115 protein-coding genes, 1 tRNA gene, 8 pseudogenes and 1 CRISPR repeat array (2 of these 125 cut by a window edge) are annotated in these 114862 nt (G+C 44.3%); of the genes and pseudogenes, 69 read left to right on the top strand and 55 right to left on the bottom strand.

The annotated features are described in order from the left end of the window. From P8X24_RS04935 to P8X24_RS04880, 12 genes are all read left to right on the top strand, one after another. A protein-coding gene (locus P8X24_RS04935; RefSeq protein ID WP_372914351.1) for an AAA family ATPase crosses the window boundary here: on the top strand, nt 1-355 show its 3' end. Its footprint begins 725 nt before the window's first position; only the last 355 of its 1080 coding nucleotides appear in the window; the start codon falls outside the window, past its left edge; it ends in the stop codon at nt 353-355. A gap of 105 nt (nt 356-460) precedes the next feature. Next, nucleotides 461-3136 carry a valine--tRNA ligase gene (locus tag P8X24_RS04930; RefSeq protein WP_372914350.1) on the top strand — a complete coding sequence of 892 codons (2676 nt, stop codon included), beginning with the start codon at nt 461-463 and terminating at the stop codon, nt 3134-3136. Between the two features lie 78 nt (nt 3137-3214). Then, complete coding sequence (locus tag P8X24_RS04925) at nt 3215-4093, top strand: glycosyltransferase family 2 protein (protein ID WP_372914349.1); 879 nt, start codon at nt 3215-3217, stop codon at nt 4091-4093. Between the two features lies 1 nt (nt 4094). Continuing rightward, entirely contained in the window at nt 4095-5351 is a 1257-nt protein-coding gene (locus tag P8X24_RS04920; protein ID WP_372914348.1) for a nucleotide sugar dehydrogenase, read from the top strand. After that, on the top strand, nt 5332-6369 hold the full coding sequence (locus P8X24_RS04915) for a DUF354 domain-containing protein (protein WP_372914347.1): 1038 nt from the start codon (nt 5332-5334) through the stop codon (nt 6367-6369). Before P8X24_RS04920 ends, P8X24_RS04915 begins: the two co-directional genes overlap by 20 nt. A gap of 49 nt (nt 6370-6418) precedes the next feature. Beyond that, nucleotides 6419-7594, top strand: a complete 1176-nt coding sequence (locus tag P8X24_RS04910) for a hypothetical protein (RefSeq protein WP_372914346.1) — start codon at nt 6419-6421, stop codon at nt 7592-7594. Further along, on the top strand, nt 7566-8651 hold the full coding sequence (locus tag P8X24_RS04905) for a glycosyltransferase family 4 protein (protein ID WP_372914345.1): 1086 nt from the start codon (nt 7566-7568) through the stop codon (nt 8649-8651). The genes P8X24_RS04910 and P8X24_RS04905 overlap by 29 nt, the downstream gene beginning before the upstream one ends. A gap of 5 nt (nt 8652-8656) precedes the next feature. Then, the gene (locus P8X24_RS04900) at nt 8657-9943 is read left to right on the top strand and encodes a glycosyltransferase (RefSeq protein ID WP_372914344.1); all 1287 of its coding nucleotides are present in this window, start codon (nt 8657-8659) and stop codon (nt 9941-9943) included. Continuing rightward, nucleotides 9940-11604 (top strand): hypothetical protein, encoded by a 1665-nt coding sequence (locus tag P8X24_RS04895; RefSeq protein ID WP_372914343.1) that lies wholly within the window; start codon nt 9940-9942, stop codon nt 11602-11604. The genes P8X24_RS04900 and P8X24_RS04895 overlap by 4 nt, the downstream gene beginning before the upstream one ends. Nucleotides 11605-11792: 188 nt before the next feature. Continuing rightward, complete coding sequence (locus tag P8X24_RS04890) at nt 11793-13463, top strand: hypothetical protein (RefSeq protein WP_372914342.1); 1671 nt, start codon at nt 11793-11795, stop codon at nt 13461-13463. Next, on the top strand, nt 13464-15146 hold the full coding sequence (locus P8X24_RS04885) for a cytidylyltransferase domain-containing protein (protein WP_372914341.1): 1683 nt from the start codon (nt 13464-13466) through the stop codon (nt 15144-15146). It begins immediately after the preceding gene. Then, nucleotides 15124-16194: an N-acetylneuraminate synthase family protein gene (locus P8X24_RS04880; protein WP_372914340.1), complete on the top strand. Its 1071-nt coding sequence runs from the start codon at nt 15124-15126 to the stop codon at nt 16192-16194. Before P8X24_RS04885 ends, P8X24_RS04880 begins: the two co-directional genes overlap by 23 nt. A 13-nt stretch (nt 16195-16207) precedes the next feature. On the opposite strand, the gene P8X24_RS04875 is transcribed toward P8X24_RS04880, so the two are convergent. The 3 genes from P8X24_RS04875 to P8X24_RS04865 form a co-directional block, all read right to left on the bottom strand. Then, nucleotides 16208-17668, bottom strand: coding sequence for an oligosaccharide flippase family protein (locus P8X24_RS04875; RefSeq protein WP_372914339.1), 1461 nt, complete (start codon nt 17666-17668; stop codon nt 16208-16210). A gap of 111 nt (nt 17669-17779) precedes the next feature. Continuing rightward, entirely contained in the window at nt 17780-18538 is a 759-nt protein-coding gene (locus tag P8X24_RS04870) for a hypothetical protein (protein ID WP_372914338.1), read from the bottom strand. After that, a complete protein-coding gene (locus P8X24_RS04865; RefSeq protein WP_372914337.1) occupies nt 18526-19104 on the bottom strand; it encodes a hypothetical protein in 579 nt (192 codons plus the stop codon). The genes P8X24_RS04870 and P8X24_RS04865 overlap by 13 nt, the downstream gene beginning before the upstream one ends. A gap of 154 nt (nt 19105-19258) precedes the next feature. Here P8X24_RS04865 and P8X24_RS04860 point away from each other — a divergent pair, with 154 nt between their 5' ends. The 4 genes and pseudogenes from P8X24_RS04860 to P8X24_RS04845 all read left to right on the top strand — a co-directional run bounded on the left by P8X24_RS04860 (nt 19259) and on the right by P8X24_RS04845 (nt 20236). Further along, complete coding sequence (locus P8X24_RS04860; RefSeq protein WP_372914336.1) at nt 19259-19381, top strand: hypothetical protein; 123 nt, start codon at nt 19259-19261, stop codon at nt 19379-19381. Between the two features lie 33 nt (nt 19382-19414). Then, nucleotides 19415-19591 carry a hypothetical protein gene (locus P8X24_RS04855; protein WP_372914334.1) on the top strand — a complete coding sequence of 59 codons (177 nt, stop codon included), beginning with the start codon at nt 19415-19417 and terminating at the stop codon, nt 19589-19591. Nucleotides 19592-19655: 64 nt separating this feature from the next. Then, a pseudogene (locus P8X24_RS04850) lies at nt 19656-19832 on the top strand (DUF2281 domain-containing protein); the annotation flags it as partial. Between the two features lie 194 nt (nt 19833-20026). Continuing rightward, nucleotides 20027-20236: a PIN domain-containing protein gene (locus P8X24_RS04845; protein ID WP_372914333.1), complete on the top strand. Its 210-nt coding sequence runs from the start codon at nt 20027-20029 to the stop codon at nt 20234-20236. 216 nt (nt 20237-20452) lie between these two features. Here the strand turns inward: P8X24_RS04845 and P8X24_RS04840 are convergent, their stop codons facing one another. Next, nucleotides 20453-20611, bottom strand: coding sequence for a hypothetical protein (locus tag P8X24_RS04840; protein ID WP_372914332.1), 159 nt, complete (start codon nt 20609-20611; stop codon nt 20453-20455). A gap of 148 nt (nt 20612-20759) precedes the next feature. Between P8X24_RS04840 and P8X24_RS04835 the strand changes: the two genes are divergently transcribed. The 7 genes and pseudogenes from P8X24_RS04835 (at nt 20760) to rfbD (ending at nt 24381) form a co-directional block, all read left to right on the top strand. Further along, nucleotides 20760-21161, top strand: a complete 402-nt coding sequence (locus P8X24_RS04835) for a hypothetical protein (RefSeq protein ID WP_372914331.1) — start codon at nt 20760-20762, stop codon at nt 21159-21161. A 219-nt stretch (nt 21162-21380) separates the two neighbouring features. Further along, nucleotides 21381-21845 carry a GDP-mannose 4,6-dehydratase gene (locus P8X24_RS04830; protein ID WP_372914330.1) on the top strand — a complete coding sequence of 155 codons (465 nt, stop codon included), beginning with the start codon at nt 21381-21383 and terminating at the stop codon, nt 21843-21845. Continuing rightward, on the top strand, nt 21823-22017 hold the full coding sequence (locus tag P8X24_RS04825) for a hypothetical protein (RefSeq protein WP_372914328.1): 195 nt from the start codon (nt 21823-21825) through the stop codon (nt 22015-22017). Before P8X24_RS04830 ends, P8X24_RS04825 begins: the two co-directional genes overlap by 23 nt. A gap of 248 nt (nt 22018-22265) precedes the next feature. Further along, entirely contained in the window at nt 22266-22823 is a 558-nt protein-coding gene (gene rfbC, locus P8X24_RS04820) for a dTDP-4-dehydrorhamnose 3,5-epimerase (RefSeq protein ID WP_372914326.1), read from the top strand. A 58-nt stretch (nt 22824-22881) separates the two neighbouring features. Next, complete coding sequence (locus P8X24_RS04815; RefSeq protein WP_372817432.1) at nt 22882-23070, top strand: hypothetical protein; 189 nt, start codon at nt 22882-22884, stop codon at nt 23068-23070. Next, entirely contained in the window at nt 23058-23528 is a 471-nt protein-coding gene (locus P8X24_RS04810; protein ID WP_372914325.1) for a type II toxin-antitoxin system VapC family toxin, read from the top strand. Before P8X24_RS04815 ends, P8X24_RS04810 begins: the two co-directional genes overlap by 13 nt. Then, a pseudogene (gene rfbD, locus P8X24_RS04805) lies at nt 23525-24381 on the top strand (dTDP-4-dehydrorhamnose reductase). Before P8X24_RS04810 ends, rfbD begins: the two are co-directional and overlap by 4 nt. A gap of 313 nt (nt 24382-24694) precedes the next feature. Here the strand turns inward: rfbD and P8X24_RS04800 are convergent. Genes P8X24_RS04800 through P8X24_RS04790 form a run of 3 tightly spaced genes read right to left on the bottom strand, consistent with a single transcriptional unit; the run spans nt 24695 to nt 27442 of the window. Continuing rightward, nucleotides 24695-25582 carry a glycosyltransferase gene (locus P8X24_RS04800; protein ID WP_372914324.1) on the bottom strand — a complete coding sequence of 296 codons (888 nt, stop codon included), beginning with the start codon at nt 25580-25582 and terminating at the stop codon, nt 24695-24697. Further along, nucleotides 25545-26258 (bottom strand): IspD/TarI family cytidylyltransferase, encoded by a 714-nt coding sequence (locus P8X24_RS04795; protein WP_372914323.1) that lies wholly within the window; start codon nt 26256-26258, stop codon nt 25545-25547. The genes P8X24_RS04800 and P8X24_RS04795 overlap by 38 nt, the downstream gene beginning before the upstream one ends. Further along, on the bottom strand, nt 26255-27442 hold the full coding sequence (locus P8X24_RS04790; protein ID WP_372914322.1) for a CDP-glycerol glycerophosphotransferase family protein: 1188 nt from the start codon (nt 27440-27442) through the stop codon (nt 26255-26257). Before P8X24_RS04790 ends, P8X24_RS04795 begins: the two co-directional genes overlap by 4 nt. Nucleotides 27443-27508: 66 nt before the next feature. Between P8X24_RS04790 and P8X24_RS04785 the strand changes: the two genes are divergently transcribed. Continuing rightward, nucleotides 27509-28420 (top strand): glycosyltransferase family 2 protein, encoded by a 912-nt coding sequence (locus P8X24_RS04785; RefSeq protein ID WP_372914321.1) that lies wholly within the window; start codon nt 27509-27511, stop codon nt 28418-28420. Between the two features lie 267 nt (nt 28421-28687). On the opposite strand, the pseudogene P8X24_RS04780 reads toward P8X24_RS04785, so the two are convergent. From P8X24_RS04780 to P8X24_RS04750, 7 genes and pseudogenes are all read right to left on the bottom strand, one after another. Then, nucleotides 28688-28959: pseudogene (locus P8X24_RS04780) on the bottom strand (alkaline phosphatase family protein); the annotation flags it as partial. Nucleotides 28960-29019: 60 nt separating this feature from the next. Beyond that, a pseudogene (locus P8X24_RS04775) lies at nt 29020-29418 on the bottom strand (TSUP family transporter); the annotation flags it as partial. 28 nt (nt 29419-29446) lie between these two features. Further along, complete coding sequence (locus tag P8X24_RS04770; protein WP_372914320.1) at nt 29447-29860, bottom strand: type II toxin-antitoxin system VapC family toxin; 414 nt, start codon at nt 29858-29860, stop codon at nt 29447-29449. Further along, nucleotides 29847-30092: a type II toxin-antitoxin system VapB family antitoxin gene (vapB, locus tag P8X24_RS04765; RefSeq protein WP_227805298.1), complete on the bottom strand. Its 246-nt coding sequence runs from the start codon at nt 30090-30092 to the stop codon at nt 29847-29849. The genes P8X24_RS04770 and vapB overlap by 14 nt, the downstream gene beginning before the upstream one ends. A 682-nt stretch (nt 30093-30774) precedes the next feature. Next, nucleotides 30775-31773 carry a DUF1616 domain-containing protein gene (locus P8X24_RS04760; RefSeq protein ID WP_372914319.1) on the bottom strand — a complete coding sequence of 333 codons (999 nt, stop codon included), beginning with the start codon at nt 31771-31773 and terminating at the stop codon, nt 30775-30777. A 31-nt stretch (nt 31774-31804) separates the two neighbouring features. After that, the gene (gene purM, locus P8X24_RS04755) at nt 31805-32806 is read right to left on the bottom strand and encodes a phosphoribosylformylglycinamidine cyclo-ligase (RefSeq protein ID WP_372914318.1); all 1002 of its coding nucleotides are present in this window, start codon (nt 32804-32806) and stop codon (nt 31805-31807) included. A 144-nt stretch (nt 32807-32950) separates the two neighbouring features. Beyond that, complete coding sequence (locus tag P8X24_RS04750) at nt 32951-33937, bottom strand: AAA family ATPase (protein WP_372914317.1); 987 nt, start codon at nt 33935-33937, stop codon at nt 32951-32953. Between the two features lie 462 nt (nt 33938-34399). Here P8X24_RS04750 and P8X24_RS04745 point away from each other — a divergent pair, with 462 nt between their 5' ends. From P8X24_RS04745 to P8X24_RS04700, 10 genes are all read left to right on the top strand, one after another. Next, nucleotides 34400-34630 carry an AbrB/MazE/SpoVT family DNA-binding domain-containing protein gene (locus P8X24_RS04745; protein WP_372914315.1) on the top strand — a complete coding sequence of 77 codons (231 nt, stop codon included), beginning with the start codon at nt 34400-34402 and terminating at the stop codon, nt 34628-34630. Between the two features lie 208 nt (nt 34631-34838). Next, complete coding sequence (locus tag P8X24_RS04740) at nt 34839-35051, top strand: ribbon-helix-helix domain-containing protein (RefSeq protein ID WP_372914587.1); 213 nt, start codon at nt 34839-34841, stop codon at nt 35049-35051. 398 nt (nt 35052-35449) lie between these two features. After that, complete coding sequence (locus tag P8X24_RS04735; protein ID WP_227805383.1) at nt 35450-35674, top strand: hypothetical protein; 225 nt, start codon at nt 35450-35452, stop codon at nt 35672-35674. 458 nt (nt 35675-36132) lie between these two features. After that, nucleotides 36133-36267 (top strand): hypothetical protein, encoded by a 135-nt coding sequence (locus tag P8X24_RS04730; RefSeq protein ID WP_372914314.1) that lies wholly within the window; start codon nt 36133-36135, stop codon nt 36265-36267. A 188-nt stretch (nt 36268-36455) separates the two neighbouring features. Further along, complete coding sequence (locus P8X24_RS04725; RefSeq protein ID WP_372914313.1) at nt 36456-36629, top strand: hypothetical protein; 174 nt, start codon at nt 36456-36458, stop codon at nt 36627-36629. A gap of 263 nt (nt 36630-36892) precedes the next feature. Continuing rightward, nucleotides 36893-38167: an ATP-binding protein gene (locus tag P8X24_RS04720; protein WP_372914586.1), complete on the top strand. Its 1275-nt coding sequence runs from the start codon at nt 36893-36895 to the stop codon at nt 38165-38167. A 277-nt stretch (nt 38168-38444) separates the two neighbouring features. Further along, nucleotides 38445-38633, top strand: a complete 189-nt coding sequence (locus P8X24_RS04715; protein ID WP_372914312.1) for a hypothetical protein — start codon at nt 38445-38447, stop codon at nt 38631-38633. 55 nt (nt 38634-38688) lie between these two features. Further along, a complete protein-coding gene (locus tag P8X24_RS04710) occupies nt 38689-38838 on the top strand; it encodes a hypothetical protein (RefSeq protein WP_372839295.1) in 150 nt (49 codons plus the stop codon). Between the two features lie 128 nt (nt 38839-38966). Beyond that, on the top strand, nt 38967-39575 hold the full coding sequence (locus P8X24_RS04705) for an IS607 family transposase (RefSeq protein WP_372914310.1): 609 nt from the start codon (nt 38967-38969) through the stop codon (nt 39573-39575). Continuing rightward, on the top strand, nt 39556-40734 hold the full coding sequence (locus P8X24_RS04700) for an RNA-guided endonuclease InsQ/TnpB family protein (RefSeq protein WP_372914309.1): 1179 nt from the start codon (nt 39556-39558) through the stop codon (nt 40732-40734). Before P8X24_RS04705 ends, P8X24_RS04700 begins: the two co-directional genes overlap by 20 nt. Here P8X24_RS04700 and P8X24_RS04695 read toward each other — a convergent pair. The 7 genes and pseudogenes from P8X24_RS04695 to P8X24_RS04665 all read right to left on the bottom strand — a co-directional run bounded on the left by P8X24_RS04695 (nt 40718) and on the right by P8X24_RS04665 (nt 45349). After that, nucleotides 40718-42136 (bottom strand): ATP-binding protein, encoded by a 1419-nt coding sequence (locus P8X24_RS04695; protein WP_372914308.1) that lies wholly within the window; start codon nt 42134-42136, stop codon nt 40718-40720. The genes P8X24_RS04700 and P8X24_RS04695 overlap by 17 nt on opposite strands. Before the next feature lie 423 nt (nt 42137-42559). Further along, complete coding sequence (locus P8X24_RS04690; protein ID WP_372842873.1) at nt 42560-42736, bottom strand: PIN domain-containing protein; 177 nt, start codon at nt 42734-42736, stop codon at nt 42560-42562. 104 nt (nt 42737-42840) lie between these two features. Next, complete coding sequence (locus P8X24_RS04685; RefSeq protein ID WP_372914307.1) at nt 42841-43005, bottom strand: PIN domain-containing protein; 165 nt, start codon at nt 43003-43005, stop codon at nt 42841-42843. Further along, nucleotides 43002-43184, bottom strand: coding sequence for an antitoxin family protein (locus P8X24_RS04680; protein ID WP_372817476.1), 183 nt, complete (start codon nt 43182-43184; stop codon nt 43002-43004). The genes P8X24_RS04685 and P8X24_RS04680 overlap by 4 nt, the downstream gene beginning before the upstream one ends. 1592 nt (nt 43185-44776) lie before the next feature. Further along, nucleotides 44777-44935, bottom strand: a complete 159-nt coding sequence (locus P8X24_RS04675) for a hypothetical protein (protein WP_372823982.1) — start codon at nt 44933-44935, stop codon at nt 44777-44779. Continuing rightward, nucleotides 44920-45119: pseudogene (locus P8X24_RS04670) on the bottom strand (DUF234 domain-containing protein). Before P8X24_RS04670 ends, P8X24_RS04675 begins: the two are co-directional and overlap by 16 nt. Before the next feature lie 74 nt (nt 45120-45193). Next, nucleotides 45194-45349 (bottom strand): helix-turn-helix domain-containing protein, encoded by a 156-nt coding sequence (locus P8X24_RS04665; protein ID WP_372914306.1) that lies wholly within the window; start codon nt 45347-45349, stop codon nt 45194-45196. Nucleotides 45350-45646: 297 nt separating this feature from the next. Between P8X24_RS04665 and hydB the strand changes: the two genes are divergently transcribed. From hydB to P8X24_RS04635, 6 genes are all read left to right on the top strand, one after another. Then, nucleotides 45647-46750 (top strand): NADPH-dependent hydrogenase/sulfhydrogenase 1 subunit beta, encoded by a 1104-nt coding sequence (hydB, locus tag P8X24_RS04660; protein ID WP_372914305.1) that lies wholly within the window; start codon nt 45647-45649, stop codon nt 46748-46750. After that, on the top strand, nt 46747-47625 hold the full coding sequence (gene hydG, locus P8X24_RS04655) for an NADPH-dependent hydrogenase/sulfhydrogenase 1 subunit gamma (protein WP_372842851.1): 879 nt from the start codon (nt 46747-46749) through the stop codon (nt 47623-47625). Before hydB ends, hydG begins: the two co-directional genes overlap by 4 nt. Before the next feature lie 10 nt (nt 47626-47635). Next, nucleotides 47636-48427 (top strand): NADPH-dependent hydrogenase/sulfhydrogenase 1 subunit delta, encoded by a 792-nt coding sequence (hydD, locus tag P8X24_RS04650; RefSeq protein ID WP_372914304.1) that lies wholly within the window; start codon nt 47636-47638, stop codon nt 48425-48427. A 2-nt stretch (nt 48428-48429) separates the two neighbouring features. Further along, nucleotides 48430-49716: an NADPH-dependent hydrogenase/sulfhydrogenase 1 subunit alpha gene (gene hydA, locus P8X24_RS04645; protein ID WP_372914585.1), complete on the top strand. Its 1287-nt coding sequence runs from the start codon at nt 48430-48432 to the stop codon at nt 49714-49716. Nucleotides 49717-49750: 34 nt separating this feature from the next. Then, nucleotides 49751-50038: a family 4A encapsulin nanocompartment shell protein gene (locus tag P8X24_RS04640; protein WP_372914303.1), complete on the top strand. Its 288-nt coding sequence runs from the start codon at nt 49751-49753 to the stop codon at nt 50036-50038. Between the two features lie 111 nt (nt 50039-50149). Further along, entirely contained in the window at nt 50150-51136 is a 987-nt protein-coding gene (locus P8X24_RS04635; protein WP_372914302.1) for a hypothetical protein, read from the top strand. Between the two features lie 4 nt (nt 51137-51140). Here the strand turns inward: P8X24_RS04635 and P8X24_RS04630 are convergent. Beyond that, nucleotides 51141-51228: transfer RNA gene (locus tag P8X24_RS04630), tRNA-Leu, on the bottom strand. Between the two features lie 94 nt (nt 51229-51322). On the opposite strand from P8X24_RS04630, the gene P8X24_RS04625 reads away from it, so the two are divergent. The 3 genes from P8X24_RS04625 to cas2 all read left to right on the top strand — a co-directional run bounded on the left by P8X24_RS04625 (nt 51323) and on the right by cas2 (nt 59229). Continuing rightward, the gene (locus P8X24_RS04625; protein WP_372914301.1) at nt 51323-52228 is read left to right on the top strand and encodes a hypothetical protein; all 906 of its coding nucleotides are present in this window, start codon (nt 51323-51325) and stop codon (nt 52226-52228) included. 96 nt (nt 52229-52324) lie between these two features. After that, a complete protein-coding gene (locus P8X24_RS04620; RefSeq protein ID WP_372914300.1) occupies nt 52325-53677 on the top strand; it encodes an RsmB/NOP family class I SAM-dependent RNA methyltransferase in 1353 nt (450 codons plus the stop codon). Between the two features lie 2 nt (nt 53678-53679). Beyond that, nucleotides 53680-58455: direct repeats of the CRISPR family, unit length 30 nt; unit sequence CTTTCAATTCTCTTTTAGTCTTATTGGAAC. A gap of 516 nt (nt 58456-58971) precedes the next feature. Beyond that, nucleotides 58972-59229, top strand: a complete 258-nt coding sequence (gene cas2 / locus P8X24_RS04615) for a CRISPR-associated endonuclease Cas2 (RefSeq protein WP_372914299.1) — start codon at nt 58972-58974, stop codon at nt 59227-59229. Between the two features lie 244 nt (nt 59230-59473). Here the strand turns inward: cas2 and csa3 are convergent, their stop codons facing one another. The 17 genes from csa3 to P8X24_RS04530 all read right to left on the bottom strand — a co-directional run bounded on the left by csa3 (nt 59474) and on the right by P8X24_RS04530 (nt 76478). Then, nucleotides 59474-60136, bottom strand: a complete 663-nt coding sequence (gene csa3 / locus P8X24_RS04610; protein WP_372914298.1) for a CRISPR-associated CARF protein Csa3 — start codon at nt 60134-60136, stop codon at nt 59474-59476. After that, nucleotides 60126-60788 carry a CRISPR-associated endonuclease Cas3'' gene (locus tag P8X24_RS04605; RefSeq protein WP_372824284.1) on the bottom strand — a complete coding sequence of 221 codons (663 nt, stop codon included), beginning with the start codon at nt 60786-60788 and terminating at the stop codon, nt 60126-60128. The genes csa3 and P8X24_RS04605 overlap by 11 nt, the downstream gene beginning before the upstream one ends. After that, on the bottom strand, nt 60785-62383 hold the full coding sequence (gene cas3 / locus P8X24_RS04600; RefSeq protein ID WP_372914297.1) for a CRISPR-associated helicase Cas3': 1599 nt from the start codon (nt 62381-62383) through the stop codon (nt 60785-60787). The genes P8X24_RS04605 and cas3 (P8X24_RS04600) overlap by 4 nt, the downstream gene beginning before the upstream one ends. Continuing rightward, a complete protein-coding gene (gene cas8a2, locus P8X24_RS04595) occupies nt 62380-63579 on the bottom strand; it encodes a type I-A CRISPR-associated protein Cas8a2/Csx9 (RefSeq protein ID WP_372914296.1) in 1200 nt (399 codons plus the stop codon). The genes cas3 (P8X24_RS04600) and cas8a2 overlap by 4 nt, the downstream gene beginning before the upstream one ends. Next, nucleotides 63569-64303 (bottom strand): type I-A CRISPR-associated protein Cas5a, encoded by a 735-nt coding sequence (gene cas5a, locus P8X24_RS04590; protein WP_372914295.1) that lies wholly within the window; start codon nt 64301-64303, stop codon nt 63569-63571. The genes cas8a2 and cas5a overlap by 11 nt, the downstream gene beginning before the upstream one ends. Before the next feature lie 11 nt (nt 64304-64314). Beyond that, nucleotides 64315-65262: a type I-A CRISPR-associated protein Cas7/Csa2 gene (cas7a, locus tag P8X24_RS04585; RefSeq protein ID WP_372914294.1), complete on the bottom strand. Its 948-nt coding sequence runs from the start codon at nt 65260-65262 to the stop codon at nt 64315-64317. Continuing rightward, nucleotides 65262-65612 (bottom strand): type I-A CRISPR-associated protein Csa5, encoded by a 351-nt coding sequence (gene csa5, locus P8X24_RS04580; protein ID WP_372914293.1) that lies wholly within the window; start codon nt 65610-65612, stop codon nt 65262-65264. Before csa5 ends, cas7a begins: the two co-directional genes overlap by 1 nt. Nucleotides 65613-65799: 187 nt before the next feature. Beyond that, nucleotides 65800-66768, bottom strand: a complete 969-nt coding sequence (gene cas1b, locus P8X24_RS04575) for a type I-B CRISPR-associated endonuclease Cas1b (RefSeq protein ID WP_372914292.1) — start codon at nt 66766-66768, stop codon at nt 65800-65802. A gap of 4 nt (nt 66769-66772) precedes the next feature. After that, nucleotides 66773-67573: an MBL fold metallo-hydrolase gene (locus tag P8X24_RS04570; protein WP_372914291.1), complete on the bottom strand. Its 801-nt coding sequence runs from the start codon at nt 67571-67573 to the stop codon at nt 66773-66775. 9 nt (nt 67574-67582) lie between these two features. Beyond that, on the bottom strand, nt 67583-68092 hold the full coding sequence (cas4, locus tag P8X24_RS04565; RefSeq protein WP_372914290.1) for a CRISPR-associated protein Cas4: 510 nt from the start codon (nt 68090-68092) through the stop codon (nt 67583-67585). Nucleotides 68093-68105: 13 nt separating this feature from the next. Then, nucleotides 68106-70280 carry a CRISPR-associated helicase Cas3' gene (gene cas3, locus P8X24_RS04560; protein WP_372914289.1) on the bottom strand — a complete coding sequence of 725 codons (2175 nt, stop codon included), beginning with the start codon at nt 70278-70280 and terminating at the stop codon, nt 68106-68108. Beyond that, entirely contained in the window at nt 70277-70906 is a 630-nt protein-coding gene (gene cas5b / locus P8X24_RS04555) for a type I-B CRISPR-associated protein Cas5b (protein WP_372914288.1), read from the bottom strand. Before cas5b ends, cas3 (P8X24_RS04560) begins: the two co-directional genes overlap by 4 nt. A gap of 4 nt (nt 70907-70910) precedes the next feature. Next, nucleotides 70911-72035: a type I-B CRISPR-associated protein Cas7/Cst2/DevR gene (cas7i, locus tag P8X24_RS04550; protein WP_372914287.1), complete on the bottom strand. Its 1125-nt coding sequence runs from the start codon at nt 72033-72035 to the stop codon at nt 70911-70913. Further along, nucleotides 72032-73711: a type I-B CRISPR-associated protein Cas8b1/Cst1 gene (gene cas8a1, locus P8X24_RS04545; protein ID WP_372914286.1), complete on the bottom strand. Its 1680-nt coding sequence runs from the start codon at nt 73709-73711 to the stop codon at nt 72032-72034. The genes cas7i and cas8a1 overlap by 4 nt, the downstream gene beginning before the upstream one ends. Before the next feature lie 10 nt (nt 73712-73721). Continuing rightward, nucleotides 73722-74534, bottom strand: coding sequence for a CRISPR-associated endoribonuclease Cas6 (gene cas6 / locus P8X24_RS04540; protein ID WP_372914285.1), 813 nt, complete (start codon nt 74532-74534; stop codon nt 73722-73724). Nucleotides 74535-74630: 96 nt separating this feature from the next. Continuing rightward, a complete protein-coding gene (locus P8X24_RS04535) occupies nt 74631-76238 on the bottom strand; it encodes a carbamoyltransferase family protein (protein ID WP_372914284.1) in 1608 nt (535 codons plus the stop codon). 33 nt (nt 76239-76271) lie between these two features. Further along, nucleotides 76272-76478, bottom strand: a complete 207-nt coding sequence (locus tag P8X24_RS04530; protein ID WP_372914283.1) for a hypothetical protein — start codon at nt 76476-76478, stop codon at nt 76272-76274. 93 nt (nt 76479-76571) lie between these two features. On the opposite strand from P8X24_RS04530, the gene P8X24_RS04525 reads away from it, so the two are divergent. The 4 genes and pseudogenes from P8X24_RS04525 to P8X24_RS04510 all read left to right on the top strand — a co-directional run. Further along, on the top strand, nt 76572-77114 hold the full coding sequence (locus P8X24_RS04525; RefSeq protein ID WP_372914282.1) for an adenylate kinase family protein: 543 nt from the start codon (nt 76572-76574) through the stop codon (nt 77112-77114). A 52-nt stretch (nt 77115-77166) separates the two neighbouring features. Then, nucleotides 77167-78036 carry a zinc metalloprotease HtpX gene (gene htpX, locus P8X24_RS04520; protein ID WP_372914281.1) on the top strand — a complete coding sequence of 290 codons (870 nt, stop codon included), beginning with the start codon at nt 77167-77169 and terminating at the stop codon, nt 78034-78036. 626 nt (nt 78037-78662) lie between these two features. Continuing rightward, nucleotides 78663-78901, top strand: a pseudogene (locus tag P8X24_RS04515) (CrcB family protein); the annotation flags it as partial. A 21-nt stretch (nt 78902-78922) separates the two neighbouring features. Continuing rightward, nucleotides 78923-79024: pseudogene (locus P8X24_RS04510) on the top strand (DUF190 domain-containing protein); the annotation flags it as partial. An 11-nt stretch (nt 79025-79035) separates the two neighbouring features. On the opposite strand, the gene infB reads toward P8X24_RS04510, so the two are convergent. The 4 genes from infB to P8X24_RS04490 form a co-directional block, all read right to left on the bottom strand. Then, complete coding sequence (gene infB, locus P8X24_RS04505; RefSeq protein WP_372914280.1) at nt 79036-82461, bottom strand: intein-containing translation initiation factor aIF-2; 3426 nt, start codon at nt 82459-82461, stop codon at nt 79036-79038. A gap of 67 nt (nt 82462-82528) precedes the next feature. Continuing rightward, nucleotides 82529-83476 (bottom strand): radical SAM protein, encoded by a 948-nt coding sequence (locus tag P8X24_RS04500; RefSeq protein WP_372914279.1) that lies wholly within the window; start codon nt 83474-83476, stop codon nt 82529-82531. A 385-nt stretch (nt 83477-83861) separates the two neighbouring features. Then, the gene (locus P8X24_RS04495; protein ID WP_372914278.1) at nt 83862-85181 is read right to left on the bottom strand and encodes an acetate--CoA ligase family protein; all 1320 of its coding nucleotides are present in this window, start codon (nt 85179-85181) and stop codon (nt 83862-83864) included. 41 nt (nt 85182-85222) lie between these two features. Then, nucleotides 85223-85564, bottom strand: a complete 342-nt coding sequence (locus P8X24_RS04490; protein ID WP_153012543.1) for a hypothetical protein — start codon at nt 85562-85564, stop codon at nt 85223-85225. A gap of 77 nt (nt 85565-85641) precedes the next feature. Between P8X24_RS04490 and coaD the strand changes: the two genes are divergently transcribed. The 4 genes from coaD to P8X24_RS04470 are packed head-to-tail and all read left to right on the top strand — an operon-like array spanning nt 85642 to nt 88597. Then, nucleotides 85642-86115 (top strand): phosphopantetheine adenylyltransferase, encoded by a 474-nt coding sequence (gene coaD, locus P8X24_RS04485; RefSeq protein WP_372914277.1) that lies wholly within the window; start codon nt 85642-85644, stop codon nt 86113-86115. 31 nt (nt 86116-86146) lie between these two features. Further along, entirely contained in the window at nt 86147-87163 is a 1017-nt protein-coding gene (locus P8X24_RS04480; protein ID WP_372914276.1) for a M48 family metallopeptidase, read from the top strand. Between the two features lie 10 nt (nt 87164-87173). Next, nucleotides 87174-88415 carry a phytoene desaturase family protein gene (locus P8X24_RS04475; RefSeq protein ID WP_372914275.1) on the top strand — a complete coding sequence of 414 codons (1242 nt, stop codon included), beginning with the start codon at nt 87174-87176 and terminating at the stop codon, nt 88413-88415. An 8-nt stretch (nt 88416-88423) separates the two neighbouring features. Continuing rightward, nucleotides 88424-88597, top strand: a complete 174-nt coding sequence (locus P8X24_RS04470) for a hypothetical protein (RefSeq protein WP_372914274.1) — start codon at nt 88424-88426, stop codon at nt 88595-88597. On the opposite strand, the gene P8X24_RS04465 is transcribed toward P8X24_RS04470, so the two are convergent. Next, on the bottom strand, nt 88565-89095 hold the full coding sequence (locus P8X24_RS04465; protein WP_372914273.1) for a hypothetical protein: 531 nt from the start codon (nt 89093-89095) through the stop codon (nt 88565-88567). The genes P8X24_RS04470 and P8X24_RS04465 overlap by 33 nt on opposite strands. Nucleotides 89096-89391: 296 nt before the next feature. On the opposite strand from P8X24_RS04465, the gene pstS reads away from it, so the two are divergent. The 9 genes and pseudogenes from pstS to P8X24_RS04420 all read left to right on the top strand — a co-directional run bounded on the left by pstS (nt 89392) and on the right by P8X24_RS04420 (nt 96464). Further along, entirely contained in the window at nt 89392-90561 is a 1170-nt protein-coding gene (pstS, locus tag P8X24_RS04460; RefSeq protein WP_372914272.1) for a phosphate ABC transporter substrate-binding protein PstS, read from the top strand. Between the two features lie 117 nt (nt 90562-90678). Next, nucleotides 90679-91364 (top strand): annotated as a pseudogene (locus tag P8X24_RS04455) (alkaline phosphatase). Nucleotides 91365-91466: 102 nt separating this feature from the next. Continuing rightward, nucleotides 91467-91991, top strand: coding sequence for a hypothetical protein (locus P8X24_RS04450; RefSeq protein ID WP_372914271.1), 525 nt, complete (start codon nt 91467-91469; stop codon nt 91989-91991). A gap of 47 nt (nt 91992-92038) precedes the next feature. After that, nucleotides 92039-92824 carry a sugar phosphate isomerase/epimerase family protein gene (locus P8X24_RS04445; protein ID WP_372914270.1) on the top strand — a complete coding sequence of 262 codons (786 nt, stop codon included), beginning with the start codon at nt 92039-92041 and terminating at the stop codon, nt 92822-92824. Further along, entirely contained in the window at nt 92808-93734 is a 927-nt protein-coding gene (pstC, locus tag P8X24_RS04440; RefSeq protein ID WP_372914269.1) for a phosphate ABC transporter permease subunit PstC, read from the top strand. The genes P8X24_RS04445 and pstC overlap by 17 nt, the downstream gene beginning before the upstream one ends. Continuing rightward, nucleotides 93721-94548: a phosphate ABC transporter permease PstA gene (gene pstA / locus P8X24_RS04435; protein WP_372914268.1), complete on the top strand. Its 828-nt coding sequence runs from the start codon at nt 93721-93723 to the stop codon at nt 94546-94548. The genes pstC and pstA overlap by 14 nt, the downstream gene beginning before the upstream one ends. Further along, nucleotides 94545-95300, top strand: a complete 756-nt coding sequence (locus P8X24_RS04430) for a phosphate ABC transporter ATP-binding protein (RefSeq protein ID WP_372817041.1) — start codon at nt 94545-94547, stop codon at nt 95298-95300. The genes pstA and P8X24_RS04430 overlap by 4 nt, the downstream gene beginning before the upstream one ends. Further along, nucleotides 95297-95866 carry a hypothetical protein gene (locus tag P8X24_RS04425; RefSeq protein WP_372914267.1) on the top strand — a complete coding sequence of 190 codons (570 nt, stop codon included), beginning with the start codon at nt 95297-95299 and terminating at the stop codon, nt 95864-95866. The genes P8X24_RS04430 and P8X24_RS04425 overlap by 4 nt, the downstream gene beginning before the upstream one ends. 10 nt (nt 95867-95876) lie before the next feature. Continuing rightward, on the top strand, nt 95877-96464 hold the full coding sequence (locus P8X24_RS04420; RefSeq protein ID WP_372817037.1) for a phosphate signaling complex PhoU family protein: 588 nt from the start codon (nt 95877-95879) through the stop codon (nt 96462-96464). On the opposite strand, the gene P8X24_RS04415 is transcribed toward P8X24_RS04420, so the two are convergent. Continuing rightward, nucleotides 96461-96868 (bottom strand): PPC domain-containing DNA-binding protein, encoded by a 408-nt coding sequence (locus P8X24_RS04415; RefSeq protein ID WP_372914266.1) that lies wholly within the window; start codon nt 96866-96868, stop codon nt 96461-96463. The genes P8X24_RS04420 and P8X24_RS04415 overlap by 4 nt on opposite strands. Before the next feature lie 56 nt (nt 96869-96924). Between P8X24_RS04415 and P8X24_RS04410 the strand changes: the two genes are divergently transcribed. Together P8X24_RS04410 and P8X24_RS04405 are read left to right on the top strand one after the other, a co-directional pair. After that, nucleotides 96925-97263 carry a DUF134 domain-containing protein gene (locus tag P8X24_RS04410; protein ID WP_372914584.1) on the top strand — a complete coding sequence of 113 codons (339 nt, stop codon included), beginning with the start codon at nt 96925-96927 and terminating at the stop codon, nt 97261-97263. Further along, nucleotides 97260-98117, top strand: coding sequence for a helix-turn-helix transcriptional regulator (locus tag P8X24_RS04405; RefSeq protein WP_372914265.1), 858 nt, complete (start codon nt 97260-97262; stop codon nt 98115-98117). The genes P8X24_RS04410 and P8X24_RS04405 overlap by 4 nt, the downstream gene beginning before the upstream one ends. A 152-nt stretch (nt 98118-98269) precedes the next feature. On the opposite strand, the gene P8X24_RS04400 is transcribed toward P8X24_RS04405, so the two are convergent. The 4 genes from P8X24_RS04400 to P8X24_RS04385 form a co-directional block, all read right to left on the bottom strand. Next, nucleotides 98270-98740 carry a hypothetical protein gene (locus P8X24_RS04400; protein ID WP_372914264.1) on the bottom strand — a complete coding sequence of 157 codons (471 nt, stop codon included), beginning with the start codon at nt 98738-98740 and terminating at the stop codon, nt 98270-98272. A 394-nt stretch (nt 98741-99134) separates the two neighbouring features. Beyond that, nucleotides 99135-99629, bottom strand: coding sequence for a DUF2250 domain-containing protein (locus P8X24_RS04395; protein WP_372914263.1), 495 nt, complete (start codon nt 99627-99629; stop codon nt 99135-99137). After that, the gene (locus P8X24_RS04390; protein WP_372914262.1) at nt 99598-100020 is read right to left on the bottom strand and encodes a methyltransferase family protein; all 423 of its coding nucleotides are present in this window, start codon (nt 100018-100020) and stop codon (nt 99598-99600) included. The genes P8X24_RS04395 and P8X24_RS04390 overlap by 32 nt, the downstream gene beginning before the upstream one ends. After that, the gene (locus P8X24_RS04385) at nt 100017-101315 is read right to left on the bottom strand and encodes a serine hydrolase (protein WP_372914261.1); all 1299 of its coding nucleotides are present in this window, start codon (nt 101313-101315) and stop codon (nt 100017-100019) included. Before P8X24_RS04385 ends, P8X24_RS04390 begins: the two co-directional genes overlap by 4 nt. Nucleotides 101316-101429: 114 nt before the next feature. Here P8X24_RS04385 and P8X24_RS04380 point away from each other — a divergent pair, with 114 nt between their 5' ends. Continuing rightward, the gene (locus P8X24_RS04380) at nt 101430-102458 is read left to right on the top strand and encodes a radical SAM protein (protein WP_372914260.1); all 1029 of its coding nucleotides are present in this window, start codon (nt 101430-101432) and stop codon (nt 102456-102458) included. Here the strand turns inward: P8X24_RS04380 and P8X24_RS04375 are convergent. The 3 genes from P8X24_RS04375 to purB form a co-directional block, all read right to left on the bottom strand. After that, nucleotides 102445-102777, bottom strand: a complete 333-nt coding sequence (locus tag P8X24_RS04375; protein ID WP_372914259.1) for a hypothetical protein — start codon at nt 102775-102777, stop codon at nt 102445-102447. The genes P8X24_RS04380 and P8X24_RS04375 overlap by 14 nt on opposite strands. Nucleotides 102778-102894: 117 nt before the next feature. Beyond that, nucleotides 102895-104250 carry an RsmB/NOP family class I SAM-dependent RNA methyltransferase gene (locus P8X24_RS04370; RefSeq protein ID WP_372914258.1) on the bottom strand — a complete coding sequence of 452 codons (1356 nt, stop codon included), beginning with the start codon at nt 104248-104250 and terminating at the stop codon, nt 102895-102897. Nucleotides 104251-104539: 289 nt separating this feature from the next. Then, on the bottom strand, nt 104540-105892 hold the full coding sequence (purB, locus tag P8X24_RS04365) for an adenylosuccinate lyase (protein ID WP_372914257.1): 1353 nt from the start codon (nt 105890-105892) through the stop codon (nt 104540-104542). 252 nt (nt 105893-106144) lie between these two features. Here purB and P8X24_RS04360 point away from each other — a divergent pair, with 252 nt between their 5' ends. Then, nucleotides 106145-106882: a sulfite exporter TauE/SafE family protein gene (locus P8X24_RS04360; RefSeq protein ID WP_372914256.1), complete on the top strand. Its 738-nt coding sequence runs from the start codon at nt 106145-106147 to the stop codon at nt 106880-106882. Between the two features lie 657 nt (nt 106883-107539). Here the strand turns inward: P8X24_RS04360 and P8X24_RS04355 are convergent. From P8X24_RS04355 to P8X24_RS04345, 3 genes are all read right to left on the bottom strand, one after another. Beyond that, nucleotides 107540-107728 (bottom strand): hypothetical protein, encoded by a 189-nt coding sequence (locus P8X24_RS04355; protein ID WP_372914255.1) that lies wholly within the window; start codon nt 107726-107728, stop codon nt 107540-107542. A 223-nt stretch (nt 107729-107951) separates the two neighbouring features. Further along, nucleotides 107952-108332, bottom strand: coding sequence for a RidA family protein (locus P8X24_RS04350; RefSeq protein ID WP_068321341.1), 381 nt, complete (start codon nt 108330-108332; stop codon nt 107952-107954). 51 nt (nt 108333-108383) lie between these two features. Continuing rightward, on the bottom strand, nt 108384-110153 hold the full coding sequence (locus P8X24_RS04345; protein ID WP_372914254.1) for a ribosome biogenesis/translation initiation ATPase RLI: 1770 nt from the start codon (nt 110151-110153) through the stop codon (nt 108384-108386). A 195-nt stretch (nt 110154-110348) separates the two neighbouring features. On the opposite strand from P8X24_RS04345, the gene mmdA reads away from it, so the two are divergent. The 5 genes from mmdA to P8X24_RS04320 all read left to right on the top strand — a co-directional run. Beyond that, nucleotides 110349-111917, top strand: a complete 1569-nt coding sequence (gene mmdA, locus P8X24_RS04340) for a methylmalonyl-CoA decarboxylase subunit alpha (protein ID WP_372914253.1) — start codon at nt 110349-110351, stop codon at nt 111915-111917. A gap of 10 nt (nt 111918-111927) precedes the next feature. Next, nucleotides 111928-112290, top strand: a complete 363-nt coding sequence (locus P8X24_RS04335) for an OadG family protein (protein WP_068321350.1) — start codon at nt 111928-111930, stop codon at nt 112288-112290. Between the two features lie 2 nt (nt 112291-112292). After that, on the top strand, nt 112293-112751 hold the full coding sequence (locus tag P8X24_RS04330) for an acetyl-CoA carboxylase biotin carboxyl carrier protein subunit (RefSeq protein ID WP_372914252.1): 459 nt from the start codon (nt 112293-112295) through the stop codon (nt 112749-112751). A 5-nt stretch (nt 112752-112756) separates the two neighbouring features. Next, complete coding sequence (locus P8X24_RS04325) at nt 112757-113959, top strand: sodium ion-translocating decarboxylase subunit beta (protein WP_372914251.1); 1203 nt, start codon at nt 112757-112759, stop codon at nt 113957-113959. A 63-nt stretch (nt 113960-114022) separates the two neighbouring features. Continuing rightward, nucleotides 114023-114862 carry the 5' portion of an NAD(P)-dependent malic enzyme gene (locus P8X24_RS04320; protein ID WP_372914250.1) on the top strand. It continues 465 nt past the right edge of the window, so 840 of the gene's 1305 nt are visible here — the first part of the coding sequence; its start codon is at nt 114023-114025; its stop codon lies beyond the right edge, outside the window.

The raw sequence follows: 114862 nt of genomic DNA, 5'->3' as shown, positions 1-114862 counted from the left end.
AGTCGGATGGCTCGTCCTCTTCGGAATGTCAGCTTTGAAGAACCCGGAGAGGGCCCTTGAGGCCACGCTAAAGAAGGCCACACTCTTGGCCAAGAGTGAATTTGAGGAGTTCCTGAGGAGGCATGAATTTGCAAGGAAAAGGTACATCGCGGTTATGAGGGCCGTAGCTTTAGGGAATAAAAGGTGGAGCGAGATAAAGGAGTTCCTTGAGAGGAGGGAGAAGAAGTCCATATCTGACAGCGTGGTGCACAGGCTATTGACGAACCTAGTCAAGTCATCATTCCTCGAGAAGGTTAGGGGAGAGTACAGGATCGCTGATCCAATCCTTGAAATGGTCTTTAAGCAAGGTTTTTAAGGGGCCCCTCATTTAAAGGGTTTGGTGGTGTATATCGTCCACCGCTACCTTTAGCCCAAACCAATCAACTCTTCTTCCTGGGTTAGTTCTTAGTAGGTGGTGCCTATGCTACCGAAGAAGTACGACCCTAACGAGATAGAGCCTAAGTGGCAGAAGTACTGGCTCGAGGAGAAGGTATACAAGTACAGGTTAGACGAGAACAGGCCGAGCTATGCAATAGACACACCCCCACCCTTCACGAGCGGAACCCTGCATTTGGGACATGTACTGAGTCACACCTGGATAGATATAATCGCGAGGTACAAGAGGATGAGGGGCTACAACGTTCTCTTTCCCCAAGGCTTCGACAACCACGGGCTTCCAACCGAGTTAAAGGTTGAGAAGGAGTTCGGGATAACAAAGGATCAGCCCGAGGAGTTCCTGAAGAAGTGCGTTGAGTGGACCTGGCAGGCAATTGAAGCTATGAGGAACCAGTTCATAAGGATAGGCTACTCAGCTGACTGGGATCTTGAGTACCACACCATGGACGACGAGTACAAGGCCACAGTACAATACACTTTGCTCAAGTTCTACGAGAAGGGACTACTTTACAGGGAGGAGCACCCCGTTTACTGGTGCCCCAAGTGCAGGACCTCCCTTGCTAAGGCCGAGGTAGGCTATGTTGAGGAGGAGGGCTACCTATACTACATAAAGCTTCCCTTGGCTGACGGTTCCGGCTACATCCCGATAGCGACCACGAGGCCAGAGCTAATGCCTGCATGTGTTGCAGTATTCGTCCATCCGGACGATGAGAGGTACAAGCACTTAGTGGGGAAGAAGGTTAGGCTACCGATCTTCGAGAGGGAGGTTCCAATTCTAGCGGATGAGGACGTGGATCCGAACTTCGGGACTGGAGCGGTGTACAATTGTACCTATGGTGATGAGCAGGATATAGTCTGGCAAAAGAGGTACAACCTTCCCGTGATAATCGCGATCAACGAGGATGGGACGATGAACGAGAAGGCCGGGCCCTACGCTGGGCTTAAGGTCGAGGAGGCGAGGAAGAAAATAGCAGAAGACCTCGAGAAGATGGGTCTTCTCTACAAGAAGGAGAAGATAAGGCACAGAGTCCTTAGGCACACGGAAAGGAGCTCATGCATGGCCCCGATTGAGCTGTTGCCCAAGAAGCAGTGGTTCATAAAGGTGAAGGACTTTACCGATGAGATCGTGAAGGTAGCGAAGGAGATCAACTGGTACCCCGAGGACATGTTCCTCCGATTAAAGGACTGGGCCGAGAGCATGGACTGGGACTGGGTGATAAGCAGGCAGAGGGTATTCGGGACTCCGTTCCCGTTCTGGGTGTGCAAGAACGGTCATATAGTTCCGGCTAGGGAGGAAGATCTTCCCGTAGACCCCAGGTTCGACAAGCCCCCGGTGGAGAGGTGCCCTGTCTGTGGAGCAGAATTAGAGCCAGTGACAGATGTACTCGACTGCTGGGTTGACTCCAGCATAACCCCGCTGATAATCACCAAGTGGTACGATGCGATTAAGGGGGATGAGGAGGCGAAGAAGTGGTTCAAGCACAACTTCCCAGCAGCGTTAAGGCCCCAGGGAACCGACATAATTAGGACGTGGGCCTTCTACACGATATACAGGACGTACAAGCTTACCGGGGAGAAGCCATGGAAAGATATAGTGATCAACGGAATGGTTGCCGGGCCGGACGGGAGGAAGATGAGCAAGAGCTACGGGAATGTAGTAGCTCCAGACGAGGTTATTCCAAAGTACGGTGCAGATGCTCTAAGGCTGTGGACTGCTTTAGCCCCTCCAGGGGAGGATCATCCGTTCAAGTGGGAGACGGTCGATTACAACTTCAGGTTTTTGCAGAAGGTCTGGAACATCTACCGCTTTGCCGAGAGGCATATCAAGGGCTTCGAGTACGAGAAGTACAAGGATTTGGAGCTTGAACCCCTCGACAGGTGGATACTCTCGAGGCTGCACAGGCTGATAAAGTTCGCCACGGAGGAGCTGGAGAGGTACAGGTTCAACCTGATAACCAGGGAGCTCATGACATTCATATGGCACGAGGTTGCTGACGATTACATAGAGATGGTAAAGTACAGGCTGTACGGGGAGGACGAGGAGAGCAAGGTGAAGGCTAAAGTGGCATTGTACGAGCTGCTGTGGAACCTATTGTTGCTGCTAGCCCCCTTCGTCCCGCATATAACAGAAGAGCTCTACCACCACTTATTCAAGGACAAGGTCAAGGTCAAGAGCGTCCACTTACTGGAGTGGCCAGAGTACAGCGAGGAGAGGATAGACGAGGAGGCTGAGAGGGTTGGAGAGCTGGCTAGGAAGATCGTTAGCGAGATGAGGAAGTACAAGAACTCCCACGGGTTGCCATTGAACGCAAAGCTCGAGCACGTGGCAATCTACGCGACCGAGAGCTACGAGCTCGTTAAGCTGATAGAGAGGGACATAAAGGGAACGATGAACATCGAGAGGCTTGAGGTCGTGAAGGGGGAGCCCCAGCTCGAGGAGAGGGTCGTGGAGATAAAGCCGAACTTCAAGAGGGTGGGGCCGAGGTACGGGAAGCTCGTTCCGAAGATTGCCGAGTACTTGAGGGAGAATGCGGATGATATCGCGAGGGAGCTGAAGGAGAAGGGTAAGGTGGAGTTCGAGGTCGGTGGAACGAGGGTGGAGCTGGGCAGGGAGGATGTAGTGCTTAGAAAGGCTGTGTTCAGCGAGGGAGAGGAGGTTGAGACGGCCGTCGTGGATGATGTTGTCATTCTGTTCTTCTAACCTTAATTTTAATTTTTGGACAACCGTTTACCGTTTAATTTTTAAGGCTTCCCACTTATCGTAATTACCGGATGGAACATGAGGACATTAATAATAATTCCCGCTTACAATGAGGAATTAACTATTGGATCAGTTGTTACCTTGGCTAAGAAGTATGGTGATGTTCTCGTAGTTGATGATGGATCAATCGATAGGACTTCTGACATCGCTAAAAAAGCTGGGGCCATCACCCTTAGGCACGAGGCTAATAAGGGGAAGGGCCAGGCCCTAAAGACGGGTTTCAGATATGCGTTGGAGAATAATTATGATGCCGTTGTTTGTTTGGATGCCGACGGTCAGCACGACCCCGACGAGATCCCCCTACTTCTAAAACCCATCCTGAACGGTGAGGCCGACATGGTCATAGGATCGAGGTACTTAAACGGTGCCCACAAGAACATCCCCCTGTACAGGAGGCTGGGGCTCTGGGTTCTTAACAAGACAACGGCCCTCGCATCTGGGGCTAAAATCACCGATTCGCAGAGCGGGTTTAGGGCCCTGAACAGGAAAGCCCTAGAGAACTTGGAGCTGAGTGCCGATGGGTACCATGTCGAGAGCGAGATGATCCATAAGCTGTCCGAGAAGGGCCTGAGGATCGTGGAGGTTCCAATAAACGTCCGCTATGACGTTCCAAACAGGCACAAAAAGCATCCAGTAACCCATGGAGTTAGCGTGCTGACGAATATCGTTAGCATGATTGGGTACAAGAGACCCCTTTTACTGTTTGGGGTCTTGAGCCTGATATCCTTTATCATAGCTGGGATCTTGGGGTATTTAGGGCTGAAACCCTATTACAACGGTGGGAGGGTTTACTTAACCCAGACTATAGGGGCGGGGATATTTACTATAATCGGGATCCAACTTTTTATCGCGGGATTGACGTTGAATGCACTTGCAAAGATAGTGAAAGGTGGTTAGAATGAAGATCTCCGTCCTCGGTCTAGGATACATAGGTCTACCAACTGCACTCCTGTTTGCGGCAAGTGGGCATGAAGTAATAGGAGTCGACGTTAACGAAGAAAAAGTCAAAATGCTTAACTCTGGTCAGTTACCATTTCAAGAGCCTGGGCTTAAGGAACTCTTTGAAAAAGCTCGAAGCAACTTTAGGGCAAGCACCAAAGTTGAAGAGTCCGATGTCTTTTTGATCGCCGTTCCAACTCCTCTAGATGAACACACTAAGGCAGCCGATCTCAAATACGTCAAATCAGCTGCAGAAATGATATGGCCCCACCTTCAGAAGGGTAATCTGGTCATCCTTGAATCAACTGTTCCCCCCAGAACAACTGAACGGATTCTTGTTCCAATATTAGAAAAAAGTGGGCTAAGGGCAGGCACCGATTTCTATGTTGCCCACTGTCCGGAACGTGCCATTCCTGGGAGAACTCTCTATGAGATGGTTCACAATGATAGGATAATAGGAGGTATAACCCGCAAATCCGCGGAGCTTGCTAAAAAGCTCTACTCTTCGTTCGTTAAGGGCAACATTTACTTGACAGACGCTACTACTGCAGAGTTCGTAAAGTTAATCGAGAATACCTATCGAGATGTCAATATCGCCCTAGTCAACGAACTCGCCAAGATTGCAGAAGAGTATGAAATTAACATCTGGGAGGCCATTGAGCTTGCTAATAGGCATCCGAGGGTCAACCTTCACAAGCCTGGCCCTGGCGTGGGTGGGCACTGCATAGCAATTGACCCATGGTTCGTTATCCAAGACTCATCCAATGGAAAAATGATAGCACTTGCTAGGCACATAAACGATACGATGCCCAACTATGTCCTTCGTAAGATTCAAGAAATGCTGAAAGATGTAAAGTATCCGACGATTACGGTTCTTGGGGTTGCATACAAGGGGAACGTCGATGATGCTAGAGAAACGCCTGCACTGAGGTTCATTAAGCTTGCGGAGAACGCTGGGTTCAAGGTTAAAGTTCATGACCCATTCGTTAAGGAGTTTGATTATCCCCTCCTAAGCCTTGAGGAGGCCGTTAAGGACAGCGATTGTCTGGTTGTCATCACCGACCACGATGTTTTTAAATTCCTTGACCCAGAGAGCATAGGAAAACTCATGAGACGCAGATACGTGTTTGACGCCCGCAATATCCTTGATCACGAGAGATGGCACAAGGCAGGCTTTATAGTAAAGGTGCTCGGAAATGGTAAGGAAAACCTATGATATCTGGGCAGACATTTCAAACACACCTCAAGTCCACGTAATCGCTGCGCTGATCAGAGAGCTTAGGGGATACTCCATTTACGTGACCGGTTTTAATAGAGGTGAAACTTCACAATTGATACGGATGTACGGGCTCGATGGTGAAGTTTTTGGTTCAGACAGATATAACCCGCTTATGAAGTCCTTATCATTCGCGGGAAGGACATTTAGGCTACTTTACAAAGCGCCCAGGGCAAAACTCCTCCTGAGCTTTGAAAACGCCATGCCACTCCCTGCAGGAAAGTTAAGAGGAATGAAGATTGTTCTGATGCTGGACAATGATCTTAAGTTCATTGGAAAGAAGCCTCTCTTTCAGAGAATCGAGTCAAGAATAAAGAAGCTGGCTGACGTCGTTCTCGTTCCAGAAGCCGCAGGGGAGACCTTCAGGAGTTATTTCGGAGATAAGATCATTACCTATCCGGGCTACAAGGAGCACATATACATAGCGGACTTCACTCCAGACCCCAGCTTTATCGAGAAAAGTGGCATCCCCTTTAAGGAATACGTAGTGTTAAGGCCTGAATCGTTGACATCCCTCTATGTCCTCCACGGGGAATCCCTAGTGCCTGAGTTACTCAAACTTTTTGAAAGAGAGAGCATAAACGTCGTGTACCTGCCCAGAAATGAAGAGGAGAGAAGGCTAGCAAACGGTTTCAGCAACGTTTACATCCCCCCAAAAGCGCTCGATGGGTTGAATTTGATTTACCATTCAAAGGCAACCCTTACAGGCTCGGGAACAATGGCGAGGGAGGCGGCAGTAATGGGTGTGCCCGCGGTGTCATTCTTCCCGGGTCAGAGGTTGCTCGCCGTGGATAGGGATTTAGTTGAGAGGGGAAAGATGCTCCACTCAAGAGAGCCGGGAGAGATTGTGGAGTACGTTATCGAGAATTGGAATAAAAAATGGAAAAGAGAGTTTGAAAGAGCAAAACAGGTTAAGGAACAGGTAATTAATCTGATAATAGCTGTAATTGGGGATTGAGATGAGTAAACAGATGTTTTTCGACTCTCTTAGCTCACTATACTCTTGGGTGAAGAAGGAGAAATACTTGGGTTGGGATCCCTATGATGGACTCAGTGGCAAGATATCCGGAAAGTTTGCGAATAAGAGGATATTGAACATTGCAGTGATCCAGTTAAATCTCTATTCACCTCTAAATCTCCGTCCATTCTTTGGAATACAAAAGGGGTGTGCGAATAAAGCTCTCGCTTTATTTTCGAGGGGATATCTCTATCTCTATGCTATAACTGACCGTGAAGAATTCAAGATTGAAGCCAAAACCCTTCTAAAAGCGTTGGAAAGTCAAAACATTAGTAATAGTATCAACAAATTCTCCTGTGCTAGCTACTATTTTCCATATATTGCCCCAAAACATTATCTCTCCCACTCCCTACCCGATATAATCTGCGTAACTGAGTCATTGAAGTCATTCCTTGTTGCTTATGAGATTTTAGGCAAGAAAAAATACTTCATTCTTGCCCGTAAGGGTATGAGATTCCTGCTGGATGAGCTTTTGGAGAAATCTAATGATACTGCCTACTTCAAGTACACCCCAGAGGAGAAAGGCAAAATAGTCTTTAATGTTTCAGCACTTGCGCTTGAAACAATTTCCTCTTTCTTAAAATACAGTCCTGATTATACTCTCATCGATATTGGAGAGGAAGCTATAAAACTCCTGATTAACCATCAAAGGGATGATGGTGCGTGGCCATATTCTCTATATGCCGACTCAGGGGTTTATTACTGGCAGATTGATTACCATCAGGGGTTTATAATTGATGGACTTGTTTCGTTTTTGCCTTACATCACGGAGGAGAACCTAAGGAATAGAACTCTAGAAGCCATAGAAAAGGGCGTAGATTTTTATATGAACCGTCAGTTCTCTCCCGAGGGATGGTCTTATTATAGGTATCCCATAAAGTATCCGATTGATATCCACAATCAAGCCCAGGGAATAATAACCTTCTCAAAGCTCTACAAAGCATTTAAAAATCCCAAATATTTAGAGTTTGCCGAGAAGATAGCGGGATGGACAATTAAAAATATGCAAGACCCAGCTGGATATTTTTACGCCCACAGATGGCTCGGATTCGTTAACAAGATTCCATACATGAGATGGGCGCAGGCGTGGATGATGCTTGCATTGGCTACGCTGATATCCATGGGGGGACAGGGTAATGAAAGTTCTCATGGTTGGGCCCATTGAAAAGGCTGGAGGTGTCTCAACTCACACCAAAGAACTGACAAAAGCCCTCAGAAAGTTAGGGGTCGAAGTGGAAGTTTACAATATAAGCCCTGAGAGGGAGTATCCTCATATAATTTCTGATATTGTTAAACTGTACAAGAGAACTATTGGACTGTCCTTTAAACTTATTAAGTCACACAAGGATTTGGATATAGTTCACATTCAAGCCTCAGGCCCTCTTGGAGGATTCATCCCAGCAATTAGTGCTACTTTTTTAAAGAAGTTTTTCAAGTTTCCATTGATAGTTACTTTTCACTACTCTAACACTCCGTTGTTTGCCAAAAAACATAAACATATTTTGTCCTCTGTGCTTAGAGGTTCTGATGTATTTATAGTTGTGTCCTCACGCCAAAAATCCGCAATATTAAAAGCAGTTAAAAAATATGATGAGAAAATTATAGTTGTGCCCAATGGATACAATCCGGGAAGGTTACCCAGTATTCCTAAAGATGAAGCCAGAAAAATGCTTGGGTTAAATCCAAATGATAGGGTTTTGTTGAACGTTGCGCTACTTTTAGAGAAAAAAGGACAAAGATATCTTATTGACGCTATGGATATCATCGTCAACAGATACAACAGGACAGATGTTAGATGCTTTATAGTCGGAAAAGGACCTCTTAGAGACAAGTTACAAAAACAAATAAACAGACTTGGTCTTCAAAATCATGTTAAACTGTTAGGCTTTGTCCCAGATGACCAGCTTGCTCTCTGGATGAACGCCGCCGATCTCTTCGTCCTGCCGAGTTTGAGCGAGGGGAACCCCACGGTGATGTTCGAGGCTTTAGGCGTTGGTTTACCGTTCGTTGGGACTGCCGTTGGCGGTGTCCCCGAGATAATAACCTCCAAAGATTACGGTCTACTCTGCCCTCCAGCAGACCCTGAGTGCCTTGCGGAGAAAATTTTAATAGCCCTTGAAAAGGAGTGGGACAGGGAGAAGATAAGAAAGTACGCGGAACAGTTCACATGGGAGAAGATTGCAAAACAAACACTTGAAGTGTACAAAAAGTTGCTTGGGTGATCATTGTGGCAAAACAGTCAAATTTGAATAGTGTAACTCTCTATTTAATAAAACAAAAGCCATTTACAGAAGACTTTCCAGCATGGCCTGAAACAATGGGGGTATACAATAAGTATTTACCCAGGTTAGGATATAATATATGGTGGATTGCACCCTCCCCAGAGGTCCAGGAGCCCACAATAAAAAAATGGGAAAATGTAAACCTGTATTTGATACCCTTTAATGCATCTTCTCTGATATCAGAATTAATGAGTCTAATTAGATTTGCAATTGAAAGTTTTAAGTTTCTCTCGCAACAGCTTAAACAAAAAAAGAATGAAAAAGTAATTCTTCAAGTTAGAGACACAATAGAAGGCGTTGTCGTGGCAATACTTCTCAAAAAGAAGTATTCCAATGTTCCAATAGTCCTTAATTATTCATTCCTGTTCTATGAAGGGGTGGCAGACGCATTTAAGGAAAAACGCGTTGGAATCTTGAGGTTATTGTATTGGTGGTTTTTTTATAAGATACTCCTCTACCGTTTAATGCGACATTTTGATTTGATCTTACCAATAAGCCGGGAGATGAAAATAAAGTTCGCAAGAGAACTCGGGATCCCCGAGGATAAACAGATTACATTGCCTCTCGGGTTTGATCCGGACGTTTTTTATCCTCCATCAAAAGAGAAGAGGAGAAATCTACGCAAGCTGTTAGGATTCGATGAAAATGATGTTATTATCCTTTATCCCGGGAGCATAAGCAGGTCTCGCCGAGTCAGCAGATTCGTTAAAGCATTGACTCCTGTACTGAAAAAATACAAGAACTTAAAACTCGTATTGGTTGGAAGGGGGGATGAGGTAGAAGAGATAAAGAAATATGCCGAAGATAACAATATCGCAAACAAGAACAAGATAATAATTACTGGATGGGTGTCCCCTAAAGAAATTGTAAAATACTATCAAATTAGCGATATTGGGATTTCTCTCATAAAACCGAACCAAGCACATTTAGTCTCTTCGCCATGTAAACTCTTTGAGTACCTTGGAACTGGACTTGCAGTTGTTGCAAACTCTGAGATACCCGAGCAAAAACGGGTGGTATCTGGATCGAAAGGAGGTATATTAGTTGGATGGGAGTCAATACCGACTTCGCTGTCAGGTATAGTGGAGCACTTGATGTTGTCTCCGAAGGATAGAAAGAAAATGGGATTCTTTGGGTACAAGCACGTACTGAAGAATAGGTCATTTAAGAAGCATTCGGAAAGAGTGAACCGCGCATACAGACAACTACTTGAAAAGGGTGAAGACACATGAAACGAACCCATCTAATCCTGACATCGCTGTTAGTATTCCTAATTGATCTAACCTACATTCTACATCTCCCCAAGTTCTCGTATTCAATCAACGGCCCGAACATACTAAAAGCCGTTCCTGTTATTCACTGGGTATTGCTGATTCTGTCCTCTTACCTTCTCGTCGCCTCCCTAAATCTAAACCGAAGGGGTAAATGGTTCTTGGTCATCATTGGACTTATGTATGGGGCACTATTTTACATAACGAACCTTTATTTTGTCGTTCCTTATGAACAAACAGACATCTGGCCATCTACTGCAATTGAGTTCCTGCTTTCATCTGGAAGAATAACACATGAAGCCCTCTCAGTCCACTCGCTCTCGTATCTATCTTATCCGGTTTCATTCATCTTGGAAATATCCATGATGCTGATTGGGGGAATAGGCAAAATCTCCATCTACACGGTTGGACTGTTCGTGTTTTTGGGAGCTTTTTATGTCGGATTAATTCTGTACTATTACAAAAAGGACAGAGACACAAAATTCGCAATTCTATCCTTGGCGACGTATATTGTGCTCTCCTTCTACGTTATCAACGACCAAGTTGCCCCTCAAACCCTTGCACTTGCATTCCTTCCCTACCTCTACAGATTAACCTTTGACTACATAGAAGGTGAGCAACCACTAAAGGTTCTCGCCCTTATCCTGATTCTCTGGTTCGCGCTGGTCTTTACTCACCCATTCATGTTCCTGTTTTATATCCTTCCCGTCCTAGGGGTTGTAGTGTATAACAGGGTTATCCTTAAACAGCCGGGAATAAAGGACTCAACGATTGGGATAATGGTCTCTACTTGGGGATTCGGGTTCGTGTATCTGTTTTACAACCTACTCTCAGCACCTATTAAAGTATTTATTGAAAGCTGGGGAAAGGTTCAGGGTGAGACCTGGTGGGTGTTTGCAAACTTTTTTAGAAAATCCGGAGCCCTCGGACCGATAAAATACACTCCTCACCCCCATTACGAGCTGGTTCCTAAATGGATAGTCGAGACTCAAGCATGGATATTGAGGATTATTCTGATTTTGTTGGGAGGGATCATTTTGTATTCGTTTATTTTAGAGTTAAAACGTGCCATCACTTCAGGAAAGCTATCTCACCAGCTCGTGTTTGACATCTCCGTGATGATGTCAAGTGGGCTTCTGTTCGTGATTGGATTGATAACAACCTTCCTTGGACAGAGGGTGTTTCAGGTTGTGTTTATACCGCTTTCGAGATATATACCCAGCTTCAAAGCAAAAAAGGCCATAAGGTGTATTCTAATGGTGATTTTGATAATGGCTCCAGTGGCATATACATTCAACGTTATGACCAACTTAACAGTTGGATCCCAAGTGTTCATAGAAGATAAACAACTATTAACAGGAGGATATTTTGTCGACCGCTATTTACCCCCACACTCAAGAGTCCTACAAGCAAGAGAGCTTTACCCAAGTAGATATGACATTGCTAAAGTATCCATTCTGAGGAAAATTACATATAATACTAACGTTAATTACATCATGTACAGTCCCAAGGGCATGCACTATGCACGTTATCTTGGATTGAAACTTAGAGAGAACATTTTTTATCAGAATGATGTTATTTACACTAGTCATGCTATCAAGATACTAAAAACTAGGTGGTAGATATGTCACAAAACAAGAGAAATCTCGCAATAATTTTGACAGAAAAGTATTCAGATAGTGCTATAGAGTCAAACATTATATTTAAAATTCTAACTCGATTCAAAAGATTCATAGAGTTAGCGTTGGTGCATTTTGTATTACAGAGATATAGACGGCAGTATGATAATGTAATTGTGTACTGTAACAGCTTGGACGTAAAAGAGTATCTTAGACAAAGATACGGTATTAATGCGCGTCTTTTAGACTACATGTCCCTAATTCCATCACACAGAAAAGAGAGAATACTCAACTCAGCATTGGATCTCCGTTTAAAACTCGAAACTAAAGCAAAGGAATATGAGTTTCTCGATATTGTACAACCAGTTGCGATATATAAGTACTATATCAAAAACGAGATATTAACTAGAAATATCATCAATAAGAACATTTCGAAAATAGTACTTCAAAATAGATTTTCAGAAGAAGCTATAATAGTCATGTCAAAAAGAAACAAAAATCAGGAAGTTGAGTTTATAGAACCCTCTTGGTATCAATCTATAAAACAAATCATATTATTTTTTGCTCCAGTATTATTATACTTATTAAGGGAGCAATATAAAAGATGGAGTGTATATAGGATAACTTTTAACCATAAGAACAAAAAAAACAGAGCAATAAATATCCTTTTGGTCGTTTCTGCAAATATAAACTATCTTAAAGCAACTTGGCCTATAGTAGATAAACTAACTAAAATGGGGCATGTTTCGGATATATATCTTTTAGGAGATAAGCAGATTATAACTCAACTGGTTCCATATAGGGTCGAAACTATTTTTGAACCAAAATTTAAAATAAAATCACTTATCAAAGCCTGGAAAACATACAATTTAGTGCTACATACACAGAAAATTCCTCAAAAAAGCTTACATTGGATAGCGCCACTTAGAAAACTCCCATTATGGACATTATCTCAGACTCTACTAGATCTAACAATTGGGCGTGGAGTCTCCGAGAAAGTTTATTACCACACTAGTCCCAAAATAGTTATTGTTGGAGACGATCGCGCAGCACATATAAGAATGTTCGTAAGAATGGCCAAAAAATTAAAAATTCCTGTTATAGAAGTGCAACATGGAATATATCGCAAAGACGTACCGACGGGAATCCCAATATCTGATAAGATTTTAGTTTGGGGTGAGATATTCAGACAAGTGCTGAGCTATTGGGGTGCTACTAGAGATCAAATTGAGATTATTGGAAATCCAATATATGACAAAAAATTCCCCAAAAATAACATTTCATACCATAAGCAAAATTCATTTTCGTTTACAATAACATTTGCCACCCAACCCGGGTACCTAGAGATAAACAAAGCTATTATACAAAGAATCTGCAACGCGATTAGTGACTTCAAACTGCCAGTTAAATTTATTATTAAACCTCACCCTAGAGAAAACATTTCAGTATATAATAAGATATTATCAAAATACAACAAAATATTATCAAATAACTCTTTAATACGTCTAGAAACTACAAGGAAAGAGCTACATGAGGTGTTGAAATGTACGGACATTCTAATAACAATAACTTCTACAGCTGGTATCGAGGCATTATTGTATGAAATTCCCATTATCTCATTGGCGCCTATAGTAGGAGAAGATAATCCTTTTGGGGAATATGCGATTTCTATTAATAACCTTGAAGAGCTCAAAAAGAAAATTAAGGATATGGTATTGAATTATAAAAAATACAAAAAAAAGATAATAAATCATCATAAAAAATTTATAAGGGATTATTTTTACAAACTTGATGGACAAGCTAGTGAAAGGGGTGCAAAAATCGTGTTATCTCTAGTCAGCAGTATACGGAGGGATATATAAATGGACATATTAGCCGTTATACCTGCCCGCGGGGGTTCCAAAGGCATACGAAGAAAAAATCTCCGCTTATTAGGAGGAAAACCATTGATTTATTATCAGATCCAGAATGCTTTACAGAGCAAGTACATAACGGATGTTGTGATAACCTCCGATGACGAAGATATACTGGAATACGCCTCAAATTTCCCAGTTTATCTCAGGAAGCGGCCTCCCGAATTAGCATTGGATAATATAACGTTAGATCCAGTAATTTGGGATGCTACAATTTATATGGAAAACATGCTAAACAAGCAGTATGACGTAGTTGTAACTCTTCAGCCTACATCCCCCCTGCTAAAGCCAAAGACATTAGATAGAGCTATTGAAAAATTCATTTCTGAAAATTTGGACACCTTAGTTCCCGTGATAGATGCTACTCATTTATACTGGAAAGAAGAGGGCACCAAAATTGTCCCAGATTACAAAGAGAGATTAAACCGACAATGGCTTCCTAAAAAATACAAAGAGACGGGAGCATTTTTAATAACAAAACGAGAATTCATAACAAAGGATTCCAGATTTGGTAGAAATATTGGAATTTTTATTTTGGACGAGATTGAAGGTTTAGACATAGACACACCTATAGACTGGCTTATTGCTGAAACATTCCTGCGTAGGTTAAAAATCCTGTTTGTGGTTAACGGAAATGAAAAAATTGGTATGGGGCACATTTATAGAACGTTAACTCTTGCGGACAGATTTATTGGTCACGAGGTTCTTTTCTTAACTTATGAAAGCAATGAGCAGGCAATAAAAGTGATACACGATGCAGGGTATCAGGTTATTGTCACCTCGAAGGATAATCTCATTAAAAGAATTGCAGAGATACATCCCGATATTGTAATAAACGATATCCTTGATACAGATTTTGGGTATATCAAAAAGTTAAAGGAGCTTGGAGTTTTTGTAGTCAATTTTGAGGATCTTGGTGAAGGTGCCGATGAGGCACATTTAGTCTTTAATGCTTTATATGAAAAAACTAATCCAAACCCCAATCACAGATTTGGTTATGAGTACGAATGTTTAAACGAGAAATTCTACTTATATTCCCCGATAGAATTTAGGGATCCCCCAAAAACATTATTCATAAGTTTTGGAGGTGTGGATCAAAATAATTTAACATGCAAAGTTTTGCAGCTTGTACCGGAAATTTTCTCAGAGACATCAATAGAAAGAGTGATCACGGTAATAGGGCCAGGGTACTCCCATAAGGCGGAACTAATAACATTATTAAATAGGTTAAATACCTGGAAGGAGCATATTGAAGTACATCAAAATGTCAAAAACATGCCTAGATTAATGAGAAGAGCAGACATTGCAATAACGTCTAATGGCCGGACTATCTATGAACTAACAGCTATGGGGATTCCCACAATCAGCATTGCTCAGAATGATAGAGAAACTTTACATTTGTTTGCTCGATATCATAGAGGAATTAAATACCTCGGAATTGCTTGCACAGTAAATCAAGAAGATATATTAAACACTATTAAAGAAATCGCTAATGACTCATACTTAAGAAAAAGAATGTACTTGGCACAAATTGAGGCCTCTAAAGTTATAAGACAGGGGATTAACAGAGTTATCAACGAAATACTCTCCGAGTATTGGAGGTGGAAGAATGAGAGAGATCAAGCTTGGTAAAAGAGTTATCAAGAGAAACGAATTCGACTTGCCCTATATCATTGCAGAAGCTGGCGTAAACCATGAGGGAGACATCGAAAGAGCAAAACAAATGATTGAAGAGGTTGCCAGAGCCGGAGGAGATTCAATAAAGTTCCAAGTTTACAAAGCAGAAACCCTAGCATCAAAATACTCTCCAGCGTACTGGGATACAACAAAAGAGCCAACGAAGTCCCAATACGAGCTGTTCAAGAAGTATGACAAATTCTGGAAGAATGAGTTTGAGGAGCTAGCAGATTACGCCAAAGCATACAAAATTGACTTCCTCGCTACTCCCTTTGATATAGAGAGTGCTGACTTCTTAGAACCTCTGGTTCCGGCTTATAAGATAGCTTCTGCCGACATAACTAACAAACCATTCTTAAAGTACATCGCCAAGAAAGGAAAGCCGATTATACTTTCAACTGGTGCTTCAACGATTTCTGAAATTTGGAGAGCCATTGAATGGATCAAAGAAGAAGGAAACGATCAAATAATTCTTTTACATTGTGTTCTAAACTACCCAACAAAGTACGAAAATGCCAACCTTGGAGCCATTAAAAAAATGAGAGAATTATTTCCGGATTATATTATCGGTTACTCAGATCATACACTTCCGGAGCATGTTGATGAGGTTTTGATAACAGCATGGCTTTTAGGTGCTCAAGTTATTGAGAAACATTATACATGGAACAAGAGTTTGCCTGGAAATGACCACTATCATGCAATGGACTATCACGACTTAAAGAGAGTTATTGAAAAAATGAAGTTCATTAAGAGAATTATTGGAAAATTTGAAAAGCATTATCTACCAAGTGAAGAAGTCTCAAGAAAATATGCAAGAAGAAGCTTAGTTGCTAAAAGACACATTCCTAAGGGAAAGGTCATTGAGGAAGAGGATATTACGTGGAAAAGACCAGGAACAGGAATTCCACCATGGATGATTGACCATGTAATAGGAGGAATAGCCTTAGATGACATTGAAGAGGATGAGGTATTGACATTTAACAAGATCCAGTTTAAAAAGTAGTCTAACTTTGAATTTATCTAAAATATCTCTTTACTATTTCTATATCTTGTCTAGTAAGCACGCGTAATAGGAATAACATAGTCACATAGGACAAGAGGCCCATACTACCAGTAAAGAATATCTGGAATAGAGAGGTCTCCAACTCTAATGTCAAACTACAACATATACAAACAGCACTCATTACAGCTGTAGCAAAAAGAACCTTCAAAATGGATATTTTGAGATTTTCGAACAGATTACTGCTCCATAACTGACATGAGATTCTCCAAATATACCAAAAGCTAGTAACATATGAAATTAAGGTAGTTATTGCAGCCCCAATTATACCTAGTTTCGGGATCAAAATAATATTACCAACAAAATTAAGGAATGCTGAGAACATCCAAATTTTCCCAATATTTTCAGTTTGTTTTAGTAACACTATTATTTGCACGAATAATGTGTATAATCCCCAGAACAAAATTCCAAGAGCAACAAAAGGAACAACCAAATAAGACTTTTCAGCTATTTCTTGGGTTGAGAATATTGTAAGTATTGGTTTGGCAAGGATTGAAAGACCAAACACGGCGGGAATGGCAATTATTAAGTAGTATTTCAAGATATACCCTAAATAAAGCCTAACCTCATCAGTTTTTCCTTCCTCATATAATTTTGAGAGAGTTGCGGGTAAAAGAAATCCCAACGGCCCGATTATGAAGTTCAGCAAGCTTCCCAATGAATAGGCCGGGTTGTAGTATCCAACGTATTTAACTCCTAAATAATAACCTATCAAATATCTATCACTTGAGGATACAATCCAAGCTGAGAGATTACCAGGAATCGTCGGCAGTCCAAACCTTAGGAATTCTTTCATATAAGTAAATCTCGGCATGTAAACCCCCAGATCAGAGACAATTTCATAAAGTAAGATAACAAGCATCAGGAACCTAACAGCAAAGAGAGCCAACAACGCGCCATAAATGCCATAACCATTTACGATGGCATATCCCACCCCAGCTCCCGTCAACAAGTTTTGTAGTATCATCAAGATGGAATATTTTCTTATTTTTTGAAGAGCCCTTAGATAATTCCATCCGACCGCACTAATGGCTTGAATAAACAGTAGGATAGCAAATATGGGCACTAGCCTTAGTTCATTATTACCAAAATATTTTATTATTAAATAAGCAAATAATGGCGCTAAAACAGCATTGACTGCAAGGACAACAAAGAATATGGAATACACAGCTTCTCTAGTTTTACTCTTGTCTTTTTCTCCGGCGATGTATCTGACTAGCGTATACGGCAAACCTAAACACGTTAACCCAGGTATCAGCGTTAACGAAACATTTATCTGAACCCATGTCCCATAGTCCTCTAAAGGTCTCCCTTTTGTAAATATGGGAATTAGCATGATTCCAATTAATGTGTTTACGACATTTGTTAGTCCCAAGAGACCCAAGTGTTTAATAAATAGTGTCCTTTCTGAGTTCACGGGTTACCCTCCGTTGATCTTATTAAACTTTAAGTCTCTCTATAAATTACTCCTCCAAAGACAATCTTCGTTCCTTGTGCAATAGAGCTTTGCCTGCCTTGCTCATTGAGCTCACCCCTTTAAGCTTTCTTTCAGCTCGCTGATAACGAACAAAAACTCCTCTCTATCAAACACTATCCCCAGCTCACGTGCTACCGAAGCTAAGAACTCCTCGTTTTCCTTGAAATATTGAACTACCCAATTCAGGTCAAATTTTTCCTTGGAGTACAGAAGTTTAAACACCTCAAAGTCCAGCTCTTCAGGACTAACGGCCAATACATAAATATCCACTAGGTCTTTCAACTGCTTTTGTCCTCGGTACTTGTTTTTCTCTATCAGAAACTTCATCGACAAGATAACCTCAGGAAGGGCAACACTAACACCTTCAATTTCATCGTAAAGTTCTTTTTCAAAAATCACCTTAACGTAGGGGTGTGTAAAGCTCATTGGACTTATCTTTTCGTCCCATAAGATGTCCAAAAACAGTTCCCTGAGCTCATATGGAGGAATCCGTTTGGACTCCTCAAAACATATCTCCTTTAATCCTCCGTCCAGTGTTTCGTGGTAATATTTAATATATCTAAGACCAACTGGCACAAAGTTGTTTGCCAGCAAATGTTTTTCAATAGTCCTAAAATTTTCCTTCAAAGCAACAAAATCAATGTCTAGAGAGGGAAGTGACATACTCTTCAATTTCTGAGCTTGAAGGTAAGTTGCCCACCCTCCCACTAACACAAGCTCCTCCTTCAGTTCTCTGCCAACTTTCAGCATCCAATCGTAGGATTCCTTAATTATCGGATTGTTCCAGCTCCTCACCGCTATCTCTTCCATTGTTCTATCTCCTCCAGCAGTTCTTCTATGATCCTCGTATACATCCCCTCTCCAATGGAATCGGCAATAATCTGCTCAATTGTTGCAATCCTATACCCTCTTATGCCTATCGTATAGTTAAAAACATCCTCATCATAGGAGTAGAACCTGATGGGATACCCCTCTCTTTTGATCCCAATCTGCTTTAACATATCAAAATCATCTTTTTTAATGTACGCCGTCCCAAAGCTTGGCTCCAGAACCTTTCCAAGAACCCATAACGCCGACGTACCAGAGAACACCACAAAGTCCCTAACCTTTTTCGGCCTTACCCTGTATGTTGCTCCTTTAATAACCTGAAATATCTTCCTCTTCTCCTCTCCCCAAGTATAGAGGAGAGCTTTTTTGTCAACAACCTTTATTTTCCCCATCTCCAAAATTATAGCACCGTTGCTCTCCAATGATCTGAGGATCCTGTAAAGGTAAGGCCTGTTAACCTTAAATTTGGCTAAAAGCTCTTTAACAGAAGTTTCTCCTTTAACCGCCAACTCCCTCAATATCTTCTCCTTCAGTATTGGAGCCCTCATGCTGTATCCTTTGTATGTTATATTTTATAAAGTTTAGGATACATAGGATACACTAAAATAAATTCAGCAAAGACAATTCCCACCCTCTGCTGGAGATGACATTTTTCAGTAAGCGGGATAAGAACAATGTCAAGGCCGTTTTTTCGAGGAGCGCGTGGCTGAGGAGGTAAAATTTGTAATTGGCTGCCCTGCCCTGATGAAGTTCCTCAACGGTGCTTCAAAGAGGGTGGGAAAGAGGGTTGTCCTTGAGTTGAAGAGGATAATTCTTAATCATTGAGACGACTGGAGCAAGGCCTGGGAGGTTTTCGAGATGTTTGAAGATCACGATGGCATGGATCTGGTGGTCTACCTAAGCTCTGCCATAATGGAGGGCCTTGGAGTAACGCCTTCACCTTCGACAAGGACTTCGAGGCTCATGGATTTCGGAAGGTCCCTTGACTTCCAGCTTGGAATCTTCTTCCTGAGCAACACCAAGCACTTTTCTTAGAAGATAACCCTGGGTTTGTAGGGGATAAAAGAAAGATAGTTTTAAGAAGGCATATGAACTTTTCCAAAAATTGCCAGATGATCTCAAGAGGGAAGTTATAGATTACATAGAATTTCTACTAGAAAGGAAAGCAAAGAAAAAACAGGGACGGCTAAGGCTTACATGGAAAGGAGGTTTGAAAGAGTTTAAAGATAAATATTCATCGGTAGAGCTCCAGCACAAAGCTCTTGAATGGTGGTAATGGATGTACTTAAGATACAAACATTTTCCCCGAAATTCTTCTTGAACAGGAGAAATCCCATGAAGCAGAAAACTTCCTAAGAAGAGTTCCGGCTGAGTATCTCCATATTTCGGATTTTTTCTCTGTATTCAATTGGAATCATCTTGGTTTAAATTAGGAAAGCATAACATTTTCAGTTCATAGAAGATGTTTTTGTGGGAGGAGGTGTCACAGTTCTGCGATTATCGGTTTTTGATTTTAAAGATGTTATTAGAGCGTCAAAGAAATTTAACATAGATTTTGATGACGCCTATCAATATGTCCTAGCTAAGAAATACAGTCTTAAAATAGTGAGCTTTGACTCAGATTTCGACAAAACGGACTTGGGAAGATTGCTACCGAGCCAAGTCACAGGGAATGTGTAGCAACTTTGCCCTTCTTTCTCTTCCTAACTTCATTCCACACGGAAAGGGCTTCTAGAGTTATTGGGCGTAAAGTAGTAGATGCCTCCGATCAAACTCAACTGGTCCCCCTCCTGTCCTTGCGGATGATAGGGGATCCTCTTCCCTGCAAGTGCTCTGGCAGGGAGATAAGTTCTTTTTTGAGAAAGCCTAGTTTTATCTCACCTATCCCCAAAACCTTTACATGCCTCTCAATGGCCTCCAGCAGGACAACATCAAGGTATATGGGAACACTCCTAAGGGCCTCTCATCCTGAGAGTACAGGAGGGTGTACAGGTCTTCGAGGAGTCCAACGACGAAGGAGTACTCTTTGGCCTTCTTGAGCACGTCATCCATCATCTTCCCATAAGCCTCACCAGCCTCCTAAAAAAGTTGCAATAACTACAAAAGATCTTGAATCCCTTAAAAAGGCAAAGAAATTGTTAGAGAAATATTTTGGATATAAAAAGGCAGTTATTAGGAGAAAAAACACGGAGACGTATATCAATTGGAGTTTGGTGGGGAAGTTTTACATTCCATTTTCTCTGAGTGGGGAAGTACCTCTGGAGACGAGCGTATTCCTTCGTGGGTGTGGAAACTATCGAAAGAACACATAACTAAGATGCTAGAAGGTTATGAAGGTGATGCTCATATAAGAAAGGATGGTAGCAGGGTGTTCACATCAATAAACCCAAATCTCATATTTAGTTTAGTGTGGTTAACCAGGCTTAAGGGGATAAACTCGAGATACATCAAAAGGGCATGTAAAAATATGAAGGGAGAATTACAGAGAAGGGAGGAATATGACTTGGTTATGCATGGCTTAGTCATTTCTTCCGAAAATTATGAAAACAACCCAATGAGAACACCTCATTCAAAGTGCATTCCATTAGAATTAGTTAAGACCTAACTTCCCAAACAGTTTGTTGCAAAATATGAACTTAAGAAAAACGGGTTAATTGGGAAAGAAATTGCAAAAAGAGTAATACGAGGAAAGAACAAATATGTAGATTCAGATGTTGGGGTTGCAAAAGTTAAGAAAATTACTAAAATTAGAGAGAAAGTAACAGTATATGACATTGTTATAGAAGGAAATCACAAATTTTTCGATGGTAATGTTCCAATTCTATTGCATAATACTGACGAAGTTTATGGGGACATTCTTAAGGGCTCCTTCACGGAGGAGGATAGGTTAATGCCCTCTTCTCCTTATTCAGCAACGAAAGCTGCAAGTGACATGCTCGTACTCGGTTGGGCTAGGACGTACAAACTTAATGCCTCAATAACAAGGTGCACCAACAACTATGGCCCCTACCAGTTCCCAGAGAAGCTCATACCAAAGACAATCATCAGGGCAAACATGGGATTAAAGGTGCCCATATACGGGAGCGGGCAGAACGTTAGGGACTGGTTGTACGTTAAAGACCACGTTCGAGCCATAGAAGCAGTGTTGCTTAAGGGTGAGGCGAGAGAAGTTTACAACATCTCAGCTGGAGAGGAGAAGACAAACCTTGAGGTAGTTAAAACTATATTAAGGATTATGGGCAAGGATGAATCCTTGATAGAATTCGTTGAGGACAGGACACGATATTAGGTACTCTCTTGACTCATGGAAGATAATGAGGGAACTTAAGTGGAGGCCAAAGTACAGCTTTGAAAAGGGGATAAAGGAGACCGTTAAGTGGTACCTCGAAAACGAGTGGTGGTGGAGGCCCTTAGTGAATGAAAGAGTTCTGCATCCAACGCCCTGGAAGCTAAAGTGGTAAATCAAGAAAATTTAAATGGAGATCTTAACAAGAATAGTATTCTTCACTCGACTGAACAACATTGTGAGGCCCCCACCTACTGGTAGGTAGGCTCCCCCCATCTTTAAACGTTATCGCTCATGAATATGCATAACAGCCTTCGTGGACAACTTTAAATAAATTAGTGATCCTCACTGAACTTGCGACGATTTGGGCACAATATGAATTTAAGTTCCTTTGCAATCCAATAATTTTGGTAGGTGATCAAAATGCCCTTTGAGTTTGTTCGCCTTGAGATTCCCGACGTTATATTAATCAAACCTAAGGTTTTCGAGGATGAAAGAGGCTTTTTCATGGAGACGTACAAGAGGCCAGACTTTGAGAAGGCTGGGATTAAAGGAGAGTTCGTCCAGGATAACCACTCCCGCTCGAAGTATGGAGTCCTTAGGGGCCTGCACTTCCAGAGGGAGCCCTACGCACAGGCTAAGATAGTGAGGGTTGTTAGGGGAGTTATATTTGATGTGGCCGTTGATTTGAGGAGAAACTCGCCCACCTTCGGGAAGTGGGTCGGAGTAATACTCTCCGAGTTTAACAAGTGGCAGCTCTACATCCCGAGAGGCTTTGCCCATGGCTTCGTTGTTCTCAGCGACATCGCTGAAGTAGTTTATAAAGTGGACAACGTTTATGCTCCAAGTTACGAGGCAGGTATAATTTGGAACGACCCAGATATAGGGATAAAATGGCCCATCGACAACCCAATACTCTCGGAAAAGGACAAGAAGTGGCCGACTCTCAAAGAGACCATTAAGAAGGGGTGGGTGTTCTAATCTTTTCTTTACAAAACATTTTATACTGTCACTGGCGAACACATATTGAGGGTAAGGTATGGGAAAGATTACCATCGAGCTAAATATCCCTGAGGAGATATTAAGGACAATTGACATTGATAGGGTAAGGCGAATCGTTGAGAGGGAGATCATTATAGAGCATAGCGTTCAGAAACTTCACGGGAAGTTTAAGGGTATGAACCTCAAAGAAATATTAAAAGAGGTTGAAGATGAATGGCCGGTCTAACGGCCTTCGTGGACACAAACGTAATAGTCGAACATTTAGAAGGGGATATAAATCTTCTCGACTTAAGGGAGAAATTTGACATTCTGTACTCTAATAGTGTAGTGTTTAGTGAGGCTCTCATGGTTTATCTAAGGGCATTAACAGGGAAAAGACCCTACACACTCAAACACAATCCGGATATTATAAGGAGCCTTAAGGAAGAACTTCTGGATTTCTTAAATCTTTTTGAGCTTTTTGTTGAACTAGAGATAAACAGGGTTATTGAAACACTCGCCGTTAAGTATATGATAAAATACGGCCTGTTACCAAATGATGCACTAATTCTCGCAACCTGTAAGTTTTACGATGTAAAATACTTGATTTCATTTGACAGTGATTTCACTAAAGCATGTGAAGAGGAGAGAATACACCTTTTAAATTCTCCCGAAGAGGTAACCAATGTAGGTGATGTCCCGTGAATGTCGCCGTCATCGGCGCCACAGGTCAACTCGGGAGCGACATAGTTGAGGTATTCTCTAAGGATCCGGCCTTTGAAGTCATTTCCCTGTCTCATGAAGACGTAGACGTTACAATATTGGAAAGCCTCAAAGTGCTCGAAAGGATTAAGCCTGATGTGATAATAAACACCGCCGCTTATGTTAGGGTTGACGATTCAGAGCTTTATCCTGAAGAAGCATTCAAAGTCAACGCAATCGGGGCATTAAACGTTGCAAAGGTAGCTGAGAAGATAAACGCCGTGAATGTTTACATAAGCACTGACTATGTCTTCGACGGCGAAAAAGGGAGGCCGTATAAGGAAGAAGATGTCCCGAATCCAATAAACGTGTATGGGGCGAGCAAGCTCATGGGCGAGATATTCACGAGAAACTACTCCTCCAAATAAGGGTGGCCAGCCTCTACGGGAAGAGGGGAGCGAGAGGCAAGGGAGGGAACTTCGTCGAGTGGGTGATAGAGAAGGCAAAGAAGGGAGAAAAGCTCAGGATAGTGAGTGACCAGTTCATGAGTCCGACTTATACTAGGGACGTTGCGTTTGCATTAAGTGAGTTCCTGAAAATTATGCCCGAATATGGGGTTTATCACATGACCAACGACGGCTTCTGCTCTTGGTATGAGTTCACAAAGGCTATCTTTGAAATTCTTGGCTGGGACGTTGAGGTAGAAGCAATAAGCTCTGAGGAACTGGGTAGGCTGGCAAGGAGGCCAAGATTTTCAGCGCTGAGCGTTGGAAAACTAAGGAGGATTGGTATAGAAATGAGGCACTGGAAGGAGGCCCTTAGAGATTACCTTGCCGAGAGAAAACAGAAGCATTAAGCGTCTTAGGGTGGGAATCCCAGTACAGACATTTCCAAGGATTAATAACTTCTACAAGGGGCAGAAACTTTCGTTAGTTTCATTGTGTATGAGACTTGGGTTTTCGAATGGTGGGATCGGGGAGGGGTTGAGTCCCTGCCCCGGAGTGACTGCATCACCATGATAAACCACGCAATGATACAGGTGGAAAAACGGTTATCTCCGTCTCGTGCACCCAAGAAAACATAGCGCTCTTAAAAAATGAGGTTCAGCGCATATTTTGGAGACCCCAAATTCACGTCGAAGGTTCCTGCTGGCCGTGAATGTTGTGGATTTAGGGTCTGTTCCGGAGGAACTTCTCCAAGTACACCTTAACCCTTACATCAAAGAGGGAAGCAATGATTTGATTCAGGTTGCCCTTCATCGTGGGATTCAGGCGAAATGCCAAGAGTACATCGTTGACACCTCCCCTATCACCACCAGCCAACCTGAGGATGCCTATCTGAAGGAGATGGTAACTCAGAACCTCTGGATTTTTCCGTATGTCGGCATGTGCCCTTACCATCTTCCTCCTGCCCTCAAGGTACTTGGCAAAAGAAAACTGGCCCGAATGCACCGAATAATTAACTAGGGGTTCGTCTATCGCCTCGAAGAGCCAAAACTTTGCAATTCTCAACCACATATCCCAATCCTCACAAGTAACGAAATCCTCTCGGAAGAGGCCGGCCCTTTTAAAACACTCCCTCTTCACGAGGATCGTGGAGGTCCCCGTGATGTTGTCCTTGAGCAGGTGCCCGTACACGTTGCCCCTGGCCTTCGGCCTTTTTACCCCCAGCACCTTGTCCCCTTCGAGATCATAGTAGTTGAAGGCCGTGTATATGAGCCCATAACTCCTGGGCAACCTCCTGAAGAGCTCGACCTGGAGCTCCAGCTTCCCCTCGAGCCACTCATCGTCATCATCAAGGAAGGCTATGTACTCTCCCCGGGCCTTCTTAACTCCCAAATTCCTAGCGTTGGCTATGCCCCGCCCCTTCTGGGGAACATAGCGTATCCTCCCATCGCCGTAAGACCTTACCAACTCCCTCGTCTCTTCACTCCTAGCCCCATCCACAATGATTACCTCGAAGTCATCAAAGCCCTGATCGAGCACGCTGTCAATTGCCCTCTTCAGGAGTTCATTCCTCTTATAAGTCGGGATAATGACGGAAACCGTCGGCCTCATCTTTACCACCGAGGAGGGCCCTTGCGATCTCGATGTCCTCTTTGAACGTTATCTTTAAGTTGAAGCAGTTGCAGAACAGTGCGTGAACCCTGAACCCTGCCTTCATCGCGAGCTCTACGTCATGGGGGACAACGTTCAGTATATCCCGCTCGAGCGCGTGCTCCAGAGTCCTCTTCAGGGCCTCGTACCTGTACCCGGTTGGTGCTTCGCCTATGGCAAACCTCTTTCTATCGTGAATGGTCCCCACGAACTCGCCGTCGAGCTCTATCAGGTTCCCCGTTATGGGATTTACCGTCGTCACCACATCCTTCTCATCTAGGAGCTTTATAATCCGAGCAAAGATCCAGCGTGGCGTGAACGGCCTGACGGCGTCGTGGATAATGACCTTTTCCTCAGCCTCTGGAACTTTAAGGAAGCCCTTGTATATTGATTCGTTTCTCGTCACGCCACCAGCAGTTACTGCCATGACCTTGGGAAATCTCCTCGTGATGCTTTTCGTGAGGGAGAGAAATTCGGGGTTAGACACGACAATTATTTCATCTATCCCCTCAACGCCAGATACTTTTCCAAGGGTGTGCTCGAGTATCGTTCGACCATTTATCTTCACGAACTGCTTGGGAACATCAAGGGAGGTCCTTCTCCCGTATCCACCTGCCAGCAGGATTAGGGCAGTCAATCAGCATCCCTCCGAATTAGTTGCCTGTAGACCCTCTCCGAAGATTTAGCATCATCCCCCACCTCGTACAGCAGGTTCTTAACGGTTCTCCTCCACTCAAGATCCTTCTTCGGGTCATCGAGATAGGAATGCAGGGCCGTTATCAGGCCGTCTATAGTCTCCGGCTTTTCACCTGGGGCGAAGAACTTGAAGGGAAGCAGAAAACCACTTTTCCGCTCGAGCTCTTCCCTATCGGGCAGGTAGAAGACTATAGGCCTCTCCGTAAGTATGTAGTCTTCGAATATGCTTGAATAATCCGTTATAAGGATATCGAAGGCCCCCATTAGATCGTTTATCGTCAGGAGCTTTTCTTGAAGGGCTCTGTCAGTTACCAGGGTGATATTCTTTGCCTTCTCAATTGCCGAGGCGAGGGCATCAGCAACGAGCTTGTGAGGCTTTATCACGAGTAAGACATTCCTACGCTCAAGGAACTCAAGGAATTTTCTAGTGAAAAGACTTTTCACTACCTTTAAGCTAGCCTTAAAGTCCTTGAGATAGCTCGTGTACCTGTACGTTGGGGCGTAGAGAATCACGGCATCGTAGTTCTCTACATCTATCCCCAGGATCCCTGAGAGAATGTCTTTTGCAGTTCTAAGGTTCTCAAAGAGGCCGTCGTTTCGTGGTTGACCGAGGATCCTGAACTTCCTCGGGTTTATCATGAACTGTCTTACGAATGCTCCAACGGCGAGCTCAGACGTCGTAACGAAGTCTGTCGTCCAGCGATCCATATAGAGGTAGAGATCCTTAATCCCCAGGGGATGCTCATATCCTGTTTTCTTGCCGGGAAGGCCATGCCAGAGCTGGATTACCCTCTGGCCGAGGTGAGGAGTTATTGGAAGGACATCGGTCGTTATTACGAATTTAGATTGGAGGAGCTCTTTTAGACCTTCTGCGGAGTACAGGTAAACTGCTTTAGCATCCGGATACTCCCTTTTTAGGGCTTTTAGGGCGACCGGAGTTTTTTCGTTTAAAATCCATGCGAGCTCATAACCTTTATCGAGAGAGTAAATGTACTTGAAGAGGGCCAACGCGTTATCACTAATGTCCGGGGTGGAATAGAACGCTATCTTATCCTTATCTTTTGGGACATAGTTGGCCAATGATAGAAGCCTCGAAAGGAGGAGCTGCTTCCTAATGCGATCCATGCTTACCCCATGAAATTCTCTAGAAAATCCTTTATAAACAGTCTGCCGGTTGTTATAGGGGGAACTATGGTAAAGGTCTCGATAATAATGCCAAATAAGAATAATGCAAAGTGGTTGCCCAAGTCAATCGGGAGCGTGCTTAGTCAGACGTACGAGAACTGGGAATTAATAGTCGTGGATGACCATTCGACGGATGAGAGCGTTGAGGTGATAAGGGAGTTTATGGATAGGGATAGTAGGATTGACTGTATTTGTGATCCTGATGTAACTTATCCCCTAACGAAAAATCTTGGTTTTGAACACTCATCTGGCAAGTACGTTGTCTTTTTGGATAGTGATGACTGGTTGAGTAAGGAGTTCCTAGAGAGGGGTGTTGAAAATACAAGGGATGGGTATGCGTCGAGTTTTAGGGTTATTAGACCTGATAGTTCCGAGGCTATCATAAAGTTTAAAAAGGGTGTTTTTGATTCTATCGATGGTATTAAGCGTCGTTATTGGTTGGAAAATGGCAACTCTCTCTTGAAGAGGAGAATTATTGAAGAGTACGGTATTAAATTCCCACCATATAAGTACAGTGAGGACGTCTATTTCTATGTCCAGTATCTTAGTGTTGTGAAAGAAATTTTTGTTGATGACTACATTGGTTTAACTGTCAATAGAATGGGAAGTAGTATAATAACAACGAACTCGGAGAAGGGATTGATTGAAACACTTAGGGTGTTTGATTTGTTGAAAAAGAGATTAATTGCCCTAAATAGGGATGACCTGATAAACATCGTCGAAAGTTACGCTATGCCACCATCAATTCTGACATATATTGATGATCTTCCATATAAGAAACGAGTGAGGTATGGTGTAAAATATTTGCCGTACCTTATAAGATTTAAATGGTGGGGATATTATGCAAAGTTGTGGTATATTATCTCGTTGCTAAATCTATTTGTGCCAGTAAAACAAATTGTGAGGTGGTTAAGATGATTAAGAAAATAATTGGTTTCATAGGAAATTCGTCACTCTATGTTGGAGTCTTTATACCGAAAAAATTGTTACTGATATGTTTATAAAACTAAATAAGTTAAAGGGAGTTAAATTTTTATCAGTTCCTATTAGGGATTACGATTCCAATATATCATTTGATATGATTATTGACCTAGATGACGAAGGACTAGCAAGGGAATTATTATACGCAAACATTAGGGAACGTGAAGTTGTTAGGGAAGTCGTTAATATTTTACGAAACAATAATATGAAGCAACTGATCAACCAACCATTGACTTTCTTTGGCGGATAGGAGGGGGTATTCCAACTAAAACAGATTTTCTCCCCTTCTCGGCTATGTAGTCCCACACTGCTTTCTCCTTTATCATCCTGCTGTTGGCTATCCATATGTCATTGTACGTGCCCCTCTTCCTGTGCCTGAAGCCGTAGAGGCCAAGTTCACCGGGGGTTTTGCCCGTGGCCATCGTCATCCACATTGGAATCGTTATAGCTGGAATCCCTGTCTTCATTGGGCCGTAACTATTATTCCAGCTCCAACAGAAGTTAGCTGAACGCTTAAACCAACTATAAAAACCTAAGATATAGACATAAATCCACCTTGGCCTTAAAAATCTCGAAATTTCAAATCCCAAGGATAAGGCTGAAACTACAACGAGAACTACTCCAATGAGGGTTACAAGGAGCTGGCCAAGTTCTTCCCTGGGTAGTCTAATCAATATGAAGGCTCCTAAAAGCACTGCGGGAACGCTTCCGGCTATTAGTCTCCATGCTATATCAATCCGAACGTTCCCCTTTTTTCCATGCAACGCCGTTGCAAAGATCTTAGTTAACAGGGAGAAGAGGAAGTCGGTGCCTACAGCAACCTCTGGTCTAACACCTAAGAATATTAGCGAAGGCGTCATTAAGGATCCCCCGCCGACTCCGCTGAGCCCAACTAGGAACCCTATTGCTAGCCCTAAGAGGATGAACTCTATCATTGAGATCCTGCTAACGCTTTAATCTCGATTATATAAGTATAACCTCAACTCCAATCTTTCTGGCTGTTTCTCCCTGCTTTTCATCACATGTAAGGAGGGGAGCATTGAGGCTTAAAGCTTGAGCTATGAAAAGGGCATCGTAAACGGCGATTCCTTCTTTGATGGCAATCCCTAAGGCCTCATTCAGGTATTTTGAATTTGATTCTACCTTTAAAAGGCCTTCCTTAACCAGCTCAATCATTGCATCATAAAGTTCCTCAGCTTTTTCTTGGCTAAATGCTTTGTACTTGGTAACGTACTTCCACAACACGTTTGTTGCTTCGATTATTAGCATCTCCACCGTGCACGGTTCTCGTTCTGGCTTTAAATAGGGGACTACCTCCTCCCAGCCCTCTTCCCTAATGAGAACCTTTGAGAATGCGGAGGTGTCAATGACTATCACGATCCTCCCTCACGAGGTTTTTTGCCGTTCCCCTGGGGGCCTCGGGAAGCGTCTTTACTACATCTATGAACCTTTCAAGAGCCCTCCGCTTCTTCTCTTCTTCTATCCTCTTTTTTATGAACTCCCTTATCTCTTCACTCCAGTTAATTTCTCCCCTAAGCTCATCCATTTCCTTTTTTAGCTCCGGTGGAACTCGAATGCTTATGACAACCGAAGTCATGTAATTCACCATAAGCAAATTCTGTATTACAAAACTTAAATCTTTCGAGTTACTACATCGAATAAGAATAAGAAAAGGAGAAATAAATCAACTTCAAAACTTCACATAGCCGAAGTTTTCCTTGAGAGTCCTCACAGCTAAGGAACTCTTTCCTGTCCTACGAGGGCCAGTTATGACCTTTATCAGGTCAGTGTGAAGGTACTTCCTAAGTTTTTTCTACCTCCCTCTCAACGTAAGGCTCTCTTTTCAGGATTTCAAGCTCGTAGTGCAATTATATGCCCCCTCACTTTGCGCACTAAATGTATAAACCTTCAAAATTTGGGCAGTTTACTGGACATAGCTGAAATTTGGGTATTAGTGGTCAATGTCCTTGGACTCAGGGCCGTTCCATAGATAACAGCAAGTGGGACATTTGCCGGCTTTGTTTTTCGCAATTTTGTGGACTTTCTCGGTGTGTGAGGTTCTGAGCCCGAATGAGGACTTTAACTGAATTAGCTCCCTCCGACAATGAAGGCGGGAGGAAGTTGCCCGCTACGAGGGTTCAGAAGTTCAAAAAGTGGTGGACAACCAGGACGGGATTCCTCGAATTCCCCTCTGTTTATTAAATTATCCTGTAGGTTGTTGGTTCCTTTAGTGTGGTTTTATTACCTCCAGTCGACTCGGAAGTAGTGTTGATGGCCTCCAAACAACATATCTAAACCTTCTCAACCTTCACGTTTAACTTTAAGCTTTGTATCGTCCCGTTTATGGCCTCAAGTATCCTCCACTTCTCCCCTAAGCAGTTCCCTCCCTTAAGGCAACTCTCGGGAATTGACGGTTCCCTGTCCTTGAACAGCAAAAACCAAACCTGCCACCTTCCAGGCTTGTCTATCTTAAAGGTGTAGTTCATCTCGAACTGGGGCGTCCAGTTGCCCTCTATGTTCACAGGAACATGGGGAAGGGTAACGTTGAACCTGTCCATGAGGTACATCTCGTGGATTATCGTCTCGTTGGTCGTGAAGTTGTAGGTTAAGTTCACCAGCCATATCTCAACGTAATAGGTCACGTTCCTGTGCTCGTGGTTAACTATCCCAATAATGACTTTACCGGTCTCGTTAACGAAGAGCTCCGTCGGATAGTCAGCTGCCTTCCCCTTGGGGCCTAAGATGTAGAACTCCGTAAAGGCCTCCCCGGGCTTCGGGTGAGTAATGACGTAGGCTAGGGTTCCAATAGATGCAACTATCGCTATTATTAGGATAACCGTCAGGGCCTTATCCAACCTGCTAGCTTCCTCCCACTCGAGCTCCCTCTTTATATCCTCTAAGGTCACCCAGGGGATCCACGGATTTATGGCGTTCCTCCTCCTGTACATTCCAACGAGCGCAAAGGCAACGTTAAACACGGTTAGACTCCCCAGTATGGGAACCAGCCTTATCCCCCAGGGCGTGTAATTCAGGGCAAGCCCTATCAGGGGAACTATAGCTATGCTCAGCCCAAAGCTTAATGCCAGCCTTTCTAAGTTGTCGAGCTCCTTCCTCTCTGGAAAGAGTGCAGTTATAAAGACGTATCCTGGGAGAAACAGAACAAAAACTAGGCCCAGGACTTTCCGAATAAAGCTGTCCGGAGCAACAAAAATTATTAGATCAAGGATCAGCGAGAGCGCGATGACAGTTATTAGATCCCAGTACCTCCAGAGCCCCTTGGCCTCTCCCATTCCCTCCCCCGGACATCCTGGGCTCTCGGGCTTAAAAAGCTATTCCGTAATTCTCAACCACTATGTTCCCTCCCCTCGTCACGACCCCAAGCTCCCAGCTCTCGTAGTACCTATTGAGGACTTCAAGTGCATCATCTTTCTCCTCCTGGGGAACCACAACGATGAAGCCAACGCCCATGTTGAAGACCCTGAACATCTCCTCGAGGGGAACGCCATTCTCGTGTATTAACTTGAAGATTCCGGTAATTGGAGGCATTCTGAGCCTGAATCCATAGTTGGTCAGCCTTTTTAGGTTTAACAACCCTCCGCCCGTGATGTGGGCCAGCCCGTGAACTTCAACGCTATTCAGTAGCTCAAGGACTGGCTTAACGTAAATTCTTGTAGGCTCAAGTAGCCACTCCCAAAGCTTCCTCCCCTCGTACTCGTAGTCGAGGCCGTACTTTGGGATTAGAAGCTTCCTGGCGAGGGTCAAACCGTTGGAATGGATTCCCGAGCTGGAAATGCCAATCACCATGTCCCCAGGCCTTATCTTTTCTCCCGTTATTACTTTGCCCTTCTCGACTATCCCGATTGCAGTCCCTGCCAGGTCATAGCCGTTGATCAGGTCAGGCATCACCGCGGTTTCCCCACCAACTATCGCTATTCCTGCCTCTTCAGCCCCCCTGTAAAGGCCTTTAGCTACTTGCTCGAACACCTCATCTTTAGGTTCCCTTATGGCGAAGTAGTCAACCAACGCTACAGGCTCCGCACCAACGCAGATCAGATCGTTGACGTTCATCGCTATCATGTCTATTCCTATAGTGTCGAACTTCCCAACTGCTTCAGCGACTAGAACTTTAGTCCCGACACCATCCGTGGTCATCGCTAGGTAAAAGCTGCCGAAGTCCAGCAACGCCGCGTAGTGCCCTATCTCTCCCGGCTCCCCAACTTTTCCTTGCCTGAACTTGAACGTTCTTCTTGCCGCATCTATTATGTGCTTGAGAGCCCTAGATGTTTTTTCCTCATCGACTCCAGCTTGAGCATAGGTTAGCATCCTATCACCGCTAATAGCTTCGCAAAAAGTTTTAAAAATTTATGTTAATTTTAACCCATGGATTGGATAGTTTTTACAAGTATGTGGCAATCTTGCTAATTAGATACCCCCCGAACTAGTTCGGGGGGTGCATATAATGTTGATTTAACCCTCATTTAACTGTAACTTCTCCGCAGCGTACCTGTAAATTGGATCTGAGAACCTGTAAACCCCAATTTCGTCCTTAACCACGATGAACAGTTCTTTAGTCAACACCTCCAAAAGTCTGCTAAGGGTGTCTTTTGAAATTCCAGTTTTCTCTAACTCACTCCAAGTAGCTCCATAGGCCAACCTTTTAACTACCTCTCTGGCTTTGGGACTTCTCCCTTCCAAGAAGTGTTCCAGCTCTTTTAAGGCCTCATTCACGGCCTTCTTGAACACTCTCTGGAGAGCCTCTGCGTGAGTGGCCCCGAGGCAGCGTCTAAGACCGTATAGGTTCAGCCAGCCAGGCGAAGTTCCGAGCCTCCAGATTGCCTCCTGAATCTCCCTTTGGGTTACACTAACACCGCAATGCTCAAAGCCCCTCCTCAAGAATTCTGCCGCTACCCACTCGGGCCAAGGTGGAAGGAGTATCTCAACCGGCGGCCTACCGTAGAGACCTTCCCTATACGTGGCCTCAAACAGTTTCTTAACGACGCCTGCATATGAGCCCGTAAATATTACTAGCAGGGAATCGTTTTCATTAAATGCTGCCGCTAAAGCCTGTAGAAAATTCTTTACTCCCTGCTTTACGTTTTGAACCTCATCAAGAATTAGTATTGTGTCTTTTAGGGCAAAAAGAGCATCTTCTAAAGCGTTCCTAGCGGTAACATTCTCTCTAAGCTTTACAGAAGCACCAACGCTTCCCGTGGAAAAAGAAACTTCCGCAATGTACTTTGATATGGTGTCAAAGATTGACTTTGGCAATCTACTCAGTATCTTTTCCGTGGCTTGTCGGGAAGTTTCTGCGTTCCTTAGGTCAACAAAAATTACCTTATATTTCATTTCCCTCGCAAAGGTATTTGCCCCAGCCCATGCTAAGCTAGTTTTTCCGACCATTCTTGGACCGAGGATTGCTACCCAGCTTCTAGCGTGAAGGGCGTTTATTAGCATCTCTAACTCCTCGGAACGCCCAAATAGACCTTCTTTGTTCTTCCTTGGCCTCTGATCAAAGAATGAAATTCCCCTTCTTGACCTCAATTTTAGATACCCTCCGAACTAGTTCGGGGGGTATACTATATATCCTTTTCTCTCCCGTCAAGTAAATGAGTAATTCCCTAGTTTTGTCTCAGTAGCGGACCTTTTTATCATTAGCTCTCCATTTTAAAAACTCCATTTTCACATCAGAAGATTTGGATTAGCTAACAAGCTCACAAGATTTGTCTAAAAAGCCAAAAGTGTTATATATAACACTTTTTAATTTTTGGACATTTAGAACTCGGGGAAAGAGTTCGTTTGTTTTGGGGTCTGTATTTATGCTTTTACAAAGGAAACCAATCTTCCCCAAAGGGTGAAGCGTTCAAAAGAGAGAAATTTAAATCATAGCCACAAAACAATCTCAATGGTGGAATTTAAATGAACATGGAAGTTAAGCGGATTGATGGGCAGGGAAGAATCATTATACCAAAAAGGTGGAGGGAAAAGTGGGGAGACGAGGTTATTTTGATTGAGCTTGAAGACAGGATAGAAATTCTCCCAAGGAGAAAACCCAAGCTTTCAGAGTTTTTTGACATAATAGAAGTTGATGAAGTCAAGGAAGACGTGGAAAAGGAACTCTGCAATGAAATCATATATGAGCGCGAATGAGTGTATATTCCTAAGTTCAGCCTAGCGTTAAAATCTTGATCCTATAAAATTCATTCCCTTCTTCGCCTTTAAAGCGAATCATCCCTATCCAGCGAGATTGGGTATTCAGCTCCTGCATCATATGCCACGGAGAGGGTCTCTTTTTGTGTACTTAGCCCAAAGCCTCTCACAAAAAGTTTAAATACAATTGTATTACAATGGTATGTTGGTGGCTGTCATGGCTCAAGCCGTTGAGGCACCCGTCTCCGTGAGACTTCCCAAGTACGTCATAAAGAAGATAGATGAGCTCGTTGAGAAGGGTGAGTTCAAGAGCCGTTCTGACTTCATCAAATACGCCGTAACCCTGGCCCTCGGCCAGATAATGATGGAACCGGCAAGGGAACTCGCAAGAAAAATAACCCCTGAAGAGGCCAGGGAGTGATTGAGAGGGGCGTTACAAAGGCTCCTTACTGAAGAAATTGAGGATGACTGGCCACTGGTTAAGGACATCATCGAGGAAGTTGAGAGGGAGTGGAAGGAGCTTAAGGGTGCTAGGAAATGAAGCTCGTTATGGACACCAATGTTGCCTTGGTTGCAATGATAAGGCCACAAGGTTTAGCTACCGTTTCCGCTACCGGTTGCGTTTGTTGCAACCGGTGCGGTTGGTTTCGCACTCCCGTCCACATCGGGACCACCGGTCACCTCAGACGGGAGGTCATCAACCTCCGGGCCGAAGGGAAACGACCCCGATAAAAAACATACACCCAGAACTTAAAAAACCCTACAGTAACAAAAATACACAAACACAACAAAAGAAACCACTGAAAGAACAGCCTACTCATAAGCCTCCTAGATAAACAACACTTCACGAACTACATAAGTTCAGAGGCCCTTGAAGAACTCACAGCAGAAATTGCCCTACTGGCAAAGAAAGATAGGCTTAGTGAAAATTGGCCCCAAGTTCTTGCAAACTTCCTGAATGGAATGGAAGTAGTAGAGCCCAAGGAAAGGTTTGAGACCTGCCATGACAAAGACGACAACAAATGGCTTAAGGGGATCTATTGAGTTTGAGGAATGAAAATAAGATCTTGCAACTCAGGGATCACCAGATTAAAATCCTCAGACCGATAGAATTCCTGAAAGAAGAACTGAGAAAAACTTGCTAAACTCAAGTGCCTTCAGAACATCTTTTTCTTCACTTTTCTACCATTGATGTTGAAAACCTAAACATATTCCCGATAAGGAGTGAGAGAGCTTAAATTACCAGCAATGTGTTTAAAAGTTTTAAAACTCTCTTCTTGTAGTTCTTCCAATGCCTTTAACATTTCTCCTGCCGATTCTATAGCTTTCGTAATTAGATGAGGATAACCTTCTACTCCCTAGGTAACTTTCGGGAGGAACGGGGAATCTGACATCCTCAGACAGTTCCCATTCGGGTTACTAAAAACAAAACGCGAGAAAAGTTACAGCTATCATTTACAAAACAGCCACCCATGGGAGGAAGTTAGGAAGGATTGTAGGGGATGGAAATTGTTTTGCCGGATTCATCTTTGATGTATCCTGGGGGATACAATATGAGGGCTCCAATACTGAAGGAGAAGATATTGAGGGAGTTGGCGGTTAAAGAAGAGGTTTCTATTCTGTTAAAGAACTTTTAGCCAAATTTAATATTAACAGACCCTACCTCTACAGAATCCCTTAGATCACTGGAAAGTAACGGTGCCATGATTTTGGAGACGGGAAAAGGTTCTCCTCTATACTTGGGGAGAGGAGAAGAGGAAGATATTTCAGGTTGTTAGAGGGGTCATATACAGGATAAGACTGAAAAAAGATTAGGGATTTTGTGGTGTTCTCTGGTACGTCGGCCCTATGGGTTCTTGGAAAGGTGCTGGAGCCGAGCTTTGGGACTGCATACATTAGAAGGGAAGATTTCGAGAAATTAAAACGAATTGGAATTAAACGAGAGGGATATCCAATCAAGTTCTACTCCTACGATGAGGATGTTTTAACTATACAATAGGCATAAGGGGGCTCCGTAACTGTTCCTGTTTTATGTATCGGTCTATACCATTAGTTCCGTAAGTTTTTTAGTTTTTTTCGGGTGTCATTGTGTTTGGTGGGCTCGGGTTTCCGTCAACGGTAGTCGATACAGGACGAGAGAACGGTTCCCTTAGTTCTCTCGTTTTTGGCTAACGAATTTGTCTACCTTCATTAACAGTAAATGTTCACTTAACTGCACAAATTTTTAAAATTTTATGCACTTTATTTTTCTAGGTGCACAGAATGAGGGAGCACATGATAGCCCAAAAGTATGAAGTTGAGTTGCTGAAAAGACAACCCTATGTTAAGAGGGAAGCGGGGGAAAAACTTAGGAAATACCTAAATACCGACCTGATAAAGGTCATAACCGGACCCCGGAGGGCGGGGAAGAGTTTCTTGGCGGTAAGGACTCTCAAGGAAAATTTCGGTTATGTGAACTTCGATGATGAAGTACTGGCCAAAGCTGATGACCTTAATGAGGTTTTAAAGCTTGCTCACGAGGTTTACGGGGACTTCAGGACGATATTCCTTGATGAGATCCAGAACGTCCGTAGCTGGGAGCTCTTCGTGAACAGGCTAGGAAGGCTGGGCTACAACGTCATCATCACTGGCTCTAACTCAAAGCTTCTAAGTAGCGAACTCGCCACGCACCTGACGGGGAGGTACATAGAGGTTAAGGTCTTCCCGTTCTCCTTCGGGGAGTTTCTAAGGGCAAATAACATAGAGCCAAAAGTAGAGACGAGTTTCCAAGAAGGGAAGGTGCTCTCAAAGCTTTCGGAATACTTGGAGAGGGGAGGCTTTCCCGAGGTGGTCGTTAAGGGCTATGACTACCGGGATTACGGGAGGATGCTCTTTGACAGCATAATAATGAAGGATGTCGTTAAAAGAAAGAACGTGAAATATTCCTCCAGCCTTTATGAGCTTGCCCTCTATCTAGTCTCCAACTTTGCCAGAGAATTCAGCTACACGAGGCTGAAGAATGCTCTGGACGTGGGAAGTGTACATACCGTAAAGAACTACGTCGATTATCTTGAGGAAGCATTCATAATCCTCAAGGCGGAGCGTTTTTCCTATAAGGTGCGAGAAAGCCTGAAATCACCGAGAAAAATTTACGTAGTGGATCCGGCTTTCCTTAGTGCCGGTTTTGTTCCCTCACCTGACTTGGGGAGAAAAATGGAGGATGCAGTTGCAGTTGAACTCGTGAGGAGAGGATACAGGCTGTACTACTGGCGGGACGAGAGGGGTGAGGTTGACTTTGTTCTGAGGAAGGGTTTGAATGTGGAGGAGCTGATACAGGTCACCAAGGAAATAACGAAGAACAACTACAGACGGGAGGTCAAGAACCTCGTGGAGGTTGGAAAAAGACTTAGGGCTGAAAAGCTTACAGTGATAACATGGGATGAGGAGGGCAGTATTAGGGAGGGCGGAAGGGATGTTAGGGTCGTTCCTCTCTGGAAATGGCTGATTGAAGCGACCACTAAGTCGGGCCTTATGGGGGGCTATGCAACTCTTAAATAGCTTTAGGGGCACGAATACCTGCATACTTAATTCTTGAGCTTCTTGACCTAAGCCCTATTTAAGAGTACCCAGAACTTACCGAGAGACATTCTTGATGCCGTTAAATTTGCATCGAAACTCACGAGGATGGGAAATAATAAGTTTCAACGCGAAAGATGGAGATATCATGAGTGAGGCAAGCTTTTCGGGTGATCAAAACTCTAAGAAAGGAAAATTATCTGACAAAAACACCAAGCGGAAAGCTGATAGTTCTAGAGAGGAAGGGGTTAATATTCAGGTGGCGAAGGATAAGGAGGTAATACTGGACTCCCTAAGCCCAATAACTATCAAGCTCGTTCCGGATTATGACATGAAGGATTTAGTTCTGTTTTCTGGGAATTCTGTCCTATGGTTGCTTGGTAAAATAATCAACCCTGCAGGTGGAATCCTCTATGCAAGTGAAAACTTCAAAGAGCTCGTGAAGTAATCAGGGATTTGACGATGTTTTGAGACCATCGTTTCCACAATTAAAGGTGAGAGGAATGAAGAGGCTTGAGCTTTCCGATGACATATTCATCAAGGTTTATGATTTGAGGAGCTATAACAACGAGGTTATTAGAGAGTCGATAAATGCAATGTTCAAGATTACCAAGGAGTTGAGGGAAAAAGTGGAGCGAAGAACTTTGATTTAAACCAAACCCCGACCACAGGAGGAGAACCACTTTAGTTGCAGGAATGACTAGTGTGGGCTGTTTAATAGATAGCAACTAGCGAAACATTTAAATACTTTCCACACATAACCACGATTAGAGGAGAAATAATGAGGCTTTATAGGACTGGTGAGGTTGCTAAGAGGCTTGGAGTTTCAACAATGACAGTGCGGCGTTGGATTAAAGCAGGAAAAATAAAAGCATACCAAATTGGGAGAGAGTTCAGGATTCCAGAAAGCGAAGTTCTGAGACTCCTTGAGGGAAAACTTCCTGACAAAGTTGTTATTTACGCCAGAGTTTCGAGCAGAGACCAGAAAGAGGACTTGGAGAGACAGGTTGAATATCTTAAAAACTACTGCTCCTCCAAGGGTTATCAAGTTGTGAAAATTCTTACCGACATTTCCTCCGGCTTGAATGAGAACAGAAAAGGCCTGAAGAATCTTTTTAAACTCGTGGAAAGTGGAGAAATAACAAAAGTGGTAATAACATACAGGGACAGGCTCACCCGGTTCGGCTTTAAATACCTAGAACAGTACTTCAACTCCCACGGCGTTGAAATTGAAGTCATTTTTGATGATGAAGAGAAAACGCCAGAAAAGGAACTCGTTAAGGACTTGTTAGCCATTGTAACTTCATTTGCTGGAAAGCTTTATGGAATGCGTTCTCACAAGAAAAAACGCCTTATCGAGGCGGTAAAGAATGCCCTCAGAGACGATTAAACTCACTGCAAAATTCAAGCTTAAGAAAACTCCCAAAGGGTTAGATGACCTTTTCTCCGCTTATCGAGAAATCGTAAACTTTCTAATCACTTACGCTTTCGAGAACAACATAACCAGCTTCTACAGGCTCAAAAAGGGAACCTACAAAAGCCTACGTGAAAGATATCCAGAACTACCAAGCCACTACATTTACACGGCTTGTCAAATGGCTTCATCAATTTACAAGAGCTACAGGAAGAGAAAGCGGAAGGGAAAAGCTAAGGGAAAGCCTGTTTTCAAAAAAGAAGTCATAATGCTCGACGACCACTTGTTCAGGCTTGACTTGGAAAAAGGAGTAATAAAACTCTCCACTCCAAATGGGCGACTTAACTTGGAGTTCTATCCCGCAAAGTATCACGAGAAGTTCAAGGGTTGGAAGGTTGGACAAGCTTGGTTAGTCAGAACGCCTAAGGGAGTTTTTATTAACGTGGTCTTTTCAAAAGAGGTTAAAGTCAGAGAGCCCAAAGCATTTGTTGGCGTGGATTTGAACGAGAACAACGTTACTCTAAGCCTTCCAAATGGCAACTTCGTTCAAATCATCACTCACGAGCGGGAGATTAGGACTGGCTACTTCGTGAAGAGGAGAAGAATACAGCAGAAAATCAGGGCTGGAAAGAGACGAAAAGAACTCCTCGAAAAATACGGCGAAAGAGAAAGGAACAGGCTGAACGACCTCTATCATAAGCTGGCAAACAAAATAGTGGAATTGGCTGAAAAATACGGTGGCATTGCTCTTGAGGATTTGACTGAGATTAGGGAGTCAATAAGGTATTCTGCCGTAATGAATGGCAGGCTTCACAGGTGGAGTTTTCGCAAACTCCAGTCAATCATTGAGTATAAGGCTAAACTGAAGGGTGTTATGGTCGTTTTCGTTAATCCCGCTCATACTTCTTCCCTGTGCCCGGTATGTGGGGGGAAGTTAAGCCCGAATGGGCACAGGGTCTTGAAATGTAAGTGTGGTTTTGAAGCCGACAGGGACGTTGTTGGGAGTTGGAATATCCGCTTGAGGGCCCTGAAGATGTGGGGAGTCCCCGTTCCCCCCGAAAGCCCTCCAATGAAGACGGGAGGAGGGAAGGTTATCCGCTACGATAGTTTCACATGTTTTAAAAGTAGCGGATAACCAGAACGGAATCTTTGGGATATGAGCTCATCCCTTTTAATTCCTTGAAGTTCTTCAAATCCCATACCAACCATCCATCTTCTCGTAGCTTCTCCTTTCCCTTTATCTCCTTGGCAACTAGACCGTAAAACCTCTCCCATTCCTCCCCTTCAATAAGTTCGCTCTTTCTCCTTAGGTCTCTTAATATTCCCCTCGCTTCCTTTTTATTCAAGTCCTTCCACTTAACTTCAACCAGCAGAGCTTTTCTTTCACGCTCGTTTATCGCCACTATATCGATTTCTTCTCCCTTATGCCACCACCTTCCAATCCTCGTAAACTTAAAGGGGAGCTCTCCCATTAAGTTAAGTCTAACCAAGAATTGTTTAGCTATTTTCTCGAACACCTGACCTAAATAGTCGTTGAATTCGGCTTTTATTTCTTCAACGACATCTAATCCCATCTCAATTTCACTTTTTAACGGATAAACAAAGCGGAACCAGAAGGCAAAGAGATTGTCGTTGATTTTGTAGAGGGTTCTCCCCTTCCCAATAACAGGCTTTTCTTCAGTTATGTAGCCCATTTCGTTCAGCACGTTTAGGTATTTTGCGAGGGATTTAGCGTCTATCTTAGCTTTATCCGCAATCTGACCAAACCTTGTATAGCCCATGGCTATTGCCCTGAGGATTGAGAAGTACCTAGAAACATCCCTCAGTTCCTGCTTGAGAAGGTACTTTGGCTCATCGTAGTACTTAGCTCCCTTTGAGAGCAATAACTCCCTAAGATTGTCCCAAAAGCTGAGTTTTGGGTTGTAGTCAGCTAAATATTGTGGAACCCCGCCAAAGACTGAGTATATATGCACCGCGGTTTCAACATCAACCCTGTGAAATTTCCAGGCATCGAAGAAATCCATCTCATCAACCTTCCAGATTCCCGTTCTCCTCCCGTATATGGGGGATTTTGCCGAAAGGATTCCCTCCATGAATGAAATTAGGGAACCGCAGAGGATTAGCATAATCTTTGTCTTCGAGAGATGTAGATCCCAGTACTTCTGGAGAACGCTGAGAAAATCCTTCTGCGATTTCGCTATGTATTGAATCTCATCTATCACCACAACAAGCCGCTTAGAGCTTTTTCCAGCGAGATACGTGAAGAATGCTCCCCAGCTTCTCAGAGGATTTTCCCTGAGGAGTGAATCGTCAAAGTACTCCGCGAGCCTCTCGGAGAAGTCTTCCAAAACCGTTTCACTTTCTTCTGCCAACAGATAAACTCCGCCAACCTCAGATAAAAACTTTTGTAGGAGGTACGTTTTCCCAATTCTCCTCCTGCCGTAGATAATTATAAGCTCGGGCTTTTGGGAACTCCATCTCCTCCTGAGGAACTCAAGTTCCTCCTCCCTATCAACGAACCTACTCATGAGTATCATACTCTAGAGTAGGAATAGTTGCTTATAAGTTTTTGCACGTGATTCATGTAGGGCCCAGTTAGATCAATACATTGGGATCATGTGTCCGACAAACTCATTAGTGCTTAAATTCTCCACATATATAGGAAGGAGCACGGAATAGTCCATCTTGACAGCTTCAGCATGGGCGAGAGTATGCAATATCTCAGTGAGGGCTTCGCAGAAGTTGGAATGAGCGTCCAGAAGAAATAGAAGAGGCCATTGAAGTCCTTGATGGTATCGTTGGATGGCTCAGAGAGTATGGTTGGCTACGCTATCGCGGAAGAACGCATGGTGTCGCAATAGATGAGGTGTTCCAAAAAAGCAAGGTACTCACCTAGATGCCTCAGAATAGCAATGGCAATTTCAGAAGGCTACAATACACGGTCATCAATAAAGACATGTTTATGGTACAACTTTAAGAAACTTAACTCGTTTAAAATCCTCATCGAAGGTTGCTATAGTCTTTATTCCATAGTGCCTGCAAGTTATTGCAATTAATGCGTCATTGGGTAGGAGTTTGTACTTTTTCATGACTTCCCTCCATTCACTGACCTCTTGATAGTCAGGCAAGATCGTAATACCTCTCTCATCAAATAACTCAAATATAATTTTTAAATCCTCCTTAAAGGGTTCGTAACCCTTTTCGGAGATAAACTTTCTTAAATCAAAAGAGCTCTTTATCCCTACCTCTTTTCAGCGAGCTTCCTAATAACAACATAAACAAGTTCATCTAGAACGGTAAATGATGTAACAAGTTCATAAGGCATCTCAATAATCCCTTTTGCTCTTGGACTGAGTTCGGTTTCAAAAAGAAAATTGTAAAACATGTTCGTATCAACAAATATCACATCTGGACCTCTTCTTCTAGTTCTTTTAATTCTTTTGCAGAAGCTTTTCCGAATATCCCATAATACTTGGATACATCTAATTCAATTTTTATTTTGACTTTTTGGCCATCTTTTAGATTTACTTTCTTTAAGGGCTTAAAGACGCCACCTTCATAGACAGCCTCAACAATGATTGGCATTCTTCCCACCACATATATCCTTCTGACCTCCTCCCCGCCGTGAACGGCGAGGGTTCCAACGGGTTAACCCCTCGCCATTGAGGGGGAGGTTTGCGGGCTCACCACCATGAGGTTCAGCCCGCGGGCCCGGCCTGAAATTACCCCTACCGCAGAGCGGTTCGGGGTTATCGCTTTAGGAGCCACATCACAGGGTTTTAACCGCCCAAGGGCGGTTTTTTGAAAGGACGCCTTACGGCGTCATCCCTCCCAACGGGGAGGGACACGAGTGAAACCCCCTCATCTCATCGGCTTTGGTGGCCTCTTCGAGGCCCTATTACGTTATTGTTTAAAAAGGGTTTTCGGTCTAAAAGAGCTGAACCCTCAATCCCTGCATCCCCGCCCTAAAGGGCGAGGCTTTCAAAAGAAAAAAGGTAAGATCTTAATTTAAATTTCTCGATTACCACTCCAGCTTCCATGGGGGAGAGAATTTTTCTCGTTAACTAAAGGCCTCCACCACTCATTTTTAAGATACCACCTCACTATCTTTTTTATCCCCCTCTTCAAGGCTGTACTTAGCCCTCAACTTGAGTTTCCTCCTAGAATCAAGTGAATAGCGCAAGTATGACCCTTAACAAACTCTCTCAAAGAATTATCTGCATGGGAATTCTTAGGATTGTCTTAACAACTTCAAGACCCATTTTCCTTCATCGGTGGATGCTCTACCGTTTCCGCTACCTGTTGTAGTGCAACAGGTGTGGTTGGCCTCGCACTCCCCAGACGGGAGGTCATAGGCCTTAAGGCCGAACGGAAACGGTCCATCTGGAAAGATTATACTAAAACCTCAAAAACTTACGACCACAAAAACAACAAAAACAAACAAAAAGATACCAACCAGAGAACAGCCTTCACCACAGCTTCTATTGGTATGGGAACCTTTAATCTCATGTAGGCATTAATTTTTGGGAAACTGACAGGGCTGTAGTTGTTGGTACACCTACTTATTGAAGCATTCTAAGTTCTGACTCTCTCTTCGCCCCTGAAGGGCGAGGAGGTCAGGTTAGCGTCGACGACAATTTTCATATTCCATCCCTCTCTGCAATCTCCTTCTTAATTTTTCTTGCAAGTTCCATAACATCTTCGTCCGTGAGTTCTGAATTCTCCAAGAGCCTGTCCAAAAGTTCAAGCTTCCTAGCATATTCTCACATTGCTCGCCTAACGATTTCACTCCACTTGATCTCTCTGTGCTTTTTATTATCCTGTACAGATCATCAGGAACTGAAATTGTATGTTTGGCATCTCAATAACCACATTATGTGAATATACAGAATTTAAATTTTTAGCAAGAAGCGTTGGGAAGGGAGAGTACCTTTAAAGGGGCATCTTAATTCAGAAATAACTCTATGGAGTTCTGGGAGGTTCCCCCTTTAATTTTAATGCCCTAGATTTAAGTGTTTAAGTCTATAAATACTTATCAAGTAGGTTTCAGGAAAATTCGAGAATTCATAGAACAAATCTCTCCTCCAAGAATTCTATCACATCTGCCACTCCAAATTCAACCACGACCTTTCTTGGAGATATGCATGAAACCTATCTACATCCTCCAAGCCCCATACCTACCATCCATTCTCCCGCAGTTCCTTCTTTCCCTTTACTAAGCCGTAAAACTTCTCCCAACCCTCAAGCCTAAGAAGCTCACCCCTCTCCTCTAAATCTTTCAGGATTTTCTTGGCCTCCCTTTCACTTAAATCCTTCCACTTCACTTCAACGAGCAAGGCCTTCCTCTCCCCTCGTTCAATGCAACGATGTCAACCTCCTCGCTCTTGTACCACCACCTTCCGATCTTCGTAAACCTAAACGGTAGTTTTTGGCCTTGTTCAGCTCAACAAGGAACTCCTTCGCTGTCTCCTCAAAGCGGAGCGAGAAGACCCTTTGAAGGGCATCTTTAACGTCCTCCATTGAAATGGTGCCAACCTCAATGGAGTTCTTGTTCGGATATACTATCGAGAACCACGTCAAGAGCATAGGATCGGCTATCTTGTAGAGGCCCTCTCCGCCTTCCTGCCCACGGGGAGCTCCCTCTCCACAAAGCCAAGCCTCATGAGGTTCTCAAGGTAGAGGTAGATTTTTCTGCTCTCAACACCTATGTAGTTGACTATCTCCGAGGGCCGTCTTTTTCCCATGGCCATGGCGAGCAGGAGGGAAATCTTGCGAGGAGAAGGTCTGAGAGAAAATAATCAAGTGTGTCCCTCTATGGAAGTTCTTAATTAGCATAGGCACAAGAACCTAATGCACATTTCTGTGCAATCCTCATCATTAAAGGCCTTTAAAGGAGAAAAATCCGCCATTCTCTCCCCAAAGCTTTGCTTGTAAACCTTTGGTTTCCAATTTTCGGGTTCAAAAACGCTTTTTTACCTCAATAGATCAGCTATGTTTACCCCGTGTATAATTGTAGACAATTATGCTTACCCCAGGAGGTGAGAATTGTGAGGTACGTTAAGCTGCCCAAAGAGAACGTCTACACATTCCTCGAAAGGCTTAAGGATTGGGGTAAGCTCTATGCCCCAGTCAAGATCTCAGATAAGTTCTACGACTTCAGAGAGATAGACGACGTGAGGAAAGTTGAGTTCCACTACACAAGGACGATAATGCCCCCAAAGAAGTTCTTCTTCAAGCCCAGGGAAAAGCTGTTCACGTTCGACCTCGAGAAGGTGGAGTACAATGAAGTCATTGAGGATGTGGAACCCTTCGTCCTCTTCGGAGTTCACGCCTGCGATATCTACGGTCTGAAGATCCTCGACACGGTGTACTTAGACGAGTTGCCCGACAAGTACTACAAGGTTCGCAGGGAGAAGGGAATAATTATTGGAATAAGCTGTATGCCCGATGAGTACTGCTTCTGCAACCTCAGGGAAACTGACTTCGCCGATGATGGCTTCGATCTCTTCCTCCACGAGTTACCAGATGGTTGGCTCGTCAGGGTGGGAACGCCAACGGGCCACAGGATAGTTGACAAGAACATAAAGCTGTTCGAGAAGGTTACGGACAAGGACATCTGCGCATTTAGGGAGTTTGAGAAGAAGAGACATCAGGCATTTAGGTACCACGAGGACTGGGGTAACCTTCGCTACCTCTTGGAGCTTGAGATGGAGCACCCAATGTGGGAGGAAGAAGCTGATAAGTGCTTAGCTTGCGGAATATGTACTCTAACGTGCCCAACCTGCCGTTGCTACGATGTTCAGGACATAGTGAACCTTGATGGTGTAACTGGCTATAGGGAAAGGAGATGGGATTCTTGCCAGTTCAGGAGCCACGGCTTAGTTGCCGGAGGTCACAACTTCAGGCCGACCAAGAAGTCAAGGTTCCTGAACAGGTACCTATGTAAGAACTCGTACAACGAGAAGCTCGGTTTAAGCTTCTGCGTGGGCTGTGGAAGGTGTACCGCGTTCTGTCTGGCTGGAATTAACTTCGTGGAAAACCTTAGGAGAATCCTTGGATTTGAGGAGAATAAGTGCCCCCCAACCGTTAGTGAAGAGATACCGAAGAGAGGTTTCGCTTACTCCTCCAATGTAAGGGGTGATGGGGTATGACCCTCCCAAAGGAGATTATGATGCCAAACGACAATCCTTACGCTTTGCACAAGGTTAAGATTCTCAAGGTTTACGACCTGACTGAGAAAGAAAAGCTGTTCCTCTTCAGGTTTGAAGATCCAAAGTTAGCCGAAACCTGGACCTTCAAGCCGGGACAGTTCGTTCAGCTCACGATCCCTGGGGTGGGAGAGGTTCCAATAAGCATATGCTCATCCCCAATGAGGAAGGGATTCTTTGAGCTGTGCATAAGGAGGGCCGGAAGGGTCACCACTGTAGTTCACAAGCTCAAGCCGGGAGATACAGTCCTGGTTAGAGGCCCCTACGGCAACGGGTTCCCAGTGGATGAGTGGGAAGGCATGGATCTCCTTTTAATTGCCGCCGGATTGGGGACAGCACCACTTAGGAGCGTGTTCCTCTATGCCATGGACAACAGGTGGAAGTACGGGAACATAACCTTCATTAACACCGCACGTTACGGTAAAGATTTACTATTCTACAAGGAGCTCGAGGCAATGAAAGATCTGGCTGAAGCTGAGAACGTCAAGATAATCCAGAGCGTTACGAGGGATCCAGACTGGCCAGGATTGCATGGAAGGCCCCAGCAGTTCATTGTTGAGGCCAACACCAATCCGAAGAAGACCGCGGTGGCCATCTGTGGTCCGCCGAGGATGTACAAAGCCGTATTTGAGGCCCTAATCAACTACGGCTACAGGCCGGAGAACATCTACGTTACATTAGAGAGGAGGATGAAGTGTGGAATTGGAAAGTGCGGCCACTGCGTCGTTGGGACGAGCACGAGCTGGAAGTACATCTGCAAGGATGGGCCGGTGTTCAACTACTTTGACATAGTCTCAACCCCAGGATTGCTCGACTGAGGTGGTGCAGATGGAGAGGAAGAAGCTCAGAATAGGATTTTACGCTTTAACCTCATGCTACGGCTGTCAGCTCCAGCTGGCAATGATGGATGAACTGCTCAAGCTACTCCCCAACGCCGAGATAGTGTGCTGGTTCATGCTCGACAGGGAGAGCGTTGAGGATGAGCCCGTCGATATAGCTTTCATCGAGGGTAGCGTTTCCACGGAGGAGGAAGTTGAGCTGGTGAAGAGGATCAGGGAGAACGCGAAGATTGTGGTTGCGGTAGGAGCCTGTGCAGTCCAGGGAGGAGTTCAGAGCTGGAGCGATAAGCCCCTTGAGGAACTCTGGAAGACAGTTTACGGTGACGGAAAGGTGAAGTTCCAGCCCAAGAAAGCTGAGCCGGTCTCGAAGTACATCAAGGTAGATTATAACATCTATGGTTGCCCGCCAGAGAAGAGGGACTTCCTCTACGCCCTCGGAACCTTCCTAGTTGGCTCGTGGCCCGAGGACATCGATTATCCAGTCTGCCTTGAGTGCAGGCTTAAGGGTAACCCCTGTGTCCTCTTGGAGAAGGGGGAGCCATGCCTTGGACCTGTAACTAGGGCGGGATGTAACGCGAGATGTCCAAGCTTTGGAATAGCTTGCATAGGATGCAGGGGGGCTATAGGTTACGACGTTGCATGGTTCGACTCTCTAGCTAGGGTGTTCAAGGAGAAGGGCCTCACGAAGGAGGAGATAATCGAGAGGATGAAGATGTTTAATGGACACGACGAGAGGATAGAGAAGATGGTTGAGAAGATATTTGCAGGTGGTGAAGAATGACGATGAAGAACCTCTACCTCCCGATCACGGTTGATCACATTGCGAGGGTTGAGGGTAAGGGTGGAGTTGAGATACTCATAGGGGATGAGGGAGTTAAGGAGGTAAAGCTAAACATCATCGAGGGCCCGAGGTTCTTCGAGGCAATAACCCTCGGCAAGAAGCTTGAAGAAGCTCTGGCAATTTACCCCAGGATATGCTCCTTCTGCTCTGCTGCCCACAAGCTGACTGCTGTTGAAGCTGCTGAGAAGGCAGTTGGCTTCACACCGAGGGATGAGATTCAGAAGCTGAGGGAAGTCCTCTACATAGGGGACATGATAGAGAGCCACGCCCTCCACCTGTACCTGCTGGTTCTTCCAGACTACCTTGGCTATTCAAGCCCCCTCAAGATGGTCGATGAGTACAAGAAGGAGCTTGAAACAGCTCTAAAGCTGAAGAACGTTGGCTCGTGGATAATGGACGTCCTTGGGGCTAGAGCAATACATCAGGAGAACGTTGTGCTTGGAGGGTTTGGAAAGCTTCCTGGGAAGGAAACGCTGGAGAAGATGAAGGAAGAATTGAAGTCAATCCTTCCATTGGCTGAATATACCTTCGAGCTTTTCGCGAAGCTCGAGCAGTACAGCGAGGTCGAGGGGCCGATAACCCACTTGGCGGTTAAGCCCAGGGACGAAGTTTACGGAATCTATGGAGACTACATAAAGGCGAGCGATGGGGAGGAGTTCCCAAGTGAAAAGTACAAGGAGTTCATAAAGGAGTTCGTCGTTGAGCATAGCTTCGCAAAGCACTCACACTACAAGGGCAAGCCCTTCATGGTTGGTGCAATCTCGAGAGTTGTTAACAACTCAGATCTTCTCTACGGAAAGGCCAGGGATCTCTACGATACCCATAAGGATCTACTAAGAGAGACAAATCCATTCGCGAACAACCTAGCCCAGGCATTGGAGCTAGTCTACTTCACCGAGAGGGCAATTGAGTTAATCGATGAGGTCTTAGCTAAGTGGCCCATAAAGGAGAGGGATGAAGTTGAGATCAAGGACGGCTTTGGAGTGTCAACAACTGAAGCCCCGCGTGGAATCCTGGTTTATGCCTTAGAAGTCAAGGATGGGAAGGTGAGTTATGCGGACATAATAACGCCCACCGCGTTTAACTTAGCTATGATGGAGGAACACGTGAGAATGATGGCGGAGAAGCACTACAATGATGATCCTGAAAAGCTAAAGTCCTTGGTTGAGATGGTGGTTAGAGCCTACGACCCCTGTATTTCCTGTTCAGTCCACGTCGTCAGGCTTTAGCAACCTTTTTATTTCTTCCCCCTTATGAAAGTTTATGACAGCCAGGGGAGACTTAATAAGAATTTTGGGAGAGATCGAGGAGAAGGCCAACGAACTCAAAATGGATGGCTTTGAGCCCGATGTTATTCTTTTCGGTAGAGAAGCCTACAACTTCTTCTCCCAGCTATTAAAGCAGGAAGCCGAGGAAGAGGGGCCGATAACAGAGGTTTCAGGGCTTAAGATAGATATTTTATCGTTCCTGGGAAGGGATGCGGTAGTTATAGACTCGAAAATGCTAGGCTTGGTTCCTGGAGCCGCGAGGAGGGTTAGGATCGTTAAGTAAGATTTTTACTCTTTTGATTTTTGAATTTAAGTCTATGGGCACGGCCAGAAGCACCCTCTGAAGAGTGAACTTTTTGTTTTCAAATGAGAAACAACTCTTTGGTGGATTGAAATGCACTTGAGGTATTATGCCCCATATTATGACAAGGTCGTTCATGAAAAGATTCTAGACTACCTAAGAAAGATAAAAAGTATTCATGGTATTGAATATGAAGAAATACCAGTAGAGTATTGGAGCCCAGATTGGTATACAAAAAAAGCAGAAATTTCTGAAGCTCATGTATATGAGTACCAATTGAAGCCATATTCCAAGCTAATTATAGCGAACTGTGATAAGCTGAGAAAAATAGGACTGAATATACATTGTGAACCAGTATCTTCTAAATTTAAAAGTAGATCAGGGAATATTTATGTAGCGGGAACCATAGCAGTTGTTGAAAACAACGTTGTGTTACTGGCACTGAAATATGAGGAAGAAATTTTCGAATTTTTGAGGGCCTTATTACGGGAGGGCTGGAATTTATTGAGTGTTCTGGAAAAAACAAAGCCAAAAACTATCGTTAAACCTAAAGAAAGGGAGAAAGAGATAAAACGATATTTAGCTGTTGCCCTTTCAAGAAAGTTTGATTATGTCCTTATCGATGTAAAGCAAAATGCTCCAAAGGGGGAAGAATGGGATCCGTTTATCCGTTTTTCACCAGATGCAGACATAATAGCGGTGGATGAAAACGAAAATCGCATAATAGGAATAGAAGTAAAGGGATATCGCTCTAACAGAGGATTTATACAAAAGGCAAACATATACGAAGCTATAGGAGAAGTCATGATGTATCTAATAAATCCTCCACAGATGACGTATAGAGGAAAACGAATAGGGGGTAGTATATTTGATGAAGTTTGGCTCTGTTATCCATATAAGGAAGATTTTAAAGATTTCAAAAAGGTAATAGAAATAACACCAATTGGCCTGTTGTCTGCTTATGAAGGAGTTATTAAAAGAGCGGAGAGAAATCCATTTGTCAATGAAAAGGCTAAAGAAATATTCCTAGAAAACCTAGATACCCTTGGAAGCTACATTCGAGGAGGGAAGAAATTTTAATTCCTGGTGCGGGGGCGGGGATTTGAACCCCGGAACCCCTACGGGACGGGACCCTGAATCCCGCGCCTTTGGCCAGGCTCGGCAACCCCCGCTCGCTATAATTTCCTTCTTCCCTAGTTTATAAAGGTTAGCCCAGGAATGCTTTTAAACCCCAGCCCCCAATATTTCACTTCTGGAGGTGTGTCGGTGAAGCCTTATCTGCACAGGTTTATGAAGGACTTTCTAACGGGAGATTCCCCCGAAGAAGTGGCCCAATTAGTTCTTTCAACTATCTCTGAATTCTCCATGGATCTCAGGAATGTGTTCCCCATGGAGGAGCATGACATCGAGGTTATTCCCGTAGACACCTGGGACAAGGCAAGGGGAGAGAAGATACTGATCCTCCCGTACAGCGAGCTGACCGAGGATGGAAAGGTGTACTTCCATACAGATGACATTAAGGATGCCATGGAAAATCCAGATCTTGAAACTATAAAGCTAATCCTCTGGGAGATGCTCCTCACCAAGACTGGATACCTTCTATACATGAACTACGAGCAGGCAAGGAACCTTGAATTCAAAAATGATCTCGTGATAATAAGCTCAATACTAAGTACTGCAACCTTGATTGCCATAGATGATATAAAAACAATCTCCGCGGTCTTAGATGCAAAGAGGGAAATAATAAAGCTCGACCTAAGGGCGGCGGAATCCCTACTGAATACGCTGGAGTTCATGAACTTCGACGCCCAGAAGATCGCGTACGAAGATGCGAGGGCCAAGATAATCAGGGCAAGTGCTCAACTTCTTGATGCCGCAGTCATGAACTGGATGGTAATCCAGAGCATTTCCATAGCCCCTTTAATCGACCCCAGGGAAGAGATAGAGAGGTTCGTGAAGGAGGGAATATTCTCCGCAGAGAACTTAAGCGAAAGGATTGGAGAGATATTCAGCGGAATATGGGCATTCTATGACATATTAAAGGTAATGGGAAAAGATAAACCGATAGAGCTAATCGAGCTCAGGGATAAAATAATGGAGTACAGGCAGAGGCTCGGCTTGGACTACCAGCCCTCAACCCAAGACTTCTCCGAAAAGCTAAGCGTTGGTTAAACATTTCTAGGCTTTGAGCTCCACTCCAGACTTTTCTTTTGGAAGCCCTTATGACGGGGGACAAGGCTTATAACTTAACTTAGAGTTCCTGCTAACATGGAACTGTTTTACAGGGTCACGCTCCACGAGATAATTGCAGACGCGCTAACGCTTGTCGAGGAGAAGGAGCTCTCATCAAAGCACGCTCTTGAGAGGATATTTAGGAAAGTCGAGGGAAAAGACCGAGAGAAGGCGAGGGGAATTACTCATGCGTACGTCTTTGAGATAGAGAAGTGGAGGGCAAAGATAGATTTCATAATAAACTCGGTTCTGAAGGGATCGAAGATTGAGGATCTTGACCTATACTTGGCGAACCTCCTTAGGATCGGAGTGTTCGAGATGAAGTTCAAAGGAGTAAATCCTGCTATAGCCACAGATTCGGTAGTTAGGGTAGTTAAGGAGAAGTTTGACCTAACAAAGGCAAAGTTCACAAATGCAATCCTTAGGGAAGTGGAGAAGTTCAACGTTGAGAGGGCCCTTAAAAAGCTGAAGGAAAAAGATAGGATGGAGTGGCTCTCGGTAAGGTTCTCCCATCCAAGGTGGTACGTTGAGTACATCGTCGATCTCCTAGGGTACGATGAGGCCATTAGACTTCTCCTGAGTAATTTAAGGCCACAGAGGTACTACGTAAGGGTTAACACGCTCAAGGCTGACGTTGACAAGGTCAAAAAGTACTTAGAGGAAAACGGTGTTAGGGTTTCTTATACTCCGGTAGATGACGTTTTCAAGGTCCTTGAGTATGAAACCCCAATAACAAGGCTGGAATGGTACAAGAAGGGCTACTTCATTATACAAGATTTAGCCTCAGCCTACGTTGCCCACGTCCTAAGTCCAGAGCCTGGAGAGAGGGTTTTGGATTTAGCTGCAGCCCCAGGAAGCAAAACCTTCCATGCAGCGGCTTTAATGGAAAACAAAGGTGAGATAGTTGCTGTTGACTATTCCTATGACAGGCTGATGAAGATGAGAGAGAGAATGAAGAGGTTAGGAGTGAAGAACGTTAAGCTCGTTCACGCCGATGGCCAAAGCTTCATTGATAAGGAGAAGTTCGATAAGGTGATACTAGATGCTCCGTGCTCTTCTTCTGGAACTTACAGGCAGTTCCCAGAGGTTAAGTGGAGGTTCGATGAGGGGAAGATAAAGAGGGTAATAAGCGTCCAGAGGAACATGCTCCTTAACGCCTATAGGAACCTCAGGGAAGGCGGAGAGATGACTTATTCCACGTGCTCAGTAAGAATTGATGAGAACGAGGAGAACGTAATGTTTGCGCTAGGTAAGGGATTCGAATTAATTGAATACGAGTATTCCTGGGGAGATAGGGGGTTCTTGGAAATTGGAGATAAGGTGTTTAGAGCGTGGACCCACAAGCATGACTGCAACAGCTTCTTTATAGCTAAGCTAGCCAAGCCTTAACGCTTTTAATTCTCTTTTAGTCTTATTGGAACCCCCACCAGGTGAAATAACACAGTCTGTATATTTCCACTTTCAATTCTCTTTTAGTCTTATTGGAACCCGCCGTGAAGCCTGCCGCTGTTAGCACTAAGTCGTACTTTCAATTCTCTTTTAGTCTTATTGGAACCGAGGGCCTTCATCACGGCTATCGGCACGCCGTGAACCTCTTTCAATTCTCTTTTAGTCTTATTGGAACGGCACCGGCGTCGAACAGCCTGTCCACGAGCTTGCCGCTTTCAATTCTCTTTTAGTCTTATTGGAACCGAAATATAGAACACCCAGAATTACTAGATCTGCACCTTTCAATTCTCTTTTAGTCTTATTGGAACCGCCCTTTTCCTGTCCACGTTCCATAAATCCACTTTCAATTCTCTTTTAGTCTTATTGGAACGAGCTTGAGAGCGTTAAGATTTACGTTGATAGAACCGCTTTCAATTCTCTTTTAGTCTTATTGGAACTTGCCTGTAACATTGACAATATGTGCCCACTGTATAACTTTCAATTCTCTTTTAGTCTTATTGGAACTGACGTGGAGTGGCCTGAAGACCTCCAAGTCAATGAGCTTTCAATTCTCTTTTAGTCTTATTGGAACCTAATTCAGTATCTGCTACATAATTACCAGGTCTATACTCCTTTCAATTCTCTTTTAGTCTTATTGGAACGAGTTACTAACTCCACGATAACAATAGAACCGGCTGCTTTCAATTCTCTTTTAGTCTTATTGGAACTGCAGCCATCCTCTGAATCTTATCCCATTGTGCAGCCTTTCAATTCTCTTTTAGTCTTATTGGAACTCCTGCCCCGGCTTCCTCCAAGTTCAAATGATGCAAACTTTCAATTCTCTTTTAGTCTTATTGGAACCTCTCTCGATCCGGTTGAGGAGGGGGTGGTTTGATGCCTTTCAATTCTCTTTTAGTCTTATTGGAACGGAGGTGAGCATGGGCTTTTACAGAGAAGCCTTATTCTTTCAATTCTCTTTTAGTCTTATTGGAACCCCTCCTTGCATCCCCAACATTCTCAACACTCCTCACCTTTCAATTCTCTTTTAGTCTTATTGGAACGGGAATACGTGAGGATACGCTCGGACAAGAGGAGACTTTCAATTCTCTTTTAGTCTTATTGGAACCCTCTCCAGCTCCTTTTCGAGGAACCTGACGCTCACTTTCAATTCTCTTTTAGTCTTATTGGAACCTTTACAGTTCAAGGGAAGAACCTAAAACGATAGTTTCAGCTTTCAATTCTCTTTTAGTCTTATTGGAACTATGCCAAAAAAGCCGTTGAGGTAGTTAAGACCACTTCTTTCAATTCTCTTTTAGTCTTATTGGAACGATAAGGAAAAGGCGGACAAGATACTCCAGATAAGCCTTTCAATTCTCTTTTAGTCTTATTGGAACAAAGTTCCTCGGGAACGCTATATTATCTCTTGAGAAGCTTTCAATTCTCTTTTAGTCTTATTGGAACGCGACAATGAATGTGGCTGCGAGCCCAAGGCCAATTCTCTTTCAATTCTCTTTTAGTCTTATTGGAACTGTGAAGGGCATAAAGGTCCATATTTGCTGATATCCTCTTTCAATTCTCTTTTAGTCTTATTGGAACCAATAAGCCTCGACATTCCAAGGCTGTACTCACTTGCTTTCAATTCTCTTTTAGTCTTATTGGAACTCATATTCCAGACAATATCATCTAACTTATAGCCCCCTTTCAATTCTCTTTTAGTCTTATTGGAACCAGCATGTTCTAAAGTTGGAACACCTGAAGCAAAAAGAACTTTCAATTCTCTTTTAGTCTTATTGGAACGTGGTGTAGGTTGTGGTGTGGGTGCGACGTCCAGTTCCTTTCAATTCTCTTTTAGTCTTATTGGAACTCGAGTTCGGCTACGTGGCGAAAGCTATAAAGCTGGTCTTTCAATTCTCTTTTAGTCTTATTGGAACATGGGGCCGATCAACGGGGCAAGCCCGGACATAATCCTCTTTCAATTCTCTTTTAGTCTTATTGGAACATGGGGGCGAGGTTGAAGGGCCCAAACATAAGGGTCGTTAGGCTTTCAATTCTCTTTTAGTCTTATTGGAACCCAAAACTTCCAGTAACTCCAGCTACAATTATGTCACCATCTTTCAATTCTCTTTTAGTCTTATTGGAACAGAGCATGTCGATTACCCTGTTCAGATCCTGAACCTCCTTTCAATTCTCTTTTAGTCTTATTGGAACAACCTGAACCCCCAACCCCACCCTACCCGGGTGCCCTCTTTCAATTCTCTTTTAGTCTTATTGGAACGTATATGGGGGGGTGATTATGGACAAGAACTGGGTCGCTTTCAATTCTCTTTTAGTCTTATTGGAACGGGGGGTGTGAAAATGGACAGGATCGAGCTGGCCGCACTTTCAATTCTCTTTTAGTCTTATTGGAACCCTATGTGCTCACTAACAATACAAAAATTGTCATGACCTTTCAATTCTCTTTTAGTCTTATTGGAACATTTTGACTTTTTCCCCCGAAAGCCCCAGGGATCACCTTTCAATTCTCTTTTAGTCTTATTGGAACTTCATAAAGTCATTACTGTCCTTCATCAACGCACCATCTTTCAATTCTCTTTTAGTCTTATTGGAACTTTATCACGTCAGAAACTGCATTTCTTACTGACTTCTTTCAATTCTCTTTTAGTCTTATTGGAACACATTGGGGAGGCAGCACTAACCGGCCAGGAGTACGCTTTCAATTCTCTTTTAGTCTTATTGGAACACCAAAGTCCACGAGTCAGGCGTTTAGGCTTTCATTCTTTCAATTCTCTTTTAGTCTTATTGGAACCACTATCCTCAGCTACGTCCCACTGATGCTCGTTATCCTTTCAATTCTCTTTTAGTCTTATTGGAACTTCTAGAACCCACTCGCCCGTTAGTTCGTCTCTAACTGCTTTCAATTCTCTTTTAGTCTTATTGGAACTCTCAAACCTCATGAAGCGCGTCCCGAGTGGCGTCCTTTCAATTCTCTTTTAGTCTTATTGGAACTTGTCGTTGAACTTACAGTCAGCCCTTGAGCACCTGATTCTTTCAATTCTCTTTTAGTCTTATTGGAACGCATAATGTAATATGAGGTGAGCCACATGTGGAAGATCTTTCAATTCTCTTTTAGTCTTATTGGAACACGTTGCCCCACTCAGAAAGACTGAAAATAATCTCCCTTTCAATTCTCTTTTAGTCTTATTGGAACGAGGAAAAGGGTTGTTGTGGTGTTGTTAGTTTTAGCTTTCAATTCTCTTTTAGTCTTATTGGAACCCAAAGCGACGGGCTTGACCAGAACCAGATATGAGGCTTTCAATTCTCTTTTAGTCTTATTGGAACACGTTAGCACGGCTTCGTTGGGTACTGATGAGGAGCTTTCAATTCTCTTTTAGTCTTATTGGAACCATGTTCATGCTCATGTTAGTGCATTGCTTCTCTTCACCACCTTTCAATTCTCTTTTAGTCTTATTGGAACCATTGGTGTGGGAGTGTTATACTTCCTAGTGAGCTTTCAATTCTCTTTTAGTCTTATTGGAACATCATAGTCCCTAATGAGGTAAAAGCAGATGACCCTCTTTCAATTCTCTTTTAGTCTTATTGGAACGGAGAATCGACCCAAAGGGCCGTTTCATAGGGCCCTCTTTCAATTCTCTTTTAGTCTTATTGGAACCTCGTCGTAGATGTAGATCGTGGCGTTTGTTTCCATCTTTCAATTCTCTTTTAGTCTTATTGGAACCCACATCATAGATGACCCCGAGTTGCGCAAAGAATTCCTTTCAATTCTCTTTTAGTCTTATTGGAACTCGGGGAGTACAGCTACGAGGATCAGCTAGAAGACTCTTTCAATTTTCTTTTAGTCTTATTGGAACTTGTAAAACTTTTTAAAATATTCAATTGCCTCTACTCCCTTTCAATTCTCTTTTAGTCTTATTGGAACTTGCTGGAGCTGTCAAATACTGTGCCAGCGGATTATCTTTCAATTCTCTTTTAGTCTTATTGGAACTAATTGCCTTCAGGCGCTCACGGACGCTCTCTATGAGCTTTCAATTCTCTTTTAGTCTTATTGGAACCCTGGATCACCCCGGCCTGCTTCAGCGTCTCCCTCCTTTCAATTCTCTTTTAGTCTTATTGGAACAAAGGTGCCCATCGACAACCCCGAGACCTTCACGCTCCTTTCAATTCTCTTTTAGTCTTATTGGAACCGTCACCACCCCTGCCACCGACAACATCGTCCTCCTCTTTCAATTCTCTTTTAGTCTTATTGGAACCTTGACCTCCTCGATGTCCTCCTTTGTGAAGTCGAACTTTCAATTCTCTTTTAGTCTTATTGGAACCCCACTCTACGTGGAAAACCCACACAATGCCCCAAGGCTTTCAATTCTCTTTTAGTCTTATTGGAACCTCCACCAGGGACGGCAGGACTTCCCTGACCCTCACCGCTTTCAATTCTCTTTTAGTCTTATTGGAACCCCTGACTGGCTCAAGCCTCTCCTCGACAGCTTCCTTCACTTTCAATTCTCTTTTAGTCTTATTGGAACTAGTATTGCCGTATGACAGTAAATGTAAGCGAGTTCATCTTTCAATTCTCTTTTAGTCTTATTGGAACGAGTATATGAAATATCTTAACGAAAGAATAGATATGCCTTTCAATTCTCTTTTAGTCTTATTGGAACCCCTGCACCTTCACTTAACACTACTGCCCACTTCAACTTTCAATTCTCTTTTAGTCTTATTGGAACAGCGCAAGTTTTTACTTATTTCCCTCTATATTATTCTTAGAAGGCTTGGATTTTATAAGTCTTTTGGCAAAGGGTGCTTACCGGAGCCTTAAAAGGCCTTAAAGAGCAGTTGTAAGAATTCAAAGCCCGAAACGAAAGAATTTCTGAGAACTCTAAAATTTAAGTGCTCAAAAATGATCATTAAATTTTCAACGGCCTGTCAAATCAGTAGTTTAGAAACAAGCAGAATATGGGCAAATAATTGAGAAAAGACATGGTTTCAACAGGGTTTGAGATAAAAGAGCACCCCTTCTAGCTCCACTTTAAGCTCCGAAAAAATTTAGTTACAAAATATGCCGAAAAATATGACGAAATGTTACATACTAACAAAAAGTTACTGAAACTTTCCAATTCTCTTACAACCAATTATTCAACTAAATAAGCAATATTTAGATTTTTTCAAGGAAAATAGGGCCTGAGAGGTAGTATTTAAGATTTTTCGAAAGATATAAATTTCTAGGCATCCTATTTTTGATCATGTACGTGGTTATAGTATATGACGTGGCTGTTGAGCGGGTGAACAAGGTCAAGAAGTTTCTAAGACGGCATCTCCACTGGGTTCAGAACAGCGTTTTCGAGGGAGAAGTAACCTTAGCAGAATATGAGAGGATAAAAGTAGGGCTTAGGAAATTAATCGACGAAGATCATGACGCTGTAATAATCTACAAGTTAAGATCTATGCCTCCTCGAGAAACTCTTGGGGTCGAGAAGAATCCCATAGAAGATACAATTTAAGGGAGGTAGAACTGTTGTCTCTGATTTCATCCAAACTCCTTGATTTCACTAACCTGGTGATTTAATCCTGTAATTCCCAATTTGATTATAACTTTTGCATTTATTATAACTTGGTCAAAAACTACAAGGCTGTAATTGCTTATAAAATTTTTCGTGTGTTAGGAATACCTAAAACAGTTCGGTATGTTATTCTAATGAAACTATATCCCCGCTACAAGAGAAAGAAAAAGGTAGGTAATAAGGTTTAATAAGTTCCAAGACATTCACTTCTCATTAGCTTTAGATATGTCTTTCCGGCAGTTGTTATGAAATATTTTGGCGTTCTTCTCTTTCCCTTTTCTGCTCGTACGAGATTATACTTCAACATTTTCCTCAGCTCATTACTAATTGTAGCTACTGAAACCCCGAGTTCTTCAGCAATTGTTCTAACACTCTTCTCTTTGAGAAGCCCGCAAAGTATTAGCTCCCACCGCCTACTTTTTGGAGCTAAGAATGGTCCCAGTTCCAGAGATATATAGCCAGATAGATTTTCAAAATCACTTTCCACAATTACCCTTGTATCTTTAAGCCCAATGAGAGCCAAAAGAGTTGCAACGAGCAAGGGGCGCATTCCACCAGATAGAACAGCCAGAACTATCCTATCAGGTGTCAGACTATCCTCAATCCCCTTTTTTATTGTCAGAACGATGTCTTCACTCTTCATGGGTACTTCCAGACGTAATACATTATCTCCGCCCACGATAGGAGATGCAACGTCTTCTATGGATTTAAGGGCATTTACTGTTCTCTGCTCTCGCTCATAGCCCTCTGGAAGAATTGCCATGAGCCTATCTCCAACTCCAAGACCCCTAAATTCCTCTCTCCTTCTCATAAGTGCTCTAATTATGAACTTCTCATCAAAGCCCACTGGGAATACAACGAGCAATATCCCACCCCCTAACTTCCAGCGTTTCAAAGATCTCCTTTCCAAGGGCGCTTCCTTTACCTCTCCTGTTGCAGGCCGCTGCGTAGTTATCTGCCACCGTAATTGGAAGCAGTATAGCGTATACTGCGCGTAGGTTACTCACTAGGACAGAATCTGCAGTTCCATATGCATCTCTGGGATTAATCCATGGGAGTGTGGATGGAATTGTGACACCTGAAAGATCCTCAATAATTGAAATGCACTCACTGCACAGTTTAAGATTTCTTGGCTTTTTAGGAGACTCCTTGACTATCCAGTCATGGTGATGAAGCAGAATTGCAGCTGAAGCAACCTTGCCGGTACTTCCAAATTCACGTAAAGCCTCCCTTGCAATGAGGTAAGAATAAAATGCATGGTGACCAAAGCTGGATCCTCTGAGCTGGAACTCTTCGAGACACTTTCCAACGTCATGAAGAGCATAAGTTTTCCTTAAAATGTCATTTGCCGTTTTAAGTCCAACGCCAAGGAGTCTACCTAGAAACTTGCCATAGTCCCTTTTAATGTACAAATCCTCAATCAGTTCGAGGCCTTTCTTTACATGTGCTTCCATAGTCTCAATGCACTTTCCCTCATCAAAATATGCACAGGCATTCATACGATACCACGCTCCCTATCATATTCACCTGTAAATATAACTTTGATATCCCTGCCAAGGGCAAATGCCTTAGCTACTTCATAAGCATCTTGCTCATTTTTAACCTTCACTTCTATTCCCTTAATCCTGACAAGACCCTTTGAATACAGGTCTAGAAGCTTTCTTGGGCTTATAAGAACGGTTTCCCCGCCCACTAAGAGGGGAACCAAAAAGTCCCTTATAATTGGCACGCCCTTTACTGTGAGTTTCTCAATTTCTCCAAGAACGTCAAGCGCCCTTTTCCTTGGATCTTTCATTAACTTGAATAATTTTAATTTAAGTGACTTGTGTATATATCTCTCCACTTCACTACGCCTCTCCCCATGAACTTTACTTACAATCTCCCTATAAGTGCTTGGAACGCGGGGATGGATGTTAGCTCTTTTGAGAAGTTCAACCGTTTCCTTAACCTTATCTTCTGGATACGGCCCAGTTGGTGCTTCTTCAATGATAAATATCTGCCCATACCTATCATTGGCATGCCTAGCTAACCTGCCAAAGCGTTGAAGGAGAGAGTTTATCGGAGCTTTATCAGTTATCATAACATCCACGGAAAAGTCAACACCTGCCTCTACTGCTTGCGTTCCTATTAGGAGATACTTTTTACTCTGCAGTTGTCTTAGACGGTCTATTAGCTCTTGCTTGTGGGTTGATGTCATTCTACCATGTATCAGTATAATGTTGTCCCGCTCAAATCCTATATTTCTATCTAGGGCCTTGTCATACAGTTCAACGGCCCTCTTAACTGTATTAACAATTATGGCATTTCTCTTATCAGGTTCAACAAAGTTCAGAGGATTCCCTTTGACAAAGTTAATTGATATGTCTTTATTCAGCTCTCGCTTCACGAAGGGGTCATGATCTTCCTCTGGCACGAGAACTTTGAGATCATATTTATTTTTCTCAGCGTATTTCCTTAGAAACTCAAAGTGCCCTTTCGAAAGTGTCGCCGTCATTACGACTATTGGAACCTCGTGGAAGGTTAAGAACTCAAGAACTGCATCAAATGCAGTTGCCATAGGAGAGAATCTAGGAGTGTTCCTTTGCTTAGGTTTCTCCTCAAGCAAAAAGTGGGCTTCATCAAAAATTACCAAAGAGGTCAAAATAGATGCCTGGGTAAGGTAGTCATAACCGAACTCCTTCCCAGCTTTTATACGGTGCCTTTTCTTCGTATTAAGCTTAAGCATGTCCCATGTAAACGTGTCAACTGTAGTTATGTTAAGGGGGAACAAGTGAAGGAACTCTCCGCTGGACCCCATCATTTTCGTCCTTGAGAAGCCAAATGCTTCATTTGCAGTTTTCTGAATGTCCTCAATAATTGATCTCATTGGAAGGACATGAATAACCCTATCAAACAAGGAGGCATCTTCAAGAGAGTGGAGAGCAAGAGCAAAGCTAAGCAATGTTTTCCCATAGCCAGTTGGAGCATTAATAATAAGAAAGGGTTTCTGAGATGAAATTATAAATTCAAAGGCCTCCTCAAGGAGAGGTCTCTTCTCAGGCTTAAACCCCTTAACTTCTGCAAGTCTCTTAACGGCTTCCCTGTACGCTTTCACACAAGTACCCCCATGTGTTCTTTCCACATGAAAACTCTAAGAACTCTCTTAAGTTCCCCGCTAGCTCGCGCGCTTCCTTCGAGTAGTGCCCTTCCCTGACGGAAGAGCCTAAAGACTGCATCTTCAATGAGCCTTTTGTTGCCACTATTCACCGCCCTGTACAGATCTTTAACAAATATATATACAAGCATTTCATTGTCTCCACTTATCCCTCTTGAAATTTCTTTTTCAGCAATATCGACGAGTGCCCATAGCGGGTATTTATAAACAGTTGCCCCTTCCTCTTTAGTCTCAACCATAATCTGGAGACCACTTATCTTGAGCTTTTCAATGTTCTCAACGTACCTCTGCAGGTACCCGCTGAGCTCTGAGAGGTCTAATTGGAGGGTCTTTAGCTCAGTATACACCTGCCCTTCAAGGCTTATGAGGTGTAGAACTACGGGATAGATTTCCGGAGGAACAAGGGTATTAGTTTCTGCGAGCCTCATGGCAAGCTTCATCTCGTAAAGTTCCTCAGTACTAAGAGAGATCCTAGCCGAAATTCCCGCCTCAGTTAACGGAATTAAACCATGTTCTATCACATCTTCAACCTCATGGGGCCAGAAAGCTTCTACTCCAGGCTTTGTCATGAGGTAGTACTTTCCCCCTATGAACCCTGCAAAACTAATGAAGAACCCCACTGCCATAAGAGAGAACCACAAAGGATCCAAACGTATTTGGGCCTTCTGACCAGTTGTTGGGATGAGAAAGCCACTTTGACGTTCGTAGTATTCTGGTTGTTTTAGAATAGCTGGCAGTATCGCCATCTCTCCCTTGAATTTAACGCCAAGGTATGTACCATTCTTATCAATTTTGACCCTTGAAAGGGATTTCTGGGGGTCTACCACACCCTGCCTGATAAGCTCTGCAGTCTCTCTAATCACCAACTCAAATAGCTCGCCATAAGTATCTGGAGCACTCTGATTGAACCATGCCCTGATTACCTTGTCAAATGACTGCCTATCATTCCTTCCCATCTTTGAAGTGTTGACCTTGATCTTATCCTCAAGGGAATTCAAAGCACCCTCTAATGCGTTAGCAATATCCTCCGTATCTGGATTAATATCAGAATACATGACTACCCATGACATGCCCAAGGATAGGAGCTCCTTAGTGAGACCTTCGTAGGGGTACTTAGATAAGGCTTCAAGAAGCAAGGATTATCACCTCCTCACCACATTTTGCAACCTTTAAATTTCCTCTTACGGTAACGATGCCCTCTGGGTAGAACATGATGATGTGTTTTGCTTTAGAGTAATCTCCGATTCCAGAACGCCAATCAACAACTGACTGCAGTGTTCCCTTTCCTTCAACCTCTACATCTTTAAACTGAAATGCATATGCCGTCCTTGTTTCTTGCATCTCCTCAATTTCTGTCTTTCCTTTTTTGACGCTTTCAACGCTTATTACAGATTCCCTAGACCCAATTCTCACCATGCCCCATGCAGCCCTCTCAATGTCCCTCAGAGTATATGGGCCCTTTGATAATTCTTCCTCGTTTATTAGATAAATTGCTGTTATTGAATAATCCGCTTCACCATACATCACAGCAAAAGGAAATGAAGTCACCGCACTTTGGGCTTTTCCTCTATAAATCGTGTTTATCTTTAAAAGAGACCCATAGAGCCTTGGTTTCCCTTCGATCTTCACAGTAACCCAATTAAAGAGCCTTAGAACGTTTTCAGCGGCACTTCTAAAGTTCCTCTTGTTATAGAATGTCTCAGTCCTACTACCTTTTAAGTGGAGCAGAGGGTACGCTATTGCTCCTATTAGAGTCGTTGGAGGAATGTAGCGTAGTGCGGTTCTCATTTTACTTTGGGGTAAGGCGCGTAATGCTACTATTCCTGTTGGTCTTATAATAACTTTTAAAAAGAAAGTCAAGGGGAGCCACCTCAGAAGGCGCCTTTTTCTCTGAGATAGTCGATTGCCTCCTTAAGAGCCTCTTCTGGAACTTTATTCTCGTCAGCAACTGTAAAGAAGTACTCCTCTCCGAACTCTTTAAGGACAGCAAGCCTCTTCTGAGTTCTGTCAATATAGTTGTTGTAAATTGGCGATGTTACTACGAATGGATGCTCAGTTACGGTGATTACGAGCTCCGTTATTCCACCCACTGGGAAGAAACGCGAAAGCTTTGCTCCAAACTGACTGGAGGAGAGCATCCTGAAGAGAGCCTTAAGGGCTACCTCACGCCTTGCCTTTATCTCGTCTTCCTCCAAGATGGGGCCAGAGGTTATTGCGCTGACTCCAATAGCATCGAGGTCAAGGTTGAAGGTGAACCCATAGAGGGCCGTCCCCGTTTCAACATAGTATATCATCTGCTCCGAAACATTCCCTTTCTTGCTTGAGGCATTAATCTGAGCGTGTCTCGCATGGAGCTGTGGTTCAGAAGTGGCGAAGAGTGCAGCGGACTTAACTGGGAGAGCGTAACTAACCTGGAACGCTGAGGTTCTCCTGACTGGGGGCTTTTCGGCATAGAGGAAACCACCTACGTCTTCAATGACACAGGCCTTCACTATAGCCTCCTCAATTTTCTTTGGATCCTCTGGAATCGGATCGATTTTCTTTTTCAGATGAGCTTTGTTCATAGACTTAAAGAACTCATTTCTCCTACAATCATCACACACAGGCAGACCTATAGAAAGTGCTTCCCTAGCCAAATGTTCTTGATATGCGTGGGCTAGGCTTTCCCCGCTTAATGCCGGAACGTACACTGTCTTGAGCTTCCCATCTTCTTCAACAAGGTATGGAACCCTTCTGTGCTTAGTGTAATTTCCCGCAGTTTCGACCATGTTTAATGCTTCAACGTTGGCCTCAAACCTAACCCCAACACTCAAAAACATCATTCTTCACCTCCGTTTTCCTCTTTTTTAGATGGATATGCGAGAGCTAGGGTTGCCACCCGTTTAGCAACACTAATATCAGAGCGAACGGCATCAAGAAATGCGCGAACTTCTTCATCTGAGGGCAATCCGGGAACTAAAATCTTCTTACTGTCTTTTTCTACATATCTTCTGCCACTATCATCGATAGATGCGCTCTCCCGAATAGATCTAAAAGCCCTTAAGGCCTCATGTAGGGCAGCTTCCACGGGTTCTGGGTTCAGGGCATTTCCGATTCTGTCCACATAGCTGAAGTTCTTTAGTTGAATGAAGAACCTCAACATCTTAACTATTCCTTCGTACTCCACCATGTGTGTATTCACCTCAATGATAGTAACACTATTTACACCTTATAATTTTTTCGTTTAGAAAGTGTTTAGCAGGACATGTTAAATGTTTATAAAAATGTGAACATAAAAGGAAAGTAGCGAGGAGGGGGAAATAATAAAGGAACTCAAAGCTAGGGAAGCACCCTGTTTAGTTGTGTGTGAACATCTTTCAAAACCAAGCAATCAATGGTTCATATTCCTCCAGCCCAACAAGGTGCTTTATCAGCTTATAGCACTCAAGCCTTATCAACCTCTGCTTCGTAACGTTCTTCTTCAGCTTTGGATGCCTTATCGAAGAACTCAGCTCCTTGTTGTACTCCTGTATAACCCTCCTCATGCCATCCTCCGTTAACAGGACTCCATTCATATCCTCCCTAAAGTGCTCCTCCCTTATAACCCCCTGCTTGACCAGTCTGTTTGCAATCCTATCGGCAATTATCGGCTTGAAGATCTCGCTTATATCCAAGGCCAGAGAGAATCTTCTCTCGTGCGGCTCGTGAAGGTAACTTATTGTTGGAGCAAGCTGAGTGTTGTATATCTCGCTAATTATCGTTGCATAAAGCCTCGAATTGAGGAAGCTTATTAGGGCGTTCATTTCATTTTTCGGCGGTCTTCTAGTTCTCTTTACAATTTTAAATCTCCCAGGGAGTGTTTTATCCCAGGATGCATAGTACTTCTCCCTTATCCTTGCCTCAACGTTCATGATTTCAGTTATCTTCTCAACCTCTTCTAACTCCTCAAGCTCCCTGCTGAAATCGGCCTTGGCCTTCCACCTCCTTAGGTTCCTCTCCATATTCTTAGCCCCACCTCTCACGAAGGCCTTAGCCAGTTTCATCCTCTTTTCCTTCTCGAGGTAATGTTTGGCTTGCTTTATTATCAAATCTCCGGAAAGGAGGGTTTCCCTGGGGTAAAAGCTTCCATCATAGAAGCCGTAGTGGTTGAAGAAGTGAACAACGATGCCTTTCTGAGCTAGGTAATGCAATGCTTGAGATGTTATCGTGACGTGACCGTAGATGTAGATGTCGTAAATCCCCTCAATCGCCAGAGGCTTCCTGCCCTTCTCGTTCTCGAAGTAAAGTGTGTTCTCCCTCCGAAAAAGTGTTCCATCGGAGAGCAGGGTTAGGGAGCGCTTTCTCATAATATCACCAGCTTATAGTTTTCCCAGTACCACATTCTATGTAATCCGTTCCAAACTCCTCCGCAAAAATATCCTCTGCTTTGCTTCCGGTGCAGTGGCAGGGCATAATTTTTTGAACTCCCAGCCTTTTGAGGCTTGTACCTATTTTCCTGATTTCTCTTTCTGGGGCTCCAAATAAGTGAAAGCCCCCAACAACTAAGTAAGCATTTTCTCCCGTTATATTCTCTGCCCTCTCTACTATCTTGACTATCCCAGGATGAGAGCACCCAACTACTACAACTAAGCCCTTTGAAGTCTTCAAGATTAGAGCCTGCTCTCCTACCGGAAACATTACTCCAGTAGTGTAAATATCTTCCAAAATTTCTTTGGGTTCATAAATTTCAACGACCTTTGCCCCAAAGCTTCGAACTTTTTCTTTAAAACCATCTGGGAAGATACTTGGGAGAAATACTGTCACATTTGAGTTTTCTTTTAAAATTGCCCACAATCCACCGGTATGGTCTCCGTGAATGTGAGATAGGAAAATGTACTGAATTGACTTTGGATCAATGCCAAGCTTCTTCATGTTACTAAGCAGAATTTCGCCATCACCCCCGGTATCAAAAAGAATCGTGTAGTTTTTGAATTTCACAAGTGCGGCGAATCCCCATGAACCCTTAAAGCCGCTCAACGCTTTGTTGTCATAAACAATGGTTATTTTGTTCCCACCTTCCTGTTGCCTAGCTGGGTTCTGTTGCCTAAATAAAGGGATGAACGCTAAAACAAGCACAAGGATTGCTACAATAATGAGGGAAAACCTTCTCATAGAACCACCTCAAATCCAGCACAGCTCATAGTATGCACATTTTTTGCACTTCTTTGTTTTTATGGGTTTTGGTGGAGTGGGAAGTGGTTTTGTTTTCTCAACTTCCCTTATAGCTTCTTTAATTTCCTCTTCATGACCTTCAAGCGTTATCTCCTTCGTCTCGTTGAGCTTGGGATAGTGGAGAATTGCCTTCGCTTTTATGCCGAGCTTTTTGAGGTAGTAAAGGTAGTAGAGTGCCTGCATCTCGTGGGCTTTCTCCATGCTTTTGCCCAGCTTAACCTCATGAACCTCCACAACATCACCCCTGCGGATGAAGTCAATCTTTATGCTCCCGACGAGAACCTCCTTCTCTTCATTTTCGTAGCGTTGTTCGTGCAGGAACTTTCCTAGGTCTACCCATTCGCTCTCTTGTTCCATTGTGATTCCATGGGTAAAGAACCAGAGCTTCGTTGGGCAGATGAAGAGGTAGTTCACTTCAGTTCCCCGGATGAAAAGATTTAGTAGAGGATAATCTTCCATCCAAGGCCACCTGCTAGAGAATTTCTCCCCCTCTAACATGCTCCCTTAATAGGCCAAGCTCGGGGCTGTACTCAAGTTCCGCCACTATTATGTGTCTTCCTGGCCCAGTAGAGCTAAGGTGATGGAACTGCTCTCTTTCGCTCATGAAGAGCCATAACGGAACCGGAACAAGGTACCTGTAGACTTCAATTCCGAGACCTTTATCAAGCAACTCCTGAACTTTGCCCTGATACATACTAGGCACCGCCTCAAAGCCTTCAAACATCTCATAAAACCTCTCTTCGCTTTCGCCAATCTGCATTGGCTTAACGCTCTCGAAGACTTCCTCGGCCATTTCCCTGTACTTTTCTATCTCCTTTCTAAGATCCTTTGCAACTCCTCTGTAGGCATCACTAACCAATTCAGGAATTTTTGACTCCCACAAGATCTCACCATCCAGAGATTTTAGGATCCTGACAGTCCTCTGAACCACGGAGTACGGTTTATACACCTTTTTATCTCCTTCTGAACCTTTTGTTAAGACGTAAACGTCGACAGGCTTTCCAAATCCTCTCCTGTTCACCCTCCCAAACCTTTGAATTAGGGCATCTAAGGGGGCAGGTTCCGTAACTATCGTTCCGAAGCTGACATCGAGGGAAACCTCCACAACTTGAGTAGCAACAACAGCATCGAACTCGTTTATGTGCTCAATGACGAGTCTTTCCTTTTCCTCCCTATCTCCATGGGTGAATCTGCTGTGGATGAGAAGAACCCTAAGACCGAGATTTTTAAGCCTGGTATATGTTTCAATGGCCCTGTCGACAGTGTTACATACCACAAGGACGGGCTTCGGAAGCTTGTCTATCATCTCTCCAATCTTGTCTATGCTACCGTTAATAATTTTAATTCTGTGTCTGGTGAACTTATCTGCTTCTTCAGCTGGCACTTTAATTTCTTGTGGCTTTATCGTTTCCTTTATTAGCTCCTCAAGGAAATCAGGGAGGGTTGCCGTCATTACCAGCGCCTTTGCCTTGAGGACATCAAGCTGGCCAAGGATAGCCAAGATTATTCCGAAGACGTTTGGCTCATAGGCGTGTATCTCGTCGAATATCAATAGGGAGCCTGTAAGTTCAGTCCTGAGCATCTCGTGGAATCCAACCCCAAAGAAGGCTTTCATTATTTGGAAGGGTGTGGTAACCTTCAGTGGGGTATAGATCTTCCTGTAGAGGGAGCTGAGCCTCTTGTACTCCAAAGCAGAAGAATAAAGGTAGAAGGAGTAGGAGCTGTGAAGGACTCCAATCAGGCTTGGATCGTGGAATATGGAGAGCAACCTGCGGTGCATGGCGTTTATACTTGCCTTATAGGGCAGAACGTAAAATATCCTGCTCGCTATCTTTTTCTTACTTCTAATGGAATTCTTGTCCGTCCACAGTAACGCCGCTTCGGTCTTTCCGTAGCCCGTTGGGGCTCTCAAAAGCAAGTTTCCATGAGTGTTCCAAGCCTCCTTCTGTACTAGCCTAAGGTGCTCCGGGGGAAGGAAGGCAAAGAGTTTGTCCTTAATGCTTGGAAGGAGAAGGATGCTGGTTTCGCCGGCGGAAGCTAAGTGATCGCACGCATTAACTAGACCCTTTAGGAAAGTCATTAGCATTCTTTCCTTTTCGAGGTTCTCCTCATACCAATCGATTAACTCCTGAAAATTAAAAGTAGTAACCCTCTCAGGCCAGTCCTCAGGTAGTTTTAGTCTTCCAAGCCTTTTTCCAAAAAAGTATCCCTCGAGGGCCTCAACCTTCGGGAGGAAGTGTCTCTCAATGTACTCCCTAAAGTTCTTTAGCTCACGAATTCTATCCTCAAAGTCCATGAAGGGAGGAGTATCTGGAATCTTAGGAAGGTATGGATCTATTTCTCCTAAGGCCTTGTGGTGGGTCAGTATTGCCAAGGCTATCAGCTTTCTCTTTCTCTCATCCATACTTAGAAACTGAACGAAGGGAACTGAGAGTACTTCATGCCTATAACCCCACTTTCTTGGGCTGTCTTGAAAACCAGAGCACTTCCCAACGTCGTGAAGAATCAAAGAGTAGAAGGCGAGCTCAAACACTTCACCTGGCAACCATGTAAAGTTTTCCTTGATGCTCCTAAGGACATTTACAGCGTCTGCCACGTGGCACTCTAAGAATTCGTGGGGGTTGAACTTCGCGTAGCAGGCCTTCATTTGCTCCACCTGTGAAGGTAAACTCCGATGTCAAGATCAGGATCGTAAAAAACCTTTGCAGTTTGCCTCTTTCTTTCGGCCCGTGTCCTGGGATATGGGAGGATTATGAATGGCTTAACTAATCTGGCCCTCCTTGGAGTTGAGGTGTAGTCGAACTCAACTACGAGAGCGTGTACTATCCCAGGAATTCCAAGCTCCACGGGTACAACTGTTCCGCCTAGGACGGCTTCTTTTTCTTCAAGGTTAACTTTTCTTATTTCCTCGACAGTTGCGATGTCGCTTGATCTACCCATGAGAAGCTGATATCTAGGTTTCCTGAAGACTTCTTCCCATTCGTCGGGGAGGTAGAGGTAGAGCTCGGCGTTGTAGTGGAATTCCCTCCTTATTATATCGGTTTCAACTTTTCCCAGGGCATATATTCTCTCAAGGTCAATGCCAACACCTTCACTTTTGAAGACGTAGCCGAGATAGGGGAGTTCCGTTAGGTACACCGGCTCCCCCTTAGCGGCCGACAGTATTCCCTGTATAGTTGAGGGGGGAGGAACGGGAAGAGTGGGCTGATAGCCTGATTGAAAAGTTGGAAATCTAAACGAAGCAGTCCAGGCCTTGAGCTTCACCCTTATCATGTCCTCACCCGTAGTAGGCCTCGATCTCCTTAACGAATTCTTCTATGGAGGACTTAACAGACCCCGTTGAAACCTGAACTCCTGCTTCCTCAATCGCTGCCTTAATCTCCTCGACGTCCCAGCCTAGGGACCTTATGAATCCCTTATCATAGCCAATGTAAAGCCTTGCTTTTTCGGGTATAACATCCCTCAAGTCGTTAAGCCTCAAGGCCAGAGCTTCCGAATCGAACTTTACTTCCCCGCTTTCCTCGAACACAATGTCACTTATGAACGGATTTATGCCAGCATCAACGTTAAGCAGTAGAACGAACTTGGGAGTTACGTCTGTGTGGTACTGCGTCTGCTTAGCTCCACCGGTTAGCAGGCGGAGAGCAAGTATCGTTTCCGTAGCCCTTTTCTTCCTAACTTCATCTGGCATGATCCACTCTTTCTCCAACATTTTAACACCAAGTTGTTTTGCGGGTTCTAGGTACTCTTCCTCATAATTCATTACCTCAAGAGCTTTCTTGAGAACTTTTTCTTTCTTTTTCTTGTCGGAAACTAACTCCAATATTCTGGGGATAGCCTCAGGAGTTAGCAAATTAAGGTACCCTGACTTATAGACTATCGTAAATCTTCCCACAGCATCTAGATCAAGAGAAAATGCTCCCTTGAAAATAGTTGAATAAAACTCTTGTCTATAGGGAACTGGATCTCCCTCATGTCTAGATGCATACCCCTCATCTAAAGTTAGAGAATTTCTTGCAGGTAGAACTGAAATCAGGGGAGTTGTCTTTAGAGGAGACACTCTAGTAAGAGCAAACCCCTGTTCATTTTTACCCCTTTCTGTTTTTGGAGCCCACATATATCCAAATACATCGTCGTCGTCATATTTTATTGGGTTCGCTGCTGTAAAAACTTGTTTTTCTGTTCTAAATAGAGGAGACATATTCCATGAAAAATATATTTCCAAAGTCTTCCTCCACCAGTAACGCCACGCTTGGGGGGATATATATGCATATATGTTCCTACCCTTTTTGAGTTTCTTCACAGCAACTTCATTTTCTTCTGCAGATTCTGCCGGCTTCCCAAACATGTTCAAGGCGGAGGCAGGGGCATCTATCAAAACAAGACCTGTAGCAAACCTCATTCTTCCTCAACCTCCTCTTCTTCCTCTTTAACTTTCATAAGCCTGTCATGAAGCTTCTCATAAATCCTAAACAAGATCAGATGCTTGACGGTTCTCCAAGAAACGTTCAGGTCTTCACCATAGCTCGTGAGGAGAGTTGCGAATTCATCAAAGGTAATTAAGGCCTTGGGTACGCCAAGCTCCTGCCTATCTTTCTCAACCCTAATGAAGAAGGCCTCGAACTGGTAGAGCTTGTCGGCTCTTTCGAGCTCCCTAACCCTCCTAGCGAGCTTGTTGTCCGGCAACTTTTCGAGGGTTTCAACTATCCTATCGGCAACATCCCTAACGAACTCCAGCGCATCTTTCTCCAAACTTAACACCTCCAAACAGTAAAACTCCAGAAGCCTCCAGCTTGAGTTCACCCTTCTATTCTGGATGTCCACAAAATAGGGGAGTATGGACTCATTTTCTAATAGTCTGTGGTAAACTTCGTTCCTGCATTCCCTAACTACCTCCTCTTCACTTCTTCTCCTAGTGCATCCTTTGGCCCAGCCCATATTCGCAATCTTCCTGAATTCGGGGCCCGCAAAAGCTATGAACCTCAGGACGGGATTTGGGATATATATTATGTCTATTTCTTGCCCCTGATTGTTGCTTACGAAGTAATACAGGGTGATAGAAACGCCATCAAGTTTGCCAAGCTCGAGATCCCTGCCTATCTCCATAAGCTTTTCAAACAAGAAGTTTTCAGGCCTCCTAAAGCCCCTGGCATTTGAAGCAAGCTGAGTTTTCCTGACATCATTTAAGGCTTCCTCGTGAAATCTAAGCATGAACTCCGGAGGATTCGTGTGAATTATCAAAAGTCTCTGCATTCTATAAGCTATTAAGGGCATGAATTGAGCCAAAAAGAGGCAGTGGGAGCATATATATTCCCCTCTCCTATTCCCTGAAGGGAAGTAATTGGGAACATCTCCTGTTCCCAGGAGGGGGAATATCGATCTATACCTCTCTTTCTTGTCATATGCAGGCCTCTTTCCACAAATAACGCAAGTTCCTTCCCCATTTTGTTGCCCATTTTTCCTTTTGGTGTCCTGTAAAAGCTCTTCAAGATTAACTCTGATTTTTCTCTTTATAGCCCGGGCGATAAACTCTTGATCTACAATTAATCTGTATAGTTTTTTTATCAGATCCTCTTCCTTTTTTGGATTCCCAAGGTCTTCAATAGATAATGACTTTAAATAGGAGACCAAATCTTGAGCAAGTTTCTGGTCAAATTTTTTAGAAATATAAGAAGACAATACCTTAAGAGCATGTTGAGAAGCAGGGATCTTTAAGTTTTCAGTAGTATTTGTTTGTCTATTCGTGTTTATTTTCTTCTTTTCTTGTTCTGCAGCCCTTTTTATAGCACTCTTTATCGGGTTTAGAGCTCCAGGATTTGCCATAATGATACCATTATTAGGCATTACCATGCCATGTAGATAATCAATTCTCCACTCCTTTCTTGCATAAAGATCGGAGACAAACTCGACAGCTTTCTCAATATCATCCCATGTTAAATCCTGAGGCTTTGACTTTTTTGAAAGCAGAAGGATTGCCGTAAGTCCTGCATCAACAAATGGGTGCCCTGTCCATTCAAAAGTAGGGAGTTCATGAGATGCTTTACCTAGAAAATCATCAAGCGTTTTCGTATTATACACCCCCTACAGGCTAGTAAACACTCTCCTCAACTCCATTTTCCTTAGGTCTACCCCCAGGGTAAATATTCGAGTCGTAAACCCTACCTTTAATTCCCCTGGCTACACGTTTACCACCCTCGACTTTAACCATTCCAAAGCCGAGGGAGTTCTTTTCTCCAAAGCCAACGACATAGCCAACTTTAATCAGTTCATCATCTCCATAGGCCTTGAAAACTAAGTGCCACGCCATCTGATAAATTCCAGGTTTTATCATGAATCTCTTTGGTTTTGCAACCAATATCTCAATGTCAAAGTCATCAGGGGGTTTGTCTCCATTGATCATAACGTACTTGTCCTTGAGGTTCTCCTCTATCGCAGTGTAGAACTCCTCCTCTAGAGGAGACAGATCCACCCTCCTCCCATCTTTCACCGTCGTAACGGCAACGGGAGAGAGGGTTATGAATGTCAGTCCGCTGAGCTTTTTTGGTTCCTTGAGCGTTTTAACCTCCTCGAGGTAGAACTTCTCACCCCACAGCTCTATCTCTGGATTCTTAAACAGGCCAGTAATGAAGGCCTCCGCGATTTCGGGGATGCAGGTTGAGAAGTAGAAGAATCCTCTCTTCCCACCCAGGAAGTACGGTAGATCCCTTGGATGGCTTCTCTTTTCGGCCATAAACAGGGAGTACGTAAACAGCTTTGGACCTTTAGTTTCGTGCAGGAAGGTGCTTAACCTTGGATTGGCTAGCTTTATCCTATTATATATCAACCCTTGAAGGTAGTATTGATGATTGTACGGAACCTTGAATTTTTCCCTCTCTGGTTTCAGTTTTATCAAGAACCTCATCATTATCACCTAATTGAAACTTGCCCACTACTATTTGACGTCAGAACTTATAAACTTTATTTTAATTCTAAATAAAAACTTCATAAACATGAACAATTAATACCTATATATGGCGAACTTTTCCAAAATTAGAACGTCTAGTTTGGCTTCACGGAATGTTTTAATAGCATCATAAGGAGAGCATACAATCGGTTCGCCATGCATGTTAAATGAAGTATTAAGGATTGCGCCGACTCCAGACCTCTTCTTGAATTCTCGAATTATTCTGTAGTACGTTGTGGATATTTCAGCTGTAACGCTCTGAGGCCTAGTCGTTCCGTCGACATGAACTACGGCCGGAGCAACATCCCTAAACTCCTCGCTTGCGATGTAGCTCATGGTCATGAACCTGTTAGGCTCACCTGTCAGATCGTCAATATACCTAGGAAAGTCCTCCTCGAGTATCGATGGTGCAAAGGGCTGGAAGACATCCCTCCTTAGCGCAAGGTTAAGCCTGTCTCTCACCTTTGGATCCCTGGGATCAGCCAGAATTGATCTGTTCCCAAGGGCTCTTGGCCCATACTCCATGCCACCCTGAAACAGGCCCACAAGTTTGCCCTCCACGAGGGAATCTGCAATAAATGAGGGCGTATCTACTTCTTCGTACTCGAGGTTAATCTTGTTTAGAGTCTCCTCAATGAACTCTTCGGAGTACGAAGGGCCAAGATAGACATGTTCCAGCCTAAAGGGTTTCCATTTGCCATACAGCCTCTCTAGCTGGGCTTTTACAAAGGCTGCAGCTCCAAAGGCTAGCCCAGCATCGTCCATCGCCGGAAAGACCCACAAATCTCCAAATATCCTTCTTAGGACAGCATTTGCCTTGACGTTTTGAGCTACTCCACCAGCGTAGCTAACTGGTAATCCATAATCTTTCAGTCTAAGGCCGAGCTCCTCAATGAGCTTTTCAAGGTGAGCCTGAGCACTTGCTGCTATCTCTATAGCCTTTTTCTCAAGCTCACCGTCCATTATTCCCCTTTTCAAATTGGAGGAGACTTCTTTAGCCCTCTCGAGTGGAAAGGAGAAGAATTCGGCTAATTTCCTTGTAGCTTCAACCCCAATAACCTTTAAGTGGTTCTCGAAGCTAAGACCGTTGAGCTCTATTATTGAGCCTAGCTCGTAAGTTGGCTTTCCATAAGCGGCCAAACTCATGACCTTCCCCTCATGCCTCATCGGCTTAAATCCAAGGAGCTCGGTTATGGAGGCGTAGAAGTCACCTAGGGAGTCTATGTAAGTCGATTGTGCAATTCGTATAAGCTCCCCATCCCTTCCGATGCTTATCGTTGAGCTTAAGCCGTCACCGGCGGCATCTATCGTTAGTACAAGCGACTCTTTAAGGCCCGAGGAGTAATACGCAGAGGCAGCGTGGGCCAAATGATGCTCAACGAATATGGTTTTCCTCTTAAATTCCTTTCCAAAAATTTTACTAAGCTCGGCCTCAAGTTCCAGTAATCTCTTCTGCCTCCTAAAAAGTCCCGCCACCGCTATTACATCAACATCTCCAGGATCGACTTGGGCCATTTCAAGAACGGTTTTTAGGCTTAATCTGGGAAAACCCCTGTACTTCTTTACCCTATTTAGCCTTTCCTCATTAACTGCATACACATTATTATCCTTAAATAAGACAGCCCCTGCATCGTGACCATCGTGAATTCCAATAATGATCATCGATTGAGGTGGAAGATAATAAGGATTAAAAATTTAAGCCCGGGCTTGCCTCAAAAACCTAACTATCTTAGCCTCCTCCCTGAGAACCATTTCCTTCTCCCTTCTTACTATCTTCATCAGGGCCACATTCTTCAATTTCTTTTGTTTCATCATTCTAGCGAGCCTTGCCTCTTCCAGTAGCAGGGCCTCTTTCCTTCTTCTGACAACCATAAGTCTCTTGAATAGTAAGTCAAGTTCCATACTATCACCTATCTATTATTTGGTAATCCAAAAATATAAAAATGTTTCGCCAAATGTAGAATTTGATATCGACAATCGACGGAGGGATGTGCAATGATAATAGCAATAACTGGAACACCTGGAGTTGGGAAAACTACAGTAGCAAAAAAATTGGCCAAGAAGCTGGGGTATGAATACTTAAGCTTGAGAGATTTTGCCATAGAGAAGGGTGTTGGAGTAGAAAAAGATGGGGAGCTTGAAATAGAGGTTGATGAGCTGGCATATCATGTTGAGAAAGATCTAAAAGGAAGGAACATAATCCTTGATGGGCACTTGAGTCACCTGATGCCGGCCGATATAGTCATTGTCCTTAGGGCTCACCCAAAGATAATAGGAGAGAGGCTGAAAGATAGGGGATATCCAGAAGAAAAAGTAAAAGAGAACGTAGAGGCAGAGCTAGTTGATGTAATTCTTATAGAGGCCGTTGAGGAGCACGAAAATGTAATTGAGGTTAATACAACAGGCAAAACTCCTGAAGAAGTTGTTGAGGAAATAATAGGACTTCTTAAGGAAGGGAGAAAAAGAAGGGTTGGCATAGTTGATTGGAGTGAAGTTTACGATGAAGTAACCCCCTATTTAAGATTAGGGATTAACTAAAGGCACAAATCTTTAATAAACCTACCTTACTTCTATTTTAGGGGGTGAGAAAATGGGTCTTGGATTATGGGTGAGAACTGGAGTGTTAATGGCATTCCTAACCGCGTTATTAGTCGGAATTGGCTACCTAATTGGTGGCCAGGGTGGAATGATAATAGCCTTCACCCTAGCCCTTTTCATGAACTTCACAAGCTACTGGTACAGCGATTCGATAGTTCTTAGCTGGTACAATGCTAGGATAGTGAGTGAAGAGGAAGCTCCAGAGCTACATAGGATAGTTGAAAAGCTTGCAATGCAGGCCGGAATTCCAAAGCCCAGGGTTGCAATAGTTCCAACGATGACTCCAAATGCCTTTGCAACGGGGAGGAATCCAAAGCATGCTGTCGTTGCAGTAACGGAAGGTTTGCTACAGATACTCAACAGGGACGAGCTTGAAGGAGTCATAGCCCATGAGATAAGCCACATAAAGAACAGGGATACCCTAATTCAGACGGTAGCTGCCGTAATGGCTGGGGCAATAATGATCCTCGTTGACTTTGCAAGATGGTCCCTTTGGTTTGGAACCTATGACGAAGATAGAAATTCCGGTAATATAATAGGGGTGATTTTGGCGATACTCCTTGCACCAATAGCGGCCATGCTCATCCAGCTGGCAATAAGCAGGTCAAGGGAGTACTTGGCGGATGAGACTGGGGCAAGGATAAGTGGAAAGCCCCACGCTCTGGCAAGTGCTCTGTTAAAGATAGAGCAGGCTATTCGCTATAGGCCGATGAGAGAGGGCAATCCGGCAACCGCGCACATGTTCATAGTGAACCCCTTCAGAGGGATTGACTTTGCAGAGCTGTTCTCAACTCACCCGCCAACCGAAAAGAGGATAGAGAGGCTCAGGAAGATAGCTATGGAAATGGGTATTATCTTCTAACGATTTCCGCTATCACTTGTCTTTTTTCTTTAAAAGGCGGGGGCAGTAATCTTTATAACATTGTGTATGATTGTGTGTGGGTGGTGAGGTCTGGCATAGGGATGTTCTTGCTGTCTGGAATTTGTATTTGAAAGCCTTCCAGAGTGATGGGGGCTCTGCCCCGAGTCCTAGGTTCGTGGATGGGAGGCCCGTGCCGTTGGGCTCGACAGCCACCAATGAAGCCATCTGGATTGAAAAGTCCAGATGGCTGAGGTGGAACTCCCTACCGCCGATACAAAGTGATACGTCCCTACACAAAATGAAGCGGTAAGGAGAAACGGTTAGTCCCCTTCACATCTTCACATTAGGGGCGGGAACCTTTATTAGTCTCATTGTGTGTCATTGTGTTTGGTGGGCTCGGGTTTCCGTCAACGGTAGTGCTGTGACCGGCAACGGGGGTTGAGTTTCTGCCGTGAGGGGGCCCGGGCATCGCCGTGATGACCCGCCCTGTATCACAACGATACAGGACGGGAGAACGGCACCTTAACTCAGGCTGAAGGGAAACAACCCAACAAAACCACATCTATACACTTAAAAAGCCACCCTACAGCTTGGGATGGGGCTATTAGCTAACCAGAACGGAGGCAATGAACGCTAAAATAACCTTGGCTGTAATTCTAGGAGGAGGAGAGTGCTCTAGCGAGGTTTTTATCTCGGGAATCCTTATAGAGACTTCCCAGCTGGAACTTTAGTTCTGACCTCCTCCTCGCCCTTGGAATATTGATGTTTCTAACGAGGCCAGAATTTTCTGGGAATGGGCTTCTGTGGTGGGCTAAGTACGTTCTCAACCTTCTCCTACGAGACATTTTCGCTCATGAAGGAAGGAGGAGGCGATAAGACCGACGATAAGGATGGAATGATAACCGTTGGATCGACCATAATCCTATGGGTAGGAACTAAAGAAGAAGTAAAAAGGTTTGAAGGTGATGCGGTAAGAGAGGACGTTTAAGAGGTCAAGCTTTAAATAGCCCTCCAGAACGGATCTTCCTTTGCCTTTATCTGCGCTATCATCTTCAACGCCTTCATATCTGTATCCTCAAGCTCATCCCTGAGGTACTTGAGAAGAGTTATTGCATCGTCTCTGCTAATGTCAACGTACAGCATCTCTCCTGGGTGAATGTGCCTTCCAACAATTGCCCCTTCAATTGCAATTGCAACAGCTTGGCCTTTCTTGGCCTCCTGCAGGAACTCATCCCTGCTCTTAATTGACCTTATAGTTCCAACCTTCTGGCCATTCTGCTTTATCAAGGTAACTCCAGGCCTTATTTTTCCCTCGATTACCTCAATTCCAACTATCGCTGGATTGCTCCTCCTGAAGACGTACCTCTCATCTGGATAAAGCCTTATCACCCCAGGGAACGTCACCTTAGCTAGTAACTCGCGCTTCCTCTTCTCCTCCTCCTGCTTTATCCAAGCCTCGTAGTCCTCTATGAGCTTATAGATAATGTTGCCAACGAATATCGGGACGTCCTTAGCCTTTGCAACCTCTAATGCATCTTCATTGACCTTCACGTTGAAGCCCAAGACAACGCCGTACTTCGGCTCCTCCTCCTTGACGCTCAAAGCTTCCATGACGTCGGTCTTGCTTATGTTCCCAACGTCGGCCTTCCTTATCGGAATGTTTTTCTCCTGAAGCTCTTTGCTCAGGGCCTCGAGGGAGCCGAGGGTGTCAGCCTTAACTATAACACCAACCCTATCCGTGCGTATGACCACGCTCTGTATCTGGTTGAGTATCTCCTGCTTGGCCCTCTCCACGTCTTCGGGAGTTGGTGCGGCTATCACTGGAGAGCCCGCCAAGGCTTCCTCCAGTCCTGGGGCGGCTATCTTAACTCCAGCTGCAGCAGTTACCTCATCAACGTAGTCGAACCTAAACCTTGGATCCCTTATCTCATCGAGGGGCTTCGGCTTGAGGAGGGCCCTTATCTTGGTGACTATTGCCTTATCCTTTCCTCCAACCACTATGGTGTCCTCCTTGTGAAGGGTTCCGTCGTAGATTATCACGTCTATCGTGTGGCCCAGTCCGGGCTCCTCTCTAACCTCGAGGATTGTCCCTCTAGCTGGACCTTCAACCTCTATCTTAAGCCTCTCCTCAAGGTACTTCTGGCTCAAACCGGCGATGAGCACTAGCAACTCGGCAATTCCTATCCCGTACTTGGCCGAGATCGGGACTATGGCCAATTCCCTCGTGAAGTTTTGAACCCTGTCAAAGCGGTTGGCCTGAAAGCCCATCTCGTAGAACTTTCCTATAAGCTCCCAGAGCTTTGTTTCCAACTCTTGAACTGCCCTCTGATCCTGCCTCTTTATGTTCATCAGGAAAGGCTCATCCTCCTTGATTACCCAGCCCTTTATCCTGTCTATCTTGTTTGCAGCTACAACGAATGGAGTTTTGTACCTTCTCAGAATTTCAATGCTCTCTATGGTCTGGGGCTGGAAGCCCTCATTTATATCCACCACGAGGACCGCGAGATCAGCTAAGCTTCCACCTCTAGCCCTCAGGCTTGTAAAGGCCTCATGTCCTGGGGTGTCTATGAACAACAGCCCAGGAAGCTTTATCTCGGCCTTCCATAGCTTCATCAACGGCCCGGCGATCTTCTTAACAACATCAATCGGAACCTCAGTAGCTCCGATATGCTGGGTTATTCCACCTGCTTCTTTAGCGGCAACGTTTGTCTTCCTTATTCTGTCAAGAAGTGTTGTGTTGTGGACGAGTATTCCGTTGGCGATGAAATTGTGGGTCTCAGTGGTTAAGTCGTAGACGTAACCGTCGTAGTTGAACTCCTCAACTTCCTCAACGGGAATAAAAACGAAGTTCTCGATGAGGTTGCGAACATAGGCGATGTCTCTTGAATCGAACTCCCTGTTGCGCCAAACCTCGAGGAGCTCCCTTCCGAGTTCTGTGAGCTTTCCGTCCTTTATTAGGCCGTCCTTTTCGAGGGCTTTGAGGTAGTTGTAGTCTCTGGATCTGCCCTCAAGCACTGCAAGCTTCTTTGAGAGAGTTGGGGAGCCCCTCTCGATAGCATCGAGTATCCTCATTAGTATCTCGTAGCTCGGTGCCTCGCTGGATTCGTACTTTGAGTAGGACGGGATAAAGGAGTTGAGCTCTGTCCTCGTGAACCCAAACAGGAGCCTGAGGCGCTTGAGCTCCTCAAATATCGGGTAAGTCTCGCTCTTCTTGCTTTTCCTTATTGCTCTTTCAAGGCACTCGGCCTTCCTCCTCACCGTGAACCCTATGAACTGCCTAAACGCCTCAAGGTTTCTCCTGCCGGAAATCACGAGAGTACTGTATTCTGAACGATATAGCTTTGAAACGATGCCAAACCTGAGTAGAACCAGTGAAAGCCCCTCAAGGAACTCCTGTGAGGCGCTTGTCACTTCGATCCTGACGTCCTTAAGGCTTACATGCCCGTCGGCGTCAAAGTACCCCCTGAGGAACTCGGAAACATATTCCCTCGGTGCGACGAAGAGAACGTTTGGAACCCTCAGGCTCTTCGCCTTCTGCCGCTCCGGGTAATCGAAGAGGATACGGATGAACCTTATAAGAGCGTTCTTACCCTTTCTAATTTCAATTTCCCATGAAGTTCTTCTCCTAACCCTGACAAGCTCAACTCCAAGAGCTTCCACTCCCTTCAACTTTTCAAAGACCTCAACGTCGTTATTCGCTATCTTTTCCTGGCTTCCGTCGCCGAACATAACGCCAGCGAAGTAGAAAAGGGCCTTCCACTCATCATCAGTCTTGGGAAGTCTGATATAATGAATTGGCTTGCCAGAGCGGTGGATTCTTGGAGTGAATGCTATTCTCTCAACCTTCTCCCAAAGACCTTCAAGATCTTCGGCGCGAAAAACATTTGAACGGACTTTGTAGTCTTTCTTTCCTTTAAACTTCTCCTTAACTTCCTCAAGGGCATCTTCCTCGAGTCTTACTATGAGCTCGGGCGTTGAGAGCTTGGCTCTAACGAAACGTTCAAAGACGTCCCTGCTCTCATTGGCATGGATGAACCTAGGAACGGCGACGTAGTCACCGGGCTTAAGTTGATCCGCCCTTTTCCATCCCACCGTCGTGAGGAACGGGTGTTCAGGCGTTACCGAAATGCTGTGCCAGTTCTTCAGCTTGACTTTCACCATTTTGCCCTGGTGCCTGAGGCGCCATACGTGAGTTCCGATATAAAGCGAAATTCTTGCATCCTTTCCGGCGGAGGATACTGGAAGCGAGAGTTCTCTGATTTCCTTCTCATCGTCATGCTCAACAACCCGCGTTCCCATCCTAAAGAGCTCTTCTAGGGTTATCATTCCAAGCTCGGGAACAATAACAGTCTCACTCGGAAGCAGGCACTTACCGTGGTCAACGTGACCGAGAACCGCTATAATAGGCTGACGGATCTTCTTCATTCTTTTTCACCCCCTTTTGAGAATTATCGTGCCTCACCGTATTGGGAGGAGAAGAGGGGATATAAAGTTATCCATATATGGGAATTCTCTCCCCGCAGTATGGACACTTACCATCCCTAACCTTGAACTCAACCACCCTATAGCCAATCCTCGTTATCAGTCTCTTCCCGCATTTGGGACAGTAAGTTGCCTCGAGCCTTGGATCGCCAACGTTTCCAACGTAAACGAACTTTATGTTGTACTCCTTCATCGCTACTTCCCTAAGATTTATTAATAGATCCACGGAAGTTGGAGGTTCTCTCCAATAATTCGCTGGATAATATCTGTTTATATGTAAAGGAACATCTTCGCCTAACTTCTCCGAGTGCATCTTGAATATCCAGTCGTAGCAAGAATCGTTGGCCTTAGGAACGACGAGGTAAACCATCTCAACGTGACCTCCATTGTCCAGTATGAAGCGCGCGTTCCTAAACACTTTGGAGTGATCTATGGTGGTTAGGACTCTCATTCCAGGGCAGCCTTTTATGTCGATGCTGAATCCTGTAGCCCCGGCATCTAGAAGCATCTTTAGGGCTTTTAGCGTGAAGTAGCCGTTAGTAACTAGGCAGGAGTATAGGCCCATTTTAGTTCCAAGCTCAAAAACATCAAGCAGATAATGAAATAGGGTTACAGGCTCGTTGAAGCTAGCGCAGAGACCTTGATCACCATTTAATAGGGCCAGTTGAACTAACTTCTCTGGAGATGTAGGCTCAACATCTGGTGGAGCGGAGAAACTTAGATGATAGTTTTGACACCAAGGGCAGTAGAAGTTGCAACCATAGCCCGAGAAAGTTAAGGCAGTAGTTCCGGGATAATAGTGAAAGAATGGCTTTATCTCTATAGGTCTGCTCTCAACTGCACTCAACTTCCCATAGCCGACGTGAACTAACTCCCCATTGATGTTTGCGTAATTCCTGCATATTCCCACTCTACTCTCCCTAAGCTCGCACCTTCTCTCGCAGATCCAGCATTTCATAGTTCCACCCAATATACATTATGCTATAATAGACTATGAATTGCATATCGAAAAGCTTCACGTTTCTATGTAGTATCACTAAGAGTAGTGAAGAAGTATGGCGAGGCTGTTCATTGGATAGTTCCTTTTGTTGCATTTGCATGTTGGTGGGGGGATTTTTATGTGTTTTATGTTGGTGAGAAGCCAACCGCACCAGTTGCACTACAACCGGTAGCGGAAACGGTAAATATGAAGATCCCATAGGAATAAGGCTCCTTAGCAAAGATCTAGGGCTACTGCATCCAGGGCCTCGGAGAGAGAAAAAGGACGAGCGGAGCTCAACAGAGAATATCCCAAAAATAGAGGACAGGAAGGTAAAAGTCCCTGATGCTAACTAACAGGATGATTAATACCTACTAGATAGCCAGGACAAAGCCTTAGCTGCTCTCTCTGGCGTTGGAAAGTTCTTTATTTTTGCCTTTTCAAGAACTTTTATTCCTTCCTTCACGAGCTCCCCGGCCATAAAGTTCACTATTATCGGCTTGTTGCACTCGACATCAATTACTGCCTTGGCGATCTCCTGACTGGGAATGAATATGGGTGGAACGCATATAACAAGAATTGAATCAACGTTCTCATCCCTGCACACGACCTCTATTGTCTTCTTATACCTCTCATAGTCCGCATCGGCAATTAAGTCAATCGGGTTCTTAACGGAGCATTGGGGCGGTAGGAAAGACTTCAGCTCTTCAATGGTTTCCTGGGAGAGCTTAGCTATTTCAAGCCCAAGCTTCTCCAGCTTATCCGTGGCTAAAACTCCTGGCCCGCCAGAGTTAGTGATTACCGCAACCCTCTTTCCAGCCCTAGAGTACATCTCAAAGGCCTTTGCAGCATCAAACAGCTCCTCCATCTCTCCAACTTCAATTGCCCCAGTCTGCCTGAACACTGCCCTATATATCTCATATGAGCCAGCTAAAGAGCCAGTGTGACTTTGCGCGGCCCTGGCTCCACTCTTGCTCTTTCCAGCTTTTAGGATTATTACAGGCTTCTTCGAGGTTGCATATTTTAATGCCTCCACGAATTTCCTACCATCCTTCACACCTTCTATGTACAATGCAATGACCTTTGTATTGGGGTCGTCGGCAAAGTACCTGAGGAAGTCGCTCTCGTCAAGGTCAGCAGCGTTGCCGTAACTGACGAACGCTGAAAACCCAACTCCTTCTTCGTTGCCCATGGCCAGTGCGGCCCCTCCAAAGGCTCCGCTCTGGCTTATTAAAGCCAGGCCTCCAGGCCTGACACGAACCTCAAACGATCCGAAGAACTTTCCGTGGACTCCAAAAATTCCCGCACAGTTGGGTCCTATAATTCTAATCCCGGCCTCCTTTGCAGCTTCCACGAGCTCTTCCTCAAGTTCAACGTTTCCGACCTCCGAAAAGCCTGCGGAGATAACAACTGCCCCCTTAGTCAACCCTTTAAGATCCTTAATTAATCCAGGAACGAGCTTTGCGGGGATCACTATTATTGAAACGTCAACCTTTTCGTCGAGCTTCTCCCTCACCTTGAACTTTCTACCGGCGATCTCGACTTCTCCGCCCTTTGGATTGACTGGAATTATCTTGCCCTCGAAGCCACCCTCAACTATGTTCCTCAGTATCTCCCTCGCTATGCTTCCCTCTCTAAATGATCCAAAGATGGCAACGCTCTTTGGGTAGAAGAAGTAGTCCATTTCACCACCCTAAATTCACTCATATGAAATATTTAAAAGGTTTAAAGGATGGCAATTGCTGTCAATAGAAGGATTAGAATTAGAGGACCAGCAAGCAGGACTGCTATTGCCCCTTCATCCGTTGGCTTCTCTGGCCCTATCTTTTGAAGAAGTTTGATTCCAGCAGGAGCCCCCAGGGCAAAGCCGAGTATCCATTCGGGTCCAGGATAAGCATAGAGTAGCCTGTACATGGCGAGTGAAACACCTAGAACTATAGAAACGAGTGCTATCGCTTTCAAGATGCTTCTCTGCTTTAGGATTAGGGAGTAAGCTAAGGCCCATGCAATGGAGAAGATAAAACCTACAACTATCGCTATTACTATCGCCATCATCACGATTCTCATCACTTGTCTTATAAATAAGTTTACCTTCAATGGTCGTCCCATCCACAAACCATAATAACCCTCCTGGGGAGATAACCATGATGAAAAAGTTCAAGAAAGTCGTCGTTGGTGGAACGTTCGACAGGCTACACCTTGGTCACAAGGCATTACTTAGGAAGGCCTTTGAAGTAGGCGAGACAGTGTACGTTGGACTAACCTCGGATGAAATGGTTAGGGAAAAACCCTACGCCGAGAAAATCCTCCCCTATGAGAGAAGGCTCAGGGATCTTTTAATGTTTTTTGAAGTTAACGGCTTTAAAAATTATAGGATAATCAAGATACACAACGCGATAGGCTTCACAACCAAGATAAAGAGTCTCGAGGCCATTGTTGTGAGTGAGGAGACATATAAGGGGGCCCTCCTCGTAAACAGGGCAAGAGAGGAGTTGGGCCTTAAGCCCTTAGAGATAGTAGTAATACCCTTAGTTAAGAGCAAGCTTGGTGGGAAGATAAGCTCCTCACTAATAAGAGCAGGGCTTATTGATCCATTTGGCAACCTAATAAAGAGATAAACTTTTATAATGATCTAGAGTATCGATGAGCATGTGGCAGGTGGTTTTAATTCTCGCGGTAGTTCTTCCTCCTACCATAGTTCTCGTTCAAGGAAGAAGATATGACAAAATAAACAGAAAGGAGAGAATAGTCAAATTAAGCAAGGCATATATTGCCTCAATTTTTGTTGAACTAATTCTCTTTATTATATCCGGCGTTTTAGGATTCTTTGACTACGTTGGCAGGTTTTCGGGAATATCTGGAACCTTTATCTTATTTGGACCAGCCTTGCTACCTATAATAGCATCTACCTTACTCCTCGCTTATTACAGCGAGAAAGAAACAATGAACCGGAAAACTCTCCTCCTAGGTTTTGTGTTGCTCTTGGCAATAGTTTTTGGCACGATATTTCTCTTTATGGCCACTGAAGGAATTACAAATTTTGTGATCTTTATCATATATTCAATGGGAGTTGCTGAAGTGTTCTCCAAGATTGTAAAGAAAGTTGGAAAGGGAGAAGTGCTCACAGGAGAGCTGAGCGAAGAAATAAGGGAGATATGCAGGAGATATTGTATTAAGATTAAGAACATCTACGTTTTGAAGGATGATAAGCCCTATGCACTGGTTTCGGGATTTGGGGGCAAGGATGTTTACGTAACCGAGGGATTACTAGAAAAGCTCGATAAGGATGAAGTCATTGCAGTTATTGCGCACGAGCTTGGTCACGTCAAGAAGAAGCATCTGTTTAAGAACTCTATAATACCCATTGTTGCGGTAACACTTGCGATAATCCCGATGAACTTAGACCTTCCTGTGTGGGTGGTAATTAGTCCGGTTTTATTGTCCATTGCTTTGATAATCTACGACTTTACAGTTCTCAGATTGAAGAACGAATATGAAGCCGATGAATTTGCCGCAAAAATAGCCGGAAAGGAGCACATTATTAGCGCACTAAAGAAGCTGGCGGAGATCAACGAAATTCCGAAAGACACTCCAAGGTGGTTTGACGTCATGCACTCTCATCCATCGATAAAGAAGAGAATTAAAAGACTTGAGGAAATGGTATGATGGTGGTTAGATGAAAGCTGTAATAATCGGGGCAGGACTCGGAGGATTATTGACAGGTGCATTTCTCGCTAAGAATGGGTATGAAGTTACAATCCTTGAAAAATCACCCATAATTGGAGGGAGGTTCACAAATCTACCGTACAAAGGATTTCAGCTCTCTACCGGGGCACTCCACATGGTTCCCCACGGAGAAGATGGCCCTCTAGCTCACCTGCTTAAGATTCTTGGGGCAAAGGTCGAGATAGTGAATTCTAACCCAAAGGGCAAGATACTGTGGGATGGTAAAATCATGCACTACAGGGAAAGCTGGAAGTTCCTGGGCTTTAAGGAGAAGGCGAAGGCACTAAAACTCCTCGCGGAGATAAAGGCCAACAGGCTTCCAAAGGGAGAAGAAGCCCTCATGCCGGCAGATGAATGGATAAAGGAAAGGGTTGGAGATAATGAATTCGTTCTAAAATCCCTGGAGAGCTTCACCGGCTGGGCTGACAGCGTTTCTTCAACTGAAATCCCGGCAATAGAGCTGGCTAAGGAAATAAAGGCTACGTTAATGTGGGGAGGCCCTGGACTCATAAGAGGGGGATGTAAGGCCGTAATTGATGAGCTAGCGAGGATAATCACGGAAAATAAGGGGAGGATAATAACTAGGGAGAAAGTCGTTGAGGTTGAGGAGGGAAAGGTCATCGGTGAGAGCGGTTCCGAATACCAATATGATATCTTAATTTCAAACATTGGAGTAAAAGAGACCGTGGAGCTAATTGGGAAGGGGGAATTCCCCCACGACTTCCTAAAAGAGGTCAAGAGAATCAAGCCAAGCGAAGGAGTTAAGTTCAACCTAGCGGTTCCTGGGGAGCCCAGGATAGGGAACACGGTAGTTTTCACACCTCAGCTCAGCATCAACGGCTTTAATGAGCCCTCCTCTCTGGATCCGTCTCTTGCCAAAGAGGGGTACACGCTCATAATGGCCCATATGGCCCTCAAGGAAAGCCCGAAAAAGGCCATAAAGAGGGGATGGGATGATCTCCTTGAGGTATTTCCGGATGGTGAACCATTATTGGCCCAAGTCTACCGTGGAGATAATCCAGTCAACAGGACGAGGGCTGGAGTGCACGTCGAGTGGCCCCTTGAGAGAATTTACGTCGTTGGAGACGGCTACAAGCCCATGGGAGGAATAGAAGTGGATGGAATAGCTCTGGGAGTCATGGAAGTCCTAGAGAGAATCGGAATAGGCAACTTTAAATCTTGGAAGCTCTAATTTTATTTATGCAAATTCCAAACAAGAAAGATCTGGAGACCGCAGTTGCCGTTAGAGAAACAATGGGAAAAGAGGCGGAGGTTGAGCGCAAAGTTCCCAGGGAGTATTCCTGGGTCGACTATCTATTAGTTCTTGGCCTTCTAGCTCTCTTAGTTCTCGGCGCGTATTTTCTTACCAGATAAATCCTTTGAAATCCAAGCGGCAATAGGGTAAAGGGGAGTTAAGACTATTAGAGCCGCCGCCTTTAGAAGCTGGGTTTCTGAGGTAGTAGGGGTTATTGCGATGATCAAGGTAAAGAAGTAGACTACGAGAGGAGGCACCAACACATCCGGCCAAGAGGAGTTGAGATGAGAACCAACTAAACCTAAAATTAGCCAATAAAGGCCAGTGAGTACCCACGCATAAAAGCTTAAGCTCGAGAAAACAACAAACGGGGCAAACATTAAGCCGGAAATAACAAACACCTTTAGGGTATTCATTGAGAGCCTAACCAGCGATCTGAGGTAATATGAAGGGATTGTCATTAGGATTGTTATCCAGTACCATATTTTTCCCAGTGTTAGTGTGACGATTGGCAGAGAGAAGGCTAAAATGAAGCCCCCACTTACCAGTTTCAATCTTAGTGGGGATTTAAAGGCGTATCCAATCCCAACAATTCCCAATAAGGAGATCAACTCCATCCAATAAATTTATTCAGCCACGATAAAAACCACAAAGTCAAAATTAACGCTAAAAAGCTCCCTCTAAGACGTCCTTTCGCATTAATTAGCCACCAATATAAATCCTAATATTATTAGAAGTTTATCTTTTGAGTAAGTTCTCTATGGCTCCCCGGTTAAATCTGGATGATAGTCTATATATCCAACTTTAGATCTACTCACACTATTTATTCATTTATATCTACAAGTATGAATGCATATTCTACTTCGACAACGCTTATATTTATGTATATTTGGAGTAAAAATTGGTGCCCATCATGAAGGAGCATACAAATTTAATCTTGATTATATTATTAGGAATAGCGGTATTTGTGGCAGGTTGCATCGGAGGGGAAACCAAGACCGTAACCGTGACAAGCAAAGAGCCCATGACTAACACAAGGACGGTAACCATAAAGGAAAAGACCTCATCCCAAGTAATAGTAATTAGAACAACTGGAGCGACTTTCCCGATGTACCAGATCCAGAAGTGGATAGAGGACTATCAAAAGACCCATCCAAACGTTAAGATAGAATACGAGGGTGGAGGAAGCGGGCACGGTCAGGAGGCTTTTCTCAAGGGGTTAACCGATATAGGAAGGACGGATCCCCCAGTAAAGGAGGCAACTTGGAAGAAGTTTTTAGCAACAGGAGATCAGCCCCTCCAGTTCCCTGAGATCGTTGGCGCGGTTGTGGTTGTTTACAACGTTCCTGGGGTTAAAGAGCTCAAGCTTAGCAGGGAGGTTCTAGCCAAGATATTCCTCGGGGAAATAGAGTACTGGGACGATCCGGCGATAAAGAAGCTGAATCCCAACGAAAATCTCCCCCACGAGAAGATAATAGTCATCCACAGGAGCGATTCCAGCGGAACTACCGCAATATTCACGACCTACCTAAGCCTAATCAGCAAGGAGTGGGCCGAAAAGGTGGGTGCTGGAAAGGTCGTGGACTGGCCAGTAGACAAGATGGGAAGGGGAATGGGAGGAAAGGGCAATTCTGGAGTAGTTGCGATGCTCAAGCAGACGAAGTACAGCATAGCCTACACAGAGCTTTCTTACGCGATAAACGAGAACCTCAAGGTCGCGGTACTTGAGAATAAAGCCGGTAAATACGTTAAACCAACGGAAGAGACAATAAAAGCGGCAGTTGCGAACGTCAAGGCCTACATACCTGATCCAACCCAGGGATACAAAGAGGATCTGAAGCAACTTCTCGATGCACCGGGAGAGAACTCCTACCCAATAGTCGCCTTCACGCACATTCTCGTATGGCAGAATAAGGGAGGAAAGCACTATAGTCCAGAGAAGGCCAGAGCAATCAAGGACTTCCTAAAGTGGATACTTACGGAGGGCCAGAAGGAAGAGCACATCGCTCCAGGATACGTAGGGCTTCCACCAGAGGTCGCCAAGATAGGACTTAAGGCCGTCGAGATGATACAGGAGGGATGAGTAGTGAGGGCCAAAGCTGCCCTCCTTCTCCTCCTAGTTTTTGGCCTTGCACTTCCCCAAGTGTATTCCTATCCCGTAAAGCCCGTCAAGAATGTGATCATCCTGATCGGAGATGGAATGGGGTTTGGACAGATTCAGCTTACCGAGATACTCTACGGGCCCCTGAACATGGAGAAGTTCCCCTACACCGGAATAGAGAAGACAGATTCCCTGAGCGGGGAAGTTACTGATTCGGCCGCGGCGGGAACTGCACTTGCCACCGGAATAAAGACATACAACAGAATGATATCTACCCTAAACACCTCAAAGGGCATCGTAAACCTCACCACACTATTAGAGCTCGCCCAGTGGATGAACAAGTCAACGGGACTTGTGACAACGACAAGAATAACCCACGCAACCCCCGCAGTGTTTGCATCTCACGTTCCGGACAGGGACATGGAGAAGGAGATAGCGAGGCAGTTGATAGAGCACAACGTGACTGTTCTCATGGCCGGTGGGAGGGAGATGTTCAGCAAGGAGCTCCTTGAGGAGGCGAAAAAACTAGGATACACTATAGTATTTGACAGGGAAGGGCTGGAAAAGCAGAGGGAAAAATCCTGGGCCTGTTCGCTGAAAGCCACATACCCTACGTTCTCGACAGGGATAAGGATCAGGTAAGCCTGTTGGAGATGATTAAGAAGGCAATAGAAGTCCTAGAGAAGAATCCAAATGGCTTCTTCTTGATGGTAGAAGGGGGAGGGATTGACCATGCGTGCCATACGAATGATATTCCTTCCGTGGTTGCGGAAACAGAGGAGTAGAGGAGTTTGACGAAGTCGTTGGATACGTCCTCGAATACGCGAGGAAGAAGGAAAACACCCTCGTGATAGTGCTCGCTGACCACGAAACCGGGGGGACTTGGAGTGGGAATTAACTACGGCCACGTGATAAGGGCGGACCTGATCGGAAAGGCAAAGGCGAGTGTTGGTGAGATAGCAAAGAGGGTAAAGGAGACCGGAGACGTCAAGGGGGTAATAGAGGAGTATACGGGCATTAAGATAACAGATAAAGAGATAGCGAGCGTAATAAACTCAACGAACAAGTACGCGCTCAGCAACAAGATAGCGGAGATCCTAAGCAGGTATTGCGGAGTGGGCTTCATGTCCCACAAGCACACGGGAGAGCCAGTTCCCCTCCTAGCCTACGGTCCAGGAGCCGAGTACTTTGTCGGCTTCCACCACCATGTTGATACGGCAAAAATAATAGCCGACCTAATGCTCTTCGGAAAAGTTGAGATCCCAGGAATATACAGGATCCCAAGGGTCAAGGGCGACCTAAATAGTGACTGCAAAACCGATTGGAAGGATGCAATACTCGCTCTTAACGTATATCTTGGAACAAATTACTTCTTAGCTGATATGAATGGGAATGGAATAGTGGATCTATGAGATATTATTGCCTTTCTCCCCTCCTGATATTTCCGGAGGTGTCTAAATTGAAGACTAGAGTTGGAGTGAACTCTTATATAGTGAGGGAAATTTCCGGCCATGGAATTTCCATTGATGAGTTGGGCGTTGATTTGATTGAGCTTGGATTTGATGACATTAAGGTTCTCACGGAAGAGGGGATCAACTGGAGCTCCCTAGACTTACTCTCAACTCTCAATGTTAGATTCACGATTCACTCTCCAACTTCTGAGGGGAGAACTATAGCTGTTGATCTGGGGAGGTACAGCAGGAGAAACATAAGGGTTATGGAGAACGTCTTCAGGGTAGCCCAAGCCCTAAATGCAAGGTACGTGGTAATGCACGGTGGAGATATTCACGAATCGTACCACAAAGCCTTCATAAACACTAAGAGGCAACTCATGGAGCTCGCGACTATAGCCGAGGAGTACGGGGTAAAGCTCGTAATCGAGAACCTTCTAGACAACAGGATTGGGGTGTTCCCCCATGAGCTCATACCGATGTTTGAGGACAACGTTGGCTTCTGCTTTGATATAGGCCACGCCTTCATAACGGCAAGGAAGTATGGCCTAGATCTCGGTAGCTTCCTCACGCTCAGCCCTGAGCACGTGCACCTCCACGATAACATGGGGATTAGAGATGAGCACAGGGCCATAGGGGAAGGCAAAATCCCACTCTTCGTATTTAGGGAGATTCTTGAAAAGGGTCCAAGGAATGTTATACTCGAGATTAGGAGGTATTCTTCCGAAGACTCCATTCTCAGGAGCATAGAATTCGTTAGAAGGAGGGCGATAAAGTATGCAGTTAAGGTTTAGGGACACATTCTCAGCCCTTACTCTTCCGGCAATTTCTTTAGTTTTTGGGCTCCTAGTGCTGATGGTGATGGTATACCTCTACAACGCCATGCCGATATTCCACTGGGAAGGGTTGGCAATATACACAAAAAACATCTGGAAGGCTGCGGAAGAGCCCTCGAAGGAGTTTTACGGAATACTTGCGGCGATATGGGGGAGTGTATATACATCGGCCATAGCAGTTGCAATAGCATTACCCCTTTCAATAGCCTATTCGATATTCGTCGTTGACTATGCCTCGGGTAAAATAAGGGATGCCCTGATAATTGTTTCTGACATAATGGCTGGCTTACCAACCATAATCTATGGAATATGGGGCGTGTTCTTCCTGGTCCCTTTCCTAAAGAAGTACGTGATGCAACCCCTGTACGAGCACTTGTCGTTCATACCCTTGTTCTCCCATCCTCCGATAACAGGCTTCAGCTATCTATCAGCCGGAGTGCTCCTTGGTATAATGGTCACTCCTTTCGCGTCAGCGATAATAAGGGAGGCATACTCCACGATTCCATTCACTTACAGGGAAGCAGCTTACTCTTTGGGTCTCACGAGGTACGAGGCCACAAAAATTCTCCTCGGATACATAAAGCCAGCAATCGTTTCCGGAATAATCCTAGCCTTCGGTAGGGCAATAGGTGAAACGGTGGCCGTAAGCTTAGTCATAGGAAACACCTTCAGCTTAACTGTAGGTCTCTTCTCTCCTGGATGCACAATCTCTTCCCTTATAGCGAACCAGTTCGGAAACGCGTTTATATACGAGCACATGACCTCTGCTTTATTTGCAGCGGGCCTCATGCTCTTCTTCATAGGCCTTATCGTGAACGTTACAGGAGTTCTGTACCTCAGGAGGTGGGAGGAGAATGTCAAACTTTAGAGAAATAAAGGACAGGGCGTTCATGGTCTTAATAGTCGCTTTAACCCTCCTCACGATACTCCCCCTCTTCCACATAATAGTCACGGTAACTGCGAAAGGCTTGCCCGTGGTGCTCGAAAGGGGGTTGACCTTTGTAACTGGAACCCTTGAGGAAGGGGGCATAGGGCCCGCGATAGTGGGAAGTATCCTCCTAGTTTTACTTGCATCTCTCATTGGGCTTCCAATTGCCTACCTAACGGGTGTCTACGCCTACGAAAACCCTGGGAGCATCCTTGGAAGGGCTACAAGGGTGCTACTCCAAGTCATGCTTGAGTTTCCCACGATACTCGTTGGAGTCTTCGTCATGGGGCTCATTGTTGTCAGAATGGGTAGCTTCTCACTATTAGCTGGGGCCCTAGCCCTTGCTATAATAATGATCCCCTATGTTGCAGTCTACACCCACGAGGCCCTTAGGGGAATCCCGTTCACGTACAAAGAGGCCGCTTACTCCCTAGGCCTGTCAAGGAGCCAAGTGGTCTTCAGGGTTCTTACGCCAATGGCAAAGAAGGGAATTCTGACGGGCTTCCTAATAGGAATGGCAAAGGTTGCCGGAGAGACTGCACCTCTGCTCTTCACGATAGGAGGGGCCTATCAAGTCTACTTCCAAGGCATAACAAAACCCGTTGGAGCAATTCCTCTTCTCATATACACCTTTATCCAGAGCCCGAGTGAGGAATACCATGCAATAGCATGGGGAGCCTCATTCATTCTCCTCCTCATGTTCCTCGCGATATTCATTCCGATTAGGATGAAGCTGAGGGAGGTGAAAATGTGAACGCCATAGAAACGAAAGACCTGAAGATAAGTTACGGGAACCACCTCGTCATAAAGGGAATAAACCTGGAGATTCCGAAGAACTGCATATTCGCGCTTATGGGGCCGAGCGGTTGCGGGAAGTCAACGCTGTTGAGGAGCTTCAACAGGCTCCTCGATCTGAACCCCGAGGCGAAGGTTGAGGGCGAAGTCAGGATATTCGGGAGAAACATCTACTCCCAAGATGTAGACCCCAGGGAAGTAAGGAGACAAGTAGGAATGGTCTTCCAGTACCCTAACCCCTTCCCCCACCTGACGATCTATGAAAACGTCGCGATAGGCCCTAAGATGAACGGTATGGCTAAAGGAAAGGATCTCGACAAGCTGGTAGAGTGGGCCCTGAGGAAGGCCGCCCTTTGGGATGAAGTAAAGAACAGGCTGAACGACTACCCCTCAAACCTCTCCGGTGGGCAGAGGCAGAGGCTCGTTATTGCCAGGGCCCTAGCAATGCAACCTTCGATACTCTTAATGGACGAGCCCACGGCAAACATAGACCCAGTTGGAACCGCAAAGATAGAAGAATTGCTTTTCGAGCTAAAGAAAGAATATACAATAGTTCTGGTCACTCACTCCCCGTCCCAGGCGGCAAGGGTTTCTGATTATGTGGCCTTTCTCTATATGGGCAAGCTCATCGAGGTCGGACCAACTAGGAAGGTCTTTGAGAACCCCGAGCACGAGCTTACCGAAAAGTACGTTACAGGTGCCCTGGGATGAAGTGGCGGCCAATGGAGAGGATGAGATGGGAGATAGAGAGCCTGGGAGGCGTTACCGTGGAGGTACTGAGGAACATGAGGAGCGAGAGGATGGTAGAGGAGCTAAGGTGGAAGGGCATGGATCTAAAGTGGAAGGCAAACGATATCGCAATAGAGATACTACTAAGGTTCCAGCCCCTAGCTAGAGAGCTAAGATTCATGAGGGCATGTATAGAGGTTTTGCACAACTTATACAGAATAGCCAGGTACGTTAAGAGAGTATCCAAGCTGTGCCCAAACTGCGAAGTTACTAAGAAGGCAGTGAAACTACTGATCCCATGGATACGGGAGGACGTCGAGGGACTCACGGGGGACAGGAAGATAAGCAGGAATGAACTCCCATACCTCCAAGAGGCGTTTGAGGAATTTAATGAAGAAGAACTTCCTTCCCAGGGATTACAAAACAGCGATGACGCTCGCATGCTTGAAGGAACGTTCAACCACCTTAAGCACATTTTGGCCTCGCCCCTCTACTACCAGAGGGGAATGAAGACCCTCGAAGGAACTCCTATTCTCTACATCACGTAGGGGTGATATCATGAGGAGGTTACTCGATTTGGGTTTAGAGCAGATAAGGAAACTCCTAGAGGAAATGGGGAGAGAAGCTCTAGCCTCCCTGGGGTACGCAAAGCTTTCTCTAGATGGTGAATTCAATGATGCGGAGGAAGTAGCCGCAAAGCTGAAGCTGATAAGGGAGGAAATACTTGATATAGCCACGGAGCTATTGGTCAGGTATTCTCCAGTAGCTTCAGACCTGAGGTTCATACAGAGCGCAATTGACGTTAGTTACGACCTCTACAGGATCTCGCGCTACGCCATGGAAATAGAGAGGACAATGAAAATCCTGGGAGAGCTAAGGAGCGAGATAGTAAAGGAAGCATTTGAGCTGACGATGGAAGCAGTTAAGACTGCAATCGAAGCTTTCTCAAGTCTTGACGAGGTGGCGAGTGGGAGGATACTTGAGATAGACAATAAGGTCGACGAGCTGTACATAAGCTCCCTGAGGAGAATTAAGGAGTGTCATCCTGGGGAAGCCCTGATACTGAGACACCTGGAAAGGATATGCGACCACGCGAAAGAAATTGGAGGGAAGGTGATTTACGTTAAGGAAGGAAAGAGAGTTTAGGGCCACAGAGCTAACCCCTTCTCCGTCATTTTTCTTTCAAGCCTCTCACCTTTCAGTTCAAGCACAAAGACTTCAGCAACTAGAACCCTTCCTTCGATTAAATGACCCCCAAAGGCCCTGCCCTCTGAATTTCCAAGGACAACGTGGGCATGTAAAAACGGCTTGCCGTCCTTGAGGCTGATGTTTCCTATCAGAGAAGCAATTTCATATGTTCCCCTCAGCTCTATAACCTTGTACCTCTTTTCTCCCTCCAGGAAGTAGCCTACCTTGGGATCCCTTAACGTTCCAATGGCATTCACTATTCCTGTCTCAACTCCCTCCTTCTCCAAGAACTCATGCATGTACCTTATAAACTCCTCCCCTTCCGGAACCCTAAACATGTATATCCTTCCCCCGGAGAACATGGTACCACCCAAATAAAAGGCTATAAAGGAGTTCATTAAACTTCTCATTGATAGCCATGCCGAGAGGGATGGGATGGGGAAGGGGAAGAGGAAGGAGAAGGAAGATGCGGATGATAGGCTTCATACCTCAGGTTAGACACTTCTATCCAGCGCTACCCCCAGTAGGGCCTCCGAAGTCACCGATAATAATGACGTACGAGGAGTTTGAGGCCCTAAGGCTAGTGGACTATGAGGGACTTACCCAGGAAGAAGCGGGAGAGAGAATGGGAGTTTCAAGAGGAACCGTATGGAGAGCCCTTAATTCAGCAAGGAGGAAGATCGCACAGATGTTGGTTGAGGGGAGAGAATTAATCATTCTACCACAGGGCAATGAAGTGGTAAGTGATGAGGAATGAAAAAACTTGCGATAATAATTTTACTCCTGCTCCTGCCCAAAGTTCTCGCTTATAATGTAACGATCAAAGTTTTCCCCGATGGTTATGCACTAGTTAAAATCCTAGAAAATGTAAGTGTAGGAGAGAACGTTTCGGTGTTCCTCCCTATCCAAGATTTTACAAATTTATCTGTAAAGATAAATGACAAAGAGGTATCTTTTGTATTCATGAATAATGGAATCGTCGTTTATCCTGGGGAATCAGGAGTTCTTGAAGTTTCCTACTTGACATCGGAGCTGACATCGAAAAAAGGAAAAATCTGGAGGGTTAATTTACCTTTCAACGACACGAAAGTGGTAATTCTGCCTCAAGATTCCGTAATTGTTGGCTTATCTGGAATTCCCTTAAGCATAAATGGCAACTCCGTTGTCATGCCTAGGGGAACACAGTACATAGAGTACGTTTTCGAACATTGCATTGCGACGAGAACCGTGACTATAACTAAGACGGTGGCTGTAGCTGAGAAAATTAGTGACACGAGGAAAACAGCATTAGCTCTGTTATTTGGATTATTAATTGGTTTGGGAGTTGGAATATTTGGAAAAGAGATTAGATTTAAGAGATTAAAGGGAATAACGCTTGAAGAGCTCTCAGAAAAGTTCAACCTTAACGAGGATGAAAGGGCCGTTATAATGTACATTGCTGACCATGGTGGGAAGGTGAGGCAAGCAGATATTAGGAATGAACTTGGTATTCCAAGAACTACAACATGGAGAATTCTAAAAAGACTTGAAAGTTTGAATATAGTAAAATTAGAAAAAATAAATAATGAAACTTGGGCAGTTTTAAATATAGAACTTAAAACTAAGGACTAAAATACAACAGTTAATAGTAATAAATGGCAATTTATTACTATAATTGTGGGTAAATGCACCTGCCGATACGCGAGCTTTCATTTTTCAGGGATTAGCATCTATATAAGCCGGCTCTCATAATAAAATTAAAGGTTACGAAGAAAGATGGTAAGTCACTTCTTGAGCTTCTCCTTCTTAGGCCCACCGAGAGCAAGACCCAAGAGTGCAAGACCCCACACAATATAAAGACCCGCCTCTGGCTTCCCATAGTTAAGTATGTAGGCGGTAACTGGAAGCATTGAGATAATAACGAGACCAAAGCCAGCCCTTGAAGCTAACGCTACTAGACTACCTATTGGAGCCGCTAGTAATAACGTCATAAGTAGGATAAACAGGAATAGAATTATATCCGCCTCTTCTCTGCTCTTAACTTCCGAAAATATTTGGGGGACTATGTCTTCTGTGGTTACTTCATGTACTATCGAGCCCATAGTCTTCGTGAAGACTAACACTGCAACCTCGGAGTACGTTAGTTGGTACTCTTTGGAGTTTACTTGAACCGTTGCTATTGGAATGAAAACCAGGGAACCTATTAAAAGTACGGCTATGACAATTCTTGCCGCCGTTCCCATCTTTATCACCATTGGATTCACCAAATACGGCAGTAAGACTAGTTCGTATATCACCTTTTCTTTATAAAAATGCAACGGTTATTCTAATGTTCTCGTATTCGTCAGTGCTAATATATTTTAGCTTCTAAAGCCTTCCAAAATACTTTGGATCTTCTCTGTCTTTTTGGACTCTGAATTTGGAATGAAGGTAGGAATTGTCCTTTATTTGTTGTTTAAATCGGTGGTGTCCCTAATTTCTGGGAGATAACTCTTCTCTTTTAAAAATACAGGTTTAGTGGAGGTTCTCGGGCCTCTCTCTGCCTTTACATGTAATGTTCGTTTTTGTTCATTATTTTGGATATAATCAACCTTATATCTAAAATGATGAACAGAAATGTCGGGGCACCCCATACAGTATGGGGCATCCCTATCGAAAAGAGAGAAAACTTGTCAAAACCTTAAAGAACTCGGTCTTCCTCCCCTTCTCGGTTATAAACCGATAAATCTTCAGCTCCTTAACCCTCTCCCCATCAAGGTTTAGCTCATTAACGCTCTTGCATTCAGCTAGGCCCCTAACCACCTCCCATCCATTCGGGAATAGCGAATTAAAGTACTCCCTGGGATCAAACGACCTGAGAAACAGCTCGCCCTTTCTCGAAAGCCTGTAGTACGTGTGGTGCTTGTGAACCTCGAAGGCCTTCTTGAACCTAGCCTTGCTCCTCTTTATGGCACTCCCGGGATCACGCTCTATAAATCCAGCCTCCATGAGATCCTTTATTGCATCGTTGATTAAATCCACCGGAAGCCCACTAACCTTGGCCATCATCTTTGCGTAGTCAACTCCAGCCTTCTTCAAATGTAGAAGAACGTACAGATGAACCGGCAGGAGCTTAAGGAAGGAACCTGCCCGTTCTCCTTGCATACTCCCTCCACTCATCCCCAAACATCTCCTCTAGTTCCCTCTCTTCATCCCCTATAAACTTCAGCATGGAGAGCCAATACGCAACGGGCAGACCAAGCATGAACCCACCAACGATAAGGGAGAACCCAGGGATTATCAGAAATCCCCAGATGGAGTAGATAGGATGCCTAATCCTAGAATAGCATCCGGTAGTCAGGAGTTTACGCTCCCCGTAAGCTCTAGAAACTTGAGAGTAGCATACCAACCACAGAACTAACCCTAGGAACAGCATAATGTAACCTAAGACCGGTAATCCAAACCACAGTTTAAACCTGAAATTAAGGTAAAGGGCAAAGAGCGCGTAGGGGAGGGCAAACATCGAAACCCTGGGGACTATTCCAAAGAAGCTCATGGTTCCCTCACTAGCCTGTACCTCTCGTAGAGCATCTCCGCCTTTCCGTCCTTAAGGAAGAACTCAGCGTACATCTTCCTCCCGCCAGAGAGAGTAAAGGCCTTAACGTAGTCCTCCTCAACTACCTCTGGAACCAAGGGAACGCTTCCCCACTCTCCCTCGAGGAACAGGAAGTCTCCTCTTCTCTTTACCGTGAATTTTATAGTCCTCTTGAAGCCATAATAAGTTCCCTCGAGTCTCTTGAGTATCTCCTCCCTCCTTATGGCCTCTATCTTGTAGGGATCCTCTCCCAGTTTCTCGGCTAAGATGTACATCCCTATCAGGGAGGGAGCGTAGCCTGAAGCGTTCTCTAGCACGACTACTCCAAGCTCCTCATCCCTAATGTACCCGATGAAGCTCGTGTAAGAACCTAGGGAACCGCTGTGGCCTACTAGCCTTTTGCCGTAGAACCTTGGGTAGATTACGAGGCCGTAACCATAAGCTTCCCCTCCGAACATCTGCCAGGGCACTTCTATATACTCCTTCTCCATTAACTTGAGGTACTCCTCACTGACGGGTCCTTCGAGGGTGATGTACATCCTCAAATATTTCACGAGATCCTCCACGCAACTGATCAATCCGCCATCAGAGGTTATCCCGTACGGGAAGGGTTTTGGAACTAGCTTTCCCTCCTGAAGGATGTAGCCAGTAGCGAAGTCCTCGTCCTTTGGCCTAAAATCTGTCCTTTCCATCTTTAGCGGTTCTAGGATTTTCTCCCTTACAAAGTCCTCGTATCTAACCCCAGAGACTTTCTCGATGATGAGACCCAAGAGGACGTAGCCGGTGTTTGAGTAGAAGAACCTTTCTCCTGGCCTTGCAACGGCCCAGCTTTCCATGTCCTTTATAAAGGGCACTAAATCCTGGGGCTTAGCTACTGGCAACCAGCTCTCCTTAGAGCCAAAGAAACCATCAATGAAAGCTTCAGCATATCCCAGGGATGGAATTCCTGAGGAGTGGGTGAGAAGATGATGAACCCTGACGGGCTCTCCGAAGGGCTTGAGTTCTATCCCCAGGATATTGCCAACTTCAGCGTTTAAATCGAGCTTTCCCTCCTCAACTAACTTCATTACAGCTAGGGCAGTGAAGCTTTTAGTTACCGAGGCTATTCCATAGAGTGTCCTCTCCGTTGCGGGAAGGGCCTTCTCAACGTTCCTAAAGCCGATTCCTCTCATCTCAACTTTCTCTCCATCTATTACCCCGTAACTTATTCCTGGGATCTTGTTCTCCTTCATCTTCTCGACTATGAACTCCTCCATAGGACCACCTAATTAGAGTAGGTTTTGCTACTATTTAATATTTCGATGATCATTTGGACGCTATGACAACTGTTACAGGAAACGTTAATTCCTCATTCAGAATAATTTAACTTCGTGACCAAGTGTAGAATCTGTGGAAAGGAGAGTGAAGAGATAAGCGAGAGTATTGGAGTGTGCGTTGACTGCTTGAGAAGGGGCCACCTTGAGTTCTCCCTAAAGTCCCACAAAGAGTTTAGGGAAAGGATAGGCCTTCCTATAGAACCGCCCAAAGGGGGAGTTAAGTGCACCCTCTGTGTAAATGAATGTGAGGTTAAAGATGTAGGGTACTGCGGAGTGTGGATTAACTCCAACGGTCTAAGGCCCAAATACGGCTTTGATAAGGCGGAGCTCTTCTACTACCTAGATCCCCACCCAACCAACTGTGTTGCAGAGCCCGTATGTCCAGAAAAGGATCATATTGGGTTCTACAACCTTGCGGTGTTCTTCTACGCCTGCAACCTTGACTGCCTCTTCTGTCAAAATGTAGAGCACAAAACCTCTCACGGGTCGGTGGTTTCCATAGACGAACTAGTTAGTGTTGCCTTGGATAGGAGAGTAACCTGCGTGTGCTTCTTCGGTGGCGATCCAGCTCCCTACTCACCTTTCGCTATAAGGTTCTCTAGGAAGATATTGAAAAGGAAGAAGATAAGGATCTGCTGGGAAACTAATGGCCTAGAGAACCCAGGAATCATGAGAGAAATGGCCAGGGTAAGCAGGGAAAGCGGAGGAATAGTTAAGATAGACTGGAAAGCCTATACTCCAGAGGTTTATGAAGCTTTAACGGGTGTTAATGGAGAGAAGGCCGTGGAGAGGATAAAGGAAAACATTAGGATAGTCAAAGAGGAGGATGCGGAGCTGGTCGTGAGCACTTTGGTTGTCCCGCACTACGTTGACGAGGTTGAGGTGGGGGGAATAGTTGATTATATAGCCTCGATAGACAGAAATATTCCATATGTCCTCTTGGCATTCCACCCAGAACATTTAATGAACGACGTTCCAACGACGAGTTATGAGCAGATGGAAAAGCTCGTGAGAATTGCAAAGAAAAAATTGAAAAGGGTTTTTGTGGGAAATCCGTGGCTCTTAAGGCTCACTTCCCCTTGAAGAATATCCAGAATCCCAATAAGAGGCCAGGGCCAACTAAGAGCAGTGGAGCGAAATAGTTCTTTATGTATGAGACTAAAGCGTAATAACTAAGGGCAAACGAGATCAATGTTATCCCCAAGATAACATTTTTGTCAGCCCCTTTCTTCTTCTTTACGTCAACTGACATGCTTTCTACGGTCAAAAAACCCAGGATTCCATAGCCAATTGCTCCTAACAGCGCTGCTATTCTTTGGGGCCAGGTAACTGCGAACGCTGCTATGAAGAGCATTACTAGCCCTCCACCTGTAAAGAACATAAATGACAATATCTCAAGCATCGTTGAACACCACTTTTACTGAGTTGTAAAACTTTTTAACGTTTTTCTAAATGTAAAATTGCTAGTTGGGAAGAAAATCTCCACTTATTTGGAGGGAGATCTAAAATATGGAGGATATCATGTCACCTTTTCAAACAGTGCATAGAAGAATCCTATTGTATCGTGTCGATGGGGCCATGCCCTCATTGTTCCTTCTGAGAAGCCTGGATCATAGGGACCTTCAAGCTTTATCAGCCTAAATTCTTGATGGGTATTTAGGAACCATTTAACGTTTTCCTCGTTTTCCTCTAAGAATATACTACATGTTGTGTAAAGAATTCTCCCTCCAGGCTTCACCAGCTTTGCCGCGCTTTCCAAGAGTTCTCTTTGCAACTTTGCCATCTCCTCTATCTTGCTTTCCCTGAGCCTCCACCTTAACTCTGGATTTTTACCTATGGTACCAGAGGAAGTGCAGGGTGCATCTAGCAAAACCTTATCGGCTACTTCTTCTCCTAAAATTTCAGGGGCTTTTCTTGCGTCCTTTATTATTGGCTTAACGATCTTAATGCCCATCCTATTAACGAAGTCTTTGAGCCTCTTCATTCTAGCCTTGTCTATGTCAAAAGCGTAAATCTTACCCTTGTTCTGCATTAACTCTGCCATATGAGTCGTTTTTCCTCCTGGAGCTGCGGCTAAGTCCACAACAATTTCCCCAGGTTGGGGGTTTAAGATAAGGGATGCGACTGCAGAAGCTTCCTCTTGAACTATTATCTTCCCTTTTTTGAAGAGGTCACTGGAGTCGAAATCGTACGGTCCTTTGATCTTTATAACAGTTGGTGCCCTTTCACTCTTTAAAACTTCGACCCCCTCTTCTTTGAATCTCTCAATGACGGAATCAACATCTGCCTTTAGAGTGTTGACCCTTATACTTATCCACTCGTGCCTCCTATTTACAGCTTTGAAAAAGGCCTCAGTTTCCTCATTTAATATTGTTTTAACCCTTTCTATAAGCCATGCTGGGGCTAGGTACTCCCATTCAAGCTTCTCTAATTCTGTTTTTGGGTTTGGTTTGTACCCTAGGATTTTGTCCATTAGATCCCAGTAATACATGCCAACGTACGGGTGAGTTCTCGCTGAGATGAAGTCTGATGCCTTCCAACGGAGGTTCTTCAGTGTGTTAGCATTGGGCTCGTGGAAGAGAACTATGTCAAAAGCTACCCTTAGGGCCGCTCTGAGCCAGGGATCGAGGATTAGGGGGGTTACGCCCACAACCTCTTGAATTGCCTTATCTATAAGTCCTTGTTTCTTCATTATGTCATAAAATATCATTGTAAGAACCCTATTGAGCCACGCCTCTTCTATCTCGTGCTTCTTGAATGCTTCTCTTTTTGCATATTGGCTTGGTTTTATAATCTCTCCTAACCTAACGGCCTCTATTATTGCTCTAATGCCTCTAGGAGGTATTGACAGCTTCTTTTCTTCTTTAGTCTCCATCGTTATTGAGTTCTTTTCTCCTCTTTTAAATTCAACGTTATCTTATATAATAGTAAAAATACTGCATTTTCTACTTCTTATAGGAGTATAAAATTGCCATTTTTTACTGAATTATCGAGTTTTAATTTATAATTTATCAAAGTATTTTAATATTTCAAATAGAAACTAAAAGAAAATTATTTATTTGATCATTATTATTTCTATGAAAAATAGTAAAACATTCAAGTCTCAGTTTGAAATAGTAGCCAAAAATACATGAAAAATAATTCAAAGGTTTAAAAATAAGGAACTACAGGCCTTTTTTCTCCATTTCCTCAACGTACCTAACTACATTCATCACTATCTCCCTTGCCTTGCCTATGTAGTTTTCTGGCTTTAGGCTCTCTAGGTCTTCTTGAGTTAGGTACCTCATTGCCTCTTCGCTCTCTCTTACAACCTCCAGGAGATCCCTACTCTCTCTAAAGGCCTTCATCGCTAGCTGTCTCACTAGCTCGTGAGCCTCTTGTCTTCCCATTCCCCTCTCTGCAAGCTTAAGCATTAATGGTTCGGCCATTATCAGGTTCTTCGTGAGGTAGAGGTTCCTCTTTATGTTCTCAGGGAAGAATTCCAGCCCTCTGAGAACCTTCTTCATTACCTTGAGCATCTCATCTAGAAGGACAAAGCTCTCCGGCAGAATCACCCTTTCCACTGAAGAATTAGTAAGATCTCTCTCGTGCCACAGCGGATTGTTTAGCAAAGCTGGGATTACGTTAGAGTAGAGAACCCTTGCCAAACCGCAGATCTTTTCAGTTCTTATTGGATTCCTCTTGTGAGGCATCGTTGATGAGCCCACCTGTTTTGTTCCGAATGGCTCGCTGACCTCGAGTATTTCCGTTCTCTGGAGGTTCCTGATTTCTAGTCCCATTTTATCAAGGGTTGAGGCAACTAACGCGAGGAAAAACATTAGCTCGGCGTAGACGTCTCTTTGAACTATCTGATTTGTAATCCTCGCAGGTTTAAGGCCCAGATCCTCCATTACAAGTCTTTCAATTTCAAAGGCCTTTTCGCCAAAGGAAGCAGCAGTTCCAACGGCTCCTCTCATCTTCCCAACCAGAACTCTCTCCTTGAGTTGGTGCAGTCTTTCTATGTGCCTCTGTATCTCATCAAGCCACAGGGCAAATTTCATTCCATATGTTGTTGGGACTGCATGCTGACCGTGAGTTCTTCCAATGCACACGGTATCTATATGTTTTAGGGCGAGATCCTTTAGGATGGATCTCAGCTCCTTTAAGTCCTTCTCAACTATCTCAAGGCTCTCCTTTATTAGTAGGGCATTGGCGGTATCAATTATATCGTTCGATGTAGCACCAAGGTGAACGTACTTCCCGTGCTCCCCGCAGACCTCGCTTAGGGCTTTTACCATGGCCATTATGTCATGATGAATCTCGGCTTCAATCTCTTTTACCCTTTCTAGTTTTACCCACTTTGTGTTTGCTCTCTCTGAGATCACTCTGGCGCTCTCTTCTGGAATGTTTCCGACTTTTGCATGAGCCCTAGCCAATGCAGCTTCAACGTCCAACAGCTTTTGTAGTTTGTTTTCCTCATCCCAGATTTTTCTCATTTCTTCGCTACCGTACCTGTAATCTATGGGGTGAACGGCCATTATATCACCAATTGCTTGTAAAATTATATGGTTTTAATGTTTATCTTTTTACATATTTATGTTAAAATTTAGGGCTGGAATAACCATTTATAAATTTGCACCTATAAAATTGGTGAGGCGATGATGAAGCCTTCCGCGCCTGAATGGTGAGGAGTGGACGGCTTCCTGAGCCCTGCTTTTTATGCACTGGGACTTATCTAAACTAATAAAGTTTTTACTTTCTTTTTACAAAAATTTCTATGGCGAGTAAGAGTGAGAGAGGTACTTCTTCTGCTTGTGGCTGGGATTGGGGGCTTTATAGGCTCTTTAATGAGTGGAGGGAGCATGATAACATTCTTTATTCTGACACTCCTTAATATTCCAACAAAAACTGCTGTGGGAACATTAAAGATGGTTATTGCTGGGCTGACTCTTGTGTCTTTCCTAACTTACCTTAGGGCAGGTGTTTTGAATTTGAAAATAGCCCTGCCTTTAGTTCTCTCTTCTTTTGTTGGGTCGTATGTTGGAAGCGCTTTTCTGCTGAGTGTGCCTGATAATATTGCCAACTTGTTTGTAATGGTATTTCTCATAGTTGGAACATACTTTACAGTAAAAGAATCCCAGGAAGTTCCAACATTTAGAGAAGGAAATCTAATGCTCCAGCTCCTTGTAGGGTTAGCGATCGGAATCTATATAGGCATTTTGGGGATAGCATCTACTCTGGTGGTTATATCTTTTTTGAGAATGTTCTTCAAAGTTGAGCTTTTGGAAGCAAATGCAATAGCAAAGCTCATAATCTTCTTCAACAACTTTATTGCTTTTATCACATATGCGAGAAATGGATTCGTTGATTACCCCATTGGAATGCTTTTAATTTTCCCTGTTATTGTGGGCTCATGGTTTGGAGCAAAAACTGCCCTTAAACTAGATTCCAAGCATCTTAAGGAAGTATTTCTTGGTATTTCCATACTGACGCTAATTAACCTCCTCAGAAACATAATGGGAATTTAAAAACGAAAAAAATGAGAAAAAAGTGTTTTTATCTCCTCCTTATTGAGCTGAAGCAGAAGGATAACTGCACTTCCCACTCCAAGAACTATAAAGAAACTAATCATAGAGAAGAGTGTGTTACTTCTTTTTCGTGACTCTGGATTAAAGATCTCGAACCTTTTTTATTTCCAACGTAGCGTTCATCATAATAAATAGGGAATTGGCTCAATCCTACTAGGAGTCTCGAAGGATTTAATTTCGAGTAGTATAATAGTCATATTTTCATCCTTGTTCCACTCTCCCTAAATTAAGAGCTTTTGGTGGAAAATGCATATACACTACCGTTAATATTGAAATATAACGCCACTATTGGCGCTAAAGATTGATATTTCCCTCTTACTGGTGATACAATAATTCCGGACCGTTTCCGCTACCAGTTGTAGTGCAAGTGGTGCGGTTGGCTTTGCACTCCCGCTCACATTGGAGCCACCGGATCAGCCTTCGGGCCGAACGGAAACGGCCCCAAAACAAAAACACACTCAAAACCTTAAAACACAAAAATACATGAATGCAACAAAAGAAACTACAAAAAGAACAGCCTTTTATAAAAGTCACATTACCTTGTGCTGATTAGATAAAGTTGAAGGGTATCCAGTTTCGTTTATTGTCGCTTTTTAGCTATGGTGTTATTACTAACTTGGCAAAATTCAAAGCTCTGGGTACAATAACTGTGAATACCCTCGTAGCTGAATGATAGCAGAGTCTGGGAAATTTTACTCCACTCTTGGGCACGTGGTTTGCTGGAACTTCAGCTGCGGTTTCTGGAGGGATTGTAACGTCAACGTAAATGTGCATTGGATCAGCCATCCATCGTTCCTATACTTTACATCCTCAGTGGCGACTTGTTCTCCAGTATCCCTGTAAAGAGCACCAGCAAATTATTCTGCTCCACCCATATGGATAGCCGCTACTAACTATTTCGTGGGATGCTTGAGTAAAAGATTTATTATGTGTAAACTAGGGTAGGTATATTGCCCTTGGATAATTCTAAAAAGGTATAGGAAAAGCTGTTAAAAACGGTTTTTTAAATTCATTCCTTGTACGCTATCGCCTCTATCTCTATAAGGACGTCCTTAGGCAGTCTAGCAACCTCAACTGCTACCCTTGCAGGTTTTGATTCTCCAAAGTACTTGGCATAAACTTCATTCATTGCAGCAAAGTCATCCATATTCTTTAAGTAAACTGTGACCTTAACAACGTCGTTTAGGGTATAACCAGCTGCTTCGAGAATTGCTTTTATGTTTTCGAGAACCTGCCTCGTCTGCTCCTTTATATCTCCCTTAACTAACTCTCCTGTTTCAGGGTTAATTGGTATCTGGCCTGCAATGAAGAGGAAGTTTCCAGCCTTTATCGCTTGGCTATAGGGGCCTATTGGTTTTGGAGCTCTTTCAGTGAAAACTATCTCCTTCATAGAACCACCAAATTATGTTGGGGGAAAGGAGGATAAAAATGTTTAGACGTATTAGACGTAGTAGTACTCTCCCTTTTCTTTCTGTTCCCTGTCCTTTACTGAACCTTCCTTGTTTGCTCTTGGCCTCCCTGTGTCTGGATCTCTCCTGAAAGTTATTCCTACGGACGCTAGGAATCTGTTCATCCCTTCCCTCATTCCCATGGGAGGTAGGGCCTTTCCGTATCTTCCTGGTTCTCCCTCAAAGACCATTAGTCTGTCGCTAACGTAATCTATCATGAGAACGTCGTGCTCAACTACCAATGCTGTCTTTTCATTCTTCTCCATCAGATGTCTTATGGCCCTAGAAACTGCCAGTCTCTGCTCTACGTCAAGGTACGCTGAGGGTTCATCTAAAAGGTATATGTCGGCATCCCTAAGAAGGGTTGCAGCTATAGCTACTCTCTGTAGCTCGCCGCCCGAAAGTTCGTTGACTTCTCTATCGTACAGGTCTGGGATTCCCAGTGGTTTTAGAAGTTCGGTTTTGTAGAAGTTGCTGCTGAGCTTTGAGGAGTCTATCTTACTTAGTAACTCATACACTGTTCCCTCGTATTCTGCTTTGATGTACTGAGGCTTGTAGGCCACAGTTAGATCCCACTCTATCTTTCCTTCCGTTGGCTCTTCAACTCCTGCAAGCATCTTTACGAAGGTTGTTTTTCCTATACCATTGGGCCCAACTATCCCTATAACTTCTCCTTTCCTTATCTCACCAGGCTCGACCTCAAGCCTGAAGCTATCGTAATCTTTTACAAGCCTTGGATACTCAACGAGAACCTCCCTCTCAACCTCGACTCTCTCGCTTGTCTTGGTGAACTTTATCTCGTACGGCCTGAATCTAACGTTTTCGTCCTTCAAGTAACCCCTAAGGAATTCATTAATTCCGTTTCTTGTTCCTTTTGGCTGGGAGAATATTCCGTAGACTCCAGGTTCACCGTAAACCACATGGATTATATCACTTAGGTAGTCAAGAACCGCTAGATCGTGCTCAACAACTAAGACAGATTTTCCGTCATCTGCTAACCTTCGTATAACCTTCGCAACATTCAACCTCTGCCTTATGTCTAGATAGCTTGAAGGTTCGTCGAAGAAGTAGAAGTGGGCATTCCTTAGCAAGGCTGCAGCAATTGCCACTCTCTGCAACTCACCACCTGACAAGTGCTGTATTTCCCTATCAAGAACGTTCTCCAACTCTAAGGCTTTAACGATTTCATCGAACTTCCCAGTTTCATCGGCTTTCTTCAGCAGATCCCTAACCTTCCCCTTAACGGCCTTTGGAATTAAATCCACATATTGGGGTTTAACGACAGGTCTTATCTCCCCATTCTTGAGTCTCTTGAAGTAGTTCTGTAGCTCATTGCCCCTGAATGCCTTAATAACTCCATCCCAACTGTCATTGTCTCCGCAGAGGTTGGGAATAAGCTGTCCGGCGAGTATTTTTACCGCAGTGGTTTTTCCCGTACCGTTTGGCCCGACGATTCCGACAACCATTCCGTCCTTGACCACGGGCAGCCTGTATAGAACGAAGGCGTTGATCCCGTAGCGGTGGACACAGTCTTCCTCAAGTTGCTCTGGTAGGTTCACTATGCTTATAGCGTTAAAGGGACACTTGTGGACGCAGATCCCACAACCTGTACAGCTTGCTTCCTGAATTATCGGCTTGTAGTTATCCTCATCTATTACTATTGCCTCCCCACCCATCCTATTTACGGGACAGACACGCTCACATAGAAAATGACCACACTTGTCGGGGTTGCACTTATCATAGTTGATGACCGCGATTCTCACTTTCCATCCCCCTGGGGCTTTTCTAATGGGGGATTTAAAAAGATCATCCAAAATTCGACGTTCGTTTGATAGGGATACAGCAATTGTCATAACAGAATTTGAGGGAATGTAGGAGTGCACACATTGTTTCATAGCGATAAAAATGCTTTTAAGTGACTTTACAAATATCAAGCCAGACTCAGTGGGGGTATGCTCATGACCATGGAAGAGAAAGTTAAGGAGCTGTATGAGAAGAGGAAAAAGATAATGCAAATGGGTGGGGAGGGGGCCATAAAGAAGCAGCACGATAAAGGCAAGCTTACGGCCAGAGAAAGGCTTGAGCTTTTACTTGACCCGGGAAGCTTCGTTGAGATTGGAATGTTTGTGAAGCACAGGGCTACAGAATTCGGAATGGACAAGAGGGATCTCCCAGCTGATGGAGTAATTACGGGATATGGAACGATTGATGGAAGATTGGTGTTTGTCTATGCTCAGGACTTCACGGTAATGGGTGGTTCCCTGGGAGAGATGCACGCGATGAAGATCAAGAGAATCATGGAGTTGGCTCTAGAGGCAGGAGCTCCGGTAATAGGCCTCAACGATTCTGGAGGAGCAAGGATACAAGAAGGAGTTGACTCCCTCAAGGGTTATGGTGAAATATTCAAGATGAACACAGTTTTAAGTGGAGTTGTTCCGCAGATTACGGCCATAATGGGGCCATGCGCGGGAGGAGCAGTTTACAGTCCGGCAATAGGCGACTTTATCCTAATGGTTGACAACCCGGCAACCTTCATGTTTATCACCGGCCCCCAGGTGGTCAAGGCCGTAACTGGAGTTGATGTTACCCCCGTCCAATTGGGAGGCGCAATGGTTCACGCTCAAAAGAGCGGACAAGCCCATCTAATAGGCAAAAACGATGAGGAAGTAATCGCGCTAATAAAGAGGTTATTGAGCTACCTCCCATCAAACAACATGGAGAAGCCACCCAGAGTCAAAACTAAAGATGATCCATTCAGAAGAACACCAGAACTCTATGACATAGTTCCCGACGATCCAAACAAAGGTTACGACGTTAGGCAGGTAATTTACTCAATCGTTGACAGGGACGAGAACGGCAATCCAGACTTTCTTGAACTACAACCCTACTTCGCACCCAACGCCGTGATAGGGTTTGGAAGGATAAATGGGCAGACAGTGGGAATAGTGGCGAACAATCCAATACACTTGGCTGGAGTCCTTGATATTGACTCAAGTGACAAGATCGCGAGGTTTGTGAGGTTCTGTGATGCATTCAACATCCCAATAGTAACATTCGTGGACGTCCCAGGGTACCTCCCAGGGGTTGATCAGGAGAGCAGGGGAATAATCAGGCATGGTGCAAAAGTTCTCTACGCCTACGCCGAAGCAACGGTTCCAATGGTCACTATAATCTTAAGAAAGGCCTATGGTGGAGCGTACCTCGCGATGGGATCGAAGCATTTGGGAGCTGACTTCGTCTTCGCGTGGCCGACGGCAGAGATTGCAGTCATGGGTCCAGAAGGAGCAGCAAACATCATCTTCAGAAAGGAAATTGCGAAAGCAGAGAACCCCGAAGAGTTCAGGAGACAGAAGATTCAAGAATACAGGGAGAAGTTCGCTAACCCGTACGTTGCTGCATCGAGAGGGTACATTGATGATGTTATTGATCCTGCAGAGACTAGGGCTAAGATAGTTATGGCCCTCGAGGCTCTAGAGAATAAGAGGGTCAAGTTGCCTCCAAAGAAGCACGGCAACATTCCGCTCTGAGGTGAGATTAATGGCGGGATTCCTTGAGGGACTGTACATTACTGTCCTGGGTGTTACAGTGGTCTTTTCAGTACTCTCAATTCTTGCCATTGTAATGTACGGAATAGGATGGGCTGAGAGGAGGCTTGTTGAAAAGGAGAAGCCTAAGAGGGAAGAAAAACCTGCTGGGAGGAGAGAGGAGGTTAAGACGGAGGAGAAACTAGATGAGAAGAAGGTTGCAATAATAACTGCGGCAATAATGGCTTATTTGAGCCAAAAGAGACCAAAAGAAGTGCTAATTAAGAGGAAACCCTCTCAGAATTGGTGGTTATCTGGGTTGACTACTTATGTTGAGGAAGTTGAGAACTTCAACTACGAACTCGGGAAGTGGTGAGAATGAAGGTTAGGGTTGTCATTAATGGAGAAGAGTATGAGGTTGAAGTTGAGGAAGTAATGCCCGGAAAGTTCAGGGTCACACTGAGCGGAGAAACTTATGAAGTTGAGGCCAAGGACTTAGGGATATCAGTTCCTGTCACAACTCCCACGCCAACTCCGACTCCAGTATCAACTCCGGCCCCCACACCTACGCCAGTACCAACTCCCACTCCAGTTGCTCCGCAAACGCCAGCACCACAGGTCTCCGAGAACGTCGTCACCGCTCCAATGCCTGGGAAAGTGCTGAAGATTCTGGTTCATGAGGGGCAACAAGTGAGGATTGGGCAGGGTCTTCTAGTATTAGAGGCCATGAAGATGGAGAATGAGATTCCAGCACCGAAAGATGGGGTTGTTAAGAAGATTCTTGTAAAGGAAGGGGATGCTGTGGATACTGGAACTCCATTAATTGAGCTTGGGTGATGCTGATGGGACTCGAGCAGGCTTTGGTTGATTTCTTCACTCATATGGGCATCCTTAATTTAACCGTTGGGAATATAGTGATGATACTTGTTGGCTTGACCCTTGTGTACCTCGCGATTAGATATAAGATGGAGCCCCTCCTCTTGTTGCCTATTGGGATAAGTGCAGTGTTAGTTAACCTTCCCTTATCTCACGTGGCAAATTGGCCCTTGGCTCCTCAACTCCCTCCAGACGTCCAAGGAAACATCTTTGCAACATTGAGTTATTTAAATGAGCAATATGGTCCTCCGGGAATCTTTGATCTGATATACTACCTCCTGATAAAAACTGAGGTAGTGCCACTCTTGATATTCTTCGGATTGGGTGCAATGACGGACTTCGGCCCAATGATTGCTGATCCAAAGACGGCTTTACTTGGGGCTGCGGCCCAGATTGGAGTGTTCGTTGCAATGCTTACCGCGATACTCTTGGGCTTTGATCTCAAAGAGGCAGCATCAATTGGTATCATTGGAGGCGCCGATGGGCCAACTACGATCTATCTAACGACTAAACTCGCTCCACATATACTCTCGGCGACTGCCGTTGCTGCCTACAGTTACATGAGCCTTGTTCCTCTGATTCAGCCTCCAGTCATTAAGGCCCTAACGACTCCTGAGGAGAGGAGGATTAGGATGGAGCAACTACGGCCGGTGTCGAAGAGGGAGAAGATACTCTTCCCAATTGCAAGCATGATTGTCATCGGTTTGCTTGTTCCTTCAGCTGCTCCCCTCATTGGAATGCTGATGATAGGGAACTTATTCAGGGAAAGCGGTGTTGTTCAGAGGCTTAGCAAGGCTGCTCAGGAGGAGCTCATGAACATTGTGACTATATTCCTGGGGCTTGGTGTAGGATCAACGATGAGGGCGGAGAGCTTTCTTACTCCTAAGACTTTAATGATCTTGGCCCTTGGAGTTGTGGCCTTTGCTTCGGCAACCGCTGGCGGTGTGCTATTTGGAAAGTTGATGATGAAGCTCTCGGGGGGGAGGATAAACCCAATGATTGGTGCCGCTGGAGTTTCGGCAGTTCCGATGTCAGCAAGGGTAGTTCAGAAGCTTGCTGCAGAAGAAGACCCAGGGAACTTTATATTAATGCACGCCATGGGACCAAACGTTGCTGGAGTTATTGGAACTGCAGTTGTTGCTGGAGTGTTCCTCTCTGCCCTTGGCTGACTCCTTTCCTTTTCTTAGAGATAAACCGTTATAAGCACAAAGCCTACCCTTCTAGGGATTAACATGTCAAGGCTTAGTGAAGAAGAGAGGAAGAGATTGCCCCAGGATGCCCTTGATTTCCACAGAAATAACTTCCCTGGGAACGGTAAAATTGAGGTAATTCCAAAGGTTCCGCTCAAGAACTTCTATCATCTAAGCTTAGCGTATACACCGGGGGTTGCGGAGCCTTGTAAAGTTATAAGAGATGGGGAGGATCCCGATGAATACACTATAGTCCCAAATACAGTTGCCGTGGTTACTGACGGTTCGGCAATCCTCGGTCTTGGCGATATAGGAGTTCTAGCAGGAATGCCGGTTATGGAAGGAAAATGTGTTCTCTTCAAGGCCCTAGCTGGGATTGATGCATTCCCGATCCTAATAGACACTAAAGATGTTGACAAAATAGTTGAAACGGTAAAGTTGATCTCCAAGGGGTTTGGAGGCATAAACCTTGAGGATATCTCAGCCCCAAGATGCTTTGAGATAGAGGAGAGGTTAAAGAAAGAACTTGATATCCCTGTTTTCCACGATGATCAACACGGTACTGCCGTGGTAACCCTTGCCGGTTTAATTAACGCATTAAAGGTCGTTGGCAAAAAATTCAATGAAATAAAGGTGGCAATTAGCGGTGCAGGAGCTGCAGGAATTGCGATAGCCAAGATACTTCACCACGTAGGTGTCAGGGAGATAGTAGCAGTTGACAGGAAGGGAATAATCCACGAGGAAAGAGAAGATCTAAATCCGTACAAGAGGGAAATAGCAAAGTATAACATCCATGGGATCGAAGGGGGCTTAGCTGAGGCAATGGAAGGAGCGGATGTATTTATTGGCGTGAGCGTTGGGGGGATAGTTACTCCAGATATG

The organism is Pyrococcus kukulkanii, assembly GCF_041647995.1.
In the GTDB taxonomy this organism is placed as follows: Archaea; Methanobacteriota_B; Thermococci; order Thermococcales; family Thermococcaceae; genus Pyrococcus.
Note: the sequence above shows the minus strand (reverse complement) of the source record. Positions and strands in the feature narration are given on the sequence as shown.

What these genes read in the sequence shown, in the direction of transcription:
- P8X24_RS04840 (WP_372914332.1), bottom strand. Translation starts at nt 20,611, where the DNA reads ATGATGGATGACGTGCTCAAGAAGGCCAAAGAGTACTCCTTCGTCGTT.
- P8X24_RS04620 (WP_372914300.1), top strand. Translation starts at nt 52,325, where the DNA reads ATGGAACTGTTTTACAGGGTCACGCTCCACGAGATAATTGCAGACGCG.
- P8X24_RS04905 (WP_372914345.1), top strand. Translation starts at nt 7,566, where the DNA reads ATGAAAGTTCTCATGGTTGGGCCCATTGAAAAGGCTGGAGGTGTCTCA.
- cas5b (WP_372914288.1), bottom strand. Translation starts at nt 70,906, where the DNA reads ATGATAAGGGTGAAGCTCAAGGCCTGGACTGCTTCGTTTAGATTTCCA.
- P8X24_RS04790 (WP_372914322.1), bottom strand. Translation starts at nt 27,442, where the DNA reads ATGGATCGCATTAGGAAGCAGCTCCTCCTTTCGAGGCTTCTATCATTG.
- P8X24_RS04930 (WP_372914350.1), top strand. Translation starts at nt 461, where the DNA reads ATGCTACCGAAGAAGTACGACCCTAACGAGATAGAGCCTAAGTGGCAG.
- cas3 (WP_372914289.1), bottom strand. Translation starts at nt 70,280, where the DNA reads ATGAAGGCCTGCTACGCGAAGTTCAACCCCCACGAATTCTTAGAGTGC.
- P8X24_RS04425 (WP_372914267.1), top strand. Translation starts at nt 95,297, where the DNA reads ATGAAGTGGCGGCCAATGGAGAGGATGAGATGGGAGATAGAGAGCCTG.
- P8X24_RS04705 (WP_372914310.1), top strand. Translation starts at nt 38,967, where the DNA reads ATGAGGCTTTATAGGACTGGTGAGGTTGCTAAGAGGCTTGGAGTTTCA.
- cas7i (WP_372914287.1), bottom strand. Translation starts at nt 72,035, where the DNA reads ATGAGGTTTGCTACAGGTCTTGTTTTGATAGATGCCCCTGCCTCCGCC.
- P8X24_RS04405 (WP_372914265.1), top strand. Translation starts at nt 97,260, where the DNA reads ATGAAAAAACTTGCGATAATAATTTTACTCCTGCTCCTGCCCAAAGTT.
- rfbC (WP_372914326.1), top strand. Translation starts at nt 22,266, where the DNA reads ATGCCCTTTGAGTTTGTTCGCCTTGAGATTCCCGACGTTATATTAATC.
- P8X24_RS04530 (WP_372914283.1), bottom strand. Translation starts at nt 76,478, where the DNA reads ATGGAACTTGACTTACTATTCAAGAGACTTATGGTTGTCAGAAGAAGG.
- cas7a (WP_372914294.1), bottom strand. Translation starts at nt 65,262, where the DNA reads ATGTTTTTGAGTGTTGGGGTTAGGTTTGAGGCCAACGTTGAAGCATTA.
- cas6 (WP_372914285.1), bottom strand. Translation starts at nt 74,534, where the DNA reads ATGAGGTTCTTGATAAAACTGAAACCAGAGAGGGAAAAATTCAAGGTT.
- P8X24_RS04730 (WP_372914314.1), top strand. Translation starts at nt 36,133, where the DNA reads ATGGAAATTGTTTTGCCGGATTCATCTTTGATGTATCCTGGGGGATAC.
- P8X24_RS04415 (WP_372914266.1), bottom strand. Translation starts at nt 96,868, where the DNA reads ATGTTCTCCGGGGGAAGGATATACATGTTTAGGGTTCCGGAAGGGGAG.
- P8X24_RS04535 (WP_372914284.1), bottom strand. Translation starts at nt 76,238, where the DNA reads ATGATCATTATTGGAATTCACGATGGTCACGATGCAGGGGCTGTCTTA.
- P8X24_RS04470 (WP_372914274.1), top strand. Translation starts at nt 88,424, where the DNA reads ATGCAAATTCCAAACAAGAAAGATCTGGAGACCGCAGTTGCCGTTAGA.
- cas4 (WP_372914290.1), bottom strand. Translation starts at nt 68,092, where the DNA reads ATGGAAGATTATCCTCTACTAAATCTTTTCATCCGGGGAACTGAAGTG.
- pstC (WP_372914269.1), top strand. Translation starts at nt 92,808, where the DNA reads ATGCAGTTAAGGTTTAGGGACACATTCTCAGCCCTTACTCTTCCGGCA.
- P8X24_RS04920 (WP_372914348.1), top strand. Translation starts at nt 4,095, where the DNA reads ATGAAGATCTCCGTCCTCGGTCTAGGATACATAGGTCTACCAACTGCA.
- P8X24_RS04695 (WP_372914308.1), bottom strand. Translation starts at nt 42,136, where the DNA reads ATGATACTCATGAGTAGGTTCGTTGATAGGGAGGAGGAACTTGAGTTC.
- P8X24_RS04375 (WP_372914259.1), bottom strand. Translation starts at nt 102,777, where the DNA reads ATGCTTGAGATATTGTCATTTATGTTCTTTACAGGTGGAGGGCTAGTA.
- P8X24_RS04710 (WP_372839295.1), top strand. Translation starts at nt 38,689, where the DNA reads ATGAAGAGGCTTGAGCTTTCCGATGACATATTCATCAAGGTTTATGAT.
- P8X24_RS04465 (WP_372914273.1), bottom strand. Translation starts at nt 89,095, where the DNA reads ATGGAGTTGATCTCCTTATTGGGAATTGTTGGGATTGGATACGCCTTT.
- hydG (WP_372842851.1), top strand. Translation starts at nt 46,747, where the DNA reads ATGACCCTCCCAAAGGAGATTATGATGCCAAACGACAATCCTTACGCT.
- hydD (WP_372914304.1), top strand. Translation starts at nt 47,636, where the DNA reads ATGGAGAGGAAGAAGCTCAGAATAGGATTTTACGCTTTAACCTCATGC.
- P8X24_RS04410 (WP_372914584.1), top strand. Translation starts at nt 96,925, where the DNA reads ATGCCGAGAGGGATGGGATGGGGAAGGGGAAGAGGAAGGAGAAGGAAG.
- P8X24_RS04640 (WP_372914303.1), top strand. Translation starts at nt 49,751, where the DNA reads ATGACAGCCAGGGGAGACTTAATAAGAATTTTGGGAGAGATCGAGGAG.
- P8X24_RS04475 (WP_372914275.1), top strand. Translation starts at nt 87,174, where the DNA reads ATGAAAGCTGTAATAATCGGGGCAGGACTCGGAGGATTATTGACAGGT.
- cas2 (WP_372914299.1), top strand. Translation starts at nt 58,972, where the DNA reads ATGTACGTGGTTATAGTATATGACGTGGCTGTTGAGCGGGTGAACAAG.
- P8X24_RS04500 (WP_372914279.1), bottom strand. Translation starts at nt 83,476, where the DNA reads ATGAAATGCTGGATCTGCGAGAGAAGGTGCGAGCTTAGGGAGAGTAGA.
- P8X24_RS04885 (WP_372914341.1), top strand. Translation starts at nt 13,464, where the DNA reads ATGGACATATTAGCCGTTATACCTGCCCGCGGGGGTTCCAAAGGCATA.
- P8X24_RS04785 (WP_372914321.1), top strand. Translation starts at nt 27,509, where the DNA reads ATGGTAAAGGTCTCGATAATAATGCCAAATAAGAATAATGCAAAGTGG.
- P8X24_RS04720 (WP_372914586.1), top strand. Translation starts at nt 36,893, where the DNA reads ATGAGGGAGCACATGATAGCCCAAAAGTATGAAGTTGAGTTGCTGAAA.
- P8X24_RS04330 (WP_372914252.1), top strand. Translation starts at nt 112,293, where the DNA reads ATGAAGGTTAGGGTTGTCATTAATGGAGAAGAGTATGAGGTTGAAGTT.
- P8X24_RS04745 (WP_372914315.1), top strand. Translation starts at nt 34,400, where the DNA reads ATGAACATGGAAGTTAAGCGGATTGATGGGCAGGGAAGAATCATTATA.
- P8X24_RS04855 (WP_372914334.1), top strand. Translation starts at nt 19,415, where the DNA reads ATGTTTGAAGATCACGATGGCATGGATCTGGTGGTCTACCTAAGCTCT.
- P8X24_RS04925 (WP_372914349.1), top strand. Translation starts at nt 3,215, where the DNA reads ATGAGGACATTAATAATAATTCCCGCTTACAATGAGGAATTAACTATT.
- P8X24_RS04635 (WP_372914302.1), top strand. Translation starts at nt 50,150, where the DNA reads ATGCACTTGAGGTATTATGCCCCATATTATGACAAGGTCGTTCATGAA.
- P8X24_RS04355 (WP_372914255.1), bottom strand. Translation starts at nt 107,728, where the DNA reads ATGGCTGATCCAATGCACATTTACGTTGACGTTACAATCCCTCCAGAA.
- mmdA (WP_372914253.1), top strand. Translation starts at nt 110,349, where the DNA reads ATGACCATGGAAGAGAAAGTTAAGGAGCTGTATGAGAAGAGGAAAAAG.
- P8X24_RS04815 (WP_372817432.1), top strand. Translation starts at nt 22,882, where the DNA reads ATGGGAAAGATTACCATCGAGCTAAATATCCCTGAGGAGATATTAAGG.
- coaD (WP_372914277.1), top strand. Translation starts at nt 85,642, where the DNA reads ATGATGAAAAAGTTCAAGAAAGTCGTCGTTGGTGGAACGTTCGACAGG.
- P8X24_RS04605 (WP_372824284.1), bottom strand. Translation starts at nt 60,788, where the DNA reads ATGAATGCCTGTGCATATTTTGATGAGGGAAAGTGCATTGAGACTATG.
- P8X24_RS04700 (WP_372914309.1), top strand. Translation starts at nt 39,556, where the DNA reads ATGCCCTCAGAGACGATTAAACTCACTGCAAAATTCAAGCTTAAGAAA.
- P8X24_RS04800 (WP_372914324.1), bottom strand. Translation starts at nt 25,582, where the DNA reads ATGAGGCCGACGGTTTCCGTCATTATCCCGACTTATAAGAGGAATGAA.
- cas1b (WP_372914292.1), bottom strand. Translation starts at nt 66,768, where the DNA reads ATGAGAAAGCGCTCCCTAACCCTGCTCTCCGATGGAACACTTTTTCGG.
- P8X24_RS04495 (WP_372914278.1), bottom strand. Translation starts at nt 85,181, where the DNA reads ATGGACTACTTCTTCTACCCAAAGAGCGTTGCCATCTTTGGATCATTT.
- P8X24_RS04870 (WP_372914338.1), bottom strand. Translation starts at nt 18,538, where the DNA reads ATGGAAGAGATAGCGGTGAGGAGCTGGAACAATCCGATAATTAAGGAA.
- purM (WP_372914318.1), bottom strand. Translation starts at nt 32,806, where the DNA reads ATGCTAACCTATGCTCAAGCTGGAGTCGATGAGGAAAAAACATCTAGG.
- P8X24_RS04370 (WP_372914258.1), bottom strand. Translation starts at nt 104,250, where the DNA reads ATGGAGACTAAAGAAGAAAAGAAGCTGTCAATACCTCCTAGAGGCATT.
- P8X24_RS04335 (WP_068321350.1), top strand. Translation starts at nt 111,928, where the DNA reads ATGGCGGGATTCCTTGAGGGACTGTACATTACTGTCCTGGGTGTTACA.
- hydA (WP_372914585.1), top strand. Translation starts at nt 48,430, where the DNA reads ATGAAGAACCTCTACCTCCCGATCACGGTTGATCACATTGCGAGGGTT.
- P8X24_RS04570 (WP_372914291.1), bottom strand. Translation starts at nt 67,573, where the DNA reads ATGAGAAGGTTTTCCCTCATTATTGTAGCAATCCTTGTGCTTGTTTTA.
- infB (WP_372914280.1), bottom strand. Translation starts at nt 82,461, where the DNA reads ATGAAGAAGATCCGTCAGCCTATTATAGCGGTTCTCGGTCACGTTGAC.
- P8X24_RS04525 (WP_372914282.1), top strand. Translation starts at nt 76,572, where the DNA reads ATGATAATAGCAATAACTGGAACACCTGGAGTTGGGAAAACTACAGTA.
- csa5 (WP_372914293.1), bottom strand. Translation starts at nt 65,612, where the DNA reads ATGGTGGAGTACGAAGGAATAGTTAAGATGTTGAGGTTCTTCATTCAA.
- P8X24_RS04760 (WP_372914319.1), bottom strand. Translation starts at nt 31,773, where the DNA reads ATGGGAGAGGCCAAGGGGCTCTGGAGGTACTGGGATCTAATAACTGTC.
- P8X24_RS04865 (WP_372914337.1), bottom strand. Translation starts at nt 19,104, where the DNA reads ATGAGGGCTCCAATACTGAAGGAGAAGATATTGAGGGAGTTGGCGGTT.
- P8X24_RS04390 (WP_372914262.1), bottom strand. Translation starts at nt 100,020, where the DNA reads ATGAGCTTCTTTGGAATAGTCCCCAGGGTTTCGATGTTTGCCCTCCCC.
- P8X24_RS04665 (WP_372914306.1), bottom strand. Translation starts at nt 45,349, where the DNA reads ATGGCCATGGGAAAAAGACGGCCCTCGGAGATAGTCAACTACATAGGT.
- P8X24_RS04420 (WP_372817037.1), top strand. Translation starts at nt 95,877, where the DNA reads ATGAGGAGGTTACTCGATTTGGGTTTAGAGCAGATAAGGAAACTCCTA.
- P8X24_RS04880 (WP_372914340.1), top strand. Translation starts at nt 15,124, where the DNA reads ATGAGAGAGATCAAGCTTGGTAAAAGAGTTATCAAGAGAAACGAATTC.
- P8X24_RS04490 (WP_153012543.1), bottom strand. Translation starts at nt 85,564, where the DNA reads ATGAGAATCGTGATGATGGCGATAGTAATAGCGATAGTTGTAGGTTTT.
- P8X24_RS04480 (WP_372914276.1), top strand. Translation starts at nt 86,147, where the DNA reads ATGTGGCAGGTGGTTTTAATTCTCGCGGTAGTTCTTCCTCCTACCATA.
- P8X24_RS04810 (WP_372914325.1), top strand. Translation starts at nt 23,058, where the DNA reads ATGGCCGGTCTAACGGCCTTCGTGGACACAAACGTAATAGTCGAACAT.
- htpX (WP_372914281.1), top strand. Translation starts at nt 77,167, where the DNA reads ATGGGTCTTGGATTATGGGTGAGAACTGGAGTGTTAATGGCATTCCTA.
- P8X24_RS04680 (WP_372817476.1), bottom strand. Translation starts at nt 43,184, where the DNA reads ATGCCAATCATTGTTGAGGCTGTCTATGAAGGTGGCGTCTTTAAGCCC.
- P8X24_RS04895 (WP_372914343.1), top strand. Translation starts at nt 9,940, where the DNA reads ATGAAACGAACCCATCTAATCCTGACATCGCTGTTAGTATTCCTAATT.
- pstS (WP_372914272.1), top strand. Translation starts at nt 89,392, where the DNA reads ATGAAGGAGCATACAAATTTAATCTTGATTATATTATTAGGAATAGCG.
- P8X24_RS04750 (WP_372914317.1), bottom strand. Translation starts at nt 33,937, where the DNA reads ATGCTAATAAACGCCCTTCACGCTAGAAGCTGGGTAGCAATCCTCGGT.
- P8X24_RS04400 (WP_372914264.1), bottom strand. Translation starts at nt 98,740, where the DNA reads ATGGTGATAAAGATGGGAACGGCGGCAAGAATTGTCATAGCCGTACTT.
- P8X24_RS04395 (WP_372914263.1), bottom strand. Translation starts at nt 99,629, where the DNA reads ATGCAAGGAGAACGGGCAGGTTCCTTCCTTAAGCTCCTGCCGGTTCAT.
- pstA (WP_372914268.1), top strand. Translation starts at nt 93,721, where the DNA reads ATGTCAAACTTTAGAGAAATAAAGGACAGGGCGTTCATGGTCTTAATA.
- vapB (WP_227805298.1), bottom strand. Translation starts at nt 30,092, where the DNA reads ATGGTGAATTACATGACTTCGGTTGTCATAAGCATTCGAGTTCCACCG.
- purB (WP_372914257.1), bottom strand. Translation starts at nt 105,892, where the DNA reads ATGGCCGTTCACCCCATAGATTACAGGTACGGTAGCGAAGAAATGAGA.
- P8X24_RS04385 (WP_372914261.1), bottom strand. Translation starts at nt 101,315, where the DNA reads ATGGAGGAGTTCATAGTCGAGAAGATGAAGGAGAACAAGATCCCAGGA.
- P8X24_RS04325 (WP_372914251.1), top strand. Translation starts at nt 112,757, where the DNA reads ATGGGACTCGAGCAGGCTTTGGTTGATTTCTTCACTCATATGGGCATC.
- P8X24_RS04350 (WP_068321341.1), bottom strand. Translation starts at nt 108,332, where the DNA reads ATGAAGGAGATAGTTTTCACTGAAAGAGCTCCAAAACCAATAGGCCCC.
- P8X24_RS04915 (WP_372914347.1), top strand. Translation starts at nt 5,332, where the DNA reads ATGGTAAGGAAAACCTATGATATCTGGGCAGACATTTCAAACACACCT.